General features: G+C 71.9%; 85 protein-coding genes and 1 riboswitch (1 of these 86 cut by a window edge). Of the genes, 38 read left to right on the plus strand and 47 right to left on the minus strand.

The genetic code is table 11. The annotated features are described in order from the left end of the window. Positions 1–664: 664 nt before the first annotated feature. Entirely contained in the window at positions 665–2080 is a 1416-nt protein-coding gene (locus tag BS75_RS40125; protein WP_231608040.1) for a DUF2079 domain-containing protein, read from the minus strand. 572 nt (positions 2081–2652) lie between these two features. Here BS75_RS40125 and BS75_RS40130 point away from each other — a divergent pair. The 4 genes from BS75_RS40130 to BS75_RS49700 all read left to right on the plus strand — a co-directional run bounded on the left by BS75_RS40130 (position 2653) and on the right by BS75_RS49700 (position 5650). Then, positions 2653–2910 (plus strand): hypothetical protein, encoded by a 258-nt coding sequence (locus BS75_RS40130; RefSeq protein ID WP_152646050.1) that lies wholly within the window; start codon positions 2653–2655, stop codon positions 2908–2910. An 867-nt stretch (positions 2911–3777) separates the two neighbouring features. Beyond that, positions 3778–4116 (plus strand): WhiB family transcriptional regulator, encoded by a 339-nt coding sequence (locus tag BS75_RS40135; protein ID WP_063771538.1) that lies wholly within the window; start codon positions 3778–3780, stop codon positions 4114–4116. 359 nt (positions 4117–4475) lie between these two features. Beyond that, positions 4476–4904: an STAS domain-containing protein gene (locus BS75_RS40140; RefSeq protein WP_063771539.1), complete on the plus strand. Its 429-nt coding sequence runs from the start codon at positions 4476–4478 to the stop codon at positions 4902–4904. A gap of 59 nt (positions 4905–4963) precedes the next feature. After that, positions 4964–5650 (plus strand): GNAT family N-acetyltransferase, encoded by a 687-nt coding sequence (locus BS75_RS49700; RefSeq protein ID WP_197092011.1) that lies wholly within the window; start codon positions 4964–4966, stop codon positions 5648–5650. On the opposite strand, the gene BS75_RS40150 is transcribed toward BS75_RS49700, so the two are convergent. The 3 genes from BS75_RS40150 to BS75_RS40160 form a co-directional block, all read right to left on the minus strand. Continuing rightward, on the minus strand, positions 5605–7185 hold the full coding sequence (locus BS75_RS40150; RefSeq protein ID WP_042439250.1) for a flavin-containing monooxygenase: 1581 nt from the start codon (positions 7183–7185) through the stop codon (positions 5605–5607). The genes BS75_RS49700 and BS75_RS40150 overlap by 46 nt on opposite strands. A 2-nt stretch (positions 7186–7187) precedes the next feature. Then, positions 7188–7652: a cupin domain-containing protein gene (locus BS75_RS40155; RefSeq protein WP_231608041.1), complete on the minus strand. Its 465-nt coding sequence runs from the start codon at positions 7650–7652 to the stop codon at positions 7188–7190. Positions 7653–7776: 124 nt separating this feature from the next. After that, positions 7777–8550 carry an IclR family transcriptional regulator gene (locus BS75_RS40160; RefSeq protein ID WP_034091735.1) on the minus strand — a complete coding sequence of 258 codons (774 nt, stop codon included), beginning with the start codon at positions 8548–8550 and terminating at the stop codon, positions 7777–7779. 101 nt (positions 8551–8651) lie between these two features. Here BS75_RS40160 and BS75_RS40165 point away from each other — a divergent pair, with 101 nt between their 5' ends. The 7 genes from BS75_RS40165 to dmpG are packed head-to-tail and all read left to right on the plus strand — an operon-like array spanning position 8652 to position 14614. Next, a complete protein-coding gene (locus BS75_RS40165) occupies positions 8652–9428 on the plus strand; it encodes an SDR family oxidoreductase (protein WP_034094760.1) in 777 nt (258 codons plus the stop codon). After that, positions 9428–9979 carry a cupin domain-containing protein gene (locus BS75_RS40170; protein WP_042439252.1) on the plus strand — a complete coding sequence of 184 codons (552 nt, stop codon included), beginning with the start codon at positions 9428–9430 and terminating at the stop codon, positions 9977–9979. Before BS75_RS40165 ends, BS75_RS40170 begins: the two co-directional genes overlap by 1 nt. After that, a complete protein-coding gene (locus BS75_RS40175; protein ID WP_034091736.1) occupies positions 9976–10857 on the plus strand; it encodes an alpha/beta fold hydrolase in 882 nt (293 codons plus the stop codon). Before BS75_RS40170 ends, BS75_RS40175 begins: the two co-directional genes overlap by 4 nt. Then, entirely contained in the window at positions 10854–11789 is a 936-nt protein-coding gene (locus BS75_RS40180) for a DODA-type extradiol aromatic ring-opening family dioxygenase (RefSeq protein WP_034091737.1), read from the plus strand. Before BS75_RS40175 ends, BS75_RS40180 begins: the two co-directional genes overlap by 4 nt. A 1-nt stretch (position 11790) precedes the next feature. After that, positions 11791–12630: a 2-keto-4-pentenoate hydratase gene (locus tag BS75_RS40185; protein WP_052070353.1), complete on the plus strand. Its 840-nt coding sequence runs from the start codon at positions 11791–11793 to the stop codon at positions 12628–12630. Beyond that, on the plus strand, positions 12627–13580 hold the full coding sequence (locus BS75_RS40190; RefSeq protein WP_034091738.1) for an acetaldehyde dehydrogenase (acetylating): 954 nt from the start codon (positions 12627–12629) through the stop codon (positions 13578–13580). The genes BS75_RS40185 and BS75_RS40190 overlap by 4 nt, the downstream gene beginning before the upstream one ends. Further along, positions 13577–14614 carry a 4-hydroxy-2-oxovalerate aldolase gene (gene dmpG, locus BS75_RS40195; RefSeq protein WP_034091739.1) on the plus strand — a complete coding sequence of 346 codons (1038 nt, stop codon included), beginning with the start codon at positions 13577–13579 and terminating at the stop codon, positions 14612–14614. Before BS75_RS40190 ends, dmpG begins: the two co-directional genes overlap by 4 nt. Before the next feature lie 129 nt (positions 14615–14743). Here dmpG and BS75_RS40200 read toward each other — a convergent pair whose 3' ends face one another. The 10 genes from BS75_RS40200 to BS75_RS40245 all read right to left on the minus strand — a co-directional run bounded on the left by BS75_RS40200 (position 14744) and on the right by BS75_RS40245 (position 27941). Continuing rightward, positions 14744–15991: a lipase family protein gene (locus tag BS75_RS40200; protein ID WP_042439256.1), complete on the minus strand. Its 1248-nt coding sequence runs from the start codon at positions 15989–15991 to the stop codon at positions 14744–14746. 487 nt (positions 15992–16478) lie between these two features. Beyond that, complete coding sequence (locus BS75_RS40205; protein ID WP_034091740.1) at positions 16479–17078, minus strand: hypothetical protein; 600 nt, start codon at positions 17076–17078, stop codon at positions 16479–16481. 575 nt (positions 17079–17653) lie between these two features. After that, positions 17654–18016, minus strand: a complete 363-nt coding sequence (locus tag BS75_RS40210; protein ID WP_034091741.1) for an ArsR/SmtB family transcription factor — start codon at positions 18014–18016, stop codon at positions 17654–17656. A 122-nt stretch (positions 18017–18138) separates the two neighbouring features. Next, entirely contained in the window at positions 18139–19380 is a 1242-nt protein-coding gene (locus tag BS75_RS40215) for a S53 family peptidase (RefSeq protein ID WP_231608042.1), read from the minus strand. A gap of 226 nt (positions 19381–19606) precedes the next feature. Beyond that, positions 19607–21292 (minus strand): glucoamylase family protein, encoded by a 1686-nt coding sequence (locus BS75_RS40220; RefSeq protein ID WP_081983078.1) that lies wholly within the window; start codon positions 21290–21292, stop codon positions 19607–19609. A gap of 40 nt (positions 21293–21332) precedes the next feature. Further along, complete coding sequence (locus BS75_RS40225; protein ID WP_034091742.1) at positions 21333–23309, minus strand: glycosyltransferase; 1977 nt, start codon at positions 23307–23309, stop codon at positions 21333–21335. 72 nt (positions 23310–23381) lie between these two features. Beyond that, positions 23382–24944 carry an HlyD family secretion protein gene (locus BS75_RS40230; RefSeq protein WP_034091743.1) on the minus strand — a complete coding sequence of 521 codons (1563 nt, stop codon included), beginning with the start codon at positions 24942–24944 and terminating at the stop codon, positions 23382–23384. Further along, a complete protein-coding gene (locus BS75_RS40235; protein ID WP_042439258.1) occupies positions 24941–26299 on the minus strand; it encodes a sulfate adenylyltransferase subunit 1 in 1359 nt (452 codons plus the stop codon). The genes BS75_RS40230 and BS75_RS40235 overlap by 4 nt, the downstream gene beginning before the upstream one ends. Positions 26300–26301: 2 nt before the next feature. After that, a complete protein-coding gene (cysD, locus tag BS75_RS40240; RefSeq protein ID WP_174515070.1) occupies positions 26302–27210 on the minus strand; it encodes a sulfate adenylyltransferase subunit CysD in 909 nt (302 codons plus the stop codon). Further along, positions 27207–27941 (minus strand): phosphoadenylyl-sulfate reductase, encoded by a 735-nt coding sequence (locus tag BS75_RS40245; RefSeq protein ID WP_042439260.1) that lies wholly within the window; start codon positions 27939–27941, stop codon positions 27207–27209. Before BS75_RS40245 ends, cysD begins: the two co-directional genes overlap by 4 nt. Before the next feature lie 556 nt (positions 27942–28497). On the opposite strand from BS75_RS40245, the gene BS75_RS40250 reads away from it, so the two are divergent. The 3 genes from BS75_RS40250 to BS75_RS40260 all read left to right on the plus strand — a co-directional run bounded on the left by BS75_RS40250 (position 28498) and on the right by BS75_RS40260 (position 31469). Then, entirely contained in the window at positions 28498–29733 is a 1236-nt protein-coding gene (locus BS75_RS40250; protein WP_034091746.1) for an NAD-dependent epimerase/dehydratase family protein, read from the plus strand. Between the two features lie 4 nt (positions 29734–29737). Then, positions 29738–31120, plus strand: a complete 1383-nt coding sequence (locus tag BS75_RS40255) for a hypothetical protein (protein WP_052070357.1) — start codon at positions 29738–29740, stop codon at positions 31118–31120. Next, a riboswitch (guanidine-III (ykkC-III) riboswitch) is annotated at positions 31121–31191 on the plus strand. A 17-nt stretch (positions 31192–31208) separates the two neighbouring features. After that, positions 31209–31469 carry a CBU_0592 family membrane protein gene (locus tag BS75_RS40260; protein WP_034091747.1) on the plus strand — a complete coding sequence of 87 codons (261 nt, stop codon included), beginning with the start codon at positions 31209–31211 and terminating at the stop codon, positions 31467–31469. A gap of 521 nt (positions 31470–31990) precedes the next feature. Here BS75_RS40260 and BS75_RS40265 read toward each other — a convergent pair. After that, positions 31991–33289: a hypothetical protein gene (locus BS75_RS40265; RefSeq protein WP_034091748.1), complete on the minus strand. Its 1299-nt coding sequence runs from the start codon at positions 33287–33289 to the stop codon at positions 31991–31993. 227 nt (positions 33290–33516) lie between these two features. Here BS75_RS40265 and BS75_RS40270 point away from each other — a divergent pair, with 227 nt between their 5' ends. Further along, positions 33517–34740, plus strand: coding sequence for a hypothetical protein (locus tag BS75_RS40270; protein ID WP_152646052.1), 1224 nt, complete (start codon positions 33517–33519; stop codon positions 34738–34740). Here the strand turns inward: BS75_RS40270 and BS75_RS40275 are convergent. The 4 genes from BS75_RS40275 to BS75_RS40290 all read right to left on the minus strand — a co-directional run bounded on the left by BS75_RS40275 (position 34735) and on the right by BS75_RS40290 (position 46436). Beyond that, positions 34735–37332, minus strand: a complete 2598-nt coding sequence (locus BS75_RS40275) for an ATP-binding protein (RefSeq protein WP_152646053.1) — start codon at positions 37330–37332, stop codon at positions 34735–34737. The genes BS75_RS40270 and BS75_RS40275 overlap by 6 nt on opposite strands. Continuing rightward, positions 37325–40705, minus strand: coding sequence for a phospholipase D-like domain-containing protein (locus tag BS75_RS40280; RefSeq protein ID WP_034091751.1), 3381 nt, complete (start codon positions 40703–40705; stop codon positions 37325–37327). Before BS75_RS40280 ends, BS75_RS40275 begins: the two co-directional genes overlap by 8 nt. Before the next feature lie 152 nt (positions 40706–40857). After that, positions 40858–42606, minus strand: coding sequence for an IS1182 family transposase (locus tag BS75_RS40285; RefSeq protein WP_034091752.1), 1749 nt, complete (start codon positions 42604–42606; stop codon positions 40858–40860). A 56-nt stretch (positions 42607–42662) separates the two neighbouring features. Further along, positions 42663–46436 carry an AAA domain-containing protein gene (locus tag BS75_RS40290; protein WP_156164335.1) on the minus strand — a complete coding sequence of 1258 codons (3774 nt, stop codon included), beginning with the start codon at positions 46434–46436 and terminating at the stop codon, positions 42663–42665. 757 nt (positions 46437–47193) lie between these two features. On the opposite strand from BS75_RS40290, the gene BS75_RS40295 reads away from it, so the two are divergent. The 8 genes from BS75_RS40295 to BS75_RS40330 all read left to right on the plus strand — a co-directional run bounded on the left by BS75_RS40295 (position 47194) and on the right by BS75_RS40330 (position 57504). Beyond that, on the plus strand, positions 47194–49050 hold the full coding sequence (locus BS75_RS40295) for a flavin monoamine oxidase family protein (RefSeq protein WP_042438004.1): 1857 nt from the start codon (positions 47194–47196) through the stop codon (positions 49048–49050). 45 nt (positions 49051–49095) lie between these two features. Beyond that, positions 49096–50541 carry a hypothetical protein gene (locus tag BS75_RS40300; RefSeq protein WP_152645853.1) on the plus strand — a complete coding sequence of 482 codons (1446 nt, stop codon included), beginning with the start codon at positions 49096–49098 and terminating at the stop codon, positions 50539–50541. Continuing rightward, entirely contained in the window at positions 50538–51314 is a 777-nt protein-coding gene (locus BS75_RS40305; protein WP_052070359.1) for a bestrophin-like domain, read from the plus strand. The genes BS75_RS40300 and BS75_RS40305 overlap by 4 nt, the downstream gene beginning before the upstream one ends. Positions 51315–51693: 379 nt before the next feature. After that, positions 51694–52314 carry a hypothetical protein gene (locus BS75_RS40310; protein ID WP_052070361.1) on the plus strand — a complete coding sequence of 207 codons (621 nt, stop codon included), beginning with the start codon at positions 51694–51696 and terminating at the stop codon, positions 52312–52314. Between the two features lie 317 nt (positions 52315–52631). Next, positions 52632–54212, plus strand: coding sequence for an amino acid permease (locus tag BS75_RS40315; RefSeq protein ID WP_081983080.1), 1581 nt, complete (start codon positions 52632–52634; stop codon positions 54210–54212). Between the two features lie 47 nt (positions 54213–54259). Next, positions 54260–55492, plus strand: a complete 1233-nt coding sequence (locus tag BS75_RS40320; protein ID WP_034091755.1) for an arginine deiminase — start codon at positions 54260–54262, stop codon at positions 55490–55492. Between the two features lie 37 nt (positions 55493–55529). After that, positions 55530–56531 (plus strand): ornithine carbamoyltransferase, encoded by a 1002-nt coding sequence (gene argF / locus BS75_RS40325; protein WP_034091756.1) that lies wholly within the window; start codon positions 55530–55532, stop codon positions 56529–56531. A gap of 1 nt (position 56532) precedes the next feature. Next, on the plus strand, positions 56533–57504 hold the full coding sequence (locus BS75_RS40330; RefSeq protein WP_042438006.1) for a carbamate kinase: 972 nt from the start codon (positions 56533–56535) through the stop codon (positions 57502–57504). Between the two features lie 116 nt (positions 57505–57620). Here BS75_RS40330 and BS75_RS40335 read toward each other — a convergent pair whose 3' ends face one another. Next, positions 57621–59096 (minus strand): hypothetical protein, encoded by a 1476-nt coding sequence (locus BS75_RS40335; RefSeq protein WP_034091757.1) that lies wholly within the window; start codon positions 59094–59096, stop codon positions 57621–57623. A gap of 457 nt (positions 59097–59553) precedes the next feature. On the opposite strand from BS75_RS40335, the gene BS75_RS40340 reads away from it, so the two are divergent. Continuing rightward, positions 59554–60279, plus strand: a complete 726-nt coding sequence (locus BS75_RS40340; protein WP_034091758.1) for an NAD-dependent epimerase/dehydratase family protein — start codon at positions 59554–59556, stop codon at positions 60277–60279. Positions 60280–60799: 520 nt separating this feature from the next. Here the strand turns inward: BS75_RS40340 and lysA are convergent. Then, complete coding sequence (lysA, locus tag BS75_RS40345; RefSeq protein ID WP_034091759.1) at positions 60800–62086, minus strand: diaminopimelate decarboxylase; 1287 nt, start codon at positions 62084–62086, stop codon at positions 60800–60802. A gap of 138 nt (positions 62087–62224) precedes the next feature. Between lysA and BS75_RS40350 the strand changes: the two genes are divergently transcribed. Beyond that, positions 62225–63856: a helix-turn-helix domain-containing protein gene (locus BS75_RS40350; RefSeq protein WP_034091760.1), complete on the plus strand. Its 1632-nt coding sequence runs from the start codon at positions 62225–62227 to the stop codon at positions 63854–63856. 64 nt (positions 63857–63920) lie between these two features. Here BS75_RS40350 and BS75_RS45365 read toward each other — a convergent pair whose 3' ends face one another. The 7 genes from BS75_RS45365 to BS75_RS40385 all read right to left on the minus strand — a co-directional run bounded on the left by BS75_RS45365 (position 63921) and on the right by BS75_RS40385 (position 71628). Next, positions 63921–65486, minus strand: coding sequence for a serine hydrolase domain-containing protein (locus BS75_RS45365; RefSeq protein ID WP_052070362.1), 1566 nt, complete (start codon positions 65484–65486; stop codon positions 63921–63923). A 38-nt stretch (positions 65487–65524) separates the two neighbouring features. Then, entirely contained in the window at positions 65525–67018 is a 1494-nt protein-coding gene (locus BS75_RS40360) for an APC family permease (RefSeq protein ID WP_034091761.1), read from the minus strand. A 125-nt stretch (positions 67019–67143) separates the two neighbouring features. After that, the gene (locus BS75_RS40365; protein WP_034091762.1) at positions 67144–67809 is read right to left on the minus strand and encodes a response regulator; all 666 of its coding nucleotides are present in this window, start codon (positions 67807–67809) and stop codon (positions 67144–67146) included. Next, positions 67806–68978, minus strand: a complete 1173-nt coding sequence (locus tag BS75_RS40370) for a sensor histidine kinase (protein WP_152645854.1) — start codon at positions 68976–68978, stop codon at positions 67806–67808. Before BS75_RS40370 ends, BS75_RS40365 begins: the two co-directional genes overlap by 4 nt. Positions 68979–69014: 36 nt before the next feature. Further along, positions 69015–69773 carry an ABC transporter permease gene (locus BS75_RS40375; RefSeq protein ID WP_152645855.1) on the minus strand — a complete coding sequence of 253 codons (759 nt, stop codon included), beginning with the start codon at positions 69771–69773 and terminating at the stop codon, positions 69015–69017. An 83-nt stretch (positions 69774–69856) separates the two neighbouring features. Beyond that, positions 69857–70699 (minus strand): hypothetical protein, encoded by an 843-nt coding sequence (locus BS75_RS40380; RefSeq protein WP_052070368.1) that lies wholly within the window; start codon positions 70697–70699, stop codon positions 69857–69859. Further along, positions 70696–71628 (minus strand): ABC transporter ATP-binding protein, encoded by a 933-nt coding sequence (locus BS75_RS40385; protein ID WP_034091763.1) that lies wholly within the window; start codon positions 71626–71628, stop codon positions 70696–70698. Before BS75_RS40385 ends, BS75_RS40380 begins: the two co-directional genes overlap by 4 nt. 276 nt (positions 71629–71904) lie before the next feature. On the opposite strand from BS75_RS40385, the gene BS75_RS40390 reads away from it, so the two are divergent. After that, positions 71905–72897, plus strand: coding sequence for an SGNH/GDSL hydrolase family protein (locus tag BS75_RS40390; protein ID WP_042438047.1), 993 nt, complete (start codon positions 71905–71907; stop codon positions 72895–72897). A gap of 63 nt (positions 72898–72960) precedes the next feature. Here the strand turns inward: BS75_RS40390 and BS75_RS40395 are convergent, their stop codons facing one another. Further along, complete coding sequence (locus BS75_RS40395; protein ID WP_034091764.1) at positions 72961–73971, minus strand: LacI family DNA-binding transcriptional regulator; 1011 nt, start codon at positions 73969–73971, stop codon at positions 72961–72963. Positions 73972–74276: 305 nt separating this feature from the next. Between BS75_RS40395 and BS75_RS40400 the strand changes: the two genes are divergently transcribed. Both BS75_RS40400 and BS75_RS40405 read left to right on the plus strand, forming a co-directional pair. After that, positions 74277–75248, plus strand: coding sequence for a glycoside hydrolase family 6 protein (locus BS75_RS40400; RefSeq protein ID WP_034091765.1), 972 nt, complete (start codon positions 74277–74279; stop codon positions 75246–75248). Positions 75249–75317: 69 nt separating this feature from the next. Beyond that, a complete protein-coding gene (locus BS75_RS40405) occupies positions 75318–76685 on the plus strand; it encodes a glycoside hydrolase family 6 protein (protein WP_042438008.1) in 1368 nt (455 codons plus the stop codon). A gap of 173 nt (positions 76686–76858) precedes the next feature. Here BS75_RS40405 and BS75_RS40410 read toward each other — a convergent pair whose 3' ends face one another. After that, positions 76859–77806, minus strand: a complete 948-nt coding sequence (locus BS75_RS40410; protein ID WP_034091766.1) for a LysR family transcriptional regulator — start codon at positions 77804–77806, stop codon at positions 76859–76861. A 93-nt stretch (positions 77807–77899) separates the two neighbouring features. Between BS75_RS40410 and BS75_RS40415 the strand changes: the two genes are divergently transcribed. The 5 genes from BS75_RS40415 (at position 77900) to BS75_RS40435 (ending at position 81998) form a co-directional block, all read left to right on the plus strand. Next, positions 77900–78655: an amino acid ABC transporter ATP-binding protein gene (locus BS75_RS40415; protein ID WP_034091767.1), complete on the plus strand. Its 756-nt coding sequence runs from the start codon at positions 77900–77902 to the stop codon at positions 78653–78655. 89 nt (positions 78656–78744) lie between these two features. After that, complete coding sequence (locus BS75_RS40420) at positions 78745–79710, plus strand: glutamate ABC transporter substrate-binding protein (protein WP_034091768.1); 966 nt, start codon at positions 78745–78747, stop codon at positions 79708–79710. An 18-nt stretch (positions 79711–79728) separates the two neighbouring features. After that, positions 79729–80355 (plus strand): amino acid ABC transporter permease, encoded by a 627-nt coding sequence (locus BS75_RS40425; RefSeq protein ID WP_042438011.1) that lies wholly within the window; start codon positions 79729–79731, stop codon positions 80353–80355. Beyond that, positions 80352–81161 carry an amino acid ABC transporter permease gene (locus tag BS75_RS40430; RefSeq protein WP_042438012.1) on the plus strand — a complete coding sequence of 270 codons (810 nt, stop codon included), beginning with the start codon at positions 80352–80354 and terminating at the stop codon, positions 81159–81161. The genes BS75_RS40425 and BS75_RS40430 overlap by 4 nt, the downstream gene beginning before the upstream one ends. A gap of 81 nt (positions 81162–81242) precedes the next feature. Beyond that, positions 81243–81998 carry a class II glutamine amidotransferase gene (locus BS75_RS40435; RefSeq protein ID WP_034091769.1) on the plus strand — a complete coding sequence of 252 codons (756 nt, stop codon included), beginning with the start codon at positions 81243–81245 and terminating at the stop codon, positions 81996–81998. A 22-nt stretch (positions 81999–82020) separates the two neighbouring features. Here the strand turns inward: BS75_RS40435 and BS75_RS40440 are convergent, their stop codons facing one another. Beyond that, positions 82021–82878 carry a class I SAM-dependent methyltransferase gene (locus BS75_RS40440; protein WP_034091770.1) on the minus strand — a complete coding sequence of 286 codons (858 nt, stop codon included), beginning with the start codon at positions 82876–82878 and terminating at the stop codon, positions 82021–82023. A gap of 259 nt (positions 82879–83137) precedes the next feature. On the opposite strand from BS75_RS40440, the gene BS75_RS40445 reads away from it, so the two are divergent. Further along, the gene (locus BS75_RS40445) at positions 83138–86473 is read left to right on the plus strand and encodes a glycosyl hydrolase family 95 catalytic domain-containing protein (RefSeq protein ID WP_152645857.1); all 3336 of its coding nucleotides are present in this window, start codon (positions 83138–83140) and stop codon (positions 86471–86473) included. A gap of 276 nt (positions 86474–86749) precedes the next feature. Further along, a complete protein-coding gene (locus BS75_RS40450; protein ID WP_152645858.1) occupies positions 86750–92494 on the plus strand; it encodes a DUF5979 domain-containing protein in 5745 nt (1914 codons plus the stop codon). Between the two features lie 305 nt (positions 92495–92799). On the opposite strand, the gene BS75_RS40455 is transcribed toward BS75_RS40450, so the two are convergent. Continuing rightward, complete coding sequence (locus BS75_RS40455; RefSeq protein WP_081983083.1) at positions 92800–96876, minus strand: S8 family serine peptidase; 4077 nt, start codon at positions 96874–96876, stop codon at positions 92800–92802. Between the two features lie 144 nt (positions 96877–97020). On the opposite strand from BS75_RS40455, the gene BS75_RS40460 reads away from it, so the two are divergent. Then, positions 97021–98022, plus strand: a complete 1002-nt coding sequence (locus tag BS75_RS40460) for a helix-turn-helix domain-containing protein (RefSeq protein WP_034094783.1) — start codon at positions 97021–97023, stop codon at positions 98020–98022. Positions 98023–98079: 57 nt separating this feature from the next. Here the strand turns inward: BS75_RS40460 and BS75_RS40465 are convergent, their stop codons facing one another. The 15 genes from BS75_RS40465 to BS75_RS40535 all read right to left on the minus strand — a co-directional run bounded on the left by BS75_RS40465 (position 98080) and on the right by BS75_RS40535 (position 113826). Continuing rightward, on the minus strand, positions 98080–99513 hold the full coding sequence (locus BS75_RS40465; protein WP_042438014.1) for a class-II fumarase/aspartase family protein: 1434 nt from the start codon (positions 99511–99513) through the stop codon (positions 98080–98082). Positions 99514–99550: 37 nt separating this feature from the next. Beyond that, the gene (locus tag BS75_RS40470) at positions 99551–101524 is read right to left on the minus strand and encodes an FAD/NAD(P)-binding protein (RefSeq protein WP_042438015.1); all 1974 of its coding nucleotides are present in this window, start codon (positions 101522–101524) and stop codon (positions 99551–99553) included. A gap of 61 nt (positions 101525–101585) precedes the next feature. Continuing rightward, positions 101586–102935 (minus strand): type III PLP-dependent enzyme, encoded by a 1350-nt coding sequence (locus BS75_RS40475; RefSeq protein ID WP_081983084.1) that lies wholly within the window; start codon positions 102933–102935, stop codon positions 101586–101588. Then, positions 102932–103141 carry a hypothetical protein gene (locus tag BS75_RS40480; protein ID WP_034091772.1) on the minus strand — a complete coding sequence of 70 codons (210 nt, stop codon included), beginning with the start codon at positions 103139–103141 and terminating at the stop codon, positions 102932–102934. The genes BS75_RS40475 and BS75_RS40480 overlap by 4 nt, the downstream gene beginning before the upstream one ends. Before the next feature lie 39 nt (positions 103142–103180). Next, entirely contained in the window at positions 103181–104140 is a 960-nt protein-coding gene (locus tag BS75_RS40485; RefSeq protein WP_034091773.1) for an alpha-ketoacid dehydrogenase subunit beta, read from the minus strand. Beyond that, on the minus strand, positions 104137–105138 hold the full coding sequence (locus BS75_RS40490) for a thiamine pyrophosphate-dependent dehydrogenase E1 component subunit alpha (protein WP_231608044.1): 1002 nt from the start codon (positions 105136–105138) through the stop codon (positions 104137–104139). The genes BS75_RS40485 and BS75_RS40490 overlap by 4 nt, the downstream gene beginning before the upstream one ends. Further along, positions 105135–106049, minus strand: coding sequence for a phytanoyl-CoA dioxygenase family protein (locus BS75_RS40495; protein WP_034091774.1), 915 nt, complete (start codon positions 106047–106049; stop codon positions 105135–105137). The genes BS75_RS40490 and BS75_RS40495 overlap by 4 nt, the downstream gene beginning before the upstream one ends. 55 nt (positions 106050–106104) lie before the next feature. Next, positions 106105–107094, minus strand: a complete 990-nt coding sequence (gene hppD / locus BS75_RS40500) for a 4-hydroxyphenylpyruvate dioxygenase (protein WP_034091775.1) — start codon at positions 107092–107094, stop codon at positions 106105–106107. Positions 107095–107144: 50 nt separating this feature from the next. Continuing rightward, a complete protein-coding gene (locus tag BS75_RS40505) occupies positions 107145–108422 on the minus strand; it encodes a beta-ketoacyl-[acyl-carrier-protein] synthase family protein (protein ID WP_042438018.1) in 1278 nt (425 codons plus the stop codon). After that, entirely contained in the window at positions 108419–110038 is a 1620-nt protein-coding gene (locus BS75_RS40510; RefSeq protein ID WP_034091776.1) for a class I adenylate-forming enzyme family protein, read from the minus strand. Before BS75_RS40510 ends, BS75_RS40505 begins: the two co-directional genes overlap by 4 nt. 87 nt (positions 110039–110125) lie before the next feature. Next, positions 110126–110641, minus strand: coding sequence for a beta-ketoacyl synthase N-terminal-like domain-containing protein (locus BS75_RS40515; RefSeq protein ID WP_034091777.1), 516 nt, complete (start codon positions 110639–110641; stop codon positions 110126–110128). Then, on the minus strand, positions 110638–111750 hold the full coding sequence (locus BS75_RS40520; RefSeq protein WP_034091778.1) for a beta-ketoacyl synthase N-terminal-like domain-containing protein: 1113 nt from the start codon (positions 111748–111750) through the stop codon (positions 110638–110640). The genes BS75_RS40515 and BS75_RS40520 overlap by 4 nt, the downstream gene beginning before the upstream one ends. Next, the gene (locus BS75_RS40525) at positions 111747–112052 is read right to left on the minus strand and encodes a hypothetical protein (protein WP_034091779.1); all 306 of its coding nucleotides are present in this window, start codon (positions 112050–112052) and stop codon (positions 111747–111749) included. Before BS75_RS40525 ends, BS75_RS40520 begins: the two co-directional genes overlap by 4 nt. Next, the gene (locus BS75_RS40530; protein ID WP_034091780.1) at positions 112049–112324 is read right to left on the minus strand and encodes an acyl carrier protein; all 276 of its coding nucleotides are present in this window, start codon (positions 112322–112324) and stop codon (positions 112049–112051) included. Before BS75_RS40530 ends, BS75_RS40525 begins: the two co-directional genes overlap by 4 nt. A gap of 53 nt (positions 112325–112377) precedes the next feature. Next, the gene (locus BS75_RS40535; RefSeq protein ID WP_081983085.1) at positions 112378–113826 is read right to left on the minus strand and encodes a class I adenylate-forming enzyme family protein; all 1449 of its coding nucleotides are present in this window, start codon (positions 113824–113826) and stop codon (positions 112378–112380) included. A 172-nt stretch (positions 113827–113998) separates the two neighbouring features. Between BS75_RS40535 and BS75_RS40540 the strand changes: the two genes are divergently transcribed. After that, positions 113999–115132 (plus strand): alpha-hydroxy acid oxidase, encoded by a 1134-nt coding sequence (locus tag BS75_RS40540; protein ID WP_042438020.1) that lies wholly within the window; start codon positions 113999–114001, stop codon positions 115130–115132. Positions 115133–115157: 25 nt separating this feature from the next. Continuing rightward, a protein-coding gene (locus tag BS75_RS40545) for an alpha/beta hydrolase (RefSeq protein WP_081983086.1) crosses the window boundary here: on the plus strand, positions 115158–115343 show its start. The gene runs 759 nt beyond the window's last position; 186 of the gene's 945 nt are visible here — the first part of the coding sequence; it begins with the start codon at positions 115158–115160; the stop codon falls past the right edge of the window.

The following is a 115343-nucleotide window of genomic DNA, read 5'->3' on the forward strand; positions in this document are numbered from 1 at the left end:
CGGCGAGGGTCACGGAGGCCCCGGTGATGAGACCGGTGCGCAGCAACGTCCGTCTGCCGAGCCCCGCGCCGGTGGAGCCCTGGCCGTCGGGGGCTGGCCGCATACCTGTCATCCGCGCTCCTCAGGAATTTCAACAAGCACGACCATCGGCTCCCGTACGTCGTCGAATCGTCCGCCGACCATGGTGGGTCACACGCGCGCAGTGTCGTGGACGCCGCGCTGAAGAGGCGTTCCGAAGCCGAACCGTGGACAACGTGCTGACGCCGCAGAACGGCGGCAGGAGATCACTTCGGCGGGGCCGGGCGGCGATCACCGTGAGCGCAGCCGGGGGACTCGTGGCGTCCGCCGCTCCCGGCTTCCAGTGCGGCGCGGCAATGAGCCGGCCTTCGGCCGCTCAGATACTGAACCGAGCCAGTGCATGGGCGCGCCTTCCTGCTTCAGCAGCAAGGTGGGGTCTGGACCCGGCGGCTAGTTCGTCAGTTCTCTGCTGCGGACGTTACGCCGGACACCCGCCATTGTCGACGGGGCGAAGGGCCTGCCGGACTGCCGGCGAAAGGGTGGACGAGCCGCACCCTATGTGCTTCGTCGGACGGGCATTGACCCTACGTCAGGCTGCCCCCAATGTTCGCGGACGCTGCCCCGGCGCGCCGGCACCACCACGCTCTCATTCGTGGTGGTGCAGGAGCAGGAAGCCGTCAGCGTCGGCAGCGGTCGAGTAGCCGTGGGCGCGTGCCTGGTCGACCTGCTGGGCCTGCTGGTCGGGGCTGATCCATTCGGGTGGGGCAGTGGTGTCGATGATGATCCACTGTGGATCGGGGCGGCTGCCCGGCGCGCCGAACTCGCTGACGGTGCAGCGGTCGGTCAGCTGCGGGGCGATCCGGTTGGATGCGGCGACGGTGGCCCCGTCGGGGATCAGGCGCATGATCGCTCGGGCGCTGGCGACCCGGGGCGGGGTTTGCCAGGTGCGGGGCTGGGCGAGCTGGAGCAACGGGAACTCCGGCAGTAGCAGCAGGGTCACCGCTGCCATGACGGTCAGTAGCCGCCGCGTCATCCGGCGGTCGACGGGCCGGCGGACCAGGCTGTCCACGAACGCCGCGAAGACGATCGGCATGAGGACGGCGCTGTACTGGTAGCCGGTGGTCCAGAACAGCGGATTGTCCGAGGCGAACCGCCACAGCAGCGTCGGCACGACTGCCCACACCAGCAGGGAGCGCAGGGCGAGGAAGACGGTGGGGGCGAACAGCGCCACCAGGGTGACGGACTTGGGCCCGGGGGCCGCGACCAGTGCGACCGTTCCGTGGTAGGCAGCCTGCGCCACGCCGCTGGAGGCTCCCCCCAGCTGGGCCGCGTAGGTGTACTGGCCGCCGGGGTTGAAGGCGGGGATGACGACCAGTACCTCCAGGAGGGAGCCGGCGATGCCGGCGCAGGCGGTGGCCAGCCCCCACCGGCGGCTGCCGCGCAGGGCGATCAGCAGACCGATGACCGCGACCGTCAGGCCGAGATCCTCCTTGACCAGCAGCAGCGGCAACGCCCACAGGGCAGCGGCATGCGGCCGGCCGCGCCCCAGTGCGCACAGCGAGAAGGCCAGCAGCGGGACGGCGAAGGCGACCTCGTGGAAGTCGAACCCGACCGCCGACGCGATTCCCCAGGACAGCCCGTAGCCGAGGCCGACCGTCCAGGCGGCCAGTGGGCCGATCGCCTGCAGGGCCCAGCGGGCCAGTGGCACCGCGGCGACCGCCAGCAGGGCGGCCTGGGCGAGCAGCAGGGTGCAGGGCGAGGGCCAGATCCGGTAGAACGGTGCCAGCGTCGCCAAGATGGGGGAGAAGTGGTCGCCCAGCTCCTGGAAGCCGGGCCCCTTCAGCTCCACCACCGGCAGCTGACCGTGCGCCCAGAAGCGCACGGTCTGTTCGAAGATCCCCAGGTCGAAGCCCGAGGTCAGCATCCGCTGGTGCAACCGCACCGAGACCGCGCCACAGACGGCGAACAGCAGTGCGGCCAGCACCCACGGCAGCGCCGCCCGCCCGCCCGTCCCCCCGCGCCCGAGCACTGCCGGCCGGGGATCGACTGCGGGAGCCCGCACCGGGCGTCCCTCGCCTCCGTCGACGCGCGACGGCTCGGACAGCGGATTCATGCAATCCCTCGGGGCTCGGACACGGGTGCGGGCGCGGGGCCACGGGCAACTGCTCAGGCCATCCGATCACCACCTCTGTCCGACCGCACGTCAGAACGGCTGCTCCGTGGCGGCAGGAGTACCCCTGAACGATCGGCGGCTCGGCGGCTCGCTGGTTCGGTGGCGACGGGTCCGGGGCCGGCGGCCGGCCGGTACGCGCCACCCGGCGCAAGGCGGAACCGCCCCCGCCCTGCCCCGACGCACCTGCTCGACGAGGAGCGACCCGGACGGGGCGGCACGGCCCGTGCGCTCGAACGCTGCGGGGACCGATGACGGATGGCTTGCTGACGACTGTTCAGGCGTCCTCGGGAGGTCTAGCGTCTGCAGTGCGGCCCTGGTCCCCGGCAGCGTTGCAAGCCATCGCCTCCCTCGGGAGGCGCACGCTGCGCATCCGTGCTGGACTCCCCTCGCACTCGGGGCCTGTTCCCGCACTCGCCGTCGACACGCGATCCTGGCGCGGCCTCGATGCGCACACTGTGGGCATGATCCTGCTGCCTGCCGGCGTCGCACCGGTTCGACGACAGGCGTTACTCATGTACGCGCTGATCATCCCCGCTCTGCTCCCCTTCATCCTGCTCGGTGCCGTCATGGGACTGTCCTGGTGGGAGGACCACATGCTGCCACCGGCCAGGCACGTCGAGGCTCTGAGCGAAGCACCGCAGACGCCGTCGGTCCCGGTGCCCGACACACAACCTGCCGCTTTCCCAAGACCGTTGACGACGTCCGGCGTGGTGCTTTGAGCGCCCGGCAGGGCGTGGGCGAGGGGCGGCGGTGGGAACGGATCGCGATCCGTTCCCACCGCCGCCCCTCGCCCACCCCACTGCTCAGAGAGCTTGGGTTCGGTAGTGGCCGCCGAGCTCCTGGTGGTAGCTGTCATCACCGAAGTGCTTGTCCTCATCGAATCTCCGGGGAGCTCCTGATCTCGTCCCCGGTGCGGTCGACGTGAGCGAAGGAGCGTCCACAGAAATCATGCGAACGACATTCGGCGGATCCGTTTCCCCATGCCTTCCAGGCCCATTCGGCTGCTGCGCGGGTCCGCCACGGAATGCCGGAAAGTGCTTCCCCGCGCCGTGCGCGAAATTCAGCCCGCCGACGAGGCGAGCGAATCGAGGAAGTGCGGACTGCTGCGCCGTCAGCGGCGCCGCAGGAACATGACGATGGCCACGATTATGACAATGATTACCACTGTTCCGAAACCTATGTACATGCGATTTTCCTCTTCCCTGTCATTACTGGTCGACCGCGGCCGAACCGACCGGGACGCGTCATGATTCCCTGCTTCTCAAATCGCTCCTACCCGCCACGCCAGGGGCAAACAGCGAAATCTGGCCAGTACTGCGCGACCCGCTCGACGGCGGACGGAAATGACCGGACGGTGCTGCCGACCGGGCGGGTCTCTTTGACACGCATGTCCGGTCCGGTGCCGGCCACGACACCGGCGCGGATTCGCTCAGCGGATGCAGGGCATGCGCAACCTGCGGCTCGGTGAAGTGGCGTCGCGCACCCACCGGCCGGGCCCGCCACGGATCATCCTTCGCCTTCAACGGAGCTCAGGGGCTACAGAGAGTTGAGGCAGCAGTGCGATGAGGAGAGCACCCCGGCTTCCGATGGCGCCTCGCCTGCCGAGAGCGCTGCAGCGCAACTGGGAGTGGCAGGTCGACGCCGCCTGCCGCGAGGTCGACGCCCGGATCTTCTTCCATCCGCCCGGGGAGCGAGGGGCCGAGTACGAGGCGCGTGATCAGGCAGCGAAGACGGTCTGCGAGCGCTGCGCGGTCCGGGAACCGTGCCTGCGGTTCGCGCTGGACACCCACGAACCGTACGGGGTGTGGGGTGGTCTGACCGTGGAGGAACGGCTGGGACACGGACCCGCCGAATTGCTGCCCGAGGTCATCGAGGGGGATACCGTCGACAGTCGGTTGCAGTCGCGCCCCTCATCGGTCCCCTGAGCCTTCGTGCCCGGCCGCTCCGACGGCCGTAGCAACCCCCGAGGCGGCGAGAATCGGCTGCCCGGCAGCCAACTGTCGGATCGATGCGAGGACTATGCTGCGTACTGGACGCCCCAGACCCCGGCGGTGAGTTGCCATGTGACGCAGATGCGCGCGGGGAGCGGATGATCCGTCCGATCGCCCAGCGCATCCCTGAGGGGAATCGGCTGGGGCCGAGGGCTCGCAACGCGGGTCACCGGACCGGCCCTTCGCCTGCCGACCCGCAAGCACGACCGCAACGGGAGCGCGCCAGGAGGGGCCGGGAGACCGGCGCCGCACCGTGGGGCGCTGCCGGGGGCGGTCCTGGGAACCGAGGGGCCATGCCCATCCCGCACAGACTGGACCACTACCGCCGCGACACCCACGACCTGGCGCTGATCGCCCTGGTCGGAGAGATCGACCTCGACTCGGCGCCCCGGCTGCGCACGGTGCTGGAACAGTGCCTGCGCGAGGGCATGAGCACCATCGACGTCGACCTCACCGCCGTCGCCTTCTGCGACTGCCACGGGCTGGGTGTCCTGATCGACGCCTCGCAGCAGGCCTTCGCCGCGGGGGGCGGCTTGCGTCTGAGCCATCCGAGTGCGGCCGTGGCACGGCTGCTCGCCCTCACCGGCACCGACTGCCTCCTCTCGGGCCGACCGGTCGACGCGGCCACGAGCCCCCGGCAGTTGCAGTCGGCGGCTCCCCGTCACCGGGTGGTACGCCGAGCGGGCGCAGCCGCCCCTGTCCTGACGGCCGGTGTCCGGTGATGCCAGAGCCCGGACCGGGGCGGGTTCCGGAGGGAGGCGGGCCCTTCACCGTGGACCGGGTGATCCTGCGTCGGCTGAACCGGTGGCAGGTGGAGGAACTGCGGGAGGACCTGGCGGATTTGCACGTGGAGTCCTACGACACCTCGGCCGGAGAGGAGTTCGAGGGCCGGGAGGAGTTCCTGGGACGGTTGGCCGAGGACGTCCAGCGACCCGGGCTGACCATGCTGATCGCGGAGGCGACCACTCTGGTGGGATGCGCCTACGGCTATCCGGTGGCTCGCGACGGTTCATGGTGGGAGGGCTTCGACGGGGACCTCCCACAGAACATCGAGCAACTCACGGCCTCCGGGCATGTGTTCGCCGTTGCCGGGATGGTGGTCCACCCGCATGAGCGGCACCTCGGCCTGGCCGACCGGCTCCAGGACCACCTCCTGGCCAAATGCCCGGCGTCGCTCGCCGCCACCCTGCTCGACCGGTCCGACCGCGCGGCCATCGACGTCTTCCGGGCCTGGGGCTGGCAGGAGATCGGCAGGGTTCACCGCTCCCCGGAGCAGGCTGTGCTCCGGGCCCTGGTCCGTCCCCTGGGCGAGACCCACACCGACCGCGCAGTAGGGACCGGTGAGCGAAGAGGACGGCAGCAGCGACAAGCCGGGCAGGATGTGCTGCCGGCTCCCCGCAGCCGTCCCGGAGCAGAGCGGGGTTACGCGGGCGCGCCGGCCCCTTCGTCGAGAGTGTGGGGCAGGTGAGGCACCGTCGGGCCGGGGGCGGGGCCGGAGTCGGGGGCGGACGGGTTGGCCGGGAGCTTGCGCAGCAGGGCCGGAGTGAGGCGGCGGTAGGCCGCCGGGTTGATCGGGTTGAGCCAGTGCGAGGCGCGCACCAGGACGTTGATGTTGAGGTCGAGGTCGCCCAGCACCTCGTCGGCGTTGTGCATCGAGAACGGGATGATCTTCGTGCCCCTGCAGTGGTGCCGGTCGGTCGCGGCGTCCAGGAACGCCAACTGATCGATGACTGCCTGGCGTACGGTCTCCGTGCCCGGCAGCCGGATCGCACCGGCGATCGCCGCCGCGATCCACAGGGCTGCCAGCTCGGCGTTGAGCGGGCTGAAGAACGACGAGTTGTAGCCGTTGAAGTACAGCCCCGGGAGGTCGACGGGCATGATCTGGCGGTAGAGCATGAAGTTTCCGCGCTCGTCCAGCAACCGCTGCTGCACTTCCGCGGAGAGGAACGGCACTGCCTGGGTGAAGCCGGTCGCGCACACGACGAGGTCGGCCGGGAGCAGGGTGCCGTCCGCGAGCTCGGCGAAGGGCTTGCCGTCGCGGGTGAGCAGGCGGGTGATCGTCTGGTCCCGGTGCACCCCGATGCTGCCGTCGGCGACTCCTTCGAAGAAGCCCTCGGTGGCGAGCCCGATGGCGCCTCGGACAATGCCCTCCATGCTGCCGCGGGGGACGAGGGCGAGTCGGTCGAGGCCGAACTGGCGCACCGACACGGTCCCGATGGAGTCGAGCATGCTGCGGCGCAGGCCGTTGCCCGGGCCGTGCAGGAACTTCTCCAGCCCGCGCAGCCGCCGGTAGCGGAAGAGTGCTTCACCCATGCGGGTCAGCAGCAGCATCTTGAAGTTGAGGAGGCCGCCGATCCTGCGTGGCACCTTCCACAGCAGCTGCCGCGCGATCACGTCAGTGGTGTCGGACACCGGGCTGATGGCAACGGCCACGTCGCAGGCGGACTTTCCGTAGCCCACGACCAGGACGTGTCGGCCCCGGGCCTCCTGGGCGTCGTGGAACTCGGTGGCCGCGCACAGCCGCCCGCCCGCCGCGGTGAACTCCGCCGAGCCGGGGTAGGAGGGGACGGCCGGTTCGCAGAACACGCCGTTCGCCACGACGAGTCGGTCGAAGTCCTCGGTGGAGTGTCTGCCCGCGCTGTCCGTTGCCTCGATCGTCCAGCCGCTGTCGGCGCCGGTGCCGACGCGTGGGCGCGCGGCGGTCACCTCGGTGCTCAGCCGGAGCGTGCGGTCGAGACCGAACGCCGCGGCGTAGGCGGCCAGGTAGGCCTGGACCTGCTCGCCGCTGGGCCACTCGGGGTACTCCCTGGGCATGGGGAAGTCCGAGAGCGAGTACTGGACCTTCGGGCTCTGGGTCGTCACTCCCGGGTAGCGCCGGGTCCGGCTCCACACGCCTCCGACATCGGGCGTCCGGTCGAACACCTGGATCTCGTGCCCGGCCTGGGCGAGCACCTTCGCGGTGGTGAGGCCGGCGACGCCGGCACCGATGATGGCGATCCGCATGGTCAGCCGACCTCGGGCGGGAGTTGGAGCTCGATGCCGAACTCGGCCATGATCTTCTTCATCAGCGAGATGTCCTTCGGGCCCGGGGGCATGTCCGCCAGCGCCTGGTAGTACTTCTCCAGGCCGGCGGGCGAGACCACCGAGATGACCCGCGACTCCTCCCCGTACGGGTTGCGGAACGCGTGCACCACGTCGCGGGGCAGGAAGAGGTAGTCCCCGTGCTCAAGGACGAAGTCCTCGTCGCCGAGGCGGACATCGAGCCGCCCGGCCAGGCAGATGAACGACTCGTCCTCGCGGGTGTGGAGGTGCGGGGGAGGCCCGTCCACCCCGGCCGGAACCGTGTACTCGAACAGCGAATAGGCGTCGTGGGTGGACGCGCCGTCCGCCTTCAGCGTGATGCCGAGCCCGATCGCTGCGATCGCGTGTCCCTCACGCGAGGGCAGCAGGTAGCCACCACCGAGAGTCATCGTCGTCTCCTCAGGTCGCCGCACCGACAGGTCGTCGGTATGCCAGGGATCACAGCATTGGTGCCGGGGGCGCGCAGTGCAAGCATCCGTCCCGCTCACCGGGACCGGGCCTGTTCGGTGCGGGTCAGCGTCGGTGCGAGTAGGCCCGGGACGCGGCCGCCGCGGCGAGCCGGACCGCCGGACCGATCCGGTCCGCGCGCACCAGGCCGGTCGGGCCGGTCACCGACAGGGCCGCCACCACCTCGCCGAGCGGTCCGAAGATCGGGGCGCCCACGCAGCTGACGCCGATGTTGCCCTCCTCGCGTTCGACCGCCCAGCCCCGGGACGGGATCGCGGTCAGCTCGCGCATGACCGCGACCGGGCTGGTGAGGGTGCGCGGCGTCCTGGCCGGCAGGTCGGCGCCCAGGACCGCCTCGACGGTCCCGGTGTCGCTGTAGGCGAGAATCGCACGGCCCAGGGCCGAGCAGTAGGCCGGGACGCTGCCGCCGACTTGGGAGAGCATCGGCATCGGCCGGTGCCCGGTGATCTTCTCGACGACCAGAACCTGTGTTCCCTTCAGGACGCCGAGCTGCACCGTCGTCCTGGTCGCGTTGTGCAGGTCCTGCAGGAACGGCAGTACGGACTCGCGCAGTTCGTGCCGGATCGGCGCCAGGCCGGACAGCTCGAACAGCCGGTTGCCGATGCGGTAGCGGTCCCTGGGCTTGTCCAGCCAGCCGAGGCGGATCATCCGGTCGGCCGTCCGGTGTGTGGTCGAGCGCGGCAGGCCGCAGCGGTCCACCAGGGCCGCGAGGGTCAACTCCCGGTGCTCGGCGTCGAAGGCGCCCAGGATGGCCGCCGCGCGGTCCAGCCCGCTGAGGCTGCCCTGGGCACGGTCACTGTCCCGCTCTGCGGGACTCATCGTTGGCTCCGGGGGTCCATGGGGTCAGGCTAGACCCGTCGCGGACCATCACGCGAGGCCGCCGAGCACCACGCGAGGCACGGAACCATGCGGAGGCAGACATCAGCAAGCGAACCGCTCTCGTCGGCGGAGGCAGTGCGGGCATCGGCTACGCCGCAGCCGAGCACCTGGCGCTTTCAGGACACCGGGTGGTCGTCACCGGCCGCCGGGCCGGTCCGCTCCACGCGGCCGCGTCCGCACTGCGGGAAAGCACCGGATCCGTGGTCGACGCGCTGGTCAACGACGTGTCAGCGCCGCAGAGCGCCGCAGCCGCGGTCGCCTGGGTCGAGGAGCGCCACGGCGCGCTCGACATCCTGGTGCTCAACGCGGGTGGGCCGCCGCCCGGCCGGATCCTGGACGTCAGCGACGACCAGTGGCAACAGGCCTACGAACTGCTGCTGCTCGGACCGTTGCGGCTGTCCCGGCTGGTCCTGCCCCGGATGGCCGAGCGGGGCTTCGGCCGCGTCCTGTTCGTGACGTCCTCGGCCGTCCGTCAGCCGCAGCCCGACCTCGCCGCCTCCGTCGTCCTGCGGTCCGCGGTCAACGCGGCGGCCAAGCTCCTCTCGCGGGAGTTCGCGGCCGAGGGCGTGACGGTCAACTGCGTGGCACCGGGCGCGACCGCCACCGAGCGCCGCAGGCAGATTCTGGAGAGCCGCGCCCGGCAGGCAGGGACCGACTACGCCGAGCTGGACGCCGCGGACGCCGCGGCCGTTCCGGCCGGCCGGGCCGGGCGCCCCGAGGAGATCGCGTCCGTGGTGGCATTCCTGGCCTCCGAGGCCGCAGGCTACGTCAACGGCACAGTGATCACAGTAGACGGCGGACGAACGGAGACCATCTGATGGCGCAATCCGGACCCGAATTCTCCATGGCCGAGTTCCTCGGCGCGATATCCGACACCGTTCGGCCGAGCAGCGCACGCCCGATCGTGGTGACCGCAGGCGAGTTGGAGCCGCTTCCGGCGGGGCAGGTGCACAACCCGACGACACTGTCCATCGCGGGCAAGCTGCCGACCGCCACGTTCGAGATCTTCCGGCAGTCGATCCCGCCGGGCCTCAGCTCCGACATGCAGCGCCACCACCACGAGACGGTCCACTTCGTCATCGCGGGCGAGGGCCACAGCGAGGTCGAGGACGAGACCGCGTCCTGGTCCGCCGGCGACTTCGTCTACACCCCGCCGTGGACCTGGCACCGCCACTACAACGACTCCACCGAGCACCCGGTGGAGTTCCTGACCATCGAGAACTCGCGCCTGCTCGGCCTGCTGGGGGTCGGCCGACGCCAGAGCGCCGGCCTGGCGACCGTCGAAGAGGCCCGTGCCCGCTTCGGTGAGGACGAACGGCAGCACCACCCGCAACCCTACGGATCCACAGCTGAGGAGAGCCCAGCATGAGCGACCTGCCCGCGCACACGAGCATCTGGGGCGAGCTCGCGGACGTCGAGCACGAGCTGCGCCACGTCGACGTCGGCGGGGTCCGCACCCGCGTCCTGCGGGCCGGGTCCACCGGCCCGGACCTGGTCCTGCTGCACGGCACCGGCGGACACCTCGAAGCCTACGCCCGCGACATCGCCGGTCTGGCCGCGGACTTCCGGGTCACCCTCTACGACATGGTCGGCCACGGCTGGTCCGACCTGCCCGACCGGCCCTACACCACCGATGTGCTCTCCGACCACCTGCTCGGCCTGATGGACGCCCTGGACATCGACGCCGCGCACCTGTCGGGGGAGTCACTGGGCGGCTGGGTGGCCGCCTGGACGGCGGCGCACCACCCGGGCCGGGTGAACCGGCTGGTACTCAACACCCCGGGGAACATCGCCAACAAGCCCGAGGTGATGGTCCGACTGCGGCAGAGCACCATGGCCGCGGTCCTGGACCCGAGTGACGACACGGTGCGCCGCCGCGTGGAGTTCCTGTTCCACCACAAGGAGATGGTGACCGACGAGCTGGTCGGGCTGCGCCGCACGGTCTACAGCCGCCCCGGCTTCGTGCAGGCCATCACCAACACCCTCGTCCTGCAGGACCCCGAGGTGCGCAAGGACTTCGCCTGGGATCCGGCCTGGGTCGGCCGGATCACCGCACCCACGCTGCTGCTGTGGACCGACAACGACCCCACCGGCGGACTCGACGAGGCCGAGCTGCTCCTCAAGTGGCTGCCCCGTGCCCGGCTGCACGTCATCGAGGACGCCGGCCACTGGCCGCAGTGGGAGAAGCCCGAGGAGTACCTCCGCGTCCACCGGGACTTCCTGCTCGCAGAGGCGGAGACGGCATGAGCGAGATCATCGGCCTGGTCGGCATGTCCCACTCCCCGTTCGCCACCATGACGCCGCCACAGGGAGCCGAGCAGCCGGGCGGCCGGTTCATGGCCGACGCCGATCGGGTCGCCCGTACCGTGGCCCGGTTGGCCCCGGACGCCGTCGTCGTCATCGGCCCCGACCACTTCCACGCCAACTTCTACGACGCGATGCCGCCGTTCGTCCTCGGGGTCGAGCAGGTGACCGGTTTCGGGGACTTCGACAGCAGGTCCGGTCCGCTGCCGGTCGCCACCGAGCTGGCCTGGTCGGTCCACGACGGGCTCGCCCGGGCCGGATTCGATCTGTCGCTCTCCTACGCGCTGACCGCCGACCACGGCCTGGCGCAGAGCTACGACATGGTCTGCGGCACGGCCGGGATCCCGCTGGTACCGCTGATCGTCAACACCGCCGCACCACCACTGCCGAGCATGGAGCGCTGCGTCGAACTGGGTACGGCGCTGGGCGCAGCCCTGCGCGCTGCGCCGTACCCCGGGCGGGTCCTGGTCATCGCCAGCGGCGGACTGTCGCACTGGCTGCCCTCCAACGACCCGCGCGACCCCTCGCTGGTGGAGGAGCGGCGCACCATGCTGATCCACGGGCGCAGGGACCCGCACGCCTACGACGCGGTGCGGGAGCCCAGGATCCGCGCGATGGGCGGTGACCCCACCGCCCACGTCAACCTCCTGTGGGACACCTGGTTCCTCAAGCAGCTCGGCACCGCGGACCCGGAACCGGTCGTGGCCCTGGGCGACCTCGGTCTCGAAGAGCAGGCCGGGAGCGGTGGACACGAGGTGCGGACCTGGCTGATCGGGCAGGCAGCCGTCGGCGGTCCACTGATCTGGACCAGCTATGAGCCGGTGCCGCAATGGATCACCGGCATGGGCATCGGCACGACCTTCGAGGTGGACTGACATGTCGCCGCATTCCAGCACGCGCGACCTCGGCACCGCCGAGGCGCTGCGGCAGCTCACCGAGGCCCGGGCCCGGCGCCGGCCCGGCTCTCCGGTGCGGGACCTGCTGCCCGCGGACGACATCGACGCGGCCTACGCTGTCCAGGCCGCGTGGGTCCAGGCCGGCACGGCGGCGGGAGCCCGGGTCGTCGGCCGCAAGATCGGTCTGACCAACCCGGCCGTGCGCGCCCAACTGGGCGTGGACCAGCCTGACTTCGGCGTGCTCCTGGACACCATGCAGAGCGCGGACGGCGCGCTCATCGATGTCGCCAGAACGCTGCAGCCCAGAATCGAGGCGGAGATCGCCTTCGTCCTGGCACGGGACCTGCCGGCCGCCACCGTCACGGAGGCCGAGGTCGTCGCCGCCACCGCGTACGTCGTCGCCGCGCTGGAGATCGTCGACAGCCGGATCGCCGACTGGGACATCGACATCGTGGACACCGTCGCGGACAACGCCTCCTCGGGACTGTTCGTCCTCGGCGCGCAGCGCCGCGAACCCGACGGCCTCGACCTGGCCGACTGCACGATGACGATGTGGCGCGGGCAACAGGTCGTCTCACGGGGCACAGGCGCGGCCTGCCTGGGCAATCCCCTGTCCGCCGTGGCCTGGCTGGCCGGGACCGCACACCGCTACGGCCGGCCGCTGAGGGCCGGGGAGATCGTGCTCTCCGGCGCACTGGGCCCGATGGTTCCCGTTGTTCCCGGCGACGGCTTCCGCGCTGAGATCAGCGGCCTCGGCGAGGTCAGCGCGACGTTCACGCAGGCACCGCAGTACCCGACTTCGCAAGGAGACGCTGAATGAACGGGGCCACACGACCCAGGACCAGGGCCGCCGTGATCGGCTCGGGCAACATCGGCACCGACCTGATGGTCAAAATACTGCGGCTGGGCGAGCAGCTGGAGATCGGGGCGATGGTCGGGATCGACCCCGACTCCGACGGTCTGGCCCGGGCCAGACGCCTCGGCGTGCCGACGACCGCCGAGGGCGTCGCGGGGCTCATCGCCATGCCCGGCTTCGACGAGATCAAGGTCGTCTTCGACGCCACGTCGGCCAAGGCCCACCGGGCCAACGCCCGCGCCCTCGCACCGCACGCCAAGCGACTGATCGACCTCACCCCGGCCGCGGTGGGCCCCTTCGTCGTCCCGGCAGTGAACCTGGAAACCCACCTGGACGCACCGGACGTCAACATGGTCACCTGCGGTGGCCAGGCCACGATCCCCGTGGTGGCAGCGATCGCGCAGACGGCACCCGTGCCGTACGCGGAGATCGTCGCCTCGATCGCCTCGAAGTCCGCCGGTCCCGGCACCCGGGCCAATATCGACGAGTTCACCGAGACCACCGCCGCCGCGATCGAATCGGTCGGCGGCGCACGGCGGGGCAAGGCGATCATCGTGCTCAACCCCGCCGAGCCGCCGCTGATCATGCGCGACACCGTCCTGTGCCTCGTGGACGCCCCGGACCCGAGCGTCCGCCGGCAGATCGTCACCTCCGTCGAGCAGATGGTCGCGCAGGTCGCGGCCTATGTCCCCGGCTACCGCCTCAAGCAGCCGGTACAGATCACCCCCGTCACCGACCATCCGCACACGCTGATCGGCCGGAGCCGGGCCACCCACCAGGTCGCCGTCCTGCTGGAGGTGGAGGGCGCGGGCCACTACCTTCCGGCCTACGCGGGCAATCTCGACATCATGACCTCGGCGGCCCTGCGCGTCGGCGAGCGAATCGCGGCGCAGCTGTTCGAGGTGGCGAAATGACCAAGCGACTGTTCATCCAGGACGTCACCCTGCGGGACGGCATGCACGCCGTCCGCCATCGCCTCCGGCCCGGGACCGCGTCCCGGATCGCGGCCGCACTCGACGCCGCGGGCGTCGACGCGATCGAGGTGGCACACGGCGACGGGCTCGCCGGCAGCAGCCTGAACTACGGTCCCGGCAGCAACACCGACTGGGAGTGGATCGAGGCCGTCGCGGGCAGCCTCACCCAGGCCAGACTGACCACGCTCCTGCTGCCCGGCATCGGCACCGTCAGGGAACTCCAGCAGGCGTTCCGACTGGGCGTGCGCTCGGTGCGCGTCGCCACCCACTGCACGGAGGCTGACGTCGCGGCCCAGCACATCGCCACCGCGCGCGAGCTCGGCATGGACGTGTCGGGATTCCTGATGATGAGCCACATGGCCCCGGCGCCCGAACTGGCACGGCAGGCCGCACTGATGGAGTCCTACGGAGCGCACTGCGTCTATGTCACGGACTCGGCCGGCCACCTCACCATGAACGCGGTGCGCCAGCGGGTCCGCGCCTACCGCGAGGTTCTCGACCCGGCCACCGAGATCGGGATCCACGCGCACGAGAACCTCTCCCTGGCGGTCGCGAACTCCATCACCGCAGCCGAGGCCGGAGCCACCCGTGTCGACGCCTCGCTCGCCGGACACGGTGCGGGGGCGGGCAACTGTCCGATCGAGGCGTTCATCGGCGTCGCAACGCTCGAAGGCTGGGAACACGGCTGCGACCTGCACGCCCTCCAGGACGCCGCCGACGATCTCGTCCGGCCGCTGCACGACCGGCCGGTCAGGGTCGACCGCGAAACCCTCAGCCTCGGCTATGCCGGGGTCTACTCCAGCTTCCTGCGGCACGCCGAGACCCTGTCCCGCACCCACGGTGTCGATGCCCGCACCCTGCTGCTGGAGGCCGGTCGGCGCGGCCTCGTGGGCGGCCAGGAGGACATGCTCGTCGACATCGCCCTGGGGGAGTCGGCCCGGCACCGCGGCGCCCGACGCGCCGAGCGGCCCTGACCGAGTCGCCCGGGGGTTCCGGACCTGGCTGTGAGCTCGTCGCCGTCCGACGGTTCGAACGGCTCGGCCACCCGGAGCCCCGCGACGCGGCCCGTGACCGGAGCCAGGGGCCGTGCCGCGCGGCGCAGTTCAGCAGGTGCTGGTCGGGGTGGTTCCGGCGAAGCGCGCAGCCAGGAACAGCTGGACCGAGGTCTCGCGGGCCACGGCCTCCTCCGAGTGCTCGCCGATCAGGTCGCGGACCTCCTGGACCGTGGCGCCCTGCCGGCACCAGTTGTCCACCAGGGTGTTGTCCTGGCCGACCGGGACGATCTCGTCGGTGTCCGCGTGGTAGTCGTAGACGGGTGTCGCGGGGGCGGTCGCGCCGAGGGCGTTCTGCTGGAGCACGGCCGCGACCGAGGGAACGTCCAGCGGGTCGCTGACGGTGGTGTCCTGGTTCAGGCTCCGGAAGGGGAACTGGGCGAGGATGGTGGTCTCGCACTCCCCGTCGATGGTGGCGAAGTCCTGCACGCCACGGGAGTTGAGCAGGGCCTGGATGCCTGCCTGGGGGAACTCGGTGGCGATCCCCTCGGCGGCGGCGAACTCGAAGCCGGAGAACAGGCCGCCGTCCATGAACTGGGCCACCGCGGCCGGGTCGGCGGGGGTGCCGCCGATGGCCGCGCCGACCAGCGGCACGTCCGGGGCGTAGCCGGGCTGCAGCTGGGTGGCCCAGCCGGTGGCCTCGGCGCCGCCCGAGTAGCCGTCCACGGCCCAGGGGTTGGCCGGGCCGACACCGTCGGTGTCGAAGTTCTTGACGGCGCGGATGCCGTCCAGCACCGCGTGGCCGGCCTGCGGACCGGCCATGAACACCGACTTGGGCCCCTCGAAGTCGGGGAAGGCCACCGCCCAGTTGGCGAGCAGCAGTTCGGCCGCCAGGCCGACCTCCTCGACGTCCTGACCGGTGGCCAGCACATATGAGGGGGCGCACTGGGTACCCAGGCTGTCCTCGGGCGCCTGGAGCGAGACCGCGGGCCGTGCGCCGTGCCCGGTCCAGGCGGTCTGCGGGACGACCAGGGTGGTGACGGCCATCTCCGGCTGGTTGTTGGAGTCGTTGGTGCGGTAGGAGATCTGCCAGGCGTCGAGCGGGACGGGCACGCCCTCGATGGTGACGTTCGGCACCGGGCGGCTGCCGACGATCTGGCCCGGCTGGTAGGAGCCGATGTCGGCGGGCGCGGTGTAGAAGGGGTCCTGGTCGGGGACGACGGAGCCGGGCGCGGGTGCGGGGGTGGTGCTGTCCGGTCGCGGTGCGGCCAGGGCGGCCGCGCCGCCGACGGCCGCCGGTACCAGGGTCAGGGCGCAGGCCAGAGCCGCAGTGGCCGCGCTCGCGAGAATGGTGCGCATGGGTCTCCCCGATCTGCAGAGGACGTGGGCTGCCGTGGGGGTGGATTACCAGTCGGTAGCCATGCAGTGAGCTTGACTGCGCCGTGTCAAGTGGTCAAGCCCCGTGCAACGAACCGTCAGCAAGGGCCCGCCGGGTGAGCGTTCACACCACGGCACGGGCCGCGGCCCTCTCCCGCAGGGGCGCCAGGGCTCGGTCGGGGCCTGGGAAGTGGTGGAGGGGATTCCACCTGCGCCGACTGCATCGTCCGGTTCGGACGCAACCTCTTCACGGGTCTCGACGAAGTCGGCACCAAGGCCCGGCACCCGATCCGCGAGCGTGACTCGGAGTTCACGGCCCTGGAAGGCCGGATCCAGACCTGCCGACACGAACTCCTGGACCGGACGCTGATCTGGCACCAGCGCCGCCTCTGCCCCGTCTTCCGCCCCTCCGCCGCGTCGGCGGGACGCCGAGGCGGCGGCGGGCCCGGCCGGACGGCCGGTGGTGGCGCTAGCGGACCAGGGTGAACGGACGAAGGACCTGGTACGGCATCAGCCAGTCGGAGGTCGGCTGGCCGGAGCGGTTGTAGAGCTGGTAGCTCGCGATGCCGCCCTCCTCCCGCCACTGACCGAGGGGCGCTGCCGAGGTGAAGGCGATCCGGACGGTGATGTGGCCGAACTGGTTCGGCGCCAGCTTCGGCGCCCAGTGTCCGTCCGGGGAGATGAACTCGAACAGATGGTTGGCCTTGTCGATGGTCGGCTTCTCCCAGCGGCCGGTGGCCGGGTCGAGCCAGGTGACGACGACCCCGGTGGTGGTCCAGGTGCCGGCGTGGGTCGGCGTCGCGTTCCGCTGCAGACCCATGCCCCAGCTGAGGGGGGCCACCCACTCGCTGGTGTTCTCCTTGTACCAGTAGGTGATGGTGAGCGTGCTGCCCCGGTGCACGGTCTTGGGAACGCTCTCCCAGGCCCACCAAGTGCCGATCTGCCGTCCCGCCGTTGCCCGCTGCGGCGCTGTGGCCGCGCCGGCCTGCGGTGCAGCGGTGGCGACCAGCCCGAGTGCCGCCATGGCCGCGGCGGCGGAGACGGCGGCGCGCCGGATCCGGTTTCCCATCGGTATTCCCCCTTTGATGACGTGACGGTCGACGGGAGCCCGCCGACGACCGTCCAGGGCCGCTTCATATTGGCCCTTGATTTCCGGTACCCGCTCTTGGCTCGGTGTCCAGAGACTACTCAACTGACTTCGCTGTCAACACGAGGGCCCCGATGGTGACGCAGGCGACCGACGGCTCGATCCCGCAGTCGCCGAACCAGCCCTGCGGTCGCGGTGCGACTCGGCCACGGTGCGGATCCGGTGAACACGCATCCATCCGCCGTCGTTCTCCACCAGGCCCCGCTCAGCACCCGCTTGGCGAACACGCCCGGACCGGGCGGCACCGCGGATCCTGCGAGGCGTACCCGGTGGCCCCGAACCCGGCCCGGTTCTTCGCGGGGGCGACGTGGACGGCCGGGTCTCTTCCCCATCCCGGGAGCTGGAGGCGGTACGGCTTCTCTCGCGGCAGCTGGTGCAGCAGGTGCAGCAGGTGCAGCAGAGCTGCGAGGATGGCGCGGTCGGGCCGGGTCCGGGCCCGCCGACGGCTGCCCGGGACGCCGGGCAGGCCCCCGTTCGGATGTCCCGGACGTCCCCGGTCAGCGGGAGCTGGCCAGCAGCGCGGACATCGCCTCCAGCACCCGGGGCTCGACGCGGTAGTAGACCCAGGTCCCGCGCCGTTCGCTGGAGAGCAGGCCGGCCTCGCGCAGCTTCTTCAGGTGGTGGCTGACGGTGGGCTGGGAGACCCCGACGTCCTGGATGTCGTACACGCACGCCTCCGCGCTCGCATGGGAGGCGATCTTGGAGAACAGCCGCAGCCGGACCGGGTCGGCCAGGGCCTTGAACATGCCGGCCATGGTCCCCGCGTCGGCCTCGGACAGCTCCGCCGTGGTCAGCGGCGGGCAGCGGGGGACGGCGTCGTCCGGCAGTAACGGCGATTCCAGTGAAGTCGGATTCACCATCTGTCTGCTCCTCTTGTGCTCGTCCAGGCGGTGCGCCACGGGGAGGTTCGGCGCGGTCCGCGGTTCCGGGTGGGCCCTGCGTCGCTGACGGTGGCCGGGGCCCACCCGGGGCGTCCGGGACGTCAGCCGGTGAAGGCGGCGAGCCCGTCCGGGGTGCCGAGCCCGGTGGGGCCGTCGTAGCCGACCTCGGCGGTGCAGAGGTAGGCCGGGGTGCAGGTGGCGGTCTTGCCCTTGGTGACGTCGTTCAGGGCGGAGGGGTCGGCGTACAGGTCCGCCGCCGGGTAGCTCACCGTCGGGGCGCCGGCGTCCGCGAAGACGGAGGCGATGAGCGGGGAGGCGACGCTGGTGCCGCCGTAGACCTCCCAGCCGGTGGCGCCGTAGGTCTCGTAGACCGCGACCCCGGTGGCCGGGTCGGCGACCGCGGAGACGTCGGCCACGGTCCGCTTGGCGCAGCCGGTGTCCTTCTGCCAGCTGGGCTTGGCGTCGTAGGCGGAGCAGCCGGAGCCGGCGCCCTCGGTGGACGAGGTGGACCAGACCGACTCGGTCCAACCGCGGGTGCTGGAGGCGGTCTTGAGCGAGGTGCCGCCGACCGCGGTGACGTACTGGGAGGCGGCCGGGTACTCGACGCCGTAGCCGCCGTCGCCGGAGCTGGCGGTGACGGCCACGCCCGGGTGGTCGTAGTACTTGGTGTCGTAGGTCGGGTCGGAGCTGGACTCGGATCCGCCGTAGCTGTTGGAGACGAACTTCGCGCCGAGCTTGACCGCCTCGTTGACGGCGGCGCCGAGGTTGGCGGTGCTCGCGGACTTGGCCTCGACCAGGATGATGTGGGCGTTGGGGGCTATCGCCGAGACCATGTCCAGGTCCAGCGACTCCTCGCCCGCCCAGCCCTTGTTGTTCTTCGGCAGCGTGCTGGTGCCGGTCTGGCTGACCTGCTGGAAGCAGCCGCCGGCGGCGGTGCACGCGGGCAGCCCGTACTGGCTGCGGTAGACGGCCATGTCGGCGCCGGCCTTGGGGTCGTTGTAGGCGTCGATCAGGGCCACGGTCTCGCCGGCGCCGCCGTTGGCGGGCAGGTTGTAGGCGCTGAGCAGGTCGCTCGGGCCGAAGCCGGAGGGGGTGGCGTCGCGGGTCACGCCTAAGGCGTTGACGTGCTCGGTGGCGTTGGTGACCCGCAGCGCGTCGCAGGCCATCTGGCCGACGGCGCTCGGCACGGCGCAGGAGCGGACCCAGGTGGTGGCTGCTCCGGCGTTGGCCGGGGCGGCGTTGGCGGGCGCGGTGGAGACCAGGGCGGTGGTGGCCAGTGCGGCGGAGCCGAGCAGCGGGAGCACGATCCAGCGCCGGCGCTGGGAGTTCGGGACGGTAAGCACGGTAGTGCCTCCAGGAGTTGGGGTTTCCAGGGGTGAAGAGGAGGTCTTCCCCGGTTCAGGCCGACTTGGCGAGAAGGCTACTGACGAGTTCATGACCAAACAAGAAGGATGGAACTTCCGATTTCTCGCCATATCGGGAGGTAATCGGGCAAGCGCCGGATTTCCCCGCCAATCGGCGGGGGGTGCCCCGCCGGTCGGGGGGAGCCGGTCCGGCCCCGTCGCTGGCTCAGTCGGAGGCACGGCGGCGCCGTTTCCTCGGCCGGGCGCGGCCGGTGGCCGTGGCGGTCGACCGGGCGGTCGACCGGGCGGTCGGGACGGCGGTCGCAGCGGCCGTGCCGCCCGGCCCCAGCCCCTGGATCGAGAACTGCTCCAGTCCGAAGTAGGGTGCGAGCCGCTGCTCGTAGCTGCTCCCGGCGATATAGCTCTGGAGTTGGTCGTGGTCCACCGCGTCGTCGACGGCCATCAGGATCGTCAGCTGGCTCACGGCCAGGTAGCGGCCCGCGATCTCGCCGTTCCCCGGGCTCACCGAGTCCAGGAACCCGTACTGGGTGTAGAGCGCGGGGTAGTCGGCGACCAGCCGGCCGATGTCGGCGTCCGCCTGCTGCGGGACGACCGGCAGCGCCAGGAAGGCCGCGTACGGGGTGACCGCCGCGTCCTTCACCTTGCCCTGGTCGCTGGCCAGGTCGGGCACGCCGTAGTTGGTGTACTTGGGCTTCGCCCCCGGCGCGGTGGCCGGCGCCCAGCCCCAGACCGGGGAGCCGGTGCCGGCCGCGTAGGCTCCCTGGGCCAGCGCGGTGTTGCGGTCGTTCAGGCCCAGGCTGGCCGGCGCCGCCGTCTGCTCGGGGAAGACCAGGTCGGGGGCGAGCGCCTGGTACAGGCTGCCGTCGAAGGTCGGCACGAACTTGATCCGGTCGAAGGTGTAGTGCCCCTCGAACACCGGGTAGCTCTGCCCGCTCTGCGGGTCGGTGTAGTCCTCGGTGGCGCCCTGCGGGGTCTGCCGCTGCCGGTGGCCGGCGGGCGGCGTCCGGTCCAGTCCCCACCACAGGGATCCGGGGACCTTGCCGCTGCCGATCGCCGCGTACTCGGCGATCCGCGGTCCCGAGTACGCGTTCAGATAGGTCGACTTCGAATAGCCTCCGCCGACCTGGTAGCCGTTGTACAGCACGTTCCCGGCCCGGTCGTACAGCAGTTGCCACTGCATCGCGCCCAGCAGCGCGGCGCAGCCGGGCGCGAGCCGGGGGAACGCGCCCTCGGTCACCAGCAGCCCCTGGGCCAGCCAGCCGTTGTCGACGGTCGAGACATAGCCGGCCGGGTCCTGCTCGCCCTGGGGGGTGGAGATGGCCGCGCCGTTCTGCGTGCTGTACCAGCGGAACAGGAATCCCTGGTACTTCGGCAGACTCCGGATCTCCGCCAGGGTCGCCGCCGCGTCCGCCTCGGCCTGCGCCGGGGAGGCCAGGCCGAGGTCCCTGGCGGCCACGATCGCGGAGAGGTAGCTGCCGATCAGCGAGGGGTTGGTGTACTCCCGTGCGGCCGCGGCCGGTTGCAGCGCCGCGCCGGTGCCCGGCGGGCCGGCCAGCGGGACGCTGTCGAGCAGCAGGTGCGTCGCCGGATCCAGGTCGGGGCCGGACAGGAAGTTCCAGGTCCTGGCGGCGACCTGGCGCAGGAAGCCGAGCTGGGACGCCGTCAGTTCGCTGGTGGGGTCGGTCACCAGGGTGTTCCCGGCGGCCGCGGCGGTCCATCCGGCTGCGCCACTGCCGGCCGAGGGGGCCGAACCGGTCGGTCCGGAGGAGCCGGAGGAGCCTGAGGAGCCGGACGGGCCCGAGAAGGCGCCCTCCAGCTGGGCCGCACCCAGTCCGCCCGCCACCAGCACGACCGTCACCAGCAGCCCGACAGCGCCTCGCCCTCGCCTCATCGAATCCTCCTCTCACCGTGGTTGACGTCTCGTCCGACGGTCATGGGGTCTCCGCCTCCGGCAGGTAGCGCGGCCGGAGCACCGGCCAGGTGATGTCGGCGTCCGGCTCCGTGCGCCGCACCGGGTGCAGCCACGGCACGCTCACCGGCCGGGTTCGCAGCAGCAGCAGGGCCTCGATGTTGGCCAGGCGTTTGATCATCATGAAGACGAGGAAGAGCGGCCACCACAGGAACGCGCGCCACAGCCCGCGGTAGAACATGGCACACATGACCATGATCAGCATCGGCAGTTTGGCGATGATCAGGAACGCCAGCAGGTGCATCACGTTCCGGCGGACGCCGGTGTCGAAGAAGGCGCCCTGGACGGCGAACAGGTAGGCCGCGAACTGCATCGGCTGGACCAGTCGGCGGGCGCCCTTGAAGAACTCGGCGAACCAGAACCGCGGACCGGCCGAACCGCAGGCCGGCGGCACGAAGCGGGCGAAGTTGTAGATCGAGCCCTGGCTCCAGCGGCGCCGTTGCAGCCGCAGTTGCGCGGCGTTCTCCGGGACGTCCTCGTAGGCCCAGATCCGGCGGTCGTAGATGGCCCGGTAGCCGAGCCGGGCGAGGCTGCAGGTGAAGTCGATGTCCTCACCGAGCATCCCCTCGGGCCAGCCGCCGATCTCCAGGGCCGCCTCGCGGCGGACCGCCGTGTAGTTGCCCGGAACGCACGGTTGGGCGTCGACCACCGCGTAGGCCAGCCGGGGCAGTCCGAACCCGGCCGCCAGCTCCATCGAGCGCATCCGGTCCACCCAGGTGGTGAACGGCCGCTTGACGAACATGAATGCCCCCACCAGGCCGATCCGCGGGTCCGACTCGAACCACGGCACGGTGTGGCGGAAGGAGTCGGGATGCACCTCGCAGTCGGTGTCGTGCCGGATGACGTAGTCCGCCGTGCACCGGGTGAGCGCCAGATTGAGCGCGGTGGCCTTGCCGACGTGCGAGCCGGCGATCACCTCGCCGCGGACCGCGACCGCGCGGGCCATCGCCTCCTCGGCGAGCCTGCGGGTGTCGTCCTGGGAACCGTCGTCGCACAGGATCAGGTGCACCGGGCCGCCGTAGACCACCGCCGCGCGGTCGATGCACTCGACCCAGCGGACGATGTTGGTCTCCTCGTTGAAGGCCGGCCCGATGACGTCGATCGGCGGCGGGTCCTCGCCCGGCTGCGGCAGCCTCTGGCCGCCGCACAGCCGCAGCAGGCACAGCACCACGTAGATGCCGAACTTCAGGTACACCGGCACCGCGATCAGCACGAAGGTGTACTCGACCGGGTCGTTGGCGCTCAGGTTCACCAGTGCTTCCGCGCCGACCGCCACGAACACCAGGACCACCAGCAGCACCGTGCCCATGATCAGGGTGTCGAGGGCGTCGCCCCTCCGCCGGATCGGCACCTGGGTGGGCCGGGGCAGCTGGTAGGTGGTCAGCGCCAGCCGCATGGCCAGCAGGTAGGCGATCACGTAGTGCAGCAGGATGCTGATCAGCGGGAACCGCCCGAGCGAGAGCCCGGCGTCGATGCCGACCACGCTCAGCAGGGTGTCGGCGGCGATCGAGGCCGCGATCGCCAGTGGGGCGTGCAGCAGGATCATGATCCGCCGCCCGGGGGTGGCGTGCACGCACAGGGACAGGGCGAGCGCGAACGCCAGGAAGCTGAGCGGGATCACCGGGCGCAGATGCGAGTCGTAGGCCCCCACCACGCCCGGCTCCGGCAGGATCCGGGTGGTGGAGAACGCGACGGCCGTGCGGTAGTCCTTGGCCAGGTCGGGGGTGCGCAGCCCGACCAGGGCGATGCTGCCCCCCAGGCAGATGGTGACGAAGGCGGCCACCCGCCACAGTGACGGCGGATGCGGTTTGGGCAGCACCACCACGTTGCCCACGCCGCGGTCGGCGTCGTCGAAGCGGCGGCGCAGCGCGTGCAGGATGATGCCGACCAGCACCGCCAGGTCGAGCAGGAAGATCAGCAGGCCGGGGAGGCGGAGCACCGCAGTCCCTCCCTTCCGGGGTCGGTCGCCGTGGTCGCGGTCATCGCCGTGGTCGCGGTCGGACCGGCGGGCTCAGGGGAAGACCACATCGGCGCTCATCCCGGTCATGGTCCCCTGCGGCCAGCTGGGGACGGCCAGTCGTACCGGGTACTCCACGTTTCCGTCCTGGTCCACCGGGATCGGGCTGATCTGCGTGATCGTGGCGGCGACGGTCCTGCCCAGGGCGTTCACGGTCACCTTGGCCGCTCCCCCCAGCCGCAGCTTCGCCGCCTCGTCCTCGCTGACCTGCGCCAGCAGGTACCGCTGCGAGCTCACCAGCCAGATCAGCGGCTGCTCGCTCGCGCCGGAGTTGCCGGACCCGGACGAGGAGTCCGGCGGGAAGAGGCTGAACGCCGGGCCCGAGGTGGCCTGGGCGGTGCCGGGGCCGGAGAAGCCGTGCACCCCGTCGGTGCCGTCCAGGTCCCCGACGATCCCGCCGACATCGGCGACGACGCCGCTGATGGGGGAGAGGAGGGTCAGCGCGGCGAGGTTCTGCTGGTCCTGGTCCACGGCGGTCTGTGCGGAGGCCACGTTCGCCTGCGCGGTCGAGAGCTGTGCGCCGGTGGCCGGCGCGGTGTCGACCGCCTCCTGGTTCTGGGCGAGGGCGAGGGCCGAGCCGGCGCTGGAGGCGGAGTGCGCCGCCGTGTCCTGCAGCTGCTCGGCGTCGGCCCTGGAGTTGGCCAGGGCGGCGGCGGCGCTGGCGATGGCGGTGGAGTCCTTCTGGAGCTGGGACTGGAGGCCGAGGCAGTAGGTACTGGCCGTGGCCGGTGCGGTGGCCTGCGGCGGCTCCGTGGCCGCGGATCCGCCGGACGCGCGGGTCGGACCGGGCGTACCGACCGCACCGACGGTTCCGACCGTACCGACAGTTCCGACAGTTCCGACCGGGCCGGGGAGGTCGGGCGCCCGGACCGCGCCGGGTACCCGCACGGAGTCGGCGGGCGGCGTCGAGCAGTCGGTCCGGTACTGGGCGGTGTCCGCCCTGAGCGTGGCCTGGGCGTTCTCCACGGTCTGCTGGGCCTGGGCGATCTGGGTGCCGCCCTGAGCCTCGGCATCCTGGGAGGCCTGCTGCGCGGCCGACAACTGCTGTTCGGCGGCCGCCGTCTGGAGTTGCAGGCTCTGCTTTCCGGCCGACGAGAGGGTGGGTGACTCCAGGGCCTTCACCACGGTCCGGTCGGCGGCCAGGACCGCGGTCGCGTCCTGCAGCGTGGCCTGCGCGTACGCCTGGTCCAGGGTCGCCAGCGGCTGCCCCTTGGTCACCGTCTGCCCGGCGGAGACCAGGATCTGGCTGACGCGTCCGGTCTGGGTGAAGTCCAGGCTGACCGAGTTCTGTGCCTCGACCGTGCCGGCGAAGCCGGTGGGTCCGCCGGTGATCTCGGTGAAGGTGTACCGGGCGAGGACGCCACCGACCACCAACAGGGCCACTGCCACCAGGAGCTGGCGCATCGAAGCATGGGGTAACCGGCGGTGCGACGGCTCCGGCCGGCCGCCGGCGCCGGCGTCGCCGCCACCACCGCTCGAACTGCCGTCCGCGGATGCGTCGTTGACGGCGGCGGCGGCGTTCATACCGCGCACCCGAACCGGGACCTTGCTCGTCATCGCCGCTCAGCTTCCGTTTCTTTGTCGAGCGCGCCGACCATGCCGGCGGTCACGGTGGCGCCGTCCGCCTCGTCCACGAGGAGGAAGGAGCCGGTCCGGCGGTTGGCGCGGTAGTCGTCCAGGGGCAGGGGGGTCGCCGTGTGCAGGGTGATCCGGCCGATCTCGTTGGCCGACAGGCTCGGCGGCGCGGGATCGGCGGTGAGGGTGCGCAGGTCCAGGCGGGTGTCCAGGGAGTTCACCACGGCCCTGACGGTGCCGGCGGCGTGCTGCAGCAGCACCCGGTCGCCGGCGTGCAGCGGCCGCTCGTCGAGGTGGCACACGGTGGCGGTCAGCCGGTCGGTGACCCGTGGCAGCGCGTCCGGCGGCACGTCCAGCGGCACGATCAGGTCGCCCCGGGAGACGTCGAGGTCGTCGGCGAGCCGTAGGGTGACCGACTGCGGCGCGAACGCGAACTCGGCGTCGAGCTCGCCGAGCCGGTCGATCGCGGCGATCGAGGTGCGCTGCCCGGAGGGCAGCACCAGCACCCGTTCGCCCCGGCGCAGCACTCCGGAGGCCAACTGCCCGGCGTAGCCCCGGTAGTCGCGGAACTCGCCGGCGTGCTGCGGGCGCAGCACGTACTGCACCGGGAAGCGGGCCGGTTGCCCGGCCGGGTCCTGGTCGGTGTCCACCTGCTCCAGGTGCTCCAGCAGCGTGGGACCGCGGTACCAGGCCGTGGCCGCGGACCGGTGCACCACGTTGTCCCCGTTCAAGGCGCTGATCGGGATCGGGACGACGTCGGGCACGCCCAGCCGGGCGGCGTACCGGGTGAACTCGGCGGCGATGGCGGCGAAGACCGACTGGTCGTGGCCGACCAGGTCCATCTTGTTGACCGCCAGCACCAGGTGCGGGACCCGGAGCAGGGCGGCGACGGCGGCGTGCCGGCGGGTCTGCTCGACGACGCCGCTGCGGGCGTCGACCAGCACCACGGCCAGCTCGGCGGTGGAGGCACCGGTGACCATGTTGCGGGTGTACTGCACGTGCCCGGGAGTGTCGGCGAGGATGAACCGGCGCCGGGGCGTGGCGAAGTAGCGGTAGGCGACGTCGATGGTGATGCCCTGCTCGCGCTCGGCCCGCAGGCCGTCGGTGAGCAGCGCCAGGTCGGGGACGTCCTGACCGCGTGCGCGGGACGCCCGTTCCACCGCTGCCAGCTGGTCGGCGAGCACCGCCCGGCAGTCGTGCAGCAGACGGCCGACCAGCGTCGACTTGCCGTCGTCCACGGAGCCCGCGGTGGCCAGCCGCAGCAGTGAGGCCTCGCCGGGGCGCGGGCGCGCCTCGGCGGCGCGGCCGCCTCGGGTGGGTCGGTGTGGGGAGCTCATGGTCAGAAGTACCCTTCCCGCTTCCGGTCCTCCATCGCGGCCTCGGACAGCTGGTCGTCCGCACGGGTGGCGCCCCGCTCGGTCAGCGTGGAGGCCGCGATCTCCTGGATCACCTCGTCGACGGTCCTCGCGTGCGAGTCGACGGCGCCGGTGCAGGACATGTCGCCCACCGTGCGGTAGCGGACCTGCCGCCGTTCCACGCTCTCGCCCTCGCCCGGGCCGCCCCAGTCGCCGGGGGCCAGCCACATGTCGTCGCGGCGGAAGACCTCGCGCTTGTGGGTGAAGTAGATCTCCGGCAGCGCGATCTGCTCCCGGCCGATGTACTGCCACACGTCCAGTTCGGTCCAGTTGGACAGCGGGAAGACCCGGACGTGTTCGCCCCGGCGGCGGCGGCCGTTGTAGAGCGACCACAGCTCGGGCCGCTGCCGGCGCGGGTCCCAGGCGCCGAAGCGGTCGCGCAGCGAGAACACCCGCTCCTTGGCGCGGGCCTTCTCCTCGTCGCGTCGCCCGCCGCCGAACAGCGCGTCCAGTCGGCCCTGGGCGACGGCGTCCAGCAGCGGTACCGTCTGCAGCGGGTTGCGGGTGCCGTCCGGGCGCTCGCGCAGCCGGCCGTCGTCGATGAACGCCTGGACGTCGGCGACCGTCAGCCGCAGCCCGTGCTCGGCCACCACCGCGTCGCGGAAGGCGATGACCTCGGGGAAGTTGTGCCCGGTGTCCACGTGCAGCAGCCCGAACGGCACCGGCGCGGGCCAGAAGGCCTTGCGGGCCAGGTGCAGCATCACGATCGAGTCCTTCCCGCCGGAGAAGAGCATCGCCGGCCGTTCGAACTGGGCCGCGCTCTCGCGGAAGATGTGCACCGACTCGGATTCCAGCACGTCCAGTTGGGAGAGTCGCAGTCCGGACCCGGTCATGTGTGCAGCCCACATTCGGTCTTGGCCAGGCCCGCCCAGCGGCCGGAGCGCGGATCGGCCCCGGGCAGCGGGCGCCGGGTGCAGGGCTCACAGCCGATCGAGGTGTAGCCCTCCGCCAGCAGCGGGTTGACCAGCACGCCGTGGCGCGCGACGTACTCCTCGACCTGGTCCTGGGTCCAGGCCGCCAGTGGCGACACCTTCACCAGTTCGCGCCTGGCGTCGTAGTCGACCACCCGGATCCGCGCCCGTCCGGGGTGCTCCTCCCGGCGCATCCCATTGATCCACGCGGTATAGGGCCGCAGCCCGCGGTTCAGCGGCTCGACCTTGCGCAGGGAACAGCACAGGTCCGGGTCGCGGTCGTGCAGCCGGGGGCCGTACTCGGCGTCCTGCTCGGCGGTGGTCTGCCGGGGGGTGAGCGGGAGCAGGTTGATCCGGTAGGTCTGGGCCACGGCGTCCCGGGTGCCCCTGGTCTCGGCGAAGTGGTAGCCGGTGTCGAGGAACAGCACGTCGATCCCGGGTGCGACGGTCTGCGCCAGGTGCACCAGATGGGTGTCCGCCATGGAGGAGGCGACCACCAGTCCGGAGCCGAAGGTGCGGTGCGCCCAGGCGATGATCTCGCCGGCGTCGGCGCCGGCCAGTCGCACATCAGCCTCGTCGGCGAGCGCACGGAGTTCCGGAGCGGAAATCGGCACTGCCGGGGAATCCTCTTCCAAGCGGGCTCGCTTTTCCATTGGAGCCCTCCTTTCAGTGGTCCAAGTGGTACCAGAGGCGTGGCTCGAATATACCTCCCCCACCGCTCCTTCTTAGCGAACCTTTACCTTCATATCTGTCGAATCAAGGGGTCCGAACCACTGCGCACATGCGCCGTCCGGCCTGTATTTGCGGCCGTCTAACCAGGTACTTTGTTGAATTATCATTCATGGGGCGGGGTGCTGCCGGCGGCACGGAGTGCGGTGCAGAGTGCCACCGTGCGGCGACAGGACCGGCATGACACCCCTGATCAGTGGTGACAGGCACCGCCTGTGCCAATAGACGAATATCTAATCTGTCGGCTGCCGAAGCAACGAACAATCTGTACTGGACACGACAGTGGTCTTGTGCCACAGTCCCTAGATATCCGGCAGCCCCTCACGGGCCAGCCGCCCCCGGCCGACATTCGGCGGGGCCCTGGATTGTCACGCGGAGCGCCCAGGGGCACTTCCGCGACCGGCCGCTTCGCGTGCCGTTCCCCGGACATATTCCGATTGAATCGTGTCCGTAGACGTATCTATTCACTGGAGTGAGTGCATGCGTATTCTCGTACTGGGCGGCGACGGATTCTGCGGCTGGCCCACCGCGCTCCACCTCTCCGACCGCGGCCACGATGTGACCGTCGTCGACAACCTCAGCCGCCGTGCGATCGACCTGGAGCTGGAGGTCGAGTCGCTCACGCCGATCCGGCCCCTCGGCGAACGGCTGCGGGTCTGGCAGCAGGTCTCCGGCCGGGAGATCGGCTTCGTCCGGCTCGACCTGGCCACCGAGGGCGACCGGCTGACCGCCCTGCTGCCCGGGCTGCGCCCGGACGCGATCGTGCACTTCGCCGAGCAGCGGGCGGCGCCGTACTCGATGCGGTCCACCGCGAGCAAGCGCTACACCGTCGACAACAACGTGCGGGCCACCCACAACCTGCTGTCCGCGCTGGTCGCGACCGGGACCGACGCGGCGCTGGTGCACCTGGGCACCATGGGCGTCTACGGCTACGGCTGGTCCGGCTCGGCCCCGATCCCGGAGGGCTACCTGACCGTCAAGGTCCCCACCCCGGAGGGCGACCTGGAGCGCGAGATCCTGCACCCGGCCAATCCCGGCTCGGTCTACCACCTCACCAAGACCCTCGACCAGCTGATGTTCTCCTTCTACGCGGCCAACGACCAGGTGCGGATCACCGACCTGCACCAGGGCATCGTCTGGGGCACCCAGACCGAGCAGACCGCCCGCGACGAACGGCTGATCAACCGCTTCGACTACGACGGCGACTACGGCACCGTGCTCAACCGGTTCCTGATGCAGGCCGCCATCGACCACCCGCTGACCGTGCACGGCACCGGCGGCCAGACCCGCGCCTTCATCCACATCCAGGACACCGTCAGGTGTATCGAGATCGCCCTGGCCAATCCGCCGGCCGCGGGCGACAAGCCGATGGTCTTCAACCAGGTCACCGAGAGCCACCGGGTGCGCGACCTGGCCCAGCTGGTCGGCAAGCTGACCGGGGTCCCGGTGGCGAACCTGCCCAACCCGCGGATGGAGGCCAAGGAGAACGACCTGGTCGTCCGCAACGACCGGTTCCTGGCGCTCGGCCTGGCCCCGACCACGCTGTCCGACGGACTGCTCGACGAGTGCACCAACATCGCCCGGCGCTACCGGCACCGGGTCGACCCGAGCAAGATCATCGCCAGGTCGGTGTGGCGCCGGGGCATGGAGACCGCCCCGGACCTGCTGACCGAACTACCGGCGGCCCCCGCCGGGCGGCCCGGCGACGGGCGGTAGCGGGATGCAGCACCGGCCGAGCGGCGCCCGTGCCTCCGCCGGGCGGCCGCAGGATCCCTACGGCCTCCCGCTGACCACCACCCCGGAGGCCGCCGACGCCTACAACCAGGGCCTGCGGCGCTTCCTGGGGGTGCGCTCCGGGGCCGCGGACGAGATCCGGCGGTCCGTGGCGACGGATCCCGACTTCGCCCTGGGACACGCCGCGCTCGCCCTGCTCGGACACGCGGGCGCCGCCGAGGTCGACATCCCCGACGCCCTGGGCGCCGCCGTCCGGGCGGCCGTGCACCGCCGCCCGGACGAACGCGAACGAAGCTTCCTGGTGGCCGTCGCCGAGCAGATCGGCGGGCCGGTGGACGGGCCGGTCGGCGGGCGGGTCAACGGCTGCTCCCGGGCCGCGGCGCCGCAACTGCTCCGGCACATCCGGGACTTCCCACGCGACGCCCTGTGCGTGAACATCGCCGTACCGACGATCTCCTCCAACGGGGTCACCCAGGGCGAGCAGGCCTGGTCCCTGATCGAGTCCCTGGACCTCGTCTACGGCGAAGACCCCTGGTACCTGGGCCAGTTGGCCTTCGTCCGGCAGGAGCAGAGCCGCTGGCAGGAGGCCGAGACGCTGGCCTGCCGCGCGCTGGACGCCGACCCGGGCGCGGGCCACGCCGTGCACGCCCGCGCCCACGTCCTCTACGAGACCGGCGAGCACCTGGCCGGCCTGGACTGGCTGGAGGGCTGGCTGGGCCGCCACGGCGCCGACGCCTTCCAGTCCGCCCACTTCAGCTGGCACGCCGCGCTGTACGAGCTGATGCTGGACGATCTCCGGGCGGTGCGCGACCGCTACCGCACCCAGCTGGCACCGCCGCAGGTCACCGGCGCCCGGGCGCTGATCGACTCCGGCTCGCTGCTCTGGCGCTGCCACGTCACCGACCGCTGGGAGGGCAGGCTGCCGGCGGCGGCCGTGGTCGACACCACCCCCGAGGGCTGGCTGGACCGGCCGCCCACCGCGTTCGCCGCCCTGCACGCGGCCCTGCTGCTGGCGGCGTCCGCGGACGGCGACGGCCTGAGCCGGCTCCGGCGCAGCTGCCTCGCCCACGCCGAGCCCGATGTCAGTCCCACCCTGGCCGGGCTGTGCCAGGCGCTGATGGCGGTGGTCGAGCACCGCTGGGACCGCGCCGCCCGACTGCTCCAGCCGCTGCTGCCCCGACTGGAACCCCTGGGCGGCAGCGCGGCACAGCGCGACGTGGTCGAGGAGACCCTGCTGTACGCCCTGGTCCGGGCCGGACGTAACAGGCAGGCCGCCCGGCTGCTGTCGGCCCGGCTCGACCGCCGCCCCGCACCCCTGGACCGGAACCGACTGGACGTCCTCATGCAACGGGAGGTTGTGCGAGACTGAGGAGAGTGGGCAAGGATGACGTCCACTTCCGGACGAGGTGCGCCGTACCCGGTCAGACAAGACGACGCTTCGATGGAGGCACGTCGTCATGGGTGAGCAGCTGGTGCAGATCCTCGGCTCGATCCTGGTCCTCATACCCTTCGCGCTGGCGCAGGCGGGCCGGCTGGACTCCAAGTCGCTCGGCTACCTGGGGCTGAACCTGATCGGCTCCGGCACCTTGGCGGTGGACGCCGCGGTCACCTCCCAGTGGGGGTTCCTGCTGCTGGAGGGCAGCTGGGCGCTGGTCTCCCTGTCGGCCCTCGTCGGCGCCCTCCGCCGTTCCGGCGCGCTCACCACCAGGTGTCGTTGAGCGTTGTAGGTGTCATCAACCCTGTCCATGCTGGTCAGGCCGCGTGCTGGTACCTCGCACAGCGCGTGCAGGGGATGCGTCTGGCTCCAGGTCAAGGTGTGGTTCAGAAGTTCGGTCCGGCAGGAGCGGATCCGTCTCTTCATGATCGAGTTCATGCGCGGCATCCGCACGCCGGTCTTCACGGTCTCGATGCCCTCGATGCCGGCGGCGTGCAGGATCTCCCACGCTGTGGACGGGGCGATGCAGGCCAGTTGGGCGAGTTCGCCTTGTATGCGCCGGCGGCTGCCGTTGTGGCGATCAGGATCCGGAACGGCTCAGCGGGGATGGGGAGCGGCACATACCGGCCGTTCTCGATGCTGTGCGGAGCGCTGCCGGGATCGGAGAATCTGCAGATCGGGGCCAGAATCGTGCTTTCGAACCGGGCAGCCGGGGCCGCGGGCGCTGAGCCGCGGATCTGCCAGGGCGGCCGTCGGCCCCCGGAACTGATGTTCCGGGGGCCGGCGGGGACTGTCCGTCCGAGGTCAGGCCGCGCTTGCCTCTTCCGCTGCCTCGTCCTCGGCCTCGGGCAGGTCCTTGAGCAGGAGGCGGTCCCGGGCGGAGTCCACCGAAGTCACTTCGACCCAGAGCAGGTCACCGGGGGTGAGCAGCCCCGCGTTCAGGTCCTCGCGCAGCTCCGCGCTCATGGCGGTGCAGTGGAGGATCGCCGGGCGCGTCCGACCGGGCAGCTTGAGTAGGGCGTAGCCGCCCTGGCCCTCGGGGCTGGCCTTGATCACCTCGCCGTCCAGCCGTTCTCCGACGGTGGGGCCGGTCGGGTCGGAGGGAGGAGCCGGGGGACGGGGGTTCCCGACGGACGTGAACCGGGGCGGGAGAGCCGCACGCAGCAGGACACGGCGGCGCTCCGCGTCCATGCGGGCCACCGAGACCTCGACCCGGTCGCCGGGGCGGAGCTCGCCGAAGGGCATCGACGGGTCGTGCGGGAGCAAGCCGTTGACGCCTCCGGTGACCGCGACGAACGCACCCAGGCTGGGATGGACATTGTGAACCGTCCCGGTGAAGGCACGGCCGACCGGGTACTCCGCCGCGAGGACGGGCCATGGGTTGCTGACACCGGCCTGGAGGGTGTACCGCATGTCACCCTTGGTATCGACGTCGAACGCCCCGTTCAGCCGCGTCCCGACAGCGAACTTGGCCGACATGTCGGGGATCACCCGGCTGTAGTCGACGTCCAGAGCGGACAGCACGCCGTGCCGCCCGTCGTCGGTCTCGACGACGGCGAGCTCCCGTGTCGTGGAGACGACACGGGCAGGGACCGGGAGGCTCCCGCCGCCGATGAGCGGCACGAGCGCCATCTCGGTCGCCGACTCGGCGTGGACCGCCTCCAGCGCGAGCCGCAGCTCCACCTTCATCCGGTCCATGTGGCGCCAGTCCGAGGAGTAGGTGATCGTCCGCAGGTCCTTGACGTCGCTGGGGATCTCCTTGGGGTCCTGGGTCAGGTAGATCATCTTCTTGCCGATGATGTACGAGAGCATGAACTCCATCGCCACGTTCACGGACTCGTTGGAGAACACCACGAGCACGATCTCGGCGGTTTGGATCCCGTGCCACACCCGCGAGAGCACGGAGTCGCCCCCGTACATGGCGTCCGCCCGGGTGGGGGTCATCCCGAGGCTCTCGATGGTCGGCACCAGCGCGTTCTTGTACATCTGGTCGTAGTCGAAGGGGTTGCCCTGGGCGTCCGGCCGCTCGCCGTACGCCATCGCAGTGAAGACGGTTCCGGCCTCCGGGCGCTCGTCCCTCATCAGCCTGCTGTTCTGCACCATGGTTCTGTCCTGCTTCCCTTGCGATGGAGCGACCCCGCCACGGGGCCGTGACCGAATCATCTGGGAGAGCGCGCCGACAGCGGTACGGGCTGCGGGCCTGACAGACCGGCGGGTTGCGCACACCGTGTCCGCAGGCTGTCAGGATGGTGTCAGCCCTGCGATTCGGACCCGTATTCGACTTCCTCGAAACATATCTGACGGTAGCTCATATTCCCTAGCATGGATGGATGGCGGCGCAGACGGATATGCGAGGCGACAGCTCCACTCCTTGCCGGGTCCAGATCCTGGGCCCGCTCCGGATCACGAAAGAGGGCGTGCCCCTCGACGGGACTCCGGCTCCTGCACTGACAGAACTGCTGCTGGTGCTGGCGCTTGCCGTCGGTCCGGTACCGACCCACCAGATCTGCTCCCTGCTCAAGGTGACCTCGGAGACCCTCCACCGCCGAAAGGCCCGGCTGGCGGCCGAGTTCGTTCCTGTCGAGCTCAACGGCGGCTGCTATCTGCTCGCCCCCTCCACCGTCTCCGTCGACGCCCGGGACTTCGTCTCGGCCATGGAGGAACTCCCCGCCGATGCCCCGCCCGACGCTCTGGGCCGCCTGGCCGCGCTCTGGCGCGGTGATCCGCTCGCCCTGTACCGGGACTCCGTGCCCGCAGGACTCTGGGCACCGTTGCTGAGCGCCCGGAACGAACTGGTCCGACGGCTCGCCGCACTTCCTGAGCGGCGCCGTCCGGCACCGGCGATGAGGCTCGCCGCACACTTCCCCGACGACCCCGCCCTGGCCCCGCTGCTGCCCGCGGCTCTGCTGCCGAAGCGGAAGCGACTGCTCATCGTGGACGACACCAGTTCCGACAGGATCGTCCACCTGCTCGGCACCGGCTACGAGTTCGTCGTCCTGACGGCCTGGACCGAGTGGGCTCCGTTCGTGGAAGCGGGTGGGCTCAAGGGAGTGGACGGCGCACTGGTGGACCTCCATCTCAGCAAGTCCGGAGAGGGGCCCGGCCATGAGGGGGTCGCCATCATCAACGACCTGTGCAGGGGTACCGAGATACCCACGGCACTCGTCTCCGTCTTTCCGCCGCCGGATCTGGACGACCGCCAGGGCAGCGTCTTCCTCCCCCGCTACCGGCTGGTGCGGCTGCTCTCGAAGGGCAGGGACGACGAACACCTCACCAGCCATCTGGGCGACCTGGCGGAGCAGTTGGTCGGAGAGGAGCCCCGGCACCAGCTCTGCCGCCTGGAGGCATGGCTGAATTACGCCGCCTACAACTTGGAGGTGCAGGCGGCGAAGCGGCAGCGCCCCGGCGGCCGGCCGGTGGCCCAGCCCTGGACCGGGGAGCACCGACGGGCAAAGGAGGCGGTAGAGCAGGGGCGGCTGAACGAGGCTGTCCGCCTGGTGGACGCCTTCTGCCGACGCTGGACCGATCGCCCCGGCCCCCGCCCGCCGCTATGACCCTGGGGCTGGTACCAGCGGCATCCTGATGCGGACCAGGGCACCTCCTAGCTCCGTCGGTTGGTCCAGGACCTGGAGCGTCCCCCGGTACTCGCGGATCAGTGCCCTCGCGTAGGCCAGGCCCTGGCCGCCACTGCCCCGGGTGCTCAGCCGTTCACCTGCGTTGAGCCGGGCCGCCACCCCCTCGGCGAGCCCGCAGCCGGAGTCCTCGATCTCGATCCTGCACCACCGCCGGCCGTCCGGAGTGGTCTCCTCCGCCGCTCTGATCTCGATGAAGCCATGAGCCGCCCCGGTCTGGTCGATCGCGCGGCGGGCGTTGTCCAGCAGGATCCAGAGCAGGTGCTGGAGCAGCCACCGGTTCGCTCGGACCCGCAGCCGCTCCGGGCAGTCGATGGTGGTGTGGTCCCGTCCACGCGAGTGGATTACCTCCTTGTTCGCCAGACCCGTCAGCAAGGTGCGCAGTTCCTGCGGCTCCGGCGGTCGGAACGCCTGCTCCTGGAGCTCGGTCAGCGGCTGTTGCTGTTGCTGGAGCCGGGTCACCTCCTCGAACTGGCGCCGGCGCTGCTCCTCGTCGTTGGAGGTGAGCATGATCTCCAGGGCGCTCTGGATGTCCCTGGTCAGATTGCCGTTGTAGTGGTCGATCATCTCGGAGATGGTCATGCTGATCGCGACGATGGCCTGCGCGTCCGTTGCCGCCGACCTCTCTCGCAGCGTGTTCAGGGCATCGGCCACACGGGCCTCCGGTGGCGTGTCGCTGCCGTCGGAGAGGAGGTCTCGCAGACCGTTGGCGGGCAGCGCGTACTCCTCACCGCTCCGGGCCAGGAGGTGTGCGGCGACCAGCCGTTCGGCTGCGCCCTCGAAGTCCAGTGACGTCGGCAGCCCGCCACCGTTCGCAAGGGACTCGGCATCGCCGGTCAGCACGACCAGGTTGTTGTTGGTCCGGTCGCCCGCGGCGTACAGCCAGACCACGGTGAACAGCAGGGCCACCGCTTCCTCGTCCTCCGCCAGTTGCTCCATCAGCCGTTTGAAGGTGTGCCGCCGCCAGTCGAGGTCCTGCCGGAAACGGTCGAGCACCGTCAGACGCAGTTCGACCGGGGCCACCGTGCCGCCCGGGCGGGCGCACAGCACCTCCAGCAGTTCGCGCAGCACCCGCCGGTGGCCTCCGGTCTCGTAGAGCAGCGCCTCCAGTGTGGCGTTGCCCGTCCGGAAGCCGAGCAGGTCGAGGAGCCAGGACAGCAGCAGCGCCGGCTTGCGCCCACTGGGCAGTTCCACGCCGCGTCCCCCGCCCGACTCACCGTCCAGCAGCCCGCGCAGGCCGAGCTGCGGGCCCAGCATCCGAAGCAGTGCGATCTGCCGCGCCGGGGCGGCCTCGGAGGTCTCGACGGACGGTCCGGGCGCGGCGAGTCGGAGCAGGTCGGTGCCGGTGAGGAGGGCACAGCCGGCGGGAACGGGTCCTGAGGCCACCGACTCGGGAACCAGCCACACGATCGGGCGGGGCAGCTCGGTGTCCGGCGGCGGCACGGTCGAGGGGGCGATCCACAGGGCAACCCCGGTGCGCTCCAGCAGTCCCAGCGGCGGCAGCCGGTGGTCGCCGGGCCAGTACAGGCGGCTGACCACGCCCTGGCCCTCCGGCCTGGCCTCGGCTGCGGCCTCGGCGCTGCCGATGCACCGGTGCAGGGCGTGCACCAGGCGCCGGGCGGTGGAGAGGGCGGGTGCGACTCCCGGCTCCGAGAGCCTGCTCAGCTCGGACAGCGCGTCGATGAGCTCCCAGCCCGCCGCATCGTCGGCCGACGGCCTCCAGCCGTCCAGCCCCGGGGCGGAGGATCCGACCGTCGAAGCTTCTCGATACCACCCGAGCACCTCGTCCAGGGGGTAGCGGCTCCAGCTCCAGGGGCGGCCGTTCCTGGGCCACCCCCGGGGACCGGCTTCTGGCGGCACGGTCAGCGGTTCGGCGCCCAGCAGCCCTTCGGCGACCCGGAACTCCCCTGCGTCCAGGCACTCGCGGACGGTGTCGCGCACCGATTCCGAGACCTCGCCCTGCTGGGCCAGGCGCTCGAGCAGTTCGGCCCGGCGCGCCGTCTCCTCGTCGGCGGCCTCCTTCTCCCAGCCACGCAGGAGGTCGCGGAGGGTTTCGGTGTCCTCGGCCGCGAGGGTGGCCAACTCCATGTCGGAATAGCCCGACTCACGCTCCGGCCAGCTCTGGACGTCGAGTTCGTGGGCCCGGCGCCGCAGCAGGTGGAGCGACCTGGTCAGGGCTTCGCCGGTACTCCGGCGGGCGGCCTCCAGCCGGTCGAGGACCTGCCGGAGCTGCGCCGTGGGCAGACCCGCCTCGTCGGCGACCAACTGCACTGCCCGGAAGTCCTCCTCACGGAGCAGGTGCTCCACCGCTTCGAGGACGGTCCTCGGCCGGGCCAGTCCCTCCAGCACCAGTTCCGCGAGCTGCTCTGCGGTGACCGGCTGTCCAGCGGCCAGCCGTGAGACCAGCCCCGGGTACGACCAGCGGTCTGGCCAACTTGGCAGCGCCTCGGCGAGGACCCGGTCCGTCAGCTCCGCGTGCACCCCCGACGGCGGCAGGGTTCCGGGTTCAGTCATCGGCGCTGCCTCGGCCGCCCAACGTGATCACGTCGTCGAAGTCGCCGAGAGCGGTCCGGGCGAGGCGCCGCTCGGCTGCCGCCAGGGCGTTGACGGCCTCGCCCAGGACGCCGCGCAGGGGGGTCAGCGTCCGGGCGAGTGCGCGCACTGCCGCCACGTCGCCCGCCTGCTCGAATCCGTGCGCCGCCCGGTCTGCCTCCACCGGGTCGGCGGCCGCCTCCCTGGCCGCGTCCAGGACCTCGGCCAGGCGGCTCTGGTACTTGTCCCTCGGCCTGCCGGTGAGCAGTTCCGCTCGCGGCTGGGCGTAGGCGCGCCAGGTCTCGTCGATCAGCACACCGACCTGCGCCCTGGAGTCCTTGTGGCCGATCGGCAGCTCCACGGCCAACAGCCGGTCCAGCGCGGCAGTGTCGCGGTGCTCCGCCGCCGACTGGAGCCGGGTGAACACTCCGCCGGGGCCGAAGAGGTTGCGGTGCATGCGCACCGCGACTCCGATGTCGACCGGAAGCTGGGCGCCCATGAGCAGCGCGTACTCCAGGCGTCGCCATCTGGCGTCGTCGTCCTCACGGCGCCGGTCCACGGCGAGGGCGCTCCTGACCGCCGGGGCAGCGGGCTGGCAATAGAGCTCCTCCCAGCAGCGGTGCACCGCCCGGCCCAGGGAACTCCACGGGTGGCCCAGCCGAGCCGTCAGGTCGGCCACCACGTCGGCCGCCGAGCCATCCCCCGAACGGAGCAGCTCGGCGGCAGCCACCACCAGCAGCGCGGCCTGTTCGTCCGGCACGGGGTCCGTGTCGGCAATGACCTCGAACAGCACGGAGCCGATCCCCGGGGAATGCAGGGCCGCACCGACGGCTGCGAGGGCTGCCCTCGGGCTGAGGTCGGGGTCGGCCACGGAGCGGCGGAGCGCCGCGGCACCGAAGAAGTCGCCCTGCTCCCAGCACAGTTGCACCAGGCGCCGCTGCCAGCGCTCGATGCGGGTGGGAGGGCAGCCGCCGCAGTGGTCCAGGAGACAGCGGGCCGCCGTTGCGGCTACGATCGCCGGTTCTGCGGTGTCCGCGAGGTCCTCCAGGACGGCCCAGGGGTCGGGTGCGAGGAGCAGCTCGGTGCGGATGATCTCGGCGCCCGCCGCGCCGGGGAGGTAGCGGTTGACCATCCGCTGGCGGATGTTGACGACGACCGGGTCGGCATGGGGAGCGACGTGGACGGCTGAGGAGACCGGCGCGTGGACGCGCACCTCCGCAGGCTCGCCGACAGCGGCGGCGACCTCCGCGGCGATCCGCTCCCCGATGAGTTCGACGCCCAGTTCGGCTCGGCGTCGGTGCCGTCCGAAGGCCGCCCCCCTACTGCCGTCGGTCAGGAAGTCGAAGCTGCCGAGGACCACGACGTCGTCGCAGACCAGGACCCGCCCCGAAGCCGGCCCGAAGTGCAGCTGCCCCGGATGGTCGCGGGCGAGTTCGCGCAGGGACTCGAACCGCTTGCGGGGATCGGCGGCGGCCGGGTCCGGCTGGTCGAAGGCGAGCGTGATCTGCACGCCGTTGCTGAGGCGGGACTGCAGCAGGCTGCGGAACCGCTCGTCCACGGCGTCGAGTCCGGACCGGTCCGTGGCGATCACCAGCCGGTGCTGGGCCGACCGCAGGGCACGCCAGAGCAGATCGAGGTGTGCACTCCCTTCGACGCAGCGCACCGAGGGGAGTTCCCTGGCGGTGGACGAGGCGGTGAGTCCCGCGACGCGGGCCCGCCAGGCGTCCCCCCAGGCGCGCAGGGCGGCGAGGGGCGCATTCTCGTCGTCGGGGGGAGCTTCGGGGAGCATGAGGTCCTGGGCCTGGGCAGTGGCCGGAGGGTGCCCGAAGTCTGCCTCGGAGGTGCACAGTCGCCTGCTCATCCTGCCCTCGGGCACTGTGGAGGCCGCCCAGTCGAGCACTCGCCGTACCGTCGCGCTGCCGCTCCCGGAGTCGGCCCCGGGATTGCCCAGCAGCACTCCGAGCCCGTGAGCGCTGGTGTGCCCCAGGACGGCTCGGTTGCTGACCAGGGCGGCACGGTCGTCCGACACCACGACACTGGCTCCCAGCCGGGCGGACGCGGCCGGGTAGAGCAGCAGACTCTGCCCGTGCTGCCGAGCCAGGGTGCTCAGGGCGATGGAGAGCGGCTTCGACAGGCCGGATCCCGGCTTGTCGCCCCACAGCAGCACGACCTGGACCCGCCGTTCCAGCGCCCGTCCCAGCTCCGGTTCCAGTTTGTTCCAGACGCTGTCGAGAATGCTGGGGCAGGCGAGCACCACCTGTCGCTTCGCCTGCCGCACCAGGTCGACGGCGTGGGTCAGGTGGTCCTCCGCCGGGACCGTCCTGACCTGGATCTCGGCCGCAATCCGGCTGTCCAGGGCCGCGGACACCGCCCGTGCCTCGTCGCAGAGTTCCAGGTGTCGGTTGGTGCGCTGACCTGCGGGGATTCCGACTGCACCCTCGGCGTGGGCAGCCAGCCTGCGGAGCAGGGCGTCCAGCGGCGGCGGGTCGACGGCCCGGCTGGCGGCGGTCGACCTCAGGTTGCGGGCGAAGCGTCCGGCGGGGAAGTCCGCGACCAGCTGGGTCAGCCGCTCACCGGCCAGCTGGTGCCGGTCGGTGGGGTAGTCCCGGTCGACGACGGTGATCTGCACAAGGCCGGTGTTCGGGTCCTCGTGGGTGAGCAGGTCGAGCGGAATCCACCAGCGCTGGGCCGGCGGTTGGAACTCGCGGGCCGTCAAACGGAAGGACAGCACCCGGGGCGGACGCCCGGCGTCGCGTCCTGAGGGTGCCGGAGGCCCGCCGTCGGTACCCTCGCCAGTGTCGTCGAAGCTACGGCCGGAGTCGGTCTGGCGTCGCCTGAGGTCACTTTCCAGGGCGCTCACCAGGTCTGCCCGGGGCGCCCGCTGCGGGTCCGTGGCATCGCATTCGGGACTCATCGCCAGCTGTGGATCGGCGGGTGCTCGGCGGCCGCGGCGCGGCATGACGAGGCCGGTGAGCCGGTCGATCATCAGCTCGCCACGGGCGTCGGACATCTCTGCACCGGGCAGCAGGTGCAGGGTGTCCTCCGCGATGCGGCGATGGACCTCCTCGGTGACGACCACCCCGCCGCTGCCGAAGTCGATTCGGGCGTAGCCCTTCCGCCAGACGTCGTGCAGCAGATCTAGGGTGACTCGGCGGCCCAGGCCGAGCAGCTCGGCCAAGTCGTCCGCCGAGGTGACCCCTGGATGGCCGACCCGGTCCATCTCCATGGCGTCGATCACCCGCAGGGCGGCCTGCTCGATCGGTGACAGGACCTCGCCGTAGCCGACCCTGACCTGCACCGAGAAGCTGTCGCAGGGGATGTGGACGGTCACCGGGGTGCCCTGGGCCAAGATCATGTCCCATCCCCGGGAAGGAGGTCGGCGGCCGACAGTAGAGTGCCGTTCAGCTCGACCGCGCGGCATACCTGGCTCCAGAACCGGCCGTCGACCGGGTCGGAGTCGGCCGTCCGGGGCTTTGTCTCCACCGGGGACTCTGCTGCGCTATTCGGTTATGCGGTGAGTCGGTAGCTGAGGTGGGTGAGTCTGCTGGCGCGTGACAGTGCAGGTGGGGTTCCTTCGGTGCTCCAGTGGGCGTCGAGGCGGATGACGTTGAGTGCGGCGGCGGAGAAGGCGTGCTGGAGACGGACCTTGGGCAGGCCGCGGTAACGGGCCCGGCGGATTCCGGTGACGTCCAGGGCCTGGTTGATGGTGCCCTCGATCCCGGCGCGCAGGGCGTACTTGGCTTGCCAGGTATCGGTCTTCTGCTCGGTGCGGGCGGCGGTCAGTGCCTGGTGGAGCTCGCGGGGCTGGAGCGTGAGCATGCGGGTGCCGCGTCGCGAGGCGGTGCACTGCTCGCGTGCGGGGCAGGGCCGGCAGTCGCTGCGGGCGAAGTCGACGACGATCGCGTCGTGGCCGTGCTGCCGGACCGGGTACCAGCCGCTGCTTGTCCTGCCTTCGGGGCAGCGGACCTGGCGGGCCTTCCAGTCGATGCGGAAGGCGTCCTTGGCGTAGCCGGTGTCGGCCCTGGCCTGGGGCGAGGTGTCGGGCCGGAGCGGGGTGACCATGGTGATGCCCTGCTCGGAGGCGGCCCGGACCAGCGCGGCGGAAGGGTATCCGGCGTCAAGGTAGTGCTCGCCCGGTGCCAGGCCCCGCGTCGCCAGGTTCTCCTGGACCGGCGCGGTGGCGTTCACGTCCGGCACGGTCGCGTCGGTGGTGTACACATCCGTGATCAGCCGCACCGGCAGACGCCCGGGCGACGGCTCACCACCGGCTTCGGCTTCGGCTTCGGCTTCGGCTTCGGCTTCGGGAGGAGCATCGCAGCTCTCTGTCAGATGGATCTTGTATCCGCACCAGAACAGGTCCCCGCCTTTCGCCGCCCAGCGCGCGTCCGGGTCGTACGGAGAGGCGAGGCGCGTATGGCCGGGCGGGACGCCGTCACTGTCGGCCTCCCGCTTGCGGATCACCTCCCGTCCCCGGGTGTCGGTGGCAACCAGGTACGTTTGCACCGTGATCCGCCGCAGCAGCGCAACGGGCTCCAGGGTCCGCAGCACCGGAGGGGCTGTCGGTGCCCACACCGCCCGCAGCAGGGCGACGGCGTCCTGCCCGAACACCGTGGCCAGCCGTTCCCGCTTGACCTGGGAGGAAGGTATCTTCCAACCGTTCACCCGCTCGCCGTAGCGCAGCGCGAGCTCGGGCACGTTCACTGCCTGGGCCAGCCAGGCCGGAGCGACCACCGCCAGCGCTTCCAGCGCCGCGCGCACCGATTCCCCAGCCAGCTCGAGGCGGTTCAGGTCACGCACCGCGCTGATCACGTGCGTGGAGTCCGTGCGCTGCTTGCCCCCGGCCCCGACCAGGCCCTGCCCGCGGCACCAGTCCAGCAGCCGGTCGAAGACCACACGCTCCATCCCGTGCTCGACCAGCCGCGCCCGGAACCGGGCCAGCACACTGTCATCGAAGCCGGTCGCGCCCAGCTCCATCCCCATCGCGTACTTCCAGTCGATCGCGCGAACCGCCATCGCCGCCGCCTGCCGATCCGTCAGGTCCTCGGCGAACTGCAACACCGTGACCAGCGACAACAAGGCCGGCGACAGCCCCGGGGCACCCCGGACCCCGAACGCACCCGCGAACGGCTCGTCCGCGAAGACCTCACCAAGCCTGTCCCGCACGCTCATCGCCAGCGACCCCTGCGGAAACGCCGACCGTGCCACCCGGACCGTATCCGCCGGAATCTCCGGCAAGCCCCTAACCTGCAACGACATCGCACCACCCCCTGCGACCCCACGACAGGACAGTGGCCGCAGAAGCGATCATCCCCTCAACCATCATGCTCATGCAGCGAATTGCGCAGCAGAGTCACCGGGGGCGTGCCGCCCCGTGGCCGGGGCCCCGGCCACGGGGCGGAGCGGGACCGTGTCCGGTCGGCCGCGTCGGATTCCGGTGCGGTGAGTTCGGAGTCGCCGTCCCAGGCCACCACCGGTTCCGGCGTCGGTCCGAACCTGGAGAAGTGGTCGAAGTTGCCGACTATGACCAGGAGTTGGCGTGCCCTGGAGAACATCACATTGATCAGATCCGGGCTTCCAAGATGTCCGAGGCTCGCCCAGGGGCGGCTGCGTGTATCCGCCCTGACCCGGTCCCGCACCAGCGAGACCACCACGATGTCCGCCTCCCGGCCCTGGAAGGCGTGGACCGTCGACAGGTACGGTCCCAGGCCCCTGTGCGCCAGGAGCTGGTTCTGCTTGCGGTAGGGGCTCAGCACGGCAAGGCTCGGGCCGCCGGAGGCAGCACCGGGCGGCACCGGGCGCGGGGCGAGCAGGTCGACGACGGAGCGGACGATCCGTGCCTCGCCCTCGTTGGACCACTGGGGCTCGTCCGCGCAGTCGGGAGAGTCGCCCGTGTCGATCCAGACGAGCGACTGCCCGGCGAGCCAGCGCGGCGTGGTCAACGGGGAGACCGGGACCTCCTCTCCGCCGTGGAGGATGCCGAGGGGGAGACCGTCGTCCTGGATCCGGCCGCTGCGCACCGGGTAGAAAACCCGGCTGACCACTTCCTTGATGGGAACCCGCATACGGTACTGGGTGCCCAGGGTCAGCAGCGGTCGTTCGAGGTTGGCCTTGAGGACGGCAGGCCCCGCCGTCGTCTTGGACCTGTCCGCTTCGTCGTCGAAGAGGGAACGGAACAGGTCGAAGGCGCGGACGTAGTCGTCGCGGCGCTCGGCCAAGTGCCGAATATCCTCGTCCGGATCGTCGGCACAACTGTCCAGGAAGCGGATGATGTCGTTCCGACGGTGGGCGGGAAGCTGCTTGTGGTCGCCGATCAGCGTCCAGCGGGTGCCCCGGCACAGGGGTACGGCCAGCTCCGTCGGCCATGCCTTGGCGGCTTCCTCAACCACCACCCAGTCCACGGTGCTGCGCAGTCCCATGGGGGTGACATTGGCTGAGGTTGCCATCGCACATGTGGCAAAGACCAGGTTCGCCGCCCGACGCAGGCGGTCGCCCAGCTCCGGCAGGATGCTGTCGCCCGTGCCGTCGTCCAGTGCGTGCCGCCACTGCTCCAGGGCCGCAGTCGTGTGTTCGCCGAGCTGGTGGGCTGCGGGTCTCGCGGCGGCCCGGATCCACTCGGCGCGGCGTTCCGCGAGGCGACCGCCCATCCAGGGCTTGATCGCCTCGTCGACCATAGCGGTTCGGGAGACGACTCGCAGGGCCACCCCGTCCCAGCGGTCGGTCGGGCTGCCGTCCTCGTCGATCGCACCCAGCCGCTGCATCACCCGTTGGGCCAGGTTGTCCAAGGCGAAGTTGGACTGGGCTGAGAGCAGTACCCGGTTCCCGGGATACACCGTGAGGTAGCGTGCCACCGCTTCGGCGGTCACCGTCGTCTTCCCGGTGCCCGGAGGCCCCTGCACGGCGAAGAAGGGCTCCTGGGTGAGGATTTCCCGGACGGCGCGCTTGCCGTCCTTGCCGCTCAGGTGCTCGCCGGCCCTGGCCCACCGGTGCGGCAGCATCCTGATCGACCTCGGGCTGCGCAGCTGGCTCAGCAGCGGACGGTTCCCCAGCAGCTCCCAGCGTTCGTCCAGCTGGTGTTGCAGGGCCGATCGAGACCCCCTGTCGTCCAGGGGGCGGATCCAGCCGAACGTCGGCAGCCGGTCCCACCGGTGGACGAGTTCCAGGTCGACCCGGTCCGCTCCTGCCTTGCGCTTGACCAGCGCGCGCACCCCCGGTCCTGCGCGGGAGGGCCTGCCGCGGTCGTCCGCCAGTACCTCCACCTCCGGTAGCAACCCGTCCGGGCTGTCGAGGGATCCGAAGAAATCCCCTAGCGGGGAGCGGAGCCCGCTGTCACGGTACTTGGCCAGCAATGAGGACTGCCGAACCCACTGCTCGTCCCGGTCGGGGTCGAGCTGCACGGTCAGGCCGCCTTGGCTGTCCCCGCTGTTCTCGAAGGCGTAGGTCCTGGCCAGCAGCTCCATGCCCTGATACTCCAGCAGCCAGTCGATCGCCTCTTCGTACACCAGTTCCTGCTCCGAGGAGTTCCGAGTCGGCCGCACCGCGTCGGTGAGCGGCTTCCAGGACGGGTGGCCGACTGCGGTGGCGGCGAACCGCACCGCGTCCATGTCGGTCGGAACGGCCAGGAGTTCGGGCATCTCCCGGCGGAACAGGGTACTGGCCAACGGGGCCAGTTTGGTGCGCACCGCAGGCAAGTCCCGCCGGACCACGTACTTGATCAGCAGCACATTGTCCATGGCCTTGCCCAGTTGGCCGAACCCGGCGGATGGACGGTAGTTGGTGCAGAACCAGGCCGCGTTCGCGCCGAGCAGGAGGTGCCGGGCCTCGCGCCGTTGGGTGATGTCCCGGGAGTCACCCCCGACGAACGGGGCAGCGCCGTGCGGGGAGTGCAGCAGGACGGCGCGGCGGAGGTCGTCTTTGATCAGCTCGCCCAGCTCCCGCCGGCCGGGGTCGGTGTCGGGGGAGTGCTCCAGCCACCCCCAGGCGTAGACGGTGCGTTTGGACTCCTCCGGCATGTAGCCGATGAGATAGGGCTTGTCGGTCTCGTGCGGCTCCCAGAACGCCAGGATCCGCTCGTAGAGCCGGCTCAGTGTTTCCACGACCTCCGCTGCACTGGGCCGTGACCTTGGGACGCTCCAGTCGAGCATGGTGCGGAGCAGTTCGGCCAGCGGCTCCGGGATGTCGCGAGAGCTGGGGGCCAGTCGCGCCAGACGGTGGGCGTTCAACTGTGCCAGGCGGTCGGCGATCTCCGCCGGTCCGGTGCCCGTCGGAATCGAGAGGCCCCCCGGAACCGGGCCGCAGAACCATTCCCAGACAATGGCGGCCAGACTGAAGACGTCAGCGTACTCGTCCTCGAGCAGGGGTACGGGGCCGCTGCCCGGATAGAGGAAGGCCAGCCGCTCGGGCGGGCAGAACTGCACCGACCGCTCCGGCTGGGACAGGTAGAGACCGCGCAACCCGCTCCCCTCCTGCTGCCGGTCCATGACCGAGTTCTGGAACAGGTTGGCCATCAGCGCGCTCATCTCGAAGCGCGCGATCCACAGTTCCGGCGGATCCGAGGTTGTGGCGTCGATGCTCCCCGGCCAAAGGTTGCGGTGGCACACGCCGAGGTCGTGCAGGGCGGCGAGCGCCTCGGCCAGGATCACGAACTGGCGCAGCGCCTCGATCGGCCGTTCGTACATGTAGGGGACTGCGGACTCGTCGGACATGGTCAGGTTCGATCCCCGGGTCACCGCGACCGCGACCCCGAGGAGTTCATTGGCGCCGATGGCATGGGTCACCTGTTGCTCGTCCTGGAAGCCGCCTCCGAGGACTTCCGCCAGGCCCGGACGGCCCGACATACCGACCCGGAGCAGGACCCGGACCTCCTGCTCCCACAACACGCCGCCCAGTTCGGAAACCCCCGAGTACACCTGGATGTCGACTGGCAGCCGGTTGGAGTCAACCACGCGGTAGCGGTAGAGGCAGCCGGGGATCAGCGCCTCGCCGCGCGGTGGGATGCCCGGGCCCTCGGGCGACTCGTAGGGTCCGTACACAGCTGTGCGGGGGGAGCAGCAGAAGTAGTCGATCGCGCGGTCGAGTTGCGCGTCCATGGCCGACATGTGCCCCCCGGTTCGAGTCCGCTTGGTGACCAGTGTGCCCCCGGCGGGAGCGCGAGCAGACACGTTCGACGGGATTTGCCGGAGGCGGATCGGGGCGGCGTGCGTGACGAACTCCGAGAGCGCTGGCGCTGAGCCGCGGCGCGCTGCGTCGGGGGTTTACGGCCGCCTGCCAGCCTCGGCCGCGCCGATGGACCGGCACCGCCCGGTCGGGTGCAGGCTGCCCAGTGAGCAGGCGCTCGCGGAGGCGATCCGGCACGGGATGCTGATCGACCTGCAAATCGACTTCGACTCGCAGGTCATGGACTCGTCCGCCCCCGTTTCCGGCAAACCTTGTTTTTGTGAAGTCCTGAAGAAAGCAGCATCACAGTTCGCGACGTTATCGCAGGTCAAGCGGTGCGGCGACGGGTCAGGACACCGTCGGTGGGCTTGGACGACATCGTTTCGATGTTTCGGACGCGGTGGCGAACACGTGATCGACTACGGTGCCCTGAGCTCTGTCGGGGAACGGCAGTGTGAAGTCACCGATGAGCGCCAGTTCCGCACGCGGGTCCGGCCCCCGGCCGGGGTGGACCGGAACCGTCGGGCATCGGCCGGGTCGGGTCCGCCGGGCACATCCGCCGATCGTGGGAATCCGCCGCATGCAGACGGGCCGGTCACTCCGCCGGATGAACGGGCGGCGCGGCACTCCCGGCTGCGGGGCGGTAGGTTGGAGCTTGGTGACATCGACCTCCGATCCCTGGGAGAACTGATGTCCCACCAGCTCACCGACCAGGCTGATGCCGCCGACCCCTCCGGGCGGCACACGCCCGTCGTCGACCGCCGGTCCCTGCTGGGGACGGCCGCCGCCGTCACCGCTCTGGCCGGTGCCACCGCCTTCACCGCGCCCGGCGCTCTCGCGCCCGCCCCCCGCACCGAGCCCGGGTTTGCCCCTGCCGAATTCCCCGGCGGCGCGGACCCGGCCGCCTCGCTCGATCTGGCCCGCAAGCTGCTGCTGGTCGGCGACCACGGGGAGGACCTCAAGCTCGACTACCTGCGTATCCTGATCGACGGTCAGCTGCCGCCGCGGGCCAGGTCCAAGAAGGTCCTGGTGATCGGCGCCGGGGTGGCCGGGCTGACCGCCGCGACCCTGCTCAAGGCGGCCGGACACCAGGTCGTCGTCATCGAGGCCAACGGCAGCCGGGTCGGCGGCCGGGTGAAGACCTTCCGGGGCGTGTTCTCCGACAAGGCGCTGTATGCCGAGGCCGGGGCGATGCGACTGCCGGACTTCCACCCCCTGGTCCTGGCGTTGGCCGACAAACTGGGGGTCAAGCGGCGGTTGTTCTACAACGCCGACGTCGCCCCCGGCGCGGAGCCCACCGGGGCCGTGCCGCCGGTCGTCTACACCTCGTTCACCGGCACGGTGTGGACCAACGGCCCGGACCACGGCGGTTTCAAGGCCCCGGCAGCGACCAACCGCACCCGGATCCTGGTCAACGGCCAGGAGACCAGCCAGGCCGGCTACGCGGCGGCGCCGACGAAGGTGAACTCCAGCTTCGGGGCCGCCGTCACCACCACCATGGCGGCGGCCGTGGACAAGGCCCTGCAGAAGGTCACCGTCGCCCCTGGCCCCATCCAGCAGCAGATCAACGCCTGGCGCGAGATCCTGGAGAAGTTCGACGGCTACTCCACCCACCGCTTCCTGGTCGAGGAGGCAGGCTGGTCGCTCCCCGAGATCCAGGCCGCTGGCACCCTGGAGAACCTCACCTCGCGGCTGCACTACTCGCTGATCCCGACCCTGATGGACCGGGCCGCGATCACCCCGACCGGCCGCTACTGGGAACTGGACGGCGGCACCGCTTCGCTGACCGACGCCCTGTCCGCTCCGCTGCGCAACGACATCCGGATGGGACGACGGATGACCCGACTGGTGCAGACCGCCACCGGAGTCCGGGTCGACACCACCGCCGAGAGCGGCGACGAGGCTTCCTGCGACGGTGCGCCGACCGCCCCGTCCGAGTCGTTCACCGGCGACTACGCCATCGTCGCCATCCCCTTCAGCGCGCTGCGCTTCTGCAGCGTCGAACCGCTGATGTCCTACCCCAAGCGCCGGGCCGTCACCGAGCTGCACTACGACTCGGCGACCAAGGTGCTGCTGGAGTTCCGGACCCGCTTCTGGGAGCAGGGCCCGACCGGCTTCACCGGGGGCGGCAGCGTGTCCGACAGCCCCAGCCGCTTCACCTACTTCCCCTCCCACTCGCCGGCCGGCTCGGCCGGCGGCGTGGTACTGGCCGCCTACACCTGGTCGGACGACGCGGAGCGCTGGGACTCGCTGACCGACGGCGAGCGCTACGCCTTCGCCCTGGACGACCTGGAGCGGATGTTCGGTCCGGTGGTCCGCCGCGAGTTCACCGGTGTCGGGGCGACCCAGTCCTGGGCGCGGGCCCGCTACGCGCTGGGCGAGGCAGTCGTGTTCACCCCCGGCCAGCTGCACGAGCTGCACGCGGCGAGCCGCACCGTGGAGGGACGGGTCCACTTCGCCGGCGAGCACACCAGCCTCAAGCCGGCCTGGATCGAGGGAGCACTGGAGTCCGGGGTCCGCACCTTCCTGGAGGTCCACCCGCGCTGAGGCCGACCCGCTGCAACCATTCGTGTGATCGTCACACCGGTTGGCGTGTCCTGGAAAGCGGCAGTTCACTACTGGCCGATGCTCAGCAATGTGGACAGGGAACGCTTTCGGCGCAGCAGGACCGCAGCATTGCTGGCGTTGGCCGCCGCAGCCCTGACGCCGGCGCTCTGCGCCCCGGCGACGGGGCTGACGCGCGGTGGCGAGGACCGCTACGCGCTGGTGCTGAGCGTGGCGACCAACACGGTCGGCCGGCCGGGGGTGCCGGTCCGGCCGGGCGAGCGGCTGGTCCGCAGCTACCGGCTGCACAACCTCGCCGAGTACCCGCTGCACGGGCTGCGACTCGTCGATCCGCAGGCGCCGGGCGGCGCGATCACCTGCCCGCACGGCGACCGGCTGCCCGGCCTGGTCGACGAGACCTGCACGGCCGTACTGAACGCCGGTGCCGCCGCCGGGCTCCGGCTGGTCCGGGTCGAGGCCTCGGCGCGTGCCCCGGGCGAGTACTCGGATCCGATCACGTCGGCCGAGGCCGGATACCTGGGCCGAGCCAGCGGGCTGACCCTGCGTCGGGAGGTCGGCCCGGACACCGCCCTGCGCTCGCTCCCCGGCCCGGTGCGGCCGGAGCTGCTGCGCTACCGGCTCGCCGCCCCGGGAAGCGTGTCCGTCCAGCAACTGCGGCTGACCGATCCGCTGCTGGCCGGCGGCCGGCTGGACTGCGGCGGCGGGAGCGGGCTGCCGGACCGGCTGGCCGCCGGGGCGACCCTGGACTGCACCGCCGTCGTCCCCGCGCGACCGGGCGTCCACCTGGGGACCGCGCGGGCACTCGGCGCGGCCGAGGACGGCGCGGTCGCCGAGGACGGACGCCCGCTCCCGCCGGTCGACCTGGCGGCCGAGGCCACCGGCGGCTACACGGTCGCAGCCCCGCCGCCGGCAGCACCGGCCCCACCGCGCCACCCGCACGCCCCGCACCCGCGCCCTCCCCGCCCCCGCAGGCCCGGCCCCGGCCCCGGGACGGGAATCGGCCCTGGCCCCGGCCCGGTGGGCCCACCCCCGGCCGGGCAATCGTCCCAGCCGGGTCTCCCGATTCCGGTCCCGGTCCCGGTCCCGGCAGCGGAACGAGCTCCCGGGGCCGCCGGCCGTGCCCCTGCCCGGATGCTGTCCCAGCAGGTGTCCCACCCCGCACCCGCGTCCCACCCCGCACCCGCGTCCCACTCCTCGTCCCAGCCGCCGTCCCAGCCGCCGTCCCAGCCCCGGCCCACCGGGCCACGGACCGCGCCCGGAGCCGGGGCCAAAGCCGGGACCGTCGTCCACGCGGCCGTTCCGCCCTGGCAGCAGGACACCGACGCGCCCGACGACACGGACGACTGGGTGGTCACCACCATGCTGCTGGTCCTGCTCCCGGCGCTGTTGGCAGTCGTCGCCGGCGCTCCCGGCAGGCGTCCCGGCCTCGGCGGTGGCACTGACGACCGTCCCCGACCTGAGGAGCAGCCGTGATCGTCGCCAGCGTCCTCTGCGCACTGATCGGTGCCGGCTGCGCCTTCGCGCTCACCTGGGGCCTGTCGCGGACACCGAGTTCGCGGGAGGCGAGCAAGGCTGCTCCGGGGCTCAGCTTCGTGGGCAGCACCACGCTGTCGATGTTCGTGCTGTGCCTGGGCTTCCTGGTGGCGAGCTCCTGGCAGGAGCACGGCACCGCCCGTGACCACAGCTACGGCGAGGCGCGCGCACTGACCACTGTCTACGCGGCAGCCGGCGGACTCGCCGAGAGCGACCGGACACAGGTCCGGAGCTCGCTGCGGAAGTACGTCGCCCTGGTCGTCGACGACGAGTGGCCGATGATGGGACGCCACCAGTCCAGCGCCACCGCCTGGCTGACACTGGATCAGGCCAGCGGCACGCTGGAGCGACTGACGAACGGCGCCGGGTCGCCGACTCCGGCCCGGGCGCTGGCGGTGTCGAACACGGCCAAGGCCATGGAGGACGTCTACGAGTTGCGCAGCCAGCGGATCAGCGACGTCCGCTGGACCGTCCTGCCGCAGCTGGAGTACGCACTGGTGGCGACCGGACTGCTGGTACTTCTGTTCCCGGCCCTGGTCGGGATCAACGCCGGTCCGCGCCACCTGGTGATGATGGTGCTGCTGGGGGCGGTCCTGGGCTTCGGGATCTTCCTGGTCTTCAGCCTCCAGCACCCGTTCTCCGGACCCACCGGCGTCTCTCCCGCCGCCTACACCCAGGCGGTGGCCCGCTTCGACCAGCTCGACGCGCAGTAGGGTCCGCCACCGTTCCGGTCCACCGGGATGCGCCGGCGCGGTGCTTCCGTACGGCGTCGTCCGAGGCGGCCCCGCTGACGTGGTTCGGCGCGGCGCGGCGCCCGGTCCGAGTCCTGGAGACCGGCGGCGCTCGTGGGCGACTGAACGTGAGGCCACTGGCCACTTATTGATCTGGCGTCATCAACTGCCGGAGCCTTGAGGCGGGCTCGCGGGGGAGAGGTGACCAAGGGGCCCGAGTCCGCTCTCTCCCGGGAGGACTGTCGGCGGGTGGCGGCAGGCCCGGTCGGCCCGTGCCGGCGGTGGCGGCGGGGCGCGACCTTTGAGGGACCGCACCAATCCCGCACCTCTTAGCCACGCCCCCCCCGGGAGGGACTCCGTCATGCTGATCACCGCTCGTACCGTCGTCCGCTGGCTCATCGCGATCACCGGGCTGTCCGTACTCGTCGCCGGACCGATCATGATCGGGGTCGGGTTCTCCGGACAGTCCCAGGTCACGCAGCAGCTGACCGCCCAGCAGATCACCTTCCCCGGCAACGCCAAGTCCGGGCTTCCGGCCGCCGAGGCCGGCTACGCCGGGCAGCAGGTCACCACCGGTTCGCAGGCCAAGGCGTTCTCGACCATGATCGAGACCCACATCAAGGAAGCCACCGGCGGGCTGACGTACAGCCAGGTGTCCGCGAAGTACCTGGCCGCCACGGCTGACAAGTCCACTCCGGCCGCGACGCTGGCCACGCTGGGCGGCGAGCGGCAGACCGCCTTCATGGGCGAGTCGCTGCGCGGCAGCCTGCTGTCGGCCTACCAGGCGTGGGAGGTCACCTACCTGGTCATCGGCCTGGGCGTGGCGTTCACCGGCACCGGCGCGGTCACCCTGCTCGGTGCCGGCGTGGCGCTGGCCGGTAGCCGCAAGGCCCGGAGGGCGGTCCGGCCGCAGGGCGCCGAGACGATCACTGTTCCGGACAACGCGGCCGGCATCACCGGGACCGACCTCAACGTCAGCTGAACCGGATCAGCGGCAACGTGCCGCGGGCAGCCCCGCACGAAGGGGCTGGCCGCGGCACGCTGCTTCGCCTCGCCGCAGCGGACGCGTGGGCAGGGACGGTCGGCCCAGGGGCGGGGACCGCAGGTCACCCGGTAGGTCCGAGTTCCCGCTGCCGTGGAGGCACCAGGACCTTCGGGCCCTCACCAGGGGGACTGGTGGCACAGGCGAGGGCCCCGTGGTCCCTGTGCCGCAGTGCTGCCCGCAGCCCAGGATCTTGTCTCAGCGGGCCGCACCCGGCGCGGCCTGCTCCCTTCCCCCCGCTGCCCAGGAGTCCTTCCATGTCCGGATCAGAGCACGACACCCCCCTCCCCGCTGCGGAGCCCGCCACCGTGGCGGACAGCACGGCGGAGCGCCGCTCGACGTTCGGCCTGCCCGCCGCGACCGCACTGGTCATCGGCAGCGTCATCGGCACCGGAGTGTTCGCCCTCCCCTCCGCGCTCGCCCCCTACGGCCCGATCGCGCTGGTCGCATTCGTGGTCGTCACCGTTGGGGCGCTGGCGCTGGCGATGACCTTCGGGTCGCTGTCCAAACGGGTGGCCGGCAGCGGCGGCCCCTACGTCTATGCCAAGGAGGCGTTCGGCGAGTTCGCCGGGTTCCTGACCGCCTGGTCCTACTGGATCACGGCCTGGGCCGGGAACGCGGCCATCGCCGTGGCCTGGGTCGGCTACGTCGAGGTGTTCATCGACAAGGGCCACCACACCTGGGGCTCCATCGCCATCGCCCTGGTCGGACTGTGGATACCCGCCGCGATCAACCTCACCGGGATCCGCAACATCGGCGCCTTCCAAGTCGTCACCACCGTCCTGAAGTTCATCCCCCTGGTGTTCATGGCCAGCGTCGGCCTGCTGTTCATGAAGGGCGGCAACTTCGGCACCTTCAACGCCAGCCACACCTCCGCCGTCGGCGCGATCTCCGCAGCCTCGGCCATCGCGCTGTTCAGCTACATCGGACTGGAGACCGCCTCGGTCGCCGCAGGCCGGGTCCGCAACCCCAAGCGCAACGTCGCCCGTGCCACCGTCTACGGCACCCTCGCCTGCGCCGTCATCTACATCCTGGGCACCCTCGCGGTCTTCGGCACCGTCTCCCACAGTGCGCTCGGCAGCTCCACCGCACCGTTCACCGACGCCGTCAACAACATCGTCGGCGGCAGCTGGGCCGGCGACGCCGTCGCCATCGCCGCGATCATCTCCGGACTGGGCGCACTCAACGGCTGGACCATGATCTGCGCCGAGATGCCCATGGCCGCCGCCCGCGACGGACTCTTCCCCCGCGCCTTCACCAGGACCGTCGGCCGCAACCAGGTACCCGCGTTCGGCATCATCTCCGCCACCGCCCTGGCCTCACTGATCACCGTCATCAGCTACACCCACTTCACCAAGGTCTTCACCGAGATCGTTCTGCTCAGCGTCCTGACCGCGGTCGTCCCGTACCTGTTCTCCGCCGCCGCCCAGCTGTACTGGCTGGTGGTCAAGGGCCAGGCGATCCTCACCCGCGGGCGCTTCGTCCGTGACGTGACGATCAGCGCGCTCGCGCTGGCGTTCTCCTACTGGTCCATCCAGGGCAGCGGCTACCAGACCGTCTACTACGGCCTGTTCGTGATCCTGCTCGGTGTCCCGGTCTACATCTGGCTCAAGCGTTCACGCGGCGAGTACGGCGAGAGCGCCCTGCCCGAGACCGCCGCCCCCGCGCTGACCACGGCCGCCGCCACCAACACCCCCGGCGCCACCGCCCCGGTTCCCGCCGTCGCGGAGACACCCACCCAGGCCCACCCCGCGCACGCGGCCCGGACCACCCGCCCGATCCACCTGCCCGCCATCCTGCTCCGCGCAGCCGCAGCCGGCCTGCACCGCCAGCACTGACACCCCGCACCCGTCCTGCCCCCGACCGCACCGCCCAGGAGCCAGCCATGCCCACCTCTCCCGTCCTCCGTGTCGACTCCGAGACCGGCCGCCTGCGCCAGGTCGTCCTGCACCGCCCCGGCCTGGAACTGTCCCGGCTCACCCCGGGCAACGTGGACGAGCTGCTGTTCGACGACATCCTGTGGGCCGAACGGGCCCGCGAGGAGCACGACGCCTTCGCCCAGGTCCTGCGCGACCACGGGGTCCGCGTCCACTACTACGCCGAACTCCTCGCCCGGACCCTCGACCTCCCCGAGGCCCGCAGCTGGCTCCTGGACCAGGTCATCGCCGACGGCACCGTCGGCCCGGCCCTGGTCGACCCGGTCCGCGCCCTGTGCGCGGACCTCGACGGGCAGACCCTGGCCGAGTACCTCATCGGCGGCGTCCTCAAGGACGACCTGCGGATCACGAACCCGCACAGCCTGGTCTGGAACAACCTCGGCGAACAGGACTTCGCCCTGCCGCCGCTGCCCAACCACCTCTTCCCGCGCGACAACTCCTGCTGGATCGGCGACCACTGCACCGTCAACCCGATGGCCAAGCCCGCCCGCCGGCGGGAGACCCTGCACAGCGCCGCGATCTACCGCTTCCACCCGTTGTTCGCCGACGCTGCGGCCCCGCTGATCGACGGCACCACCGCAGTCCCCGGTACCACGCTGGAGGGTGGTGACGTCCACTCCCTGGCTCCCGGCGTCGCCATGGTCGGCATGGGCGAGCGCACCACCCCGCAGGCCGTCGAGGCACTCGCCCAGCGCCTGTTCGCCACCGGCACCGCGCACCGCCTGATCGCCGTCCAGCTGCCACGCAGCCGCGCGTTCATGCACCTCGACACGGTCATGACGATGATCGACAAGGACGCCTTCGCCGTCTACCCGGGGCTCGCCGACTCGCTCCGCTCCTGGACACTCACCCCGAGCACGGAGCGGCCCACCGGCTTCGAGGTCACCCCCGACGCCGACCTCGCCGGCTCCCTGGCCGGTGCCCTGGACCTGGACAAGGTCCGGTTCCTGTCCGCCACCCAGGACGTGCGGGCCGCCGAGCGCGAGCAGTGGGACGACGGCAGCAACTTCCTCGCCCTGGCCCCCGGCGTGGTCGTCGGCTACGAGCGCAACGTCACCACCAACACCTACCTGCGCAAGCAGGGCATCGAGATCGTCACCGTCGCCGGCGCCGAACTCGGCCGCGGCCGCGGCGGACCGCGCTGCATGAGCTGCCCGATCCAGCGCGACCCCGCCAACTGACCACTCTCCCGCCCGCCACACGCCACCGGAGCACCTGATGAGCACCGACCTGACCGGCCGCCACTACCTGGACGAGCTCGACTTCACCGCCGAGCAGATCCACCACCTCCTCGACCTGGCCGCCGAGCTCAAGCACGCCAAGCAGAACGGCGCCGAGACCCCGCAGCTGACCGGGCGTCACCTGGCGCTGATCTTCGAGAAGGCGTCCACCCGCACCCGCTGCGCCTTCGAGGTCGCCGCCGCCGACCAGGGGGCAACTACCACCTACCTCGGCCCCGACGGCTCCCACCTCGGCCACAAGGAGTCCGTCGCCGACACCGCCCGTGTGCTGGGCCGGATGTACGACGCCATCGAGTACCGGGGCTTCGCCCAGTCCACCGTCACCACCCTGGCCCGGTACGCCGGCGTCCCGGTCTACAACGGCCTGACCGACCAGTGCCACCCCACCCAGAGCCTGTGCGACGTGTTCACCATGCGCGAGCACAGCAACAAGCCCCTGACCGAGATCTCCTACTGCTACCTGGGCGACGCCCGCAACAACACCGCCAACTCGCTGCTGGTCATGGGCAGTCTGTTGGGCATGGACGTGCGCATCGCCGCCCCCGGGGCCCTGTGGCCGGCCGCCGACCTGGTCACCCGCTGCCGCGAACTCGCCGAATCGAGCGGCGCGCGGATCACCATCACCGAGGACGTCGAGGAGGCCGTGCACGGTGCGGACTACCTCTACACCGACGTGTGGGTGTCCATGGGCGAGAGCGCGGACACCTGGGCCGAGCGGATCGTCCAACTCCTGCCCTACCAGGTCAATGCCAAGACCCTCGCCGCCACCGGCAACCCCGACACCGCGTTCCTGCACTGCCTGCCCGCCCTGCACGACCGCACCACCAGCCTCGGCGCGGACCTGTTCGCCCGGTACGGGCTGGACGGCCTGGAGGTCACCGACGAGGTCTTCGAATCACCCGCCTCGCTGGTCTTCGACCAGGCCGAGAACCGGATGCACACCATCAAGGCCGTGCTCGTCGCCACCCTGGGAGCCTGACATGCGCATCGTCGCCGCACTCGGCGGAAACGCCCTCCTCCAGCGGGGCGAACACCCCGACGCCACCATCCAGGCCGTCCACATCCACCAGGCCGCCACCACCCTGGCCGAACTCGCCCTGGCCGGCCACGAACTCGTCATCACCCACGGCAACGGCCCCCAGATCGGGCTGCTCGCCCTCGAGAGCGCGGCCGACCCCGCCCTCGCAGCCCCGTACCCCCTGGACGTCCTCGGCGCCCAGACCCAGGGCATGATCGGTACCCTCCTGGTCCGCGAACTGCGCAACAAGCTCCCCGACCGGGACGTCGTCGCGCTGGTCACCCACACCCGGGTCGACCCCGCCGACCCGGCCTTCCAGCACCCGACCAAGTTCATCGGCCAGGGCTACACCGAGTTCCAGGCCGTGACCCTCATCCGCGAGCGTGGCTGGACCATGGCCCCGGACCGCGACGACTGGCGCCGCGTCGTACCCTCACCCCGGCCGCAGGCCGTCCTGGAAGCCTCCACCGTCCGCGCGCTGGTCGCGGCCGGGACCGTGGTGGTCTGCGCAGGAGGAGGCGGCATCCCGGTCACCCTCAACCCCAACACCGGCCTGCTGCACGGCTCCGAGGCGGTGGTCGACAAGGACCGCACCGCCGCCCTGCTGGCCGAGCAGCTCGACGCCGACGCCCTGCTGATCCTCACGGACGTCACCCACGTCTTCGCCCACTACGGCACCGGCCACGCGCACCCTCTGCCCGCCGCCACCCCCGCCGAACTGCGGGCCCTGGACCTGCCCGAGGGATCCATGCGCCCCAAGGCCGAGGCAGCCGCGACCTTCGTGGAAGGAACGGGCGGCATCGCCGGCATCGGCCCCCTCGACGACGCCCTCGGCATCCTCCTCGGTACCACCGGCACCCTGGTCCGCACCGACGAGCCGGCATTGCGGCAGGGGACGGCAAGGGCCGGGGCCCCGGCGGCGGTGCGCGTCTGAGCCCGGGCCGCGCATGGAGCTAGGCCTGATCCAGCGGCAGGGCGCGCCCGCGCGGCAGGGTACGCCCTGCCGCGCGGGCCCGGTGTCCCCGGCCGGGGCGCCCGGCCTCCCCGGGATCAGGATTCCGCGCGGACCTCGACGACCCCGGTCTCCGTGCCCTGGTAGAGGGTTCCGTCGGGACCGGTGGTGCCGGTCATCTGCAGCGGGTTGTCGAGCAGGCCGATGCCGAGCAGACTGCTGGACAACTCCTGGCCGGTGGCGGGGTCGACCACCGCGTAGTGGTACCCGGCGAAGGTGTCGCTGCCCGCCAGGCCCATGGGACCGGTGGCCGTGACGGTGTAGATCCTGTCGTCTCCGAGCGAGAGCCTGGGCAGGGCGGCCGAGGGCACGTCGCTGTTCCACACGACCGAGCAGCCGTCACCGTCCGCGTTGACGTCCACCCGGGTCATACCGCCCTGGAAGGAGGCCGAGGAGGGAACGCTCGCCGGAGCGCCGGAGGGCAGTGCCGGGTAGGGGTAGCCGTAGGTGTCGGTGACGAAGACGCTGCGGCCGGAGGCGATCACCGCGTCCTCGGTCCCGCTCTGCGGGTACTGGGTGAGCACGGGGGTGGCGCAGACCTGGACCGGGGTCGAGGGGGTGGCCGACCCGGCCGGCCCGGGGGCTCCGGTGGTGTCGAAGACCAGCAGGTTCTCGTGCGGCGCGGCGTTGTCGGTGATGGTGACGTACTCGGTGCCGTTGCCGGGGCCGAAGAAGCTGGGGGTTGCGCCGGTGCCCCAGCTGAGCTGGCCGGGCTTGCGGCCGGGGCCGCGGTCGTACGGCGCGCGCCAGTCGATCTGCGGGGTGCCGTCGGCCGCCTCGGTGAGCAGGTAGAGGGCGTGGTCGGTGGCGACGGCGGTGTATCCGGGCACGGTGGAGATGCTGTTGTCGACCTGCTCGCCGGCGGGCAGTGCCAGGGCACGGACCGTGCCGGTGGTGGTGTCGACGGTACCGACGACGCCACCCTGGGTGGCGAACCAGACCTTGCCGTCCCAGCCGGGGGACAGTCCGACCACACTGTCACCTGCGGGGACGGCCGAGGCCAGGGAGGTCGACTGATCGACCGTCAGGGACCAGTCACCGTCGGACCGAAGGTGGTGGCCGATGCGCAGCAGGTTGTCGTCGCCGTCCACGACCACCAGGTCGTCGCCGTTGTCCAGGTAGGTGTAGACGCCGCCGAAGAGGTTGCCCTTGGCCAGCGAGAGCGAGGCGAGGTCGGCGCCGGTGCGGGGATCGAGCAGGTGGACGGTCGGGGTCTGCCCGAAAATCGTGGTGCACAGGGTGACCGGGTAGCCGTCCGAGCCGATGACCACGGTGGGGCAGGCCGAGGCGAGGGCGGTGCGGCTGCTGGTGACCGCGCCGGTGCCGGGACCGGCGTCGGGGGTGGTGTCGGAGGAGGCGCTGTCGCCGTGCATGGTCGCGACGCCGTTGGTGGCGGTCGCCGGATTCTGCGGTGGGAACGGCCCGAAGCCGTCGGGGTCGGCGGAGGCACTGCCGACCGCGCCGAAGGCGGCAGCGGCGGTGAGGAGTGCGGTCAGTCGCAGGCGCGAGGACATGGATCTGCGTGCCACGAGGGCCCTTTCCGAGCGGGGTCGAGGACGCCGCCGTGCGTTGAGAACGCCGGTGATGCGTGGGGAGGTACCGGGGGCGCGCGGAGCATCGCAGCGCCCCTCGGCAGACCGTGCGGGTTCGGCAGCGGGGCCCGAACCGCACCGGGAACGGCGGGGGAGGAGGGGGCCGGAAGCACCGGCCCGCCGATCAACCGGCCGGGCAACAACCAGTGCTGGTGACACGGCCATGGTCCACATGGCGGCGGCTCACCAGAACAGTCATGACGGTCAAGCTAGCGGATCACCGGAGATCGCACCAGGGCGTGCCCCGGTCCCAGGGGCTTCGCGGGCGCGCCCCGAATCTCCCCCACGGGCGTTGACCGGCGGCGCCGCGACCCGCCAGCCACGCTGCTGCTTCCGCTCCGTCTGGTGACGCGGCTGCCGACCCTGCTAGGTTCGCCGGATGCGCATCCTGGTGATCGGGGGTTCGGGATATGTCGCCGGCCTCGTCATACCGGCTCTCGCGGCACGGCACGAGGTCCGCGTACTCGACCCGCGCCCGCCCCTCGGCGAAGTGGACCACGTGGTGGGCAGGGCCACCGACCCGCTGGCCCTGCAACGGGCCATGCACGGCGTCGACGCAGTCCTGCACGCCGCTCTGGCACCTGTGGGTGAGGACGCTCTCGCCTACGCCGCCCGCGCCTTCGACGTCAACGTCGCCTCGGTGCACCTGGCCCTGCAGGCGGCCCACCAAGCCGGCGTCCGCCACGCCGTGCACCTCAGCAGCCTGTCCGTCTACCAGGACCTCACGGCCCGCCGGCTCGACGAGACGGTGCCCGCCGATGCCACCGACCTCTACGGACTGACCAAACGACTGGCAGAGCAGGTCTGCGAGGCCGCCGCCATCCAGTGGGGCATGTCCGTGACCGCGCTGCGCCTGGCGTGGCCGACCACCGACGAGGCATGGCCCGCCTGGGCGTTGCCCGGTGCTGCGCCACGGGTCATGCGGCAGCCGGACGGGCGACCGATCCCGGCGCTTGCGGCCGGCGACCTCTCCAGGGCGGTGCTGGCCGCGCTGGACCATCGGTGCGGCTACGACCTCTTCCACATCGCCGGTGACGACTCCGGGCACAGTTGGAACCTGGCCAAGGCCCGCGACATCCTGGGGTGGCGGCCACTGCAGCGCTGAACCCTCGGTGGCGGCGTCGACGGGGGCGCCGCTCCAGGACTCCTCGGTGCGGACGGTGATCCGGTCACCGGTCTGCTCCGCTGCATCTTCACGCGTCGGCGGACGTGATCCGGGTCCCTTGGGCAGAGACCGGACGCCATCCTGCAGCAGGATCCGCTGCGAAGACGTGGGTGTAGCGGCTTCCGGCGGTGAGGCTGGTGCCATCAGAGCCGGCGAAGTTCATGTCGGTCCGCCCGACCACGATGCCGACGTCGCCGTGGCGACGGACGACGGCCTCCTCGGGGAAGGGCTCGACGGCGGGAAGGGTGATGGTTCCGGACGAGACCGCAGCGAGCAGGGCGGATCGGGATCAGCAGTGGGCATGGTCGTCCGTTCCGTTCTGCGGGGGAGCGACTGCCACGGGTGTGTGGCAGTCGCTCCCCCGCAGATAGACCTTGACGCAGGCGTCAAGGCAAAGCGCACGAGCAGCCCTCAAGTCCGGAAGGACAGCGGGAACAGCCCGGCCCGGCCGGCTGCGCCGTTACGGCAGGTCCCTGCGCATCAGGTCGGCGTAGGTCTCGCGGCGCACCACCGCGCGGTGCGCGCCGTCGCGGACGAAGACCACCGGCGGGCGGCGCGCGCCGTTGTAGTTGTTGCTCAGCGCATAGGTGTAGGCGCCGGTGACCGGCACGGCGACCAGGTCCCCGACGCGTGGGTCCTCCAGCGGGACGCCGGCGCTGAGGGTGTCGCCGGACTCGCAGTGCCGGCCCACCAGCCGGCACAGTTCGCCCCCGCCGGTCGGGCGGCCGGTGACGGCGGCCTCGAAGCGCTGCTGGTACAGCGAGACTTCGAGGTTGTCGCCCATGCCGCCGTCGACGGCGACGAAGGTGTGGCCTCCGCCGCGCTTGACGGAGACGACCCGGTACAGCGAGACGCCGGACTCGGCGACCATCGAGCGGCCCGGCTCGATGAGGAGGCGGGCGTCGGCGGGCAGCAGGCGTCGGGCGACGTCGGTGACGGCGTCGAGGTACGCCTCCACCGCGGGCGGTCGGTCGGTGTAGGTGTAGCGGGAGCCGAGGCCGCCGCCCAGGTCGTAGACGCCGAACTCGCCGAGTTCGGCGACCGCCTCGACGGCCTGCGCGAAGGGCGCGAGGTCCAGGATCTGCGACCCGACGTGCACGTGGACGCCGTCCAGCCGCAGCCGGTCGCTGCCGCGCAGCCGTGCGATCGCCGCCCGCGCCTGCGGCAGGGGCAGGCCGAACTTGGAGCCGTTCTGGCCGGTGGACACGGCCTCGTGGGTGTCGGGGCGGATGCCGGGGGTGACCCGGACCAGTACTCCCTGCTCCGCCGCGGTGCCGGCGAGGATCTTCTCCAACCGGTCGATGTCGTCGAAGTTGTCGACGACGACCGTCCCGGCGCCGGCCTCGACGGCGAGGCGCAGCTCCTCCTCGGTCTTGGCGTTGCCGTGGACGACCAGGCCGGCCGGGTCCGCGCCCGCGGCGAGGGCGAGGGTCAGCTCGCCGCCGCCCGCCACGTCGATGCCCAGGCCCTCCTCCGTGAGCAGCCGGATGACGGCGGTGCAGGGGAAGGCCTTGGAGGCGAAGACGGTGCGGGAGTTCGGCCAACGGGCGGCCAGGCCGTCGGCGTACCGGCGGGCGCGGGCGCGGACCGACGCCTCGTCGAGGACCAGCGCGGGAGTGCCGTAGCACTCGGCCAGTTCGGCCACCGGTACGCCGCCGATCACCAGTCCGCCGTTCTCGTCCCGGGTGGTCCCGGGTGGGAACAGCCCCAGCAGTTCCCGGCCTGCCTGCGTCTGCGTCGTTGCCATCCGCGCTCCTCGTGTCAATGGTCCGTCCCGCTCTGGAGCCATGCTCCCGCTACGGTCGCTCCGGATCATCGTTGACATCGTCAATGCGGGTCTCCCAGACTTGACGTCCACAACAATGCTTCGAGTCAGGGGTGCACCATGCGGGAGTCCGGCGCTCGGGGGCACCTGCCCGTCCGTCAGCTCGTGGACAACATCGGCCCGGCGCTGCTGCGCCTGGTCCAGGAGGGCACCGGCAGCGGCGGGCCGCTCACCGACATCGCCATCCACGCCCCGGGTGCGCCGGCGCAGCTCGGACCCGGGTGCGTGGTGCTGGGGGTCGGCGTGACCACGGAGGCCGAGCTGCGCGAGCTGACCGAGGCCATGCGGCAGGCCGGTGCCGAGGTGCTGGCGGTGAAGGCCCCGGTGCCGCCGTCGGCCGACGACGGGCCGGCGATCATCGAGGTCAACCGGGACGCCTCCTGGATGCATGTGGCGACGACCGTCCGCGAGCAACTGCTCGAGTACGCGAGGACGCGCGTGCGCTCGGTCGGCAGCGGCGCGGAGCTGTTCGCCCTGGCGAACGCGGTCTACCAGGCGGTCGGCGCGCCGGTCACCATCGAGGACCGGTTCTCCGCGCTGGTCGCCTGGTCGGAGGGGCAGGACCGGACCGACTCCGAGCGGATCGAGACCATCCTCGGGCGGGCCGTGCACCAGCGGACGCTCGCCGAACAGCGCGAGCGCCAGGAGTTCGAGCGGCTCCACACCAGCACCGAACCGGTGTACATGGCGGCGACCGGGGCGGATCAGCTGGCCAGGGTGGCCATCGCGGTCCGGGCCGGTTCGGACGTCCTCGGCTACATCTGGGCCGCCGTCACCGGGCCGCTCGACGAGGCGGCCACGGCCCGGCTGCGCGAGTTCGCGCCCGTGGTCGCGCTGCAGCTGGTCGGCCTGCGCACGGAGACCAGCTACGCCCGCCGCCAGCGCGGCGAGCTGGCCGCCGCGGTACTCGGCGGCGCGGCCGACCCGGTGGAGGCGAGCCGACTGCAGCTGGGCTCCGGCCCGGTCTGCGTCCTGGCGGCGGCTCCGCGACTGGCCGGCCGCGCAGGACCGGACGCGTCGGGCTCCGACGCGCTGGACGCCGCCGGGCTGCGCCGGTTCGCGGACACCCTGGAGTACTTCCTGGCGGCCGTGCACCCCCGTTCAGCCGTGGTGGCGGGCACCGGAGCGGTGTACGTACTGGCCGCCTGGCCTCCGGACCACACCACGGCCCGGGAGTCGGCCGTCGCCCTGGCCCGCGACTTCCTCGCGCGGACCCCGCTGGCCGGTGACTACGTGGTCGCCGTCGGCGGCCCGGCCGAATCGATGGGCCGGATCGCCGACGTGCGGGCGCAGGCGGACGCCGCGCTGCGGGCGCTGCGGCACCCGGCCGTCCGCGGACCGGCGGTGCGCACCGTGGAGGACATGGCGCTGGCGGTACTGCTGCTGCACCTCGCCGACGCGACCGAGGCGCTCGGCCTGCCGGAGGCCGGCGGCGCGCTGCACCGGCTGCGCCAGGAGGAGGGCCAGGACGGTCCGTTGGCGGCGACCCTGGCCGCCTACCTCGCCGCTGCGGGAGCCACCGACAGTGCGGCGGAGGCTCTGCACATCCACCCCAACACCATGCGCTACCGGCTGCGCCGGATCCGCGAGGTCTCCGGGCTGGACTTCGGCGACGCCGACGCCATGCTGCTCGCGCACCTCCAGCTCCGGGTGCGCGAGCTGCGGACGGGCGCGTCCCGAGGCTCCGTCTGATCAGGGCCCCGGCTGGTCAGGGCCCCGGCTGGTCAGGGCCCCGGCTGGTCAGGGCTCCGACTGATCAGGGCTTCGGCTGCTCCCGGAACGAGCGGGTGTAGCGGCACCCGTCCAGGTCGAGCCAGAGCACCGCGCCGTCCAGGGCGGGGCCGGACGTCAGGCGCTCCGGCAGCCGGGGGTCGGCTCCGACGCGGAAGGCTCCGTCGTCGAGCGGGACGAGTTCCGGTTCGTCGCAGGGCGCTTCCACGCCGGTCGCGGCGATCATGTGCAGTCGTCCCGCCCGCTGCACGATGCTGAAGCTGGGATACCAGGGGGTGTAGCTCCGGTAGTGGCCTGCGAGTGGATGCGGGGGAGCGGTCGGCGCGGAGGGGCCGGAGCCCAGTGACTCGGGACCGTGGAGCCACCGCCCGTCCAGGGAGTGGTGGTAGGCCGACCACCCCGGGTGATCGCACACCAGCCGCCCGTCCCCCGAGTCGTACAGCCTGCCGGTCACCCCGTCCGAGGTGAGCGAGAGACCGCCGTCCCCGGTGGCCTCGACGCGGATCTGACGCGGCGTCGTTCCGTGGGTCCCGACGTACCGCCGGGCGTCGGGGATCCGCTCCGGGTCGAACAGCGTCGGGTCCGCCGGGGCTCCCTGGACGACGGCGAGCACATGGCGGGCGAAGCGGTCGATGATCTGGCACTCGCCGGGTGCGTTGGTCAGCACAGCGACACCGTGCCCGCCGTCGGTGTCGACGGCGAGGTACGAGCGGTACCCGACCATCCCGCCGGCATGCGTCAGCCAGGTGTGGCCGTCGATCACTTCCACGTCCACGCCGAGCGCGTAGCCGGAATCGACCGCGTCGGCGGGCAGCGTGACGATCTGTCGAAATCGCTCAGGACCGATGGTCCTGCTGCCGTCCAAGGTGCCCCGGCCCAGCAGCATGCGGGCGAACCGACCCAGGTCGGAGGCGGTGGCCAGGACGTTCCCGTCGGCCGCCGAATACTCGAAGAAGCCGGCCGGCGCCAGCCGGGCCGACGGCAGCGGCGGGCGGTCGTCGCGGAGGAACCGGTACCCGGTGGCCAGTCCGTCGACGCCCTCGTGAGTGATCAGCGCCGCCGAGTCGCGCATGCCCAGGGGCCGCAGCAGCCGTCCGGCCATGGCGTCCGCCAGCGATTCCCCCGTCACCTGCTCGACGATCAACCCCAGCAGGTTGTAGCCCTCGTTGGAGTAGTGGAACATCTCACCCGGTTCGGCCCAGGTCCTCGCATCGCGGAGCGCGTAGCCGCGTGCGGCGGCATCGGGCATCGAGTCGGCCCCGGCCACCAGGCCGGAGGTGTGCTGGAGGAGGTGCCGGACGGTGATCGCGCGGGAGCCGCCGTTCGGGGCGAACCAGGGCAGGTGGTCGGCGACCGCCGCGTCGAGGTCCAGCTTCCCCTCGTCCGCCAGGATGCCGAGGAGGACGGCGGTGAAGGTCTTGCTGATGGAACCGATCTCGAACCGCGTGTGACGGGAGACCGGCGTCCCGGACTCCGCGTTCGCGAATCCTGCGGTGACGAACGCGGACTCGCCGGTCCCGTCGACGACGCTGATCGCGATTCCCGGCACCGGCCACCAGGCCCGCAACTGCTCCGCAAGTCCGGAGAGCACCTCTTGCACATCCTGTTGCACATCCTGTTGCACATCCATCAGACGCCCGCCTTCCGCGAACCGAATCCCGCGAACCGGTCCGGACCCAGCTCGACCTGGGAGGAGTCGATCTCCGCGTCCGGCCGGTCGCCTTTGACGAACCGTCGACACAACGGGTACAGCAGCACGGCCAGCAGCGCCACCGCGAGGCTCGTGCCGAACGTCGCGGGCTGGTCGACCGCCGTACTCCATCCCATGTACACGATCATCGCTGTGGGCAGCGCGACCACCAGGACCGCGCCGAGCCGGCCGCCGGGGACCCGAAACGGCCGGAGCATCTGCGGATACCGCCAGCGGAGGACCAGGAAGGCCGCGAATTCCAGCAGGATCGAGGCCAGCGAGAGCAGCACCGTGGCCTGCAGGATCGCGTTGAAGTCGAAGGCGGAGAGCACGATGACGACGGTGGTGCACGCCAGCAGCGCGCCCACCGGCGTGTGGAACCGTCTGCTGTCCCGGGCCATCCAGCGCGGCAGGTAGGCGTCCGCGGCCAGCGCCCGCGGAACCCGGGTGCTCGTCAGCAGGATCGCCATGAACAGCCCCACCAGGGAGAGCGCCGATCCCAGGGAGATCAGCACCTTCAGCCAGATGCCGCCCAGGATGTCGCCGACCACGACGAAGTCGCCGTCGACCCAGTCGGCGGGCGAACCCCGGTGCAGCCCGCTGCCGACGGCGGCCATGGTGGGCAGCAGGTAGGCGGTGATGATCAGCGGAACCGAGATGAGCAGGGCCCGGGTGTAGGTCCGGTGCGCGTCGGCGACCTCGCCCAGCACGGTGCTCGGGCCGTCGAATCCCAGGTACAGCCACACGATCACGCTGAGCGCGCCGGCCACCGACTCGTGGACGCTCTGCCCCGGCGCCATGAAGGGCGAGAGCACGTTGATCCCGTTGCTGACCGCATGCCAGATGCCGAGGACCGTCAGCACCGCGAACGGTGCGAGGATCAGCAGCATCATCCCGACCGAGTACTCGCTCACCGCCTTGGAGCCGCGGTAGTTCAGGTAGGCCATCGGGACGATGAGGGCGACGGTGACGATCCAGTGCAGGTCCACGACGAAACCGCCGTGGAACAGGTCCACGATCACCAGCCCCTTCCCGCGGGCGATGTCCGGGACCCAGGTGGCCAGGTAGTCGACCAGCAGGATCGGGTAGAGGGCGAGGTTCAGCACCGACCCGATCGAGTTCCAGGCCCCGAACACGAATGCCGCACCTCGGCCGAGCGCGATCTTCGCCCAGTAGTAGTAGCCGCCGTCGACCGGTATCGCAGCGCTCAACTCTGCTGCCACCAGTGCGTTCGGCACGCCGAAGACCACCGGGACCAGGACGATCATCAGCAGGGTCATGCCCGGGCCCGCGCTGGAGAGTGAGGCTTCGAGCCCGAAGGGGCCTCCGGACACCGTGAAGAAGAAGATTCCGACCAGGGGCAGCACGCCGAGCGTGCGTCTGCCCGCCCCGGGCGCCGACCGCGTGACTTCCGACGGGATCAGTTCGGTCATCCTGGGCTCCACTCTCTCTTCGCGCATGGTCGGCACAACGTACGGGGGCCTCACCGGGGCCGTCCTCGTCGTACACGTCAAAGCCGGGGCCCCTCGGTTGTCGCTGCCACCAATACCGGGCGGGGTCAGAGCCCGCGCGGCTGGATCAGGCCCGAGTCGAAGGCGGCGACCGCGGCCTGGAGCCGGTCCCGGACGCCGAGTTTCGCCAGCATGCTCTGCACGTGGCTCTTGACGGTCGTCTCCGCCAGGTTGAGCCGCTCACCGATCTCGGCGTTCGACATGCCCCGGGCGACCAGCAGCAGTACGTCCAGCTCCCGTGCCGAGAGCCGGTCCCTGATCTCCTGGCCGTCGCTGCCCGCCGCCGACTCCCCGGCCATCCGTTCCAGCAGCCGCCGGGTCACCGACGGCGCCAGCATCGCCTCGCCCGCCGCGACCACCCGGACCGCCTCGACCAGTTGGTCGCCGGTGGCGTCCTTCAACAGGAATCCCGAAGCGCCGGCCCGCAGCGCCTGGACCACGTACTCGTCGAGGTGGAACGTGGTCAGCATCAGGATCCTGGTGTGCTGCCTCCCGCCGCCGAGCAGCGCCCGCGTGGCCGCCACACCGTCGAGGCGGGGCATCCGGATGTCCATCAGCGCCACGTCCGGGCGCAGCCGGCGTACTGCCTCGACCGCTGCGGCGCCGTCGGACGCCTCGCCGACGACCTCCATCCCCGGTTCCGACGCGATGATGGCGCGCAGGCCGGAGCGGACCAGGGTCTGGTCGTCGGCGATCAGGACGCTGATGGTCACGGCACCTCCTCGGGCAGCGGGATCCAGGCCTCGACCTCGAAGCCCCCGGTGGGCCCGGCGCCGGTGCGCAGTGTCCCGCCGTAGACGCCTGCGCGCTCGCGCATGCCGACGATCCCGTGTGCCGCGCTCGACACCGGGCCCTTGGGGCCTGCGCCGTCGTCGTGCACCGATACCCTGACCGACCCTGCGCACCGGGCGACGGTGACACCGGCCCGGGCGCCGGTGCCCGCGTGCTTGAGCACATTGGTCAGCGCCTCCTGCACGATTCGGTACACCGCCAGCCCGATCCCCGGCGGGAGTTCCAGCGGCTCCAGGTCCAGCCGCGTCCGCAGTCCGCCGGCGTCCAGCCGCGCGACGAGGTCGGCCAGCCCGTCGAGTCCGGGCTGCGGGCTGAGCTCGGCCCGGGCGTCCGGGCGGAGGACGGCCAGCACGTGCCGCATCTCGGCGAGGGCCTCCCGGCTGCTGGCCGAGATCGTGGCCAGGAAGCCCGGCACCGCGTCCGGATCGGTACGCAGCGAGCGTGCCGCCGCCTCCGCCTGGATGGTGACGAGGGTGATCGAGTGGCCGATGACGTCGTGCAACTCGCGCGCGATCCGCAGCCGTTCGTCCGCGACGGCGCGCGCCGCGCGCTCGCCCTGCGCCGCCTCCAGCCGGGCGGCGCGGTCCTTGAGTTCGGCGATGTACGCGCGGCGGGTGCGGATCGCGTACCCGAGGATCCAGGCGGAGGCGACCAGCAGTCCGAGGACGGCCGTGCCCCAGGACACAGGCAGGCTGCGCGAGCCCGGCGTCGTGCTCGCCACCATGATCACCGCCGCCGAGGCTGCCGCCGCCGACGCGCCTCGCAGCGCCTGGGCACGTTCCGCGCCCTCCCCGTCGCCCGCGTACACGGCGACGGCGTAGGCCGCGCCGTAGACGCCGAAGCCGGCGGCGCCGGCCGCACAGCCGACGGAGATCATGAACGCGGCCAGCAGCGTCGTGGCGGTGAGCGAGGCGAGCGGCGCCCGCCGTCGCGGCAGCAGGAACAGTCCCTGGCAGGCGGCCAGCGGCACGATCGTCGCGTGCGGCATCCAGCCGACCAGCCGGTCCACGGATCCGGACGCGGTGAGCAGCGCCGTGAGCAGGCACAGCAGCCAGTCCACGGCGGTCCGCGACGGCCGGCGCCCGCTCACGGTCACCATCATGCCCGGTCCCGGCCGGCCGACGCGTCAGGCATCCGTGCCGCGCAGTCGGGCCACGGCGGCCGCGCCCAGGACGACCAGGTAGACCGGCAGCAGGATCGCGGCGGTGGTCGGAGCGACCAGACCGCCGCTGTGGGTGTGCCAGAGCGCGGCGCCGAGATTGGACGGCAGGTACGGGACGGTGTGCCGCCACACCGCCCCCTGCGGAAGACTGTCGACCATGGTCGGGAGCACCAGCAGGACCCCGAACACGCCGGACACGGCGAGCGCCGAGCCGCGGGCCAGGACGCCGATGAGCAGCCCGATCAGGCCGGCCGCGGTCAGGTAGAGGACGGCCCCGACGACATGGGCGAGCACGCCCGGAGCGCCCGGACCCACGCTCGGCACCCGGCCGGAGAGTTCGCCCTGGCCGGTGAGGAAGGCCGCGCCGCAGATGGCGGCCGACCCGGACAGGGCGACCAGGCCGAGCAGGGCCGCCTTGGCTGCCAGGACCAGCACCCGCTGCGGCGTCGCCGCGAAGGTGGCCCGGATCAGGCCGTTGCCGTACTCGTTGGTGACCACCAGCGCGCCCAGCGCCCCGAAGAACACCGCCCCGATCTGCACGAAGCCGAAGTTGACGTCGAGCGGGTCGAAGGCGGCCCGCTTCGCGGCACTGAACGCCGACCAGTTCGCGGCGTAGTTCGAACAGACCAGGTCCGCCAGGCCGATGCAGAAGACCGCAGCCAGGACCAGTGTCACCGGCACCGACCGCAGCGACCGCAGCTTGATCCATTCAGCGCTCAGCACGGCCCGCACCCGCATCGCCGGGGGCGGCGGCGCCGGAAGCCCCGCCCTCGTCGGCGCCGGTGTCCCGGACCTCACCCGTCCCATCACACGTCCCTCCGTCGCAGCAGGACCAACCCGGCCGCAGCCGTCGCCGCCACACAGGCGGCCAGGACGCCGAGGCCCTGCCAGGGGCCGAGCGTGTAGGGGCCGGTGTGCGGCAGCTTCCAGGCCTGCTCGCCGGCGCTCCCCGGTATGAACTCCGCCAGGTTGGCGCCGAGCCGGCCCGGCAGCATCGAGGCGATCAGCGGAGCGACCGTCAGGATGCCGAACAGCACGGCCAAGGCGGCCGGGGTCCGGCGCACCAGGAGACCGGTGAACAGGCCGAACAGCCCGACCAGGGTCAGGTACAGCCCGCCACCGAAGGCCGCCGTCAGCACACCCGGGTCGCCCAGCCCGACATGCGGCACCGGCCCGGTCAGCAGGCCCTGGCCGAGCAGCAGCGCGGCGAACGAGAGCGCCGTGCACCAGGTCCACACGACCGCCGTGAACACCGCCGCCTGCACCGCCAGTACCTGGACCCGCTGGGGCGTCGCCACGAACGTGCCGCGGACCAGGCCGCTGGTGTACTCGCCGGTCACGGTCGTGACCCCGAGCGCACCGACCAGGAGTTGGGCCAGCTCGATGCCGCGCAGGCTGGTGTACACGGGGTCGAACGACGTCCGGTCCGCTGCCGACATCCGCCCCCAGTCGCTGCGGTAGCCCCAGGTCAGCAGCCAGGCGCCGACCAGTACCAGCACGGCCGCGGCCAGCAGCGAGGCCGGCCCCGAGCGCAGCGAGCGGAACTTGATCCACTCGCTGCCGGCGGTGGCCCGGAACCGGACGCCGAGCCCTCGCCCGCTCGCGGGCTGGGCGCTCCCGGATTGGGCGCTCCCGGATTGGGCGCTCATGCCGCCCTGCTCTCTTGGGCCACCGGCTGCGGAGCCCGGTACTCGACGCTGGCACCGGTCAGCCGGAAGTAGGCCTCCTCCAAAGAGGCTGTCACATCGTGCAGTTGGTGCAGCACATGGCCGCGTGCGGCGGCCAGTTCGCCGATCTGCACCGAGTCGAGCCCCGCGACGCCCAGTCTCCCGTCCGGCTCCACGGTGACCTCCGCCCCGGCGGCACGCAGGTCGGCGGCCATCCGCTGCGGGTCGGACGCACGGACCTCGACCCGCTCGGCGGAGTGCCGGGCGATCAGCTCCGCCAACGGCGTGTCGGCCAGCAGCCGCCCGCGTCCGATGACGAGCAGGTGGTCGGCGGTCAGCGCCATCTCGCTCATCAGATGGCTGGAGACCAGGACCGTGCGGCCTTCGGCGGCCAGCTTCCGCATCAGCGTCCTGATCCACAGGATGCCGTCCGGGTCCAGGCCGTTGACCGGTTCGTCGAACAGCAGCGTGCCCGGATCGCCCAGCAGCGCCCCGGCGATGCCCAGCCGCTGCGACATGCCCAAGGAGAACCCGCCGACCCGCCTCCGCGCCACGGACGCCAGCCCGACCAGGTCGAGCACCTCGTCGACCCGTCCCCGGGCGATCCCGTTGGCGGCGGCCAGGCTGCGCAGATGGTTGTAGGCGGACCGGCCGGGGTGCACGGCGCGCGCATCCAGCAGCGCGCCGACCTCGTGCAGCGGCCAGACCGTGCCCTGGTAGCGGCGCCCGTCCACGGTGACCGACCCGGCGGACGGCAGGTCGAGGCCGAGGACCATCCGCATGGTGGTCGACTTGCCGGCTCCGTTCGGCCCGAGGAATCCGGTGACCAGCCCCGGCTCGACCCGGAAGTCGATCCCGTCCACCGCGGTCCTGCCGCCGTAGACCTTCGTCAGTCCCCGCGCCTCGATCACGCGCTTCTCGTTTCGCTCATGCCGACGACGCTAGGAGCACCGGGTCCGCGCCGACCTCGGCCGAAGGGAGGAACCCCGCCCGCTGAACGCCGGAGCTTCCTCCCTGAGGAGGAATCACGCCGTCGCACCGCGCGGATAGCGTCGTGGCCGGAGCGGCAGTTCGCGGCCGTCACGCCGGCTCGTGGACGTGTGCCGCGCTCCGGGTCGCCCACCGCCACCGCGCCCGTGCGCGACCCGGAGCGGCCGACCACGCACTCACCGAAGGGCGAACCCCCCATGGCCAACCGCGACGCCCCGCTACAGCCGAAGCAGGACCGAACGACGCCTGCCGTTCGGCGCCGCCGGTTCCGCCGGGCGCTGACCACGCTGCCCCTGGCGGCCACACTGCTGCTGTCGGCCTGTTCGGACCCGCACTCCCGGCTCGTGCCGACACCGGAACCGCACGGCCCCTACGTCGCGCTCGGGGACTCCTACACCTCCGGAACCGGCATCCCCGACCAGGTGGGCACCCCGGCCGGATGCGGGCGTTCGAGCCGCAACTATCCCGCGCTCGTGGCCCGGTACCTCGGGCTCGACGCGGACCTGGTCCACGACGCCAGCTGCAGCGGCGCGACCATCGCCGACCTGACCGGGCCGCAGTCCACGACGGGCGGCGCCAACCCGGCCCAACTCTCCGCACTGACCGCCGGGACCGCACTGGTCACCGTCGGCATCGGCGGCAACGACCTCGACTTCACCGGCATCCTCACCCGCTGCATCGCCCTCGACGCGATCGGCGCCCTCCTCGACCGGCTGGGCCGCACCACCGACGAGGACGCGCCCTGCCGCGCGTACTACACGGCCGACGGCACCGACCGGATCCAACAGCGGATCCGGGCCGCCTCCACCCGGCTCGCCGCCGCGCTCACCCGCATCCACCGACTCGCCCCGCACGCCCGCGTCTACGTCGTCGGCTACCCCGACCTGCTGCCCGCCACCGACGGCGCCGCGTGCGCGCACGTCCTCGGCGTCACCACAGGCGACGCCGCCTACCTCAACAGCGCCGAGGTCCGGCTCAACAGCGCACTCCAGCAGCAGGCCACGGCCGCCGGAGACACCTATGTCGACACCTACGCCGCCTCCCTGGGCCACGACGCCTGCTCCGCCGCCGCCACCCGCTGGATCGAACCCCTGATCCCCACGGCGGGCGGTGCGCCGCTGCACCCCGACGCCGCCGGCCAACAGGGCGCCGCCGATGCCGTCGAACGCGCCATCACGGCGGGCGACTGACTCGATCGCCGCCCCGGGGCCGCCGCCCATCGGCGGCGCACCAGCCCGCGACCGTGAAGCTGCTCAGGGGGCCGAGGCGCGCAGGACCAGATGGGTGGGGAGGATCAGCGGGCTGGGGTGCTCGCCGGCCATCAGGGAGATCAGCATCTTGGCCATCTCCCGGCCCAGGTCCTGGACCGGCTGGTGCACGGTGGTCAGCGGGGGGTCGGTGCGCCGGGCGAACGGCAGGTCGTCGAAACCGACGACCGCGACGTCGCCGGGCACCGACCGGCCTGCGGCCGTCAGCGTGCGCAGGGCGCCTGCGGCCATCATGTCCGATGCCGCGAACACCGCGTCCAGATCGGGCCGCCGATCGAGCAACCGGGCCATCGCCTGCGCGCCGCCGGCTTCGGTGAAGTCCGCGGGTTCGACGCGGGTGTGGTCGAGCCCCGCCACGGCCATGGCCTCCCGGTAGCCCTGGTACCGGGCGGCCCCGACCTGGGTGTCCTCGCGGCCGGTGATGGCGGCGATCCTGCGGCGTCCGGAGGCGATCAGGTGCTCGGTCGCCAGCCGGGCGCCGCCGCGGTTGTCGGCGTCGACGTACCAGGCGGGTTCGCCGCGCAGGGGGCGTCCGCCGAGGACGACGGGCAGGTCGAGCTGCTGTGCGAGGTGGTACAGCGGGTCGTCGCCGTGCAGGTTGAGCAGCATGATGCCGTCCGCGCGGCGGGAGCGCAGCACGCGCTCCAGGCGCGCCCGGCCGTGGTCGGTGTCGGCCAGCAGCAGCATCAGCACCAGGTCGGTCTTCTCCAGTGCCGCGTTGATTCCCACGATCACCTGGGCGAAGAAGGGATCCGCGAAGAGCTCCGGGTCGTCGTGCGAGACGGCGAGCAGCACGGACCCGGCCTGCTGGGTGGCCAGCGCCCGGGCGGTGGGATTGGGCACGTATCCCAGTTCCCGCACCGCCTTGTGCACCGCCTCACGGGCATTGCGGCTGGCGTCCCGGTCGTTGATCACCCGGGAGGCCACCGAACGCGAGACGCCCGCCCGCAACGCGACCTCGTCCAGAGTCGGACGCCGTCTGGCCTCTGTGCCCATCAGCGGGTCGGTCCCTTCTCCCGGACATCACGTCATGGAGCATCGTAGCGGTGCCGAACGGTGACCGGAAGCGCTTCCGATCATGCAGCGTTTCCATCGGCTCATCGGCGGACCGGCAGTGGCTGCCTTCCGATAATGGTTCAAAGTCTTGACAGGTCAGAGTAGTGGGGCCACGATCCCGTCCAGATCTCACCCGCCGGACGCTACCGGAAGCGCTTCCGATAATCCCTCGCCGCTGGGGGATCGAGGGAAGCGCCGCACTCGGCGGCGCCCGGCCACCCACCCGTGTGAAGGGAACGATCCACATGCAGAGACGCCTGCTCGCCCTTGCCCTGCTCACCGCGAGCGCCCTGACCGCCGTAGGTCTGAACGGTGCTCCGGCCGCCTACGCCGCCGGCAACCCGGTCGGCATGACCAACGGGTTCTACGTCGATCCCGGCAACAGCGCCGCGCAGTGGGCCGCGGCGCACCCGACCGACGGTCGCACCGCCGCCATCGAGTCCGCCATCGCCTCGCAGCCCTCGGCCGACTGGTTCACCGGGTCCAGCGGGGTGATCGGGACCGCCACCGGCGCCTACGTCGGGGCCGCGGCGAACGCCGGGAAGCTGCCGGTGCTGGTCGCGTACAACATCCCCGACCGCGATGTGTGCGCCGGCCAGTCCTCCGGCGGCGCTTCCTCCGACGCCGCCTACGACAGCTGGATCGGCGCCTTCGCAGGGGGCATCGCCGCCCGTCCGGCCCTGGTGGTGCTGGAACCGGACGCGGTCGCCGACGAGAGCTGCATGACCTCGGCCCAGATCAGCGACCGCGACGGCCTGCTGTCCAACGCCATCACCCAGTTCACCGACCAGGCCCCGAACACCTGGGTCTACCTGGACGCGGGCAACCCCGGCTGGCTGTCGGCCGCGACCATGGCCGGCTACCTCAACTCGGCCGGACTGCGCCAGGCGCACGGCTTCTCCCTCAACGTCTCCAACTTCTACACCACCGCCCAGAACGTCGCGTACGGCAACGCCGTCAACGCGGACCTCAGCGCCTGGTACGGCTACACCAAGCCCTTCGTCGTCGACACCAGCCGCAACGGCAACGGCTCCGACGGCGCCTGGTGCAACCCGGCCGGTGCCAAGCTCGGCGCCGGTGACCAGCAGGGCGGCGGCGCCGAGATGCTGCTGTGGATCAAGACGCCCGGTGAGTCGGACGGCGACTGCGGCACCAGCACCAGCCCCGCCGGCCAGTTCGACCCGCAGCTCGCCTACGACCTCGTCTACGGCTACTGACCGACGGCCACCGCTGCCCCACGCGTGCCCGCGCACCCGCGCGGGCGCACCCGTCAGGAAGAAGGACCCGTGCCCAGGAAACATCACCCGCTCGCCCGCGCGCTGGCCGCACTCACGCTGGCCGCACTCACGTTGGCCACCGCGGCGCTGGCCGCCGCACCGGCGGTGGCCGCGGCCGACACGGCCGCCGCTGCGGCCCCCGCCGGCGGTGGCCGCGCGCTGCCCGCCGACACCAGGTTCTTCACCCCGCCGCCCGCCTCCGGTTCGGTGCAGCAGATCGTCCGGCTCGCCAGGAAGGGCGACCTGGCGGACGCGGCCCTGCTCGCGAGGATGGAGGCGACCCCGCAGGCGGTCTGGCTCACCGGCGGCACCCCCGCCCAGGTCGCCCGCCAGGTCCGTACGACGCTGGCCGAGGCCGCGCGGGAACGCGCGGTGCCGGTCCTGGTGGCCTACGACATCCCCGGGCGCGACTGCGCCGAGTACTCCGCGGGCGGCGCCGCGGACCAGACCGCCTACGACGCCTGGATCTCCGCCGTCGCCAAGGCCATCGGCAACGCCCACGTCGTGGTGATCGTCGAACCGGACGCCCTGGGCAACATGCCCTCCGACTGCGCCGTCTCCGGATCCGGCAGCTACCCCTTCACGGACGCCCAGCGCATCGCCGAGGTCGGCTACGCCGCCACCGCGCTGGAGGCCGGGCCGCACACCGGCGTCTACCTCGACGGCACCAACAGCCACTGGCAGGCCGTCGGCAACATCACCCAGCGCCTGCTGGAGGCCGGCGTCCAGCACACCCAGGGCTTCTTCCTCAACGTCTCCAACTACCAGAGCGACGCCGCGCTCACCACCTACGGCACCTGGGTCTCGGACTGCATCGCGATGAGCACCGACCCGGCCAACTGGGCCTACGGAAAGGAGAGCGACTGCGCCGGCCAGTACTACCCGGCGACCGTGGACGACCCCTCGACCTGGGCGCTGACCACCGCCTGGTACCAGCAGAACATGGGCGACGCGGTCGCCGACACCCACTTCGTGATCGACAGCAGCCGCAACGGCCAGGGGGCGAACAACATGCAGACGTACGCCGCCGCACCCTACGACCAGCCCTCCTCGGTGACGTCCGCGCTCTTCGCGGGCAACTGGTGCAACCCCTCCGGCGCCGGCCTGGGCCTGCGCCCGACCGCCGACACCGGCGTGCCGCTGCTCGACGCCTACTTGTGGATCAAGACGCCCGGACAGTCCGACGGGCAGTGCGACTCCGCACTCGGCGTACGCGCCTGGGACTACACCGCCTACACCCAGCCCGGATGGCCCACCACCGCCGCGAGTCAGGCCCTGTTCGACCCGCTGTGGGGCATCGACGACCCGGCCGCGGGAGCCTGGTTCCCGCAGCAGGCGCTGCAACTGGCGCAGAAGGCCGACCCGACCCTGCGTTGACGCGTTGACCACCCTGCGTCGACCGTGGCCGGGGACCGGAGACGGAGCATCAGCCCCCGCGCCGGTCCCCGGCCCCGTCGCCGTTCGGTCCACGGCACCGCCGTGGGCGCCTGCCGGTTCAGCTCCCCGGCGGGCGGCCCGCGCCGCCCGCCGGGCTCGGGGAGGCCAGGCGGTCAGCGATCGGGCGGCACCCGCAAGCCGGGCTCAACGGTGGCCAGTGCCCGCCCCGCCGATCGCAGGGCGCCCAGCAGCGCCGCGACCGGGGCGACCCGGGTCTGGTCGGGCCAGAGCAGGGCGAAGATCCGCCGGCGCGGCCACCCTCGCAGCGGCCGTGCCACCACCCGGGGATCGGTGTGGGCGGCGACGCCGAGCTCGTTCATGGGGGCGAGCCCGATCCGGTTGGCGACCAGGGCGTGGATGGTCAACTGGTCGTCCGAGGTGGCGGCGATGCGTGGGCGGAACCCGGCTTCCTGGCAGGCCGCCATGAAGTGGGGGCGGCTGGACTCCAGGACCCAGTGCTCGTCAGCGAGATCGGCCAGGGCGACGGCGGACGAGGTGGCTGCGGGGTGGTCGGCGGGCAGCAGCACGCACCGCCGGTCCGTGAGCAGCGGGACGCGGTGCAGCCGTGGGTCCGGGGGTTCCACGCCGTGCTCGCCGGCGGACGTCTCGTCGAGGTCGCACATCACGGCGAGGTCGACTTCTCCGGTGAGCACCAGCCGTTGCGAAGTCGCGCACTCGGTCTGCGTCAGCACCACCTCCAGTTCGGGGTGGGTGCGCCGCAGGGCGCCCAGCGCGGAGGGTACGAGCCCGACGCATCCGCTCTGGAACGCGGACAGCCGGACCTGGCCGCCTCCCGTCGTGATCAGCGATGCCAGCTCGTCCTCTGCGATGCGCAGTGCGGCCAGTACCGACTCGGCGTGTCGGGCGAGCGCCTGTCCCGCTGCGGTGAGCCGGATGCCGCGTCCTTGCCTGGTGGTCAGCGGGGCGCCCACGGACCGTTCCAGGGTGCGCATCTGGTAGCTCACCGCCGGCTGGGTGTAGCCGAGGGCTTCGGCTGCGGCGGTGTAGCTCCCGGTCCGGGCCACCTCGGTGAGGACCTGCAGCTGTCGGGGATCGTACATGCGGCCAGCATAGGGGGATACATAAGAGAGTTCTATGAATCATCGAGAAAACCTTCATTGGACCTATGGATCGATTCTCGCCATGCTCACTGGGTGCCCACAGAGTCCGCGAACGAGGTCCTGCTCCGGCTGACCGGCGTCAACAAGTCCTTCGGCGCGCACCGGGCGCTCCATGACATCGACCTGGAGGTCCGCTCGGGCGAGGTCGTGGTGCTGCTCGGCGCCTCCGGCTCAGGCAAGTCGACACTGATCCGCTGCGTCAACCGGCTGGAGACCCCGGACTCCGGGGAGATCAGCCTGGACGGCGTACCGGTGCCGGTGGAGGGGCGCGAACTGGCCCGGATCCGCTCGCAGGTGGGCATGGTCTTCCAGTCGTTCAACCTCTTCGGCCACCGGACCGCGCTGCAGAACATCACCATGGCTCCGGTCCGGGTGAAGGGTCTGACCCGGGCCCGGGCCGATGAACGGGGAAGGGAACTGCTCGACCGGGTCGGCCTGGCCGACAAGGCGGACGCCTATCCGTCGCAGCTGTCCGGAGGCCAGCAGCAACGGGTGGCGATCGCCCGGGCGTTGGCGATGGAACCCCGGTTGCTGCTCTTCGACGAGCCGACTTCGGCGCTCGACCCGGAGATGATCAAAGAGGTCATCGACGTGATGGCGGAGCTCGCCGCGGAGGGAATGACGATGCTCGTAGTCACGCACGAGATGGGCTTCGCACGCCGCGCCGCCGACCGGGTCGTCTTCCTGGACGCCGGCCGGATCGTGGAGACCGCCCCGCCCGAGGAGTTCTTCGCCCGCCCGCGCACCGACCGGGCCCGGGACTTCCTGTCCAAGATCCTCAGCCACTGAACGCCTTGAGTCACTGAACGCCTTGAGTCACTGAACGCCTTGAGTCACCGAACCCGCCCAACCCGCCCAACCCTTTGGAGGACCCCCAGATGAGAACGACCGCATCCCGGCGCACCCTGACCGGAGTGGCCCTGGCCGTCACCACCGCTGCGGTCATGACGGCCTGCAGCTCCGGCTCCTCGTCGTCACTGCCCCCCGCCCCCGGGGCCAGCAGCACTGCGGGCGGCAGCGGCAGCCTCTCCTACCAGCAGGTGATCGACGCAGCCCCGGTCGCCGCCGCCTCCGACATCCCGGCCGGCAGCCTGATGGCGACGATCAAAGCGCGCGGCGAACTCGTCGAGGGCGGTACCGACACCTCGGCGCTCTTCTCCCTCACCGACCCGGTGAGCGGTCGGACCACCGGCTTCGACGCGGGCCTCGCCGCCATGCTGGCCAAGTACATCACCGGCCAGCCCAAGGTGAAGCTGGTCCAGGTACAGGTCGCCACCCGTGAGGCCCTGCTGCAGAACGGCACGGTGGACGCCGTCTTCGCGACCTACACCATCACCCCCAAGCGGGCCACCAAGGTTGCCTTCGCCGGACCGTACTACTCCTCCGGCGACGCCATTCTGGTGAAGAAGTCGGACACCTCCATCACCGACGTCGCCGACCTCAACGGCAAGACCGTCTGCACCGAGTCCAGCTCCACGGCCGCGGCGGACATCAAGAAGTACGCGCCCTCCGCCAAGCTGGTCCTGTTCGACCAGAACTCCGAGTGCGTGAACGCAGTCGAGCAGGGCCGCGCGGACGCGTACGTGCTCGACCAGGCCCTGCTGCTCGGCGACGCCTACAGCGAGCCCACGAAGGTCAAGGTCGTCGGTCAGCCCTTCACCGCCGAGCCCTACGGCATCGGCCTGCCACTGAACTCGCCCGCGATGAAGACCTTCGTGGACGACTGGCTGAAGAAGATCGAGGCGGACGGCGAGTGGGCCAAGCTGTGGCAGGCCACCATCGGCACCACACTCGGCGGCCCGGCCCCGACCCCGCCCGTCATCGGCTCCGCAGCCGGCAGCTGAGGCCGAGGGAGACCTGACGTGGAGTGGAGTTCCCTGGGACACGGCCTGCTGCTGACGCTCGGGCTGATCGGGCTGGCGTTCACCGGAGCGCTGGCGCTCGGCGTGCTGCTGGCGGTCTGCCGGATCAGTCCGGTGCTGCCGCTGCGCGCCGCCGCCACCGCCTACGTCACGGTCTTCCGCAACGTGCCGCTGCTGGTGCTGCTGGTGCTGTTCACCTTCGGACTGCCCGATGTGGGCCTGCTCGTCCCGCTGTTCGCCAACGCCGTGCTGGCCATGGCGCTGTACTGGGCGGCATTCGTCTGCGAGGTGGTCCGCAGCGGCGTGCGTACCGTCCCACGCGGACAGGTCGAGGCGGCGCGAGCACTCGGGCTGACCTTCGGCCAGATCCTCGGCCAGGTGGTGCTGCCGCAGGCGCTGCGCGCCATGGTGCAGCCGCTGGGGAACGTCTTCATCGGAGTGGCGCTCTCCAGCTCGCTGGCCGCAGCCGCAGGAGTCCCTGAGATCACCACCTGGTACGAGAACCAGGCGAACCTGGCGGACGCCCCGATCACCTCCTTCGCTGTCATCTCGGCGATATACGTGGCCATCACCCTGACGGCCGGCCTGGTCGCCGGCCGCATCGAGCGGAAGTTGGCGATCCGGTGACGAGTGCCGGCAGCAGCCCACATGACGACCTGCTCTTCGACGCGCCCGGGCCGCGCGGCAGGCGCCGGATCCGCATCGCCGGCGGCATCTCGCTGCTGGCGCTGGCCGCCCTCGCGGCTTTCGTCTGGCACCAGTTCGACGTCAACGGCCAGCTGGCCGCCGACCAGTGGCAGATGTACGCCGAGTGGCCCATCATCAACTACCTGCTGACCGGCGCGGAGAACACCCTGCTGGTCACCGCCGTCTGCGCGGCCCTCGCCTTCCCCGTGGGCGGGCTGCTGGCCCTCCTCCGGCTCAGCCGCCACGCGATCCCGCGCGCCCTCGCTCGCGGGTACGTGGAGTTCTTCCGGGCGATGCCGCTGCTCCTGCTGCTGTACCTGTTCCTCTTCGGCCTGCCGAGGCTCGGTCTGACCCTGCCGCCGTTCTGGCAGCTGGTGGTGCCGATCGCGCTGACCAACGCCGCCGTTGTCGCGGAACTGATCCGGGCCGGTGTGGGCGCGCTGGACCGGGGCCAGGGCGAGGCAGCGGAGAGCCTGGGAATGACCTACTGGCAGTCCATGCGCTGGGTGGTGCTGCCGCAGGCGGTGCGGCGGCTGGTCCCAGCGCTGGTCAGCCAGCTCGTGCGGCTGCTCAAGGACTCCGCGCTCGGCTACGTGGTCAGTTACCTGGAACTGCTGCACCGCTCGCAGGTGCTGGGCGAGTACTACCACACCGTGCTCTCCTCCTACCTGGTCGTGGCGGCCGTCTTCATCCTGGTCAACGCCTCGCTGTCGAAGACCGCGAGCTGGCTCGAACGCCGGCTGTGACACCGCGCCGCCCATCGACACCGCGCCGCCCATCGCGGCCGACGCCCCACCCACCCGCACCGACGAAAGGCCCTTTTCGGCATGTGCCGCCTGCTCGGCGTCGTCTCCCGTGGCCCCCGGCCACTGACCGACACGCTCTCCGGACTGCTCGACCCCTTCACCGCGCTCTCCTGCGAGCATGCCGACGGCTGGGGTGTCGCCGCCTGGCGGGACGGTGAACTCTCGGTCGCCAAGGACACCTCACCCGCGCACGCCAGCAAGGCCTACGCGCAGGCCTTGTCACCTGCCACCGACGCCGCACTGCTCCACCTGCGCAAGGCATCCCCGGGCCTTCCCGTGACCCCGGGCAACACCCACCCCTTCACCGCCGGAACCCTCGCCTTCGCACACAACGGCGGCTTCTCCCCGGAGCACGCCCTGGACGGCCTCATCGACGCCGAGATCCTCAGGGGAGGCGTCGGCAGCACCGACTCCGAACGCTTCTTCCTCCGGGTACTCACCCGGCTGCGCAGCACCGACCCCGACCCGGTGGACGCCATCGCCCGCACCGCCGCCGACGTACGCGCCCACGCCTCCTTCAGCAGCCTCAACTGCCTCCTGCTCACCCAGGACGCCCTGTACGCGTACGCGGAGGAGGACCCCGAGTCGGAGGCCAGCCGGCGGCGCGGCCCGGACTTCTTCCCGCTGTGGTACCGGGCCCGCCAGGACAGCGTGGTGGTGGCGTCCAGTGGCATAGGGGCGGGGGACGGTTGGCAGGTGCTGCCCTACGGCCAGGTACTCGAAATCCGTCGGGCCGACCTGCGGGTGTCCACGCACGCCGTCCTGAGCGGGGTCTGACCCGAGCTCCGTCGCCCCGGAGTCAGGCGGGCCGGACGGCTCGCAGCGCGAACATCAGCGGCACCTTCGGCTGGTGGCCCGGCAGTTGCCACCAGCCGCCCTCGCCGCGCACCATGCCCGCGAAGCGGGGCCACGGCAGCAGATCCGTCTCGCGAAGCACTTCCAGCCGTAGCCCCGCACCCGCCACGGCTTCGACGACATCGCCGATTCCGTGCCGCCACTCGTAGCTCACCGTCGCGCCTTCCAGCAGCGGTCCGTCGGTGTAGGTGTGGGCGTTGTCGATCCGCAGCGGCCCTCTGCCGCCCAAGTAGTCCCGGCGCAGTCGCAGTTGCCCCGGTTCCTCGTCCGGCTGGGGAGTGGGGCCGAGCGAGTTGAGCAGCGGGTGGAACTCCACCAGGTACAGCACCCCACCCGGCTGCAGCAGCGCGTGCACGATCTGCGCCCACCGGGGCAGGTCGGGCAGGTAGCACAGCGCGCCCTTGCCGGTGTAGACGACGTCGAAGCGCCGCCCGCCGAGGGCGGCCACGGCGTCGTGCACGTCGGCCCGGACGAACTCCAGGCTCGCGCCCACCCCGGCCGCCAGCCGCCGGGCCTGTGTGACGGACTCCCGGGAGAAGTCGAGCCCCACCGTGTGCGCGGCGCCTCGCTCGGCGAGCGCGCGCGTCTCGGTGCCCAGGTGGCACTGCAGATGCAGCACCGTGCGCCCGTGCAGGTCGCCGAGATCCGACCACTCGAAGGGCGCGAACCAATCGGCGCCGGGGCGGGAGCCGTCCAGCCCGTAGAAGTCGCTGGCCGCGTGCACGGGCGTACGGGCGTCCCAGTTCCTCTCATTGGCTGCCAGCATCTCCGGGACGGTCGGCTCACGACCTGCCTGTGTCATGAGGACATTCCTACCCGATCCGCAGCGGCGGTGAGGGCCGGTTCGCCCGCAACGCCGGTGCCGTGCTTCCAACAAATTCACACATTCGCTATTCATCCCATGGATGATCTGCTGACTCGAGGGAAGGTCAGTGGGGTCTGAGCTATCATCCCAGCTGAGGTGCCATTACCGCAGGCGGGGTCTTGTGAAGAGATCGGATGTATGTCATATTCTGCGGCACATCACCATCCGAGGCGCACCTCTTCAGCGAGGGAAACGCATGATGCAACAAGATAACTCAGAATCTAACGACTCCATCCGGGCCCAGGCCGACGCCACGCCCCCCGGCACTTCACGCCGCGCGTTGCTGCGCAGCGGCGCCGTGCTCGGCGTGCTGATGGCCGCCGGCGTGCTGCCGGCCCTGCCGTCGCGTGCTCTGCCCTCCGCGTCCGCGGCGTCCTCGGGGCCGGTCACATTGGTCCCGCCGAGCGAGGCGGTGACGATGTGGTACGAGGCAGCCGGCAGCGAGGCTTCGATCATGCAGCAGGGGCTGCCGATCGGCAACGGCCGCCTCGGCGCGCTGACCACGGGCGACTCGGCGAACGACGCGATCTACCTGACCGACGGCACCTTCTGGCAGGGCACTGCGAACACCTCGCTCGATGGCAGCGGCGACGGGCAGTTCCCCTACGACTCCACCGACTTCGGCAGCTTCGGCCAGCTGGCGGCCGCGCACCTGAGCCTGCCGACGCACACGGCGTCGGCGATCGGCGGATACCAGCGACAGCTCGACCTGAGCAACGGCTTCGCCTCGGTCACCTACCAGCTCGGCTCGGCCTCCTACCGGCGCGACGTGTACGCCAGCCACCCGGACGACGTTGTCGTCATCCACCTGACCCAGACCGGCGGCGGAACGTACTCCGGTTCGCTCTCCCTGGCCGGGACGCACAGCGAGAGCGTCGCCGCCGACAGTACGCTGACCGGCGCGGTGTCGTTCACCGGGACGCTGAGCACCGGCGGGGAGAAGTACGCGGCGATAGCCGCCGCCGCCGTCACCGGCGGGACGGTCAGCACGTCCGGATCCTCGGTCGCGTTCGCGAACTGCAGCGAGGTCGTGCTGGTGCTCAGCGCGGGCACCGACTACTCGCCGACCGCCACCGGGTACCTCGACAGCACGATCACCCCGCTGACGGTGGCCCGGTCGAAGGCCCAGTCCGCACTGGCCCGGTCCGGCGCGACGCTGCTGAACGACCACGTGGCCGACTACCAGGCACTCGCAGGCGCGATGACGGTGAACCTGGGCCAGTCGACCGCCGCGCAGAACGCGATGAGCACCGACGCCCGCCTGGCCGCCCGCTCCTCGTCCGGCACGCCGGACCCGCAGCTGGAGGCGTCCTACCTGATGCTCGGCCGGTACCTGGCAATCACCGGCTCGCGCACCGCGCTGCCGATGGGCCTGCAGGGGCTGTGGATCAACAACGACGACCCCAGCTGGTTCGCCGACTACCACACCGACATCAACCTGCAGATGAACTACTGGCTGCCGGACCGGACCGGCGTGCCCAGCTGCTTCCAGGCGTTCGCCGACTACTGCCTCGCGCAGTTGCCGGCCTGGGAGACGCGCACCCAGACACTGTTCAACTCAAGCCAGAACGGCTTCCGCAACTCCTCGGGGAAGATTGCCGGATTCACCGTCGCGATCTCGATGAACCCCTATGGCGGATTCGGCTGGTGGTGGCATCCGGCCGGCGGCGCCTGGCTGGCCAACAGCCTGTACGACCACTACCTGTACACCCAGGACGCCACCTACCTGAGCACGATCTACCCCCTGCTCAAGAGCGCCTGCCAGTTCTGGCAGGCACGCCTGATCAGCACCACCTGGACCGACGCGAACAACGTCGCGCACACGGTGCTCGTCGATGACGCGGACTGGTCCCCGGAGCACGGCCCGAGCAACGCGATCGGCATCACCTACGCCCAAGAGCTCGTCTGGCAACTCTTCCAGAACTACCAGCAGGCCGCCGCGACGCTCGGTCAGGACTCCTCCTTCGCCGCCACGATCGCCGGCCTGCAGAGCCAGCTCTACCTGCCCCAGGTCAGCTCCGTGACCGGGTGGCTCGAAGAGTGGATGACGCCGCAGAACCTGGACACCTCCGACATCCAGCACCGCCACCTGTCCCCGTTGGTCGGGCTGTTCCCCGGCGACCGGATCACCGCGGACCAGAGCCCGGCCGCCCTGCTGACCGGCGTGACGAACCTGCTGACCGCGCGCGGCATGCAGAGCTTCGGCTGGGCGGTGGCCTGGCGTTCGCTCTGCTGGGCCCGGCTGAAGAACGCGGCCAGTGCCTATCAGGAGCTGGTCTACCAGCTGACCCCCTCGGTCAACGGCTCCAACGGCACTGCGATCAACTTCTTCGACATCTACGCTGACGGCTCGTCGACCGGGGTCTTCCAGATCGACGCGAACTTCGGCATGCCTTCGGCGATGGTCGAGATGCTGCTCTACTCCCGCCCCGGCTACCTCCAGCTGCTGCCCGCGCTGCCCACCGCCTGGGCCGCGAGCGGACACGTGACCGGGATGCCCGCCCGCGGCGGCTTCACCGTCGACTTCTCCTGGACCGACGGCCAGGCCACCAGCGCGACCGTGCGCAACATCGGCCCGGCCTCCGCCGGCACGCTGATCGTCGTCGGTACATGGAGCCAGCAGGTGACCGTCCCGGCCGGCGGGTCGGTCACCGTCACCCCGGCGCCGACGCTCGCCCTGCCGACGCAGTTCATCCTGGTGAACCGGGACAGCGGACTGGCGGTCGAGGATCCTGGGTCCTCCGCTTCGGCCGGAACCCTGCTGGCGCAGAACACCCCGGGCTACACCCCGAACCAGACGTGGAACCTGGTCCAGGCGTCCGGCGCCGCACCCGGCGTCCACGACATCGTCAATGTCGGGTCCGGGCTGGGGATGAACGTGGAGGACGGGAGCACCGCGCCGGACCAGCCGATCATCCAGTGGCCGATCCAGGGCGGCAGGAACGAGCAGTGGACCGTGGCGTCGGCCGGCGGCGGCTACGTCACCGTCACCAGTGTGCTCAGCGGCCTGGTGCTGGGCGTCGCCGGCGCGGCCACCTCCACCGGCGCCGGGATCCAGCAGCAGACCCCGAACGGCTCGACCTCACAGCAGTGGCTCATGTCCCCCACGACCTTCTGTCTGGTCAACCGGAACAGCGGCCTGGTGCTGGAGGACCCCGGCTCCTCCACCTCCGCCGGAACGCTGCTGGCGCAGAACACGAAGACCGGCGCCGCCAACCAGCACTGGCAGCTGAAGCCGGCGTCCGGCGCGGCGGCCGGGGTGTTCGACATCGTCAATGTCGCGTCCGGGCTGGGGATGAACGTGGAGGACGGGGCCAGCGCGCCGGACCAGCCGATCATCCAGTGGCCGATCCAGGGCGGCAGGAACGAGCAGTGGACCGTGGCGTCGGCCGGCGGCGGCTACGTCACCGTCACCAGTGTGCTCAGCGGCCTGGTGCTGGGCGTCGCCGGCGCGGCCACCTCCACCGGTGCCGGGATCCAGCAGCAGACCCCGAACGGCTCGACCTCACAGCAGTGGCTCATGTCGTCCTGATACGGCGGCTTCCAGCCGAGTGGCACGGAGACGCGGTGTCCGGCTCGTTCTCGACGCCGGGCCGGCAGAGAGAGGGGGGCGTCGGCAGTCGCAGGTCGCGTCGGGGTCGGGCCGCTGTGCCATTGGGATGACACCAGGGCGCGCCCCGACATGCTGAGCCGCTTTTGTGCCTACCGTCCAAAGTGATCAACGTGTCATTTGGCCAACCGGCAGATGTGGACGGCGGCGACGATGAGGCATGCTCACCTCCCAGGTTCCGGGCGACCGGCGCGGACCGTGGCGGCGTTGCTGGTGGCGCTGCTGAGCGTGTTGTCGCTGCCGTTCCAGGCCGACGCCGGAGGTGGTCGGCACCGCCACCAGCACCCCTCGCTCCGGGACGGCGGCGTCGGGGTGCTGTCCAGCGGCCCGGTGATGACGTTGAACAAGGCGGTCGAAGGCGCCCCCGATCCGTTGCTGCCAGGGTCGACGTTCTCCTACAAGCTGACGCTGTCCTGCTCCTCGTTGAAGGAGTCCTGCGTCAACGCGGTCATCGAGGACACCCTGCCGCCGGAGTTCGACGTCACCGCCCTGCCCCAGTCCACCCCGACCCGCACGGTGACCTACGACGCGGCGACCCGCAAGCTGACCATCGCGTTCACCTCGCCCCTGCCCGCTCCGCCCAACCCCGAGGGCTCGGTGGGCCTCACGGCGGGCGCCACCGCCGACGTGGACATCGCCATGCGGGTACCGGAGAGCGGGCCGCTCAAGGACGGCGACTCGGTCACCAACACCGCGACCGCCAAGGCGGACAACGCCAGCCAGGTCATCTCCTCGGTCACCCAGACCGTGACCGTGCCGAAGAACCTCGACGCCAAGGCGACCAAGAGCTGGCAGCCGGGGTCCGACGTCGCCCACAGCGACGGCGAGTCGACGGTCACCCTGGGCACCGCGAACACCTCCAACAACACCTCGAAGATCGCCAAGCTGGGCATCGAGGAGTCCTCGCCCGGGCTGTTCGACAACTTCGACCTGCTCTCGGTGGGCCCGGTCACCAAGATGCCGGCCGGCGCCGACCAGGTGACCGTGCTGGTGTGCACCAAGCCCGTGGGGTCGCCCTGCACCGACGCCGAGCTGATCGCGGCGACGCCGACCGCCGGCCCCGGGCTCGCCCTGCCCGACGGCGTGACCGCCGGTCAGGTGACCGGCGTCCGCTACGAGTTCAGCAACTCCGCAGGAACGCCGCTGCCCTACGACCCGACGGGCGGCACGGTGCAGATGAGGGTGAAGCTGCGCCGCACCGTGCGCAGCACCGGGGCTGACCTCAACCCGGTGAAGCGCAGGACGGTGAAGAACTGCGCGGATCCACGGGTCCAGGCCGAAGGCAGCAAGTTCACCGTCGTCGGGGCGCCGGCCTGCACGAACCACGACATCCTGCCCAACATCGCGACCGTGGACGTCGGCAAGCGCTTCTTCCCGGACAGCCGCGGGGACTTCACCCAGAGCGGCACGGCGGTGCTGGGGCAGGGCTCGCGGGTCAGCGCGATCGTCACCGCCGCCAACACCTCACCGTTCCCGGTGGCCACGATGACCATCACGGAACCCTCCGGTTCGGCCGCGAGCGAGTTCGACAAGCTGGACGTGTCGACGCTGCGGGTCACCTTCCCCAGCGGTGCCACCACCGCTGCGGTGAGCGTGACCTGCCGCAACGGCACGGTGCTGCCGGTGCGGACGCTGACCGCCCCGCAGACGCTCCCGGCCGGCTGCCCGGACGGCAGTCCGCCCGCGCGGGTGTCGGTCACCTTCACCGGCACCGCGGCCGACGGCTCGGGCACGATCGTGCCGGGCGCGAGCGCAGGGCTCGGGGTGCACGGAAAACTCAACAGCAAGGTCACCGCCCAGGACGTCAAGGACGGAGTCCTGGACTGCGCGGACGGCTCCGCGACCAATCCCGCCAACGGTTCGGGCACGGCCGCGTCGACGTCCTGTGCGACGCTGCCGGTGGAGGAGCCGCGGGAGGACGGACGGGGCGTCAAGACCGCCTCGCAGAAGGAGATCCCGCCGGGCCAGCCGGTCACCTACACCCTGGGACTGGTCAACGACGGCAATGTCTTCCTGCCCAACGTGGTCATGACCGATCCGCCGGACCCCGCCGCCAAGGGCAACCCCTTCGACTCCATCAGGATCACCGGACTGAACTACGGGTCCGGCGGCGTCTCGCTGCCGCTGGTCCTGGAACTCTACGATCCGACCACCAGGAAGTGGGTGGAGTACCAGCAGGGGGACACCGCGCTGATGGCGCGGGCCAAGGGCGTGCGGCTGCGCTCGCCCGAGGGCCTGCCGGTCGGGGCCAGCATGCGGGTCGACGTGACCGTCGAGCTGCGTGACGGGGTGACCTCCGGCAGCCTGCGGAACTGCTTCACCACCTCCATCGACGGGCGCACGCCGAAGAGCCCGACCTGTTCCGAGGACGTCGCGATCGGGCCCGCCCGCTCCGGCGCGTCGCTGCAGAAGAGCCTGTCGCCGTCCAGCATCATCCGGCCCACCCCCGGCCTGAACCCGCTGGACGTCACGGTCCGGCTCACCGTACTGAACACCGGCAACCTCAGTCTGAAGCGGCTGCAGGTCACCGACACGGACCCGGCGTTCTTCGACTCGGTCACGGCGGTCCGGCTGGCCGGGGTGACCTTCCCCAACGGCGCCGACCGGGTCCAGGTCGACGTCTGCACCACCGGCTGCGCCGCGAAACCCCCGGTGTTCATCACCGGCACCCCCACCGACAGCACCACCCCGGGCTTCCCGGCCGGGGTCGCCCCGGCCGACATCCAGGGCGTCAGGGTCACCTTCACCTCCTCCACCGGCGGCTACACGATCGTGCCGGCCACGGCCGCGCCCGGCGGCGGAGGCTGCCCGGGCTCCAGCGTTTGCCTGGTGGTCCAGGCCCGCACCGCACTGCGGTCCGACCCGGGCAAGCCCATCCCCGACACCATCCCCGACACCGCCTCCGGCGCCGGTGAGAGCCGGCTGCAGCCCGAGGGATCGACCTTCCCCATCCCGCCGGACACGGCCACCCTGACCATCACCGAGGGCAGGAGCCAGCTGCGGGTGGAGAAGTCTCCCGCCGAGACCGTGCTCAGCCCCGGCAACCCGGCCCCCTTCACCCTGACCACCAGGAACACCGGCAGCGCACCGGTCCAGGACCTGGTGATCGTCGACCAGATCCCAGCAGGACTGCGCTTCGACGACAGCTACAACGGCGGCGGCGGCCTGCCGTACACCCTCGTCTACTCGCTGGCGGGCGGTTCCCCCAAACCCGTCGAGGTGAAGTTCGAGCCGGTCCGCGACGCCGACGGGGTGATCACCAAGCTGGTCTGGCGCTTCCCCGGCTGGCAGCTGCGCCCCAACGACCAGGTCGCCGTCACCTACCAGGTCAAGCTGGCCGGCGGCGTCGCCGCGGGCACCGTCATCCCCAATGTGTACGGGGCCGGCTCGGACAGTCAGCCGGGTATCACCTGCGACCCCTCGTCGCCGCGACTGGGCCAGGTCACCGACGACGCCGGCTACGGGCAGGGCACCTTCTGCACCTCGACCGCCAAGGTGACCACCCGCGCCGGGGTCTCCTTCGACGCCGCCAAATGGGTCGCCGGCGACCCCACCCTCGGCTTCCAGGACAGCAACAGCGGCCTCAAGGTCCCGGTCGGCGACCCGCGCTGCCCCTCGCTGACGCACCTGGGCGTCGCCTACACCCGCTATCCCTGCATCGCGCTGACCTATCCCGGTCAGCGGTTCTCCTACCTGCTGCGGATCGAGAACACCGGCACCTCCCCGGCCGTCTCGCTGCGACTGCTCGACGTCTTCCCCGCCCCGCACGACACCGGGGTGCTGCTCGGCGGCGACGAACGCGGCACCGAGTGGGACTCCGTCCCCGAACTCAACGCCCCGGTCGACTACTCGGGCCCCGGCAACCCCACCATCACCTACACGAGCACCAACAACCCCTGCGGACAGCTCGTCGCGACCCCGGAGCGCAACTGCAACGCGGCAGCGTGGAGGCCGGCGACCGCCGACCACACCACGGCCTTCGAGGCAGGCGTCCAGTTCCCCGGCGGCATGGCGCCCGGCAACGTGGCCTTCTTCCGGATGGGCTTCGACGCCCCGGCCGACCTCAGCATCCCCGGCTACCCGTCCGTCGCCTGGAACTCCTTCGCCCACAGCGAGACCGTCACCAGCGGCGGCAGCAGCACCGTCCTGCCCGTCACCGAACCGCCGAAGGCCGGGATCGGACTGGTGTTCGGCAATGTCCGCATCCTCAAGAGCGTCGTCGACCCGCCGGACGGAGCGAAGGTCGGCCCGTTCGAGGTGGAGTACACCTGCGTGCTCACCACCGCCTCCGGCGGCAACGTCGAGGTCCGCAGCGGCAAGGAGACCTTCTCGACCGCACGGCCCCTGGACCTGTCAGGAGTGCCCGCCGGAGCGGTGTGCCGGATCTGGGAGAGCGACTCGGCCGGAGCCAGGACCGACCACCTCGGCCCCGGCAATGCCATCACGGTGACCGTGAGACCGGCCGACAGAAGCTCCGAGGTGCAGACGGACACCATCACCAACAGCTACCCGCGCCGCGACCTGCTGGTCGTCAAGCGGGTCACCGGCGAGGCCGCCGACGAGTTCGGCGGAGGCCCGTTCACCATCCAGGTGGACTGCACCTTCAACGGAGCGCGGCTGCCGGACTTCCCGCAGGACCTGGTGTTCACCGGCAACGCCACCCAGGCCATCACCGACCTCCCCGTCGGCACCGTCTGCGACGCGGTCGAGACCGTCGACGGCGGCGCCACCCACGTCACCATCAAGGCCCTCAGCTCCACCCGCGTCGTCGCGGACTTCCCCGGACCCAACGGGACGACGCCCGTCGTCGGCTCCCCCCAGTCCGGAGGACAGCCCGCCACCTTCATCGTCACCAACACCTTCGCCACCGGCACCCTGGTGCTCAACAAGAGGACCATCGGACCCGGCGCGGACTACGCCGACCGGCCCTTCCGCTTCCACGTGCTCTGCGACTTCAACGGCCACCCCGGGCTCATCTCCCGTGACGTCGAGCTCCAGCGGCCCGAACTCGAAGCCGAACTGAAGGACCTGCCCGTCGGCGCGGTCTGCGCCGTGACCGAGACGGACAAGGGCGGAGCGGACGGCTTCGCCGAACCGGTGCACACCCTCACCATCAAGGAGGGCACCACCGACCTGGCCACCGCCGCACTGGAGAACCACTTCTCGGCCGGCCGACTGACCCTGCACAAGACCCTCTCCGGCCCCGCCGGGAACAGCAGCTACCTCAAGGACGCCCGGTTCGCGCTGCACGTCATGTGCGAACGCGACGGCCCCAAGGGCACGGTCACCTTCCTCGACCACACCTACACCGTCACCGCCGGCACTCCGCTCACCGTTCCGGTCCCGCTGCCGATCGGGGCCCGCTGCTGGGCCGGGGAACCCCGCGACGGCGGAGCCTTCGCGACCACCGTCGACCACCCCGACGCCCAGCACCCGGCAGTGGTGACCCTGGATCAACCCGCGATCAGCATCACCGCGGACAACGAGTACCGCGAGTCGGCGCTGCACCTCACCAAGATCACTACCGGTTCCGGCCGCGATCGAGCCGCAGGGCTCACCTTCACCCTCGAACTGACCTGCGTCCTGCCCACCAGCCTCGGCACCCCCGACCTCACCCTCGTCGACAAGCGCCGCTACCAGCTGCGTCCCGGACAGACCGTCCAGGTCACCGACCTCGGCTTCACCCTCCCCGCCGGGGCCCGCTGCTACGCCACCGAGCCCGACCACCAGGGCGCCGCCACCGTCACCATCGACCACGGAACCCCGGCCGACGCCGCGGTACTGCCCGCCACCGGCGCCGGGACGATCACTGCCGACAACGACTACACCGGCACGACCCCGCTCCCGGACACCGGCAGCGACCCGCTCCCATGGACCCTTGCCGCGGCAACACTGCTTCTCCTCGGCACCGCGACGGCGCTGCACGTCCGGCGACGCCGGTGAACCCCCAAGCCCCTGTGGGGTCGTAGGCGGCCGGCGCCGGGGCTCCGCACCGTGGCCGGGAGACGCGCGGTGCCGGTGGTGCGGCCCGGCACCGGCCCGCAGGGTCGTCAGTGGCGACCCGGTCACCGTCGCCGCCGGCGACCGCGCCACCGCCGTCGCCCTGTGCCCGACCGGCACCAGGGCCATGAGCGGCGGGTTCGAGCAGGTCGAGAACCAGGTCCCGGCGGGGCGGTGGCGCGCGTACGGCTCGGGCCTCGCTGTTCCGCCGGGGCGGAGCAGCGAGGCCCGGGTGGCGCGGCGACCGGTCAGTAACCGAACTGCTGGATCTGGGTGCCGTCCGGCGAGATCACCCAGCCGGTCCTGGTCGACGGGTCGAGCTGCAGGGTCCGCTCGGTGGCGGCGTTCCAGTCGCCGCCGAACGGACTGACCATGTTCTGGTTGAGCGAGATGAACCCGAAGCCGGGCACCGTCGCCTGCACCTTGCCGGTGGCCGCGTCGAGCACCGCGACCTGGCTGGTGGCGTTGTTGTCGGTGAGCAGCGGCAGGTTGGAGCCGAAGGACTCGGGACCGTTCGGCACCGGCCATTCCACGAGGGCGAGCCCGTTCACGCCGTCGGCCGCGAGGCCTTCGGGCATCTCCTGGCGCAGCGCGGTGGCGGCCGAGCCGGTGAGCGTGCCCTCGGCGACCGTCTGGAGGTCGCTGGTGCAGGAGAAGTTGACGCTGACGGACGAGCATTCGGAGACGTCCAGGTGCCCGGCCTGGTCGGCGGCGGCCGCGTCGATGCAGGGGCGGACACCGGCGGGGGAGGGGGTGACCGTCCCGGACACCGTGTCGACCGCGGCGATGCTGCCGGAGGCGGCGCCGAAGCAGAGCCCCACGTTCTGGGTGAGCAGCACGTCGCCGGTACTGGAATCGACGTTGATCCCGCCGTAGGACGCCGGGCCGACTCCGCTGGTGTCGGCGTCCACGGCGGCCTTGAGCTGCCCGGTGCCGAGGTCGATCTCCAGCACGGTGTCGGCGTGCGTCGTGGCGCCGTAGCTGAGGAAGTCGGCCAGGTGGTGGACGGCGTCGACGCGGCCGCCCATCACGTCCAGATACTGCTTCGGGTCGAGGACGACCTGCCCGACCTCCTTGCCGGTGCGGGTGTTCCAGGTCTCCAGCGTGGTGTCGCCGGTGCTGCCGTTGGCGTGGATGAGTTCCACCGCGTCGAGTGCGCCGTCGACGCCGACGACGTCGTACACGGACCGCGGGTCGGTGTCCTCGGTGATCGGCGAGCCGTAGCTGCCGGTCGACGGGTCGTAGGGCAGCACCTGCGCGGAGCCGTCGGGTTCGTCCACCGCGACGACCGAGTCGGGGCCGGCCATGGCGAAGCTGCGCGCGATCCCGCCGTTCGGAATCACGCCGTCGTCGATGTCGAGCATCGACGTCGGCGAGGCCTGCCCGATGACGTTCCCGGCTGCGTCGACGGCGAGTACCCGCAGGCTGTAGTGGAGCGAAGTCCGCAGTCCCAGGGACAGCGCGTCCAGGCTGAGCCTGCCGCTGGCGCCTGCGTACTGGTGGAAGAGCGACGATCCGGTGTCCACGCCGTCGTTGTCGCGTTGATCGCCGTAGGGATTGGAGAAGGTGTACCAGGAGCCGAGCACGCTCGGTGCCGGGGCGGCGGCTTCGAGCTCAACGCCTGCGGCGGCCTCGCCGTGCGTGCCGCGCACCTTCGACACGTCGTAGGAGAGCTCGAACTTCGGGTTCTCCCGGGTGACGGCGACCTCGTGCGCGTTGGTCGGGGCGCCTGCGGTGCCGAGCAGCGGCGCGGCAGGACGGTCCGCCACGGACGCGGGGCCCTTCACGAGTATCGAGGTGAACTCGCCTGATGTGTACAGCTTGCCGTCATAGGTGTTCTGACCGATGCCGATGCCGTAGATGCCCGCACCGTCGTCGAACACCGAGGCCGGGATCGTCACCGTGCCGGTGAGGCCGGTCAGGTCGACCTGGTAGGCGGGCGTGAACAGCTGCGCGAGCAGCGGGTTCCAGTGGCTGACCGTGGAGACCATCAGCTGCGGGTCGGACAGGTGGGAGCCGGCCACGTGCGAGAGGTCGTAGGAGACGGTCACGCTCGAACCCTCGTTCACCGACGACGGTGCACTGGGCGCGGGCGCCTCCACGTACTGGCCGTTGCTCGCGCCGAACGAAAGCTCGCCCGCCTGCGAGGTCAACAGCCGGCCGTGGTCGAACACCTCGTAGGTGTAGCCGACCGTGCGCCCGGCCGTCGCCACCACCGGGTCGTCGGCTGCGGTCAGCAGGGCCGTGGGCGTGGCGCGCACGGCGGGGGTCTGCGAGCGGAACGTCGTCCGGCCGACCTTCACGGCGTACGACATCCCGGGCGCGTCCGGGTCGGCGCCGGTCAGGTCGGCGGCGAACAGCACCGGTCCGGCCAGGCCCTCGCCGGTCGTGCCTGGCCCCTGGAGGTCGATCGACGCCGGGTCCGTGCTCATGCTGTACTCGCCGCCGAGATCGCCGAGGATCTCGTGGTGCTCGATACCGATCCGGGCGATCCCCACGCGGCCGCGGTCCGCCGCGTCGGCCGGTGCGGCGCCGCGGTAGTGGCCCGCGGCCAGCTCGGCGTCGACGGCGGCGGTGAGGTCGACCTGGGCGCCGACATTGAGCCGCTGGTCGATCTGGCCCGGTGTGTCGACCCGCCGACCGGTCCGTTCGAGCAGGTCGCGGACCTGTGCCGGGCTCAGGCTCCGGCCGGTCAGCCGCGCGGACTGCAACAGCACGGCCGCGCTGGCCGCGATCTCCGGCGCGGCGGCCGAGGTGCCGCCGGTGTACTCGACGCCCACCGACTCGGCGGTGCTCCCGTCGTGGACGAAGGCCGCGATGCCGTCGCCCGGTGCCGACAGGTCGACCCGGCTGCCGAAGCCGGAGGAGTAGTCGCCGGAGCCGCTGATCCGCGTCGCGGCATAGACGCCGTTCGGGCCGGAGTCGCCGGCCACGAACGTGTCGTCGAGCGTCGTCGCTCCGGCGGCGATGGCGCCGCTGTCCAGGACCTGCGTCGGCGCCGTGGACTCCTGGTCGTCGTTGATGTTCGTGGCCCGGGACGCGTCGTGCGTCACATCCGTCGCGGTCGACCCCCCGTCGGGGCCGATGGCGGCCGGGGTGAAGGTGCGGGTGCCGTCGTTGGCCGCGATGACGACCGTGATGCCGAGCCGGTGCACGATCGAGGCGACCGTGGCCTCGATGAGCGGGTCGTCCTCCAGGTAGCGGCCGGGGAACCCGGTGGTGTCGGTGCCCCAGCCGAGCGAGGCCGTGATCACGTTCGGGTGCGGGTTCTGCTGCGCCGCGGCCATCAGCGCGGAGGCGATCCCGGCGCCGCTGGGGTCGCTGGGCACGACGAGCCGGTACCGGGCGCCCGGCGCGATGCCGAGCAGGTCGCTCACGCCGGAGCCGGTGGCGCCGGGGCGCTGGTCGCCGTCCGGCAGCGGCGCCATGACGGAGAAGTCGAGCAGCACCTCGCCGTCCGAGGGGTCGTCCCCCTCGACCGAGCCGACCGGGTTCAGGACGCCGCTGTCATCGGAGGTGTACGTCGGGATCAGCGGCATCGACGGGATGTCGAGGTAGCGCTGGCCGTTCCGGACGACGGTGGTCGGGCCGTCGGCGGCGACCTCGGGATCGTGCATCGAGGAGTCGGTCAGGTCGCCGACGGAGACATTGGTGATGATCTCGCCGGTGCCGGGCAGCTGGCCGTAGTCCTTGTCGAGGGTCGCGTACGCGCCGAGCGCGTCGACGCCGCCGGAGTTGAGCATCGCCTGCAGCGAGGTCGAGACCGCGTAGTTGGTCGGCAGGCCGGCCGCGGCCGCGGCCGACGTGGTCGCGGCCGGGACCCGCGCGGATACCGCCGCGGCCGGGACCGGCGTCGCGGCGGTCTGCATGGATGAGGCGTATTCGTCGGGCATCGCGTAGGCGACGCCCGGGGCCTTCGCCAACTTGGCTGCGTCGCTCTGTGTTTCGGCGGCGTCGGGACGGCCGGCGAGCTGCAGCAGGTAGCGGCCGCCGCCCTGGGCACGCGCGGAACTGCCGTGCGGCGCACCGGCCGTGCCCAGCACGGAGCCGAGGCTGTGGCCGGGGGCCAGGCCGAGCAGGACCTCGCCGGGGACGACGCCGACGCGGCCGACGGTCTTCTGTGTCAGTGGGCTGCCGCCGAGCGGCGTCGTGACGGTTCCCCGTTCCGCGTTGGCGGCTGCGGCCTGCGCGGCCGTGACGGTGCTGCGGGCCGGCAGCGGTACTGCGGCGTGGGCGGCGCTCGCGCCGGTGAGCGGCGCGGCGAGCGCGACCGTCAGCGCGGCGCCGAGCACCGCACAGCGACCGGCTGGTTTCCTACTCGTCATTACACTCCTTGCCTTACAACTGAGTTGTCCGGTCACGGTGCCAGCAGCCCGACTACTCGCTCAATGCATCGGCGTTGACCAGAATTGGCCATGGCGTAAGCTCGTCACGCAAAGCGGGGAGCCGCTTTGCCGGAGGAGGGCGAAATGCTGGAGGCGGTCGGGCTTTCGGCCGACGAGGTCGCGATGTACCAGGCTCTGGTGACCCGGCCAGGTGCGGGTGCCGCGGAACTGGCCGACGCCTGCGGGCTGTCGTCGTCCGACGCGGAGGCGCTGCTGCGCCGTCTGGTGCGCGCCGGGCTGGCCGTGGCGGCGTCGACCGGCGGCGAGGACTTCGAGGCCGTGGCGCCGGAGTCTGCCCTGGACTCGCTGATCAGCCGCCAGGAGCGGCGGCTGATCGAGGCGCGCTCCGAACTGGCCCGACTCGGCCGGCTGTTCCGGGAGGCCGGCGCCGCGACCGACCCCGGCTCGGTGCGCGTGATCAGCGGCGCCGCCGCGATCTCACAGCACGTCAACAGACTGCACGCGTCGGCGCGCGACCGGGTGCGCTCGTTCGACCGTCCCCCTTACGTCCAGCGGCCAGGAGAGAATCTGCCACGTCAGCGGCGGCGGCAGCTCGACGGGGTGGTCTACCGGACCATATACAGCCACGACGCGCTGGCCTGGCCCGGACGGTTCCGGGAGGACATCCTGGCCAGCTGCGAGTCGGGCGAGCAGGCGCGCGTTCGCGCGGACCTGCCGACGAAGCTGCTCATCGTGGACGAGGACGCGGCGGTGATGTCCGTGGCGGTGGACGAGGCGGTGGCGCAGACGGCGTTCGTCATCCATTCGTCCTCGATCCTCGCCGTACTGATTGCTCTGTTCGAGCACGAATGGTCGCGGGCCGTGCCGCTGGTGGCGTCCGCCAACGACACCTCTCGGGACGCCGAGCCGACGGTCGGGGCCGCGGGTGCCGGGCAGGGGCCCGACGAGCAGACGCGCGCGTTGCTCTGCCTGCTCGCCGGCGGGCTCACCGACGATTCGGTGGCGCGGACGCTCGGCTGGTCCGCACGCACCACCCAGCGCCGCATCTCCGCGCTGATGCGCGAACTGGGCGTGTCGACCCGGTTCCAGGCCGGCGCCGCCGCGCGCGACCGCGGCTGGCTCTGAGGCCGGCGGTCAGCCGGAACGCGACGGCGCGGGAGACGGTGCGGGAGCGTGGGCCGCTCATGGGCGCTCCGGCTGCGCGTGGCGCCGCAGCACTCGGTCGACGAGTTCCCCGGCCGCGCCCAGGTACTCCTCGGGGGCCAGGAGGTCCTCGACGGTGACGCCGTCCGGCAGCTTGTCCAGCAGGTCCTGCTGTTCCTTCAGGACTTCCGCGAACGTGGGTCCACCGGCAGCGCTCCGGCGTGCGCACTCCGCCAGCAGCCGTTTGGCCTCAGCCTTGCCCAGCAGCGGCGCGAGCGCGACATTGAGCCGCTCGGAGACGATGGATCCGCCGGTGAGGTGCAGGTTGCGGCGCAGGTTCTCGGGGAACACCTCCAGGCCTTCGGCGAGTTCGGCGGCCGTGTGCGCCGCTCCTGACGCCAACCGGAGCACCTCACGCAGCGGCTGCCACTCGGCGTGCCAGGCGCCGGGCGCCCGCTCGTCCTCGGCCAGCATGCTCTGAGCCAGCACCGAGGCGTAGGCGGGTAGTTGGCGGGAAGCGGTCACCACCAGGGTCGCCAGCACCGGGTTGCGCTTCTGCGGCATCGCCGAGGACACCCCCCGACCGCCGGCCGGCGGTTCGCCGACCTCGCCGACCTCGGTACGGGACATTCCCTGCACGTCCAGGGCGAACTTGCCCAGCACCCCGGTGACGGCGCTGAGGGTCCAGCCGATGTCGCACATCGGGATCCGCAGGCTGTGCCAGGGCGCGTCAGGCTCGCGCAGCCCCAGTTCGGCGGCGAACCGCGCGGCGAGTTCGATCCCGTGGCCGGGACCGGAGCCTTCGGCGGCAGTTCCCCGGGCGTACTCCTGGTAGGCCGCCAGCGTTCCGGCCGCGCCGCCGAGTTGGGCCGGCAGGCCGGCGGTGGTGCTCCGGACCCGGTCCGAGGCGTCGAGCACGGAACCCAGCCAACCAGCCGCCTTCAGCCCGAAGGTGGTGGGCACCGCGTGCTGGGCCAGGGTGCGCGCGGCCATCGGCGTCGCACGGTGCTCCCGGGCCAGGGCAGCCAGTGCGGCAGCCACCCTGGACAGGTCCCGCTCGATCCGGGTCAGGGTCCGTGCCGCCAGCAGCATGGCCGCTGAGTCCAGGATGTCCTGGCTGGTGCTGCCGAGATGCACGTGCTCGGCGGCAGGCGGGTCAACGGCGGCCACCGCCGCGGTGAGTTCCTGGACCAGGACCACCACGGGGTTGGCGGCACCGCGAGACCGCTGGGCGAGTGCCACGACGTCGATCCGGGTCGACCGCGCGCCTCGGGCGATGGCGTCCGCCGAACCCGCCGGGATCACCCCGAGCGAGGCCTGGGCTCTGGCCAGAGCGACTTCGACCTCCAGCATCGCGGCGACCCACGCCTCGTCGCTCAGGCCCGCGAGCGCCTCGGTGCCCGCCCAGACCGGGGCGAGCAGCCCCGCATCGACGCCGGCTCCGTCGTACCGGCAGTCGTTCTGATCGCTCATGCCTGCAGTCCTCTTTCCACCTGCTGTACCGTTCGATTCACAGGGTGACACGGGCCCGCACCTTCGGAACGGGCCGCCGGCCGAGTTCGACGGACAGGCAGGCCCGGGCGATCGCGTCGGCATCGCCGAGGATCACCGAGTCGACGCCGGGGCGGACACCGGCCGCAGTGGCCCAGTGAACCGTCTCGGTGGGCACGCCGAAGGCGAAACGGTACGGGTGGGCCTGCCCGGTCAGGTCCACCAGCCGACAGGGGCGCGGGGTGACCATCAGTCCGCCGGTCTCCACCTGGCCGTCGGCGCCGGTCGGGATCAGGTAGGGCCGACAGGCCCCGCGCGCCAGCAGGTCCCGGACCAGCGGGTCGGCAGTGCCCCGGACGTCCGGTTCCGGAAGCCTGGCCTCGATGAGCGAGGCCACCTCGGTCGCCGACCCGGGCACGGCGGTGGAGTTGACGGTGAATCCGTCCGCCGAGGGGACGACCCGCATGCCCGGCCCCACCATCCGGACCACCCCGGCCTCGACGAGCGCGATCAGCTCCGCAATTCGGCGGGGCGGCGGTCCGATGGAGACGAACGCGTTCAGCGGGGTGTACCAGGACTGGAGTTCGTCCCGGTAGGAGTCGCCGGTGATCCCGCCGTGGTCCACCACCAGGCGCACCTCGTTGCGCAGGTCGCGCATCACGTCCAGGGCTGCCTTCAGGGGGCCGTCGACATTGCCGCGCCGCGACTCGGCGAGGTCGTGCCTCAGATAGTCGAGCAACCAGTCCTGATAGGCGAGCGGGGCTTCGAACGTCCGGTCGCCGTAGGGTCGGGCGATGCGTTCCCAGTCCCACCGGTCGTTCCGCCCGACCCCGAACCGGCTGAGGAGCCGTTCCGCCGCAGGCCCGCCCACGGGCAGGTCGGAGTACTCGCGCAGGAAGGCACCGGCCTCGTCCCCGGAGAGCCGTTCGGACAGCAATGCGTGGTAGTAGACGCCGGTGACCTCACTGCTGATCAGTGGCCAGATGTGTCGGGAGAACTCGATCTGTTCGCCCGCCTGGCGCCGCTCCCGCAGTTCGGTGATCCTTTCGGGGGTGAGCAGTCCCGGTCGGTGTCGACCGGACACGCCCTTCTGGTTCTCGCCGCGCGAGTGGTACGGAATGCCTCGCCGCGACCCGGCCAGAACCAGGGGTTCCCGGCCCGAAGGACGGTAGCGCAGTTGCCCGTCCTCCCGGTGGAAGCTGCCGCCACGCCCGACGGTCAGCAGGGTCAGGTAGTCGAAGAAGTTGAGCCCAAGGCCGCGCAGGGCGACCCGCTCTCCGGGGGCGATGGGCTCCAGGTCCGCCTCGGCCGGGTTGGTCGGCGGCAGGTAGTTCACCCCGAGCGCGCGGGCGTGCTGCTGAAGGGCGTGTTCGTCGGCGCTCGGCAGGATGTCCAGGTGGCCCTGCGCCAGCACCACGCAGTCCAGTCGGAGCGAGGTGCCGTCGTCCAGCGCGACGAGCTGCGAGCCGTCCTCGGTCTCGGTCAGGCTCACCGCGCTGTTGCGGTGCAGCTGGAAGCTGACCCGGCCCGGCGCCGTGCGGACCAGGCGATCCAGTACCCACACCAGGTAGCAGCCGTAGAAGGCCCGGGAGGGGTAGGAGTCCGGGCCGAGCGCCAGGGCCTCCGCACGCACCCACTCCGGCACGGAGTCGAAGGGCTCCATCAGAAGGACGAACTTCGCCCACTCGTACAGACTCGGCCCCGGGCAGATCGGGCCCTGACAGGTCACACTCGCGTCGGTGAACATCGTCACCTGCGATGCCACGGTGTTCATCAGGAGCTCCACCGGTTGGGTGGTCCGCCAGACCCGTCCGCCACTGCCCAGGTACGGATCCATCACGTGGATCACGACCTGCTGTCGGAAGTCCTCGGCGTTCGCGGTCACCCGCTCGACCACGGACAACCCTCGGGGACCGGCTCCGATCACGCCGATCGTCCTGATTCGATGCTCCGCCGCAACCACTTTCTTCTCCCGGTCCGCCCCTGGTCCCATTCACTGGGCTGTCTACGCGGTCATGTGCGGCCCGCACACACCCGCATGCCGTCCGCTCAGGTCACTGCATCCCCGCCGCCGGCCATCGCTCGGATCCGGGACGCCCGGACCCGGCTGCGGAGCGTCCCCGACGGGAGCCGTGCAGCGAGGTCCGGGCCGGACCCCGGTGGTCACGGCCGGCAGGGGGCGTCAACGCCGGTTCGCCCGAGGGTTCGGACGCGGCCGGGAGCACCGTGTACGGCAGCGGGTCGAAGCCGTTGAAGCCCTGGGTGAGGTAGCTGACCGCGTAGGCGCCGCTGGAGAGGATCCACACGGGGTCGCCGGAGGCCACCGCCAGCGGCACCGGTACCCGGCCGGTCGCGTGGCCGTGCGGGAACGCGTCGTCGCTGTCGCAGGTCGGGCCCGCCACCACGGCCGGGACGTACTCCGGGTCCGGGTGGGTCGGGAAGACCAGTCGGTACTGCAACTGGTCCATCTCGTAGAGCCCGTTGAACTTGCCGCAGCTCAGATAGAGCCAGTGCTGCCGCTCGCCGTCCAGCTGCTGACGGGAGGTCAGCCGGTAGACGTGGGCCCGGATCGCGCCCTGGTCGGCGACCAGGTGGCGGCCCGGCTCCAGAACGAAGTCGAGCTCGCCGCCGTGCAGTCGGCGCAGTCGGACGAGGCCCTGCCGAACGGTCCGGAAGATCTCGTCGAGCGGCGGGACGAGGGCGGTGCCGTGCCGGTCGAGGTACCCCAGGGCGGGCAGGCCGCCGCCGAGATTGATGTGGTCGAGCCTGATCCCGTGCTGCCCGAGGTCGACCAGCACGTCGCCGAGCAGCTCGAAGGCCGCCGTCCAGGCCTCGGAGGTCAGCTGCTGCGAACCGACGTGCACCGAGAGCCCGGCGGGGGTCAGCCCGGCCTGCCGGGCGGCCGTCAGCACCTGGACGGCGTCCGCCGCCGAGCAGCCGAACTTGCGGCTCAGCCCCCAGAGCGCGCCGTCGCCGCTGGTGGCGAGCCGGCAGAACACCCGGGATCCGGGGGCGTGCTCGGCGATCGCGGTGATGTCCGCGAGGCTGTCGGTGGCGAAGTCCCGGATGCCCAGGCGGTAGGCCGCGGCAATGCCCTGGTCCGATTTGACGGTGTTGCCGTAGTGCACCCGGCCGACCGGTACGCCGGAGCGCAGGGCCTGACCGATCTCGTTCGGGCTGGCAGCGTCGAAACCGGCTCCGAGCGCGGTCAGTTCGGCCAGCACCTCGTCCACCGGGCAGGCCTTGATGGCGAACCGGACTGCGATGCCCGGCAGTTCGTCCAGTAGGGCGGCGTAGCGGCGGGCGATCCCGGCCAGATCGTAGAATATCCGGTCGTCGGTGGAGGCTGCCAGGGCGGAGCGCAGTGCGGGAGCGAGGGGGTGGAGTTCGGATTCCCGGTTCACCGGGCCGGTCCCTGGTCGCCGACGGCCCGCTCGACCACGGCCTGGCCGTGGGTCTGCCGGTGCTCGAAGCCCGGTTCGGAGAGGACGCCCAGCAGCCCGGTGGTGCGGATCTCCCGCAGTGCGGTCCGGGCCGGGAAGGTCACGCCGTCCGTGCTGACGTACGGGCGGGCGGCGGCTCGGTGGTGGTACAGGTGGTCCGTGGGCATGCGGTCACTCCCAGGTGCGGGCGTCGCGAGGGCAGGGGGCTACTTCATGACTGCGCGCAGGGCGTGGCGCAGTTGGTCGCGGTGCGGTTGCAGGGCACGGTCGAGCCCGGGGGCGAACGGCAGCACGGCGCCGTCCGGCCGGGTGATCCGCCGGGGCGGGGCGACCAGACGCATCTCCTCGGCTGCGGTGGCGAGGACTTCGGCGCCGATGCCGCAGCTCCGGTTGGAGTCGTCGATGACGACGAGGCGTCCGGTGCGTTCCAGCGAGGCGGCCAGGGCGGTCCAGTCGAAGGGGTGGAGGGTGCGCGGGTCGAACACCTCGACGGAGATCTCGGCGGCGAGCTCCTCCGCGACGGCCAGTGCGTCGTGCACCAGGTGGCCGACGGCGACCACGGTGACGTCGGTGCCCTCGCGGTGGATCCGGGCCGAGCCCAGCGCGACCGGCGCCAGCTCCCAGGTGACGGTTTCGCGCACCGGCAGGGCGGCGGCCGGGGCGAACACGACCACCGGGTCCGGGTCGGCGATCGCCGACCGCAGCAACCCGTAGGCGTCGGTGGGGGTGGCCGGCACGACGGTCTTCATCCCGGCGTGGGCGAAGAGGCTGTACGGGTGGTCGGAGTGCTGTCCGGCCCAGCCGTCCCGGGAGCCGGAGCCCGGCACCAGGCAGGTGAGCGGGACACCGGTCTGGCCACCGGTCATCAGGGAGAACTTGTGGGCCTGGTTGACGAGTTGTTCGAAGACGAGGAAGAGCAGCGAGGGGATCTGGAACTCGATCACCGGCCGCCGTCCGGTCAGCGCGGCCCCGATGGCCATCGAGGTGAAGGCCTGCTCGGAGAGCGGGGTGTCGACGATCCGGCCGGGGCCGAAGCGGTCGAGCAGGTTGAGGGTGGGGCCGGCCATGCCGGCGCCGATGTCCTCGCCGAAGACGCAGACCGCCGGGTCCTGCTCCAGGGCGTCGGCGAGCGCCCGGTTGAGCGCCTTGGTGTAGGAGAGCCTCATGCCGTGCTCCCCGCCCTCGGTCGCAGCCCGTCGGCGTAGAGGTGGTCCAACGCCCCTTCTGCTCGCGGGTGTTCGGAGTCGAGGGCGAACCGCTGCGCGGCGTCCAGCTGTTCGGCCACCGAAGCGTCCAACTGCTCGGCGAGGCCGTGCGGCAGGAGTGCCGCGGCGCGCGGCAGCGGGTCGAGGCCGCGCCAGTCGGCGATCTCCTCCGGGGTGCGGTAGTGCAGTTTCATCAGCCGTTCCATGGTGTGGTGCCCCTCGAAGCGGTAGGTGCGGCATTCGAGGAAGCCGGGACCGCCGCCGGCGGCGGCCCGGTCGACGGCCTCGGCCGCCGCCGCGCGGACGGCCTCGGTGTCCATCCCGTCCACCTCGACGGCGGGGATCCCGAAGGCGGCGGCCCGGCCGGTGGCGCTGCCGGCCACGGCGGTGGCGGCCGGCAGCGTGGTGGCGTAGCCGTTGTTCTCGCAGACGAACAGCACCGGCAGCCGCCACATCGCGGCCAGGTTGAAGGACTCCAGCAGGACGCCCTGGTTGAGTGCGCCGTCGCCGAAGAAGGCGACGGCCACCCGGTCCTCGCCGGCCTGCCGGGCGGACCAGGCGGCGCCGACCGCGATCGGGCCACCGGCGCCGACCATGCCGTTGGCGCCCAGGATGCCGAGCGAGAAGTCGGCGGCGTGCATCGAGCCGCCCCGGCCCTTGTTCAACCCGCCGATGCGGCCGAGGAGTTCGGCCAGCAGGCGGTCCGGGGCCGCGCCCTTGGCGAGCACATGGCCGTGGCCCCGGTGGGTGGAGGTGATCCGGTCCTGCGGGCGCAGTGCGGCGCAGACGCCGACCGCCACCGCCTCCTGCCCGATGTAGGGGTGGATGCCGCCGGTGATCGCCCCGGACTTCACCAGCCCGAGCGCGAGTTCCTCGAAGCTGCGGATCAGCCGCAGCATCCGGTAGCGCGCGGCGGGGGAGCCGAGGCCGTCGGGGACGGGGTGGGCGGGGCCGGTCACGGGGTGCCCCGCCAGACCGTGGGGCAGATCTCGGGGTCGGCGTAGTCGGGGCGGCCGTCGGCGGTGCGGCGGACCACCGCGTCGTGGTTGTAGGAGGCCGGGGTGCCGTCCGGGCGGGTGGCGGGACGGTACTGGTTGGCGCCGTCCTGCAGGTGCAGCGAGACGGCCCGGCGCGGGGTGTCGGCCAGGTTGGCGCCGCTGCCGTGGTAGGTGCGGCAGTGGTGGAAGCTGACGTGCCCGCGCGGGATGACGACGGGGATCTTGCGCACCTGTGCGCCGTTGTGGGCGGCGTTGGCGGCGAGGACCGACTCCAGCTCGGAGCGGTCGCGCCGGGCGAAGTGCCGGGTGGTGTCCTCCCCGGAGGGGAGCTCCTGCCAGCGGTTGCTGCCGTCGACCATGGTGATGGTGCCGTTCTCCACCCCGCAGCCGTGGAAGGGGATGAAGGCGGTCAGCATGTCGTCCGAGGACGAGGTGTGCCAGTAGTGCTTGTCGAAGTGCCACGGCACCTGGTTGGAGGGCTCGTCGGGCACGGGCGGCTTGAGGATCAGGGTCGACTGGAAGACCCGGATCTCCGCGGTTCCGGCGAGCAGCGCGGCGACGGCGCCGACCAGGGGCTTGCGCAGGATCTCGCCGATCGCGTCGCTCTCGTAGTGGACGTAGTCGTTGTGCCGCTGGACCGCTCCGTGCGAGGGCTCCCAGGAGGCCAGGTTCGGCGGCCGGACGGCGAGGGTGCGGTCGCGGTGGCCTTCGTAGTACTTGTCACTGGCCGCCTGGAGCGTGTCGAGCTCCTCGTCGGTGAACAGCCGTTGGGACAGGTACCAGCCGTGCTCGCGGTAGCCGGCCACCTCCTCCGGCGTGGGCAGCAGGGCGTGCTCGGCCCGGGTCAGGACGAACTCGGGTGCGGTGGTCATGGGGTGCTCCTCCTCGGCGGGCGGACCCGTCGGACGGACTGGTCGGGTCGGCGGGTCAGACGGAAGCGGCGGCGCGCCGGCGCTCGACGGCCTCGTAGAGGGCCTTGATGTTGGCGGTGCCGAAGGTGCCTGCGCCCTGGCGCTCGATCAACTCCAGGAAGAAGGTCCGCCGGGGGTGGGTCGAGCGGGCGAAGATCTGGAACAGCTGGCCACCGTGGTCCTGGTCGACCAGGACGTCCAGCTCGCGCAGCGTCTCCACCGGGATCGCGGTGCCGCCGAGCCGCTCGGCCAGGCCGTCGTAGTAGGCGCCCGGGGTGCTGAGGAACTCGATGCCGTGCGAGCCGGCGCTACGGACGGCGGTGGCGATGTCGCCGGTGCGGAACGCCAGGTGCTGGACGCCCGCGCCGTCGTGGTCCGCGAGGAAGGTGTCGATCTGGCCGGGCCGGCGGCTGGTGTCCGGTTCGATCAGGGTGAAGGTGACGTCCCCGGAGGCGCTCTGCACCACGCAGGAGTCCATCGCCTGCTCGCCGACCTCGATGTACTCGCTGAAGATCCGGTGGAGGCCGAGCGCGGCCTCGCAGAACCGGACGGCCTCCGCGAGCTGCCCGGCGGGCACGCAGATGGCGGCGTGGTCGAGGGCCTCCAGCAGTTCGCCGCCGGTGCGGGCCGGAGCCTCCGGCAGCGGGACGAACCGCAGCGCGGTGTCGCCGAAGCCGACGATCAGCCGGTCGGCCCGGTCCAGGACCACGGCGCCGTGCCGCTCGGCCCGCTCCAGCACGGCCTGCGGGTCGGTGCAGCCGAGCGCCAGCGCGGCGACGCCCTCGCCGTGCCGCTCGACGTAGCGGGCCACCGGATGGTCGCTGTTCCCGCTGGACCGGAGCCGCAGTCGGATGCTGCCCTGGTGGAGGTGCACGGTCTGCACCCCGGGCGTCGACTCGGGCTGGTCGGTGTCGCGCAGGAAGCCGAAGCCGGTCTGGAGCTCGGCGGCGGTCTGCGCGGCGTCCGCGCAGTGGTACTCGACACTGGTGATCGTCTGTATCAACAACTTGGCTCCTGACATAAGGAGTTGAGAGAGAATGGAGGAGGCGTGGCGGCCTATCTGACGGCGCGGGTGGGCGTCGGCCCGAAGACCAGGCTGGTGTTGTGGCCGCCGAACGCGAAGGCGTTGCTCAGCGCGGCCCGGAGCTCGGCCGGGCGGGCGGCGCCGCGGACGTGGTCCAGGGCGCACACCGGGTCGGGCTGGTCCAGGTTGACGGTGGGTGGGAGCAGGCTGCGGGCCACGGCCAGGGCGGTGATCGCGGCTTCCACCGCTCCGGCCGCGCCCAGCAGGTGGCCGGTGGCGCCCTTGGTGGAGCTGACGGCGGGCCGGTGCTCGCCGAACACCGCGTTGAGCGCCGCCGATTCGGCGACGTCGCCGAGTTTGGTGGCGGTGCCGTGCGCGTTGACGTAGCCGATGTCGGATGCGGCCAGGCCGGCGCTGGCGAGGGCCGTGCGCATGGCGTCGGCCGCGCCCTCGCCGTCCGGGCGGGGCATGGTCGGGTGGTGGGCGTCGGTGGTCGAGCCCCAGCCGATCAGCTCGGCGTAGCCGCCCGCGCCCCGGGCGTCCGCGTGCTCGGCGCTCTCCAGGATCAGGACGGCGCTGCCCTCGCCCAGGACGAACCCGTTGCGGCGGAGGTCGAACGGTCGGCTCGCCTGCGTCGGGTCGTCCCAACCCTGGGCCAGTGCACGGGCGTTGGTGAAGGCGGCGGCGATCGTCGGATGCAGCGGGGACTCGGTCCCGCCGCACACCACCACGTCGGCGTCGCCCGCCCGGATCAGCCGCAGCCCCTCGGCCACCGCCTGGGCGCCGGCCGCGCAGGCCGTCACGATCGCGGTGCTGTGGCCCCGGATCCCGTGCTTGATCGCCACCCGGGCCGTCGCCATGTTGGAGAGCATCCCCGGCAGCAGGTACGGGCTGACGGCGGGACGGCCGCGTTCCAGCCGGCCGTGCGACTGCTGCTCGTAGGTCTCCAGGCCGCCGCCGCCGGTGGCCAGCACCACGGCGGTGCGGCGGGCGTCCACGTCGCGGCCGACCACCAGTCCCGCGTCGGCCAGGGCATCGTCGGCGGCGGCCAGGGCCAGCAGCACGAAGCGGTCGACGCAGCGGGTCTCGGTCGGCGGCAGCACCTCCCGCCCGTCGATGTGCGGGGCGATCCCGGCGGCGGGCAGCCAGCCGTGCGCGGCGTGGCCCTCCGGCACGGCGACGATGCCGCTGCGCCCGGCGGTCAGCGCCTCGAAGACCTCGCCCGGCTTGCGGCCCAGCGGGGTGACCAGGCCCATCCCGGTGACGACGGCGCCCGGCCGGCTCGGGGTCCGGCTGACGGTCCGGCTCATCGGACGCCCGCCGGGGCGAGGTGGCGCTCGCGCAGCAGGACCTTGCGGACCTTGCCGGTCGGGCCGAGCGGGAGGTGGTCGTCGCCGACCACCAGGACCGAGCGAACGGTGGCGGCGGTGTGCTCGTCGAGCGCGGCGAGGACCTCCGCGGTGCGGTCGGCGGCCGGGTCGGCGCCGTCCGCGAGGGTCAGCAGCACGTCGGTGACCACGCGGTGGCCGTCCTTCACCGCGACGACCGTGCAGTCCAGGACCCCGGGGACGCGGGCCAGTACCCGCTCCTCGGACATCGCGGTGTACAGCCGCCTGCCGTCGCCCAGGTCGACCGAGTCCACCAGCCGGTCGACGTGGTAGTAGAAGCCCTCCTCGTCCCGGTACATCAGGTCGCCGGTGAGGAAGCGGCCGCGCAGCCGGGTGCGGTAGGTGCCGACCGAGTCGTTCCAGTAGCCGGGCGCCAGGGTCGGGGAGGCGGTGGCGAGTTCGCCGACCTCGCCGGGGCCGAGCGGCTCGCCGTCCGGGCCGACCACCTCGCAGTCCACGAAGGTGTGCGGACGGCCGACGCAGCGGCCGTACTTCTCGGTGCCGGGGGCGTGGGTGATGAAGAAGTGCGAGTGGCCCATCTCGGTCGAGCCCAGGCCGTCGACGAACACCGAGCCCGGCTCGCGGCCGCGGCCCTGGCGGGTGACGGTGTCGCGCGAGCCGGTGGCGATCAGCCGGCGGATGTGCGCCTCGTGGGCGCAGTCCCCGGTGTTCCACCACAGCGCGATCGTGTCGAGCCTCCGGGTGCTCAGGTCGTGGCGGGCGAGGTCGGCCCAGGTGACGGCGAAGCCGATCACGCCGCGCGGACCCCAGCTCTCGATGGCGTCCAGCACGCCGTCGCCGGACTGCTTCGAGAGCAGGGCGAGTTCGCCGTGCGTACTGAGGGCGAAGTTCACCGCGATCAGGGTGGCCGCGTGCGGGGCGGGCAGGGCGCTGAGCATCCGGTCCGAGCCCTGCGGGCGCGGCAGCGTGGCACGGTGGCGGAGCGCCGCGTACAGGCTGGCGTGCGAGTGCACCACGGCCTTGGGGATCCCGGTGGTGCCGGAGGAGTGGGTGATCGCCACCGGGTCGTCCGCCGAGTGCCGGTACGGCTCGGGCGCCGCGTCCGGGTCGCCGGAGCCGAGCTCGGAGGCGTCGGCGAGCACCGGGGCCGCCGGGTCGTGCCCGGCCAGCTGGTCCCGGTGCTCGGGGTCGGTGAGAATGCCGACGGCGCCGAGGCGGGCGATGTAGCGGGCCGCTCGCTCGCCCTCCACCCCGGGGTTGAGCAGCGCCGGGATCGCACCGAGCCGGACCAGCGCCAGGAAGGACAGGACGTGGTCGGCGGCGGCGGTCGCGTACACCACCACCGGGTCCCGACGGCCGACTCCGAGGGCGTGGAGCGCGGCCGCCCGGGCCCGGACGGCGCGGTCGACCTCGCGCAGGGTGAACGGCTCCCAGGAGGCGTGGTCGTCCACCGCGGTGTCGAAGGTCAGCAGCGGCTCGTCGAGACCGATGCCCAGGGCGATCCTGCTGGTCAGCACGTTTCCTGCGCCGACGTCCGGGTCGCCCGCCAGGAGGCTGCGGATACTGCGGATGCTCACGGTGATGGATCCCTCCCATGGCGCTGGCCATGCGGGTGCGGTGTGCGTGGATGTGCGGTCACGGGGCGCGCCGGTGGGGCGCGGGGGTCAGCCGGCGGCGACCAGGACGGCGGTGGCATGGTCGGTGCCCCCGGCCGGTTCGGCCTGCTCCGCGGCGATGACCAGGACCTGTTCGGCATCGCCGTCGGCGACCAGCAGGGTGGCCAACTCCAGTGCGTCGGCCGGGATCCGGCCGGGCGGGGAGGCCTTCCGGGGGCTGATGGCGACGAGCGGGCCGGTCAGCCCCCAGCGGGCGGCGATGTGCCCGAGGACCGCGTTGGGGTTGGACTGGAAGAACAGCAGCGGCGGCATCCGGCGCCCGGAGGCGGCGGCGGTGTCGATGGCCAGTGCGGTGGCGCGGTCGCCTCCGGCGCTGGCCAGGACCAGCCCGGTGCGGTCGCCCTTCCGCTCGGGTCGGGCGTGGTGCCGGGTGAGGCAGAGCTCGGCGACGGCCGCCACCAGGGGGTTGAAGGTGGAGGCCGAGAAGCCGGGCAACGGAGGCAGCTCGCCGGTCCCCTGCGGGGGCGGCCAGGTCGCGGTGGCGAGCGTGTGCAGTCCGCTCATGCGGCGGCGACCAGGAGCGCGGTGTTGGCGCCGCCGAACGCCGAGTTGAGGCTGAGGGCGTAGCGGGGGTGGTTCCCGCCCGCTCCCGCCAGGACGAGGTTCAGGCCGATCTCCGGGTCGGGGCCCAGCCAGCCGGCGTTGACCGGCAGCTCTTCGCTGTCCAACGCGGCTATGGTGACCACGAGTTCGAGCAGCGCGGAGGCTTCCAGGGCGTGGCCGTGGACGGACTTGCTCGAACTGACCGGGAGTCCCTCCAGGGCGTCGCCGAAGACCTCGCGCAGCGCCCGTGCCTCCGCCAGGTCCGACATCGGCGAACCGGTGCCGTTGGCGTTGACGTAGCCCACCTCGGCCGGGGCGACACCCGCCCGGGCCAGCGCGGCCCGGGTGGCACGGGCCACGCCCTCGCCGTCGGGGTGCGGACGGCACACGTGATGGGCGTCGCCGGACCGGCCCCAGCCGGCGAGCCGGGCCAGCGGGCGCCTGCCACGCCGCGCGGCGGCAGCGTCCGCCTCGATGACCACGGCCGCTGCGGCGTCGCCGAGCAGGGTGCCGGTCCGCCCGCTGCTGAACGGCCGCAACTCCCCGTCGCGGGCCAGGGCCCGGCCCGCGTCGAAGGCGGCGAAGACGCCCGGCTCCACCAGGTGGCCGGCCGCGACCACCACCCGGGGGTGCCGGCCGGAAGCGACCAGGGCGGCGGCGTCGGCCACCGCGGTGGCGGCCGCCACGCAGGCGCCGGTGTAGACCCGGGTGACCCCGGGCAGCCCGAGGGCGGCGGAGCCCCGGCGCACGGCCTCGGCCACCTCGCCGGTGCGCAGATCGCTGTGGAGGGCGAGCAGCAGCGGCGTGTCACCGGGTCCGACGGGCAGCCCGGACTGGTGGCACGCGTCGGCGAGGGCGCCGAGCACTGCTCGGGCGAGCGGCGGCGGATCGGGCAGCAGGGCTGCCCGCCGGGTGCCGCGCCGACTGACGTCGAAGCGGGTCACCTCGGTGAAGCCGGTCCTGGCCCGGGCGGTCGCGGCCGCCAGCGGGGCGAGCCCGCGGCCGAAGGCGCTGAGCACTCCGAGACCGGTGAACACCGGCCGGACGGCCGACGGTGCACTGGTGCTCATGACCGGGTGACCCCGCCGGATCCGGTGGCCCCGGCCCCGGCACCGGCACCGGCGTTGGGGGAGGGGGTGGCGGCGAGTACGGCGTCGCGCAGCACCGCGACGGCGTCGTCCACGGTGCGGACGGCCTCGAACTGCTCGTCGGAGAGTTCCAGCCGGAGTGCGTAACGCTGCTCGAACTCGGCTGTCAGCCAGGTTAGTTCGAGTGATCCGAGGGTCTCGGGAACGCTGCTCGCGGCACGCTGTCCGAATGCCGAGAGGATCTCCACGACCTCGGCCCGGTCCGGCAGCACGGGCGTGCTCACGCGGGGCTGCCGGCGGCGGTCGGGGCGGCGGCGACCCGTCGGGCCACATCGGCGGTGAACTGGTCGAGGGTCATCAGCGCGGTGGCCTCCATCTCGTCGAGGTCGAACTTGATCCCGAACGTGTCCTCGACCTGGACGGACAGGTCGGCGAGGGCCAGTGACTCGAGGTCGAGTCCGGCCGGCCCGAGGTCGGTGTCGCCGGTGACCTCGGAGACGTCGTAGTTCATCTCGGTGAGTGCCGCGAGGACGAACGTGCGGATGTGCTCGTGCATGGTGGTGCTCCTCGTGCTGTGTCGGGCTTCGGTGCGGTGGTGCCTGCGCCGGATCAGGGTGCGGGCGTGGCAGCCGCGTCCGCGGCGGCGCGCAGCGCCGTGGTGTCGCGGACGAGCTTGCCGGTGGCGGTGCGGGGCAGGGCCGGCAGGAGCGAGAGCCGCCTGGGCCTTTTGAAGGCGGCCAGTTCGCGGGTCAGGGTGTTGCGGACGGCGGCCGGGTCGGCGGCGTGCTCGGTGGCCAGATAGGCCTCGATGGCGCCGTCCGCGAAGACCACCACGGCCTCGCGGACCTCCGGCAGCGCCGCGAGGGTGTGCTCGACCTCGGTGAGGTCGACCTTGAGGCCGCCGATGGAGACCTGGGAGTCGCGCCGGCCGAGTACGGTGACCCGGCGGGCCGCCGGATCGACCCGGCCGGCGTCCCTGGTGTGCAGTCGGCCGTCCGACCAGCGGGTGGGGTCGGTGAGGCCGGGGTAGGGGGAGGCGCTCATGGCGATGTGCAGTTCGCCGCCCTCCTCACGCAGGTCCATGCCGTGGACCGGCTCGGCCTGGGGGTGCAGGGTGCCGTCGAGGTCGGTGGCGATGACCCCGAGCTCGGTCATTCCGTACATGGTGCCCAGGGGCACGCCGTACCGGGCGGTGAAGGCGGCGGGCAGTCCCGGGCGGACCAACTCGCCGGCGACGATCATCCGGCGCAGCTGCGGCAGCGGCGGGGGAGCGGTCGCACCGGCCAGCAGTTCGGCGTGGAACGGGACGCCGATCACGGTGGTCGGCCGGTCGTCCTCGGCGATCGAGGCCAGGATGCCCGCCGTGGTCATCCGCTCGGGGACGGTCAGCGGTACCCGGGCGTGCAGGCTGTTGAGCAACCCGCCGACCAGGCCGAGGACATGGACGACCGAGGAGAGCAGGACAACCCGCTCCCCGGCCTTGGGAAACAGCTCCAGCCGACGGTAGCAGTCCAGCTCGCGCAGCAGGTCGGAGGCCGTGCGGGCGATCACCTTGGCCGGACCGGTCGAGCCCGAGCTCAGCTGCACCAGGGCGTGGCCGGTGGCGGCCGGGCGGCCGCCCGGCAGCGCCACCGGCACCGGGTCGGTCTCGGCGAAGCCGCGCAGCGTCGCCGCAGAGCGGTGCGCCGACTCCACCAGGACCTGGGGTGCCAGCCGTTCGACGGCGAGCGCGACCTCGTGGTCGGTGAGTCGGTGGTCCAGCAGCACGGCCTGGGCGCCCAGCTGCCAGCAGGCGAGCAGCGCGGCGGTGTAGCCGAGCGAGGGCGCCAGCCGCAGCGCGGCCGTGCCGCCGGTCGACAGGCCGGCGGCGGTGAGCCGCTCGGCCTGCTCGGTGACGAGGCCGCGCAGGGTGGCGCGGTCCACGGGATCACCGAAGCGCAGGCACTCCTGGTGATCGGGGCCGGACAGGAGGAGGCGATCCACCCAGTCGTGCGGGGCCTCGGTGATCGAGGCCTCGGCCAGGGTGGGGGGGAGAGGAAAAGAGCCGGTCAACGCCACTCCACGAAGGGGAGGTTGGATGGACAGCGGGCACAGTCATCGTGGTCGGTTTCGAGTCCTGACGATTACACAGACGATCGAGCGAAAGCAAGGTCTAGACCAATGAGGGCTCGGCCTCCTACGCTGCCGAGCCGGAGCCGGCCCGAGCGAGGCCTGCCCGGAGAGGCAGTCTGTGGAACCACGTGAACTGGCGGACTTCGAAGGCGCAGCCCGCGCCCGACTTCCGGCCGAAATCTGGGACTTCGTGCAGGGAGGCAGCGGCGCCGAACGGACCCTCGCCGCCAACCTGGCCCAGTTCGAACACTGCCGCCTGCGCCCGCGCACGCTCGTCGACGTCTCTAGCACCGACCAGGGCCTCACCCTGCTCGGGAGCCGGCTGCGGACCCCGATCGGCGTCGCGCCCATGGCCTACCACCAGCTGTTCCACGCCGAGGGCGAAGTCGCCACCGCCCGTGCGGCCGGCCGTGCGGGGGCGCTCATGGTCGCCGGGATCTTCGCCAGTCGCACCCTGGAATCCATCGCCGAGGCCGCGACCGGCCCGCTCTGGCTCCAGCTGTACTGGCTGCGCCGCCGCGACGCGCTGGCCGCCGTGGTCGAGAGGGCCGAGGCGGCCGGCTTCCGGGCGCTGGTGCTGACCGTGGACGCCCCTCGGATCGGCCGGCGGCTGCGCGACGCCCGCAACGGCTTCGCCGTTCCCGCGCACATCCGCGCGGTCAACCTCGACCAGAGCCTGATGGCCGCCAGCCACCGGGCCGGCGAGGGGAGTTCGGGTATCGCCGACCATGCCAGGGAGCAGTTCGACCCCACGCTGACCTGGGCGGACCTCTCCTGGCTGCGGGAGCGCAGCAGCCTGCCGATCGTCCTCAAGGGGATCCTCACCGCCGAGGACGCCCGGCTGGCCGCCGAGCACGGTGTCGACGCCGTCGTGGTCTCCAACCACGGCGGCCGCCAACTCGACGGCGCCCTGGCGACGCTCTCGGCTCTGCCCGAAGTGGTCGCCGCAGTGCCGCCGGATCTGCCCGTTCTGCTGGACGGCGGTGTACGGACGGGCACAGCTGTCGCTCTCGCGATCGCCTTCGGCGCCCGGGCCGTCCTGGTCGGCCGCCCGGTCCTGTGGGGCCTGGCCGTCGACGGCGAGGACGGCGTCGCCCGGATCCTCGGCCTCCTGCAGACCGAACTCGACGACACGATGGCCCTGCTCGGCAGACCACGACTGGCCGATCTCGACCACACCGTGGTGGCCCGGCCGACCGGCTCCGAACCCCCGGCCGCCGCCACCCCTCCAGCCCCCGACCGCCGCCGCTGACCGCCGGCCGATTCCAGGACATCCCTTGCCACTGCACCCCCAGGCCGAGGCCCTGCGCCAGCAGCGCTCCGAGGCCGGTACGCCCCCGCTCTACTCCCTCACCACCGCCGAGGCGCGCGCCGCCGACCTCGCCGACATCCGGGCCTCGGCCGGGAACCCGGAACCGGTGGGCTCGGTCGAGGAACTCGGCGTTCCGGGCCCCGGCGGACCG

The organism is Streptacidiphilus albus JL83 (assembly GCF_000744705.1).
Taxonomy (GTDB): Bacteria; Actinomycetota; Actinomycetes; order Streptomycetales; family Streptomycetaceae; genus Streptacidiphilus; species Streptacidiphilus albus.

Coding starts and splice junctions, on each gene's coding strand:
- BS75_RS40130 (WP_152646050.1), top strand. CDS start 2,653: ATGATCCTGCTGCCTGCCGGCGTCGCACCGGTTCGACGACAGGCGTTA.
- BS75_RS40135 (WP_063771538.1), top strand. CDS start 3,778: ATGGCGCCTCGCCTGCCGAGAGCGCTGCAGCGCAACTGGGAGTGGCAG.
- BS75_RS40140 (WP_063771539.1), top strand. CDS start 4,476: ATGCCCATCCCGCACAGACTGGACCACTACCGCCGCGACACCCACGAC.
- BS75_RS40150 (WP_042439250.1), bottom strand. CDS start 7,185: ATGCGGATCGCCATCATCGGTGCCGGCGTCGCCGGCCTCACCACCGCG.
- BS75_RS40155 (WP_231608041.1), bottom strand. CDS start 7,652: ATGACTCTCGGTGGTGGCTACCTGCTGCCCTCGCGTGAGGGACACGCG.
- BS75_RS40160 (WP_034091735.1), bottom strand. CDS start 8,550: ATGAGTCCCGCAGAGCGGGACAGTGACCGTGCCCAGGGCAGCCTCAGC.
- BS75_RS40170 (WP_042439252.1), top strand. CDS start 9,428: ATGGCGCAATCCGGACCCGAATTCTCCATGGCCGAGTTCCTCGGCGCG.
- BS75_RS40175 (WP_034091736.1), top strand. CDS start 9,976: ATGAGCGACCTGCCCGCGCACACGAGCATCTGGGGCGAGCTCGCGGAC.
- BS75_RS40180 (WP_034091737.1), top strand. CDS start 10,854: ATGAGCGAGATCATCGGCCTGGTCGGCATGTCCCACTCCCCGTTCGCC.
- BS75_RS40185 (WP_052070353.1), top strand. CDS start 11,791: ATGTCGCCGCATTCCAGCACGCGCGACCTCGGCACCGCCGAGGCGCTG.
- BS75_RS40190 (WP_034091738.1), top strand. CDS start 12,627: ATGAACGGGGCCACACGACCCAGGACCAGGGCCGCCGTGATCGGCTCG.
- dmpG (WP_034091739.1), top strand. CDS start 13,577: ATGACCAAGCGACTGTTCATCCAGGACGTCACCCTGCGGGACGGCATG.
- BS75_RS40200 (WP_042439256.1), bottom strand. CDS start 15,991: ATGCGCACCATTCTCGCGAGCGCGGCCACTGCGGCTCTGGCCTGCGCC.
- BS75_RS40205 (WP_034091740.1), bottom strand. CDS start 17,078: ATGGGAAACCGGATCCGGCGCGCCGCCGTCTCCGCCGCCGCGGCCATG.
- BS75_RS40210 (WP_034091741.1), bottom strand. CDS start 18,016: ATGGTGAATCCGACTTCACTGGAATCGCCGTTACTGCCGGACGACGCC.
- BS75_RS40220 (WP_081983078.1), bottom strand. CDS start 21,292: ATGAGGCGAGGGCGAGGCGCTGTCGGGCTGCTGGTGACGGTCGTGCTG.
- BS75_RS40230 (WP_034091743.1), bottom strand. CDS start 24,944: ATGACGAGCAAGGTCCCGGTTCGGGTGCGCGGTATGAACGCCGCCGCC.
- BS75_RS40235 (WP_042439258.1), bottom strand. CDS start 26,299: ATGAGCTCCCCACACCGACCCACCCGAGGCGGCCGCGCCGCCGAGGCG.
- cysD (WP_174515070.1), bottom strand. CDS start 27,210: ATGACCGGGTCCGGACTGCGACTCTCCCAACTGGACGTGCTGGAATCC.
- BS75_RS40245 (WP_042439260.1), bottom strand. CDS start 27,941: ATGGAAAAGCGAGCCCGCTTGGAAGAGGATTCCCCGGCAGTGCCGATT.
- BS75_RS40250 (WP_034091746.1), top strand. CDS start 28,498: ATGCGTATTCTCGTACTGGGCGGCGACGGATTCTGCGGCTGGCCCACC.
- BS75_RS40255 (WP_052070357.1), top strand. CDS start 29,738: ATGCAGCACCGGCCGAGCGGCGCCCGTGCCTCCGCCGGGCGGCCGCAG.
- BS75_RS40260 (WP_034091747.1), top strand. CDS start 31,209: ATGGGTGAGCAGCTGGTGCAGATCCTCGGCTCGATCCTGGTCCTCATA.
- BS75_RS40265 (WP_034091748.1), bottom strand. CDS start 33,289: ATGGTGCAGAACAGCAGGCTGATGAGGGACGAGCGCCCGGAGGCCGGA.
- BS75_RS40270 (WP_152646052.1), top strand. CDS start 33,517: ATGGCGGCGCAGACGGATATGCGAGGCGACAGCTCCACTCCTTGCCGG.
- BS75_RS40275 (WP_152646053.1), bottom strand. CDS start 37,332: ATGACTGAACCCGGAACCCTGCCGCCGTCGGGGGTGCACGCGGAGCTG.
- BS75_RS40280 (WP_034091751.1), bottom strand. CDS start 40,705: ATGATCTTGGCCCAGGGCACCCCGGTGACCGTCCACATCCCCTGCGAC.
- BS75_RS40285 (WP_034091752.1), bottom strand. CDS start 42,606: ATGTCGTTGCAGGTTAGGGGCTTGCCGGAGATTCCGGCGGATACGGTC.
- BS75_RS40290 (WP_156164335.1), bottom strand. CDS start 46,436: ATGGACGCGCAACTCGACCGCGCGATCGACTACTTCTGCTGCTCCCCC.
- BS75_RS40295 (WP_042438004.1), top strand. CDS start 47,194: ATGTCCCACCAGCTCACCGACCAGGCTGATGCCGCCGACCCCTCCGGG.
- BS75_RS40310 (WP_052070361.1), top strand. CDS start 51,694: ATGCTGATCACCGCTCGTACCGTCGTCCGCTGGCTCATCGCGATCACC.
- BS75_RS40315 (WP_081983080.1), top strand. CDS start 52,632: ATGTCCGGATCAGAGCACGACACCCCCCTCCCCGCTGCGGAGCCCGCC.
- BS75_RS40320 (WP_034091755.1), top strand. CDS start 54,260: ATGCCCACCTCTCCCGTCCTCCGTGTCGACTCCGAGACCGGCCGCCTG.
- argF (WP_034091756.1), top strand. CDS start 55,530: ATGAGCACCGACCTGACCGGCCGCCACTACCTGGACGAGCTCGACTTC.
- BS75_RS40330 (WP_042438006.1), top strand. CDS start 56,533: ATGCGCATCGTCGCCGCACTCGGCGGAAACGCCCTCCTCCAGCGGGGC.
- BS75_RS40335 (WP_034091757.1), bottom strand. CDS start 59,096: ATGTCCTCGCGCCTGCGACTGACCGCACTCCTCACCGCCGCTGCCGCC.
- BS75_RS40340 (WP_034091758.1), top strand. CDS start 59,554: ATGCGCATCCTGGTGATCGGGGGTTCGGGATATGTCGCCGGCCTCGTC.
- lysA (WP_034091759.1), bottom strand. CDS start 62,086: ATGGCAACGACGCAGACGCAGGCAGGCCGGGAACTGCTGGGGCTGTTC.
- BS75_RS40350 (WP_034091760.1), top strand. CDS start 62,225: ATGCGGGAGTCCGGCGCTCGGGGGCACCTGCCCGTCCGTCAGCTCGTG.
- BS75_RS40360 (WP_034091761.1), bottom strand. CDS start 67,018: ATGACCGAACTGATCCCGTCGGAAGTCACGCGGTCGGCGCCCGGGGCG.
- BS75_RS40380 (WP_052070368.1), bottom strand. CDS start 70,699: ATGAGCGCCCAATCCGGGAGCGCCCAATCCGGGAGCGCCCAGCCCGCG.
- BS75_RS40390 (WP_042438047.1), top strand. CDS start 71,905: ATGGCCAACCGCGACGCCCCGCTACAGCCGAAGCAGGACCGAACGACG.
- BS75_RS40395 (WP_034091764.1), bottom strand. CDS start 73,971: ATGGGCACAGAGGCCAGACGGCGTCCGACTCTGGACGAGGTCGCGTTG.
- BS75_RS40400 (WP_034091765.1), top strand. CDS start 74,277: ATGCAGAGACGCCTGCTCGCCCTTGCCCTGCTCACCGCGAGCGCCCTG.
- BS75_RS40410 (WP_034091766.1), bottom strand. CDS start 77,806: ATGTACGATCCCCGACAGCTGCAGGTCCTCACCGAGGTGGCCCGGACC.
- BS75_RS40420 (WP_034091768.1), top strand. CDS start 78,745: ATGAGAACGACCGCATCCCGGCGCACCCTGACCGGAGTGGCCCTGGCC.
- BS75_RS40435 (WP_034091769.1), top strand. CDS start 81,243: ATGTGCCGCCTGCTCGGCGTCGTCTCCCGTGGCCCCCGGCCACTGACC.
- BS75_RS40440 (WP_034091770.1), bottom strand. CDS start 82,878: ATGACACAGGCAGGTCGTGAGCCGACCGTCCCGGAGATGCTGGCAGCC.
- BS75_RS40445 (WP_152645857.1), top strand. CDS start 83,138: ATGATGCAACAAGATAACTCAGAATCTAACGACTCCATCCGGGCCCAG.
- BS75_RS40455 (WP_081983083.1), bottom strand. CDS start 96,876: ATGACGAGTAGGAAACCAGCCGGTCGCTGTGCGGTGCTCGGCGCCGCG.
- BS75_RS40460 (WP_034094783.1), top strand. CDS start 97,021: ATGCTGGAGGCGGTCGGGCTTTCGGCCGACGAGGTCGCGATGTACCAG.
- BS75_RS40465 (WP_042438014.1), bottom strand. CDS start 99,513: ATGAGCGATCAGAACGACTGCCGGTACGACGGAGCCGGCGTCGATGCG.
- BS75_RS40470 (WP_042438015.1), bottom strand. CDS start 101,524: ATGGGACCAGGGGCGGACCGGGAGAAGAAAGTGGTTGCGGCGGAGCAT.
- BS75_RS40480 (WP_034091772.1), bottom strand. CDS start 103,141: ATGCCCACGGACCACCTGTACCACCACCGAGCCGCCGCCCGCCCGTAC.
- BS75_RS40485 (WP_034091773.1), bottom strand. CDS start 104,140: ATGAGGCTCTCCTACACCAAGGCGCTCAACCGGGCGCTCGCCGACGCC.
- BS75_RS40495 (WP_034091774.1), bottom strand. CDS start 106,049: ATGACCACCGCACCCGAGTTCGTCCTGACCCGGGCCGAGCACGCCCTG.
- BS75_RS40505 (WP_042438018.1), bottom strand. CDS start 108,422: ATGAGCCGGACCGTCAGCCGGACCCCGAGCCGGCCGGGCGCCGTCGTC.
- BS75_RS40515 (WP_034091777.1), bottom strand. CDS start 110,641: ATGAGCGGACTGCACACGCTCGCCACCGCGACCTGGCCGCCCCCGCAG.
- BS75_RS40520 (WP_034091778.1), bottom strand. CDS start 111,750: ATGAGCACCAGTGCACCGTCGGCCGTCCGGCCGGTGTTCACCGGTCTC.
- BS75_RS40530 (WP_034091780.1), bottom strand. CDS start 112,324: ATGCACGAGCACATCCGCACGTTCGTCCTCGCGGCACTCACCGAGATG.